Raw genomic sequence first — 114668 nt, 5'->3', positions numbered from 1 at the left:
TCGGGTTCAAAGCAGTCCGCCAGGATCACATCTTCGAGCAGGGGCAACTTGAGTCCGGCCAGGTGGTCGAGCACCCGGCTGACCTTGAGGTCAGCTCCGGCCATGATCGTAATGTCGCGCCGCACAGGCGGGTATACCGGCAAAGGTCTGAAGCGGGGTACGGCCTTGTCGTGCATTTCGCGCAGCACATCCAGATTGAGCTCGGCCAGCCAGATGTCTTTGCGGGCATGGAAGGCTTCGGCCAGCATCGGTTTGACCCGGCCCATGAGCCCCACGCGCCTTCCTTCTGCCAGCACCTCCACGCAGGGCAGCAGAAAAGGGTGATCCTCCACTTGCTCGCAGATCGGGGCGGGCAGATGCAGAACATGCAGCAAATGCTCCACGATGCCCTTGAGGTCCATGTAATCCATGTCCGCCGCGGAATGCGGCCAGGCGGCGTCATGCCGCGCGCCGTACAGCAGGATACCCAGGGCCCCGGTTTCGCGCGCCGTGGTCTCCGAGGCGGGATCGGCTTCAAATATGTGCGCCAGCTCAAAAAGCCGCAGGCCCTGCGCGCCCTGGGCCAGGTTATTGCGCAGATCCTGCAGCAGGCCCGGCGCCAGGGCCGTGCGCAGCACATCCTGCTCGGCCGAAAGGGGATTCAGGATCGAGATGCGGCCTTTTTGCGGCAAGCCCAGATGATCCAAATCCTTGTGACCCACAAAACTGTAATTGACCGCCTCGTTCAATCCCAGGCCCGCGCCCCAGCGCTTGATGCGCGACCAGAAGGCAAAGCGCGACTCCGGCTCGCCCGCGCGCGCCAGATCCGGTTGCACCGGCGGCAGCAGCGGCGGGATGGTGTCCAGGCCGTGCATCCGCCCCACTTCCTCAATCAAATCCGCCTCGCGGGTCAGGTCCGGCCGCCAGGAAGGCTGGATCACTTTCCAAACCGGCGCGTTATCGCCTCTGTCCACCTGGCAGCCCATGCCCGCAAGCGTCTTTTCGTCGAATTCCGGGCTCAGATGCACGCCCAGCAGGGCGTCGGCCCTGGCAGGACGAAAGTCAATCCCGGCCGGCGCAAACGGCCGGGGCTCCGCCTTGGAGAGCCCGCGCCGCACCACGCCGCCGCCGAAGGCCGCCATCATGGCGCAGGCCCGGTCAAGCGCCCAGACGGTGCGCAACTGATCGATGCCGCGCTCAAAACGGTACGAGGCCTCTGAGGAGAGGCCCAGCCGCCGCGAGGTCTTGCGGATGGTTCCGGGCCGGAAGACCGCGCTTTCCAGAAAGACGTTGCGGCTCGTCTGCGTGATTTCCGTATTCAGGCCGCCCATGACCCCGGCCAGGCCAACGGGCCGCGCGGCATCGCAGATGCAGAGATCCTGATCCGTCAGCGAGCGTTCCTGCCCGTCCAGGGTGATAAATTTTTCGCCCTGGCGGGCCCGCCTGACCACAATGCGCCCGCCTTCCAGCCTGTCCAGATCAAAGGAGTGCAGCGGCTGGCCGCATTCAAACAAAATATAGTTGGTGACGTCCACAATGTTGGAAATGGGCCGCACCCCCACGGCATGCAGGCGGTGGCGCACGCGCATGGGTGAGGGCGCCACCGTGATGTCTGCAATGACCCGGCCCGCATACAGCCAGCAGAGATCCGGCTCGGCAATCTCAATGGGGACCACGGCTTGTGGGCCGTCGTCCGTCTGCAAGGGCAATTCCGGCACGTTCAGGGGCAGATGAAAGGCCAGCGCGGTCTCCCGCGCGAGCCCCAGCACCGAAAGACAGTCCGCGCGGTTGGGCGTGACGGAAATATCCAGCACTTCCCTGTCCAGATCCAGCACGTCAATGAGCCGCGCGCCCACGGGCAGATTTTCGGGCAGAACCATGATCCCGCTGTGATCCTCGGTCAGCCCCAGTTCGCGCTCGGAACAGATCATGCCCAAGGAAGGCGCGCCGCGCAGCTTTGCCTTTTTGATCAGCGTGCCGTCAGGCAGGCGCGCGCCCACCAGGGCCACAGGCACTTTCTGGCCCGCAGCCACATTGGGCGCGCCGCAGACGATGTCCAGCAGCTCGCCTTGTCCGGCATCCACCTTGCACAGATGCAAGTGATCGGACTCCGGATGTCTGGCGCATTGGAGCACATGCCCCACCACAATGGACGCAATGGCTTCATAAGGATGCAGAATGTCTTCCAGCTCCAGACCGAGCATGGTCAGGCGGCCGCCCAGGGCCTCAGCCGTGCCCTCGTAGGGCGTAAACTCACGCAGCCATGAAAGAGAAAGCAGCATAGCGTATTCCTGTCTGACAAACTGTTGTGCAAGCCGAACATTCCGGACTTCACGAGCGCCGCAGCTCATGCGGCCCGGCCCGGACGCGGACGCTGCCGGGCCGGGGATTCACCTGAAGGACCAGGCCGGGGTCTCGCTCTTGCGCGGATCCGGCAGGGGCCGGGAATCCTGTTGCACGGCAGGGCCGCCGTATGCGCCGGGGCGCGGGCGCTGCCGGGGCGCTTTTTCCTCGCGCGGCAGATCGTCAATGGTATTGCCGTAGGCGTCAGTATAGCCCATGCCGCCTTCGGCGGTGCGTCCAGCCGATTTGGAGGGCAAACCTTCCAGAGGCCGGGGGCCGCCGGGCGGTTCAAGACCCGAATGGCGCGGGCTGAGCGCCGAAGCGGCCAGAGCCTGGCCGTCGAACCCGGCCGGGGCCGGCCCCAGGGGGAGGAGCAGCGCCGCCAGGCTCGCGCTCGCGGCCAAAAGGCACAAAAAGCGTCTTGTCATGCCGCGCCTCAGGCAAACTGCCCCAGGAAGCGCACATCGTTTTCAAAAAACATCCGCAAGTCCCCGATGCCGTACTTGAGCATGGCCACGCGCTCCACGCCCAGGCCAAAGGCAAAGCCGCTCACGTCCGAGGAGTAGCCCACGGCGGCATAGACCGCCGGGTCCACCATGCCGCAGCCCAGGATCTCCACCCAGCCGGTGGTTTTGCAGACGCGGCAGGGCTCGCCGTCCACCTGCCCTTTGCCCCCGCACATGCAGCAGGAAATGTCCACCTCGGCCGAGGGCTCGGTGAAAGGGAAGAAGCTTGGGCGAAAGCGCGTTTGCGTGTCGCCGCCGAAGACGGCCCGCACAAAGGCCGTCAACGTGCCGCGCAGATGCGCCATGCTGATGCCCTCGCCCACCATCAGCCCCTCAATCTGATGAAACATGGGGGTGTGGGTCAGATCCGAGTCGCGCCGGTAGACTTTGCCGGGGGCCACCACGGCCAGGGGCGGCTTGCGCGAAAGCATGGTGCGCGCCTGCACCGGCGAGGTGTGGGTGCGCAAGACCACCTTGTCGGTGATGTACAGCGTGTCCTGCATATCGCGGGCCGGGTGCTCCGGCGGCATGTTCAGGGCCTCGAAATTATAGTAGTCGCTCTCGACTTCCGGCCCTGAAACCACTTCAAAACCCAGCCCCGTGAAAATATGGCAGATTTCTTCAGTGACCAGGGTGGTGGGATGCAGCGAGCCCCGCCAGGGCGCGCGGCCGGGCAGGGAAGGATCGAAACGCGCCAGCGCCTGCGCGTCGCGCCCGGCTTCAAGAGCGCTTTTGCGCGCCTCGAACAGCGCATTGCAGCGCTCCTTGACCCTGTTGGCGGCCTGGCCCACGGCCGGGCGCCGGTCAGGGGCAAGCTGCGGCAAACGGCCCATGATCTGCGCAAGGCGGCCCTTGCGGCCCAAAAAATCCACCCGCAAACCTTCCAGCTCTTCCAATGAAGAAGCCTGGTCCAGCCCTCGTTCGAGTTCCGGCGCCAGGCCTTCCAATGCTGTAATCAGGTCCATGCTGATTCCCGATGCCGCCTGCGCGGCGCTGAAGCTTGTTTTCAGAACAGTCGCCAGTGAAAATGTTCTCAGACCGCCTGCCCTGACCTGACGGCTCCCGCTCTGCGAAGCAAAAGCCGGAAGCCCGTCTGCGGCATGGCCCGCCCTGGCCGCGCTGCGGCCAGGGCGCAAAAAAACCCCGCTGCCGCCTACTTCAGCGCGGCTTTGGCCAGCTCCACCACTTTGGCGAAATCGTCTTTCTGATAGACGGCCAGATCAGCCAGCACCTTGCGGTTCAGTTCAATACCGGCCAGCTTCAGACCGTGCATGAAGCGGCTGTAGGAAAGCCCGCTCAGGCGCGCGCCCGCATTGATGCGCAAAATCCAGAGCGCGCGAAAATCGCGTTTGCGCAGTTTGCGGCCCACAAAGGCGTACTGCAAAGAACGCTCAACCGCCTCGCGGGCAGTGCGGTACAGACGGCTGCGGCCGCCCCGGAAGCCCTTGGCCGCGCTCAGATATTTCTTGTGCCGACGATGAGTGGCAACGCCTCTCTTCACACGCATATGCGTATCCTCCTTCAACCCAACAAGGCGGAGGAAAGCCCGTTGGGGAGCGTAAAAAATACTGCGGCCCTCACAGGGAGGGGCACGGATTGAACATCAGTCACGGCTCCGCGCGCGCCGCCGATCCCGGGAGGATCGAAAAAACCGCGCTCAACGCTGGTCGGGCGTGGATTTTTGCCTGCCGGCCAAAATCCAGGCTTGTTATGCGGGGAGCGGATTCTTCCGGCCGCGACCGGATAACAAGCGCAGGCTGACGCAGTCAGCGGGCAAAAGGCCGCGATGGTCAGCCGTTGGGCAGCATGCGGCGCACGGCCTTCATATTGGTCTGATCCACCAGGGTGGACTGCCCCAGGCGCATTTTGCGGCCCGCAGCCTTCTTGGTCAGGATGTGACGCAAGTTCTGGCGACGGCGCTTGAACTTGCCGCTGCCGGTCTGCGAAAAACGCTTGGCCGCTGCGCGCCGGGTTTTAATCTTGGGCATGGCGTACTCCTTCAAAAACGGATAAAAGCCCCTTGCGCGTCCAGGCGGGCCCGCGAAGAGGAAAGGCATGATGCCTCAAAGCGCCGCTTGGCGCAAGGCCTATTTCCAGAGCATTCAGAGCTGCTGCATAAGATGCGTCAGCTCTGGCGGCGCTGCGACAGCATCGCTAGAGCATTTTGCTTTTGAAATTATTCAATTTCAAAAGCGGCGCTGCCATCATTTCGCGTCCAGAACGCGGTCTGGACGCTCATTCGGCGCGGGCGTCCGCTCCCGCGGCCGCCAGAGCAATTTCAAAGTGAAATTGCTCTAGCAACAGCAACGACGCGCCGCACCGTGCGCGGCGTCAGAGCATTGCAAAGTTGCAATGCCCACGCAAGCCCCAGCCGGCGGGGCCCGACGCAACTTGCGACGCAAACAGCGCGGGGCTCACTTTTTGGGCACCAGCAGCATTTGCAGGGTGCGGCCTTCGGCGCGCGGTTCCTGATCCACTTTGGCGATATCCGCCAGATCCTGCACCACGCGCTCCAGAATGCTCAGGCCGCGATCCTTATGCACAATCTCGCGGCCGCGGAAAAATACCGTGATCTTGCAGCGGTCGCCGTCTTCCAGAAAACGGCGGATGTGGCGCAGCTTGGTCTCATAATCATGGTCATCGGTCTTGGGCCGGACCTTGATTTCCTTGATCTGCACCACGGTCTGGCGTTTCTTGGCTTCCGCCTTCTTTTTCTGCTGCTCGTACTTGAATTTGCCGTAATCCATGATCCGGCAGACAGGCGGCTCGGAAGTGGAGGCCACTTCCACCAGATCCATGCCGCCTTCCCTGGCCAGGGCAATGGCGTCATTACGCTGCAAAATGCCGAGCTGCTCTCCGTCGGCGCCGATCACGCGCACTTCGCGCGCGCGGATCAGTTCGTTGCGGCGCACGTTGTCCTGCGGCATTTCGCGCCGCGGTCTCATATTAGGCGAAGCTATAGCGCATCCCTCCTTGTTTGAAAGGCTCTTCCGCATCCGCCCGAATCAGGGCGGCAATTTCCCCGCCGGATTTGAGCCCCAGATTATCGCCGTTGCGCAGGCGCACGTTTGCGCCCCCGGCCTGCACTTCCTTTTCTCCGACCACCAGAATATAAGGTACTTTGGCCAGCTGGGCCTCGCGCACCTTGAAGCCGAGTTTCTCGTTGCGCGTGTCGAGCGCGACCCGAATGCCCTGGGCCTTGAGTTCGTCGCGCAATTTCAGGACAGCTTCATCTCCGGCCTCGGTCACGGTCAGCAGCCGGGCCTGCTCCGGCGCAAGCCAGACGGGCAGCGCCCCGGCATACTGCTCAATAAGCACGCCGATGAAGCGCTCCAGCGAGCCCATGATCGCCCGGTGGACCATCACCGGGCGGTGACGCTCGCCGTCCTGCCCCACATAGTTGAGATCAAATCGATCGGGCAGGGTGAAATCCACCTGAATGGTGGAGCATTGCCATTCCCGGCCGATGCAGTCAAGCAGGCGCACGTCGATTTTCGGCCCGTAGAACGCGCCGTCGCCCTCATTGATCTCGTAGGGCAGCCCGGCCTTTTCCACGGCCTGAATCAGCGCGCCGGTGGCCAGCTCCCAGGCTTCGTCCGTGCCGATGCTGCTCTCCGGCCGGGTGGAAATGGCCACCTTGTACTGAAAACCGAAGAGATTCATGAGATCCCGGATCAGATGAATGACATCCAGTATCTCCCCTTCCAGTTGATCGGGCGCGCAGAGAATATGCGCGTCGTCCTGGGTGAACTGGCGCACGCGCAAAAGGCCGTGCAGCACGCCACTCTTTTCATGACGATGCACCACGCCCAGTTCAAAATAGCGCTGCGGCAGATCGCGGTAACTGCGCAGCTCGTTCTTGTAGATCAGCATATGCGCGATGCAGTTCATGGGCTTGATGCCGTAGGCGTCATCCTCGATCTGCGTGAAATACATATTCTCGCGATAGTGATCATAATGGCCGGAGCGCTGCCAGGTCTCCACGCGCAGCAACTGCGGGCCCTGGACCATGTCATAGCCGCGCTTGAGATGCTCCTTGCGCCAGAAATCCTCCAGGATGGCGCGCACCAGCATGCCCTTGGGCAGCCAGAAGACCATGCCCGGAGCCACGTCTTCCTGAAAGGTGAACAAATGCAGCTCGCGCCCCAGCTTGCGGTGATCGCGGCGTTTGGCCTCTTCCATCTGCCTGAGATAGGCGGCCAGGGCCTTGTCGTCGGCAAAAGCCGTACCGTAGATGCGCGAAAGCATGGGGTTTTTCTCATCCCCGCGCCAGTACGCGCCGGCCACGGACAGCAATTTGGCCGAGGCGGCAAAACCGGTGTGCGGCACATGCGGGCCGCGGCAGAGATCCGTGAAGTCCCCGCAGGTATAGAGCGAGACCGTGTCCGCGTCGATGCCCTCAATAATCTCGGCCTTGTATGTCTCGCCCATGCCCCTGAAGCGGGCCTCGGCCTCGGCCCTGGGCAGCACTTCGCGCGTGAAGGGCTCGCGCGCTGCGGCGATCTTCTGCATCTCGGCCTCAATGGCCGGAAAATCCTCACTGGAAAACGGCCGCTCCACGTCGAAGTCGTAATAAAAGCCGTTGTCGATGGCCGGGCCGATGGTCACCCTGGCTGCGGGAAAGAGACGCTTGACTGCCGCGGCCAGCACATGCGCCGTGGAATGGCGGATCAACTGCAAGCCTTCCGGCGAGTCGGCATAGACCGGAATAAGCTCATGACAGTCGTCAGGCAGGGATGCGGAAAGATCCAGCAGCAGACTTTCGCCGCCCGTCACGGCCCTGGCCGCCACCACGGTTTTGAACTTTTTGCCGCTCAGGGCTTTCCGGAGTACAGCGGCCAGATCGGCCTCGGCCGGGGCGTCCACCATCTGTCCTTCCACACGGACATCCATGAAAAACTCCTTCTGCAAACGGCTCCTCACGCGGCCATGCGCAAAAACAAATGGGGAGGCAAACCTCCCCAATGCGCCGGAATGCTCAAGCGCGCTTCGCCTTTTGCGCGGCGCGCTTTCTATGCTGAGGGGAAAATCCCCGGAAGTACAATTGGTAGGAACGAGCAGACTTGAACTGCTGACCCCTTCCGTGTCAAGGAAGTGCTCTAGCCACCTGAGCTACGCTCCTACAGAGCAGAGGCAAGGGGCTATATAGCCGCTGAAGCCGTTGCCGTCAACCTTTTTTTGCGGGATTGGCGCAAGTTCTGCCGCCGCGCCTTACGGGCATGACGTGAACGACATGGGGATGAGAGCGTTTAGCTACTTTCATTAGCAAAACGCTCTCCTATTTCGATGCGTCAGCCCTGAGTCTCCTGAGCGGCACACTATCCGCCATTGCGGGCCGCAGGCTCTGCCTGCGCCGCCAGGGCGGATCCTGTGCGGGCGTAACGGCAGCTCCAAAGTCCGGCAGCGCCCGCTGGCGTTACAGCGCCCCCCTGCTCCCGACCTCGGCCAGCCAGGCCGCGAACGCGGCCTGGGCGCGGGCCGCGTACAGGGCCTTGCGTTCCTTTTTGCGGGCTTTTTCGCCCAGTTCCGGCATGAGCCCGAAATGCGCGTTGGAAGGCTGAAAATGCCTGGCCGGGGTTTGCAGATGTTGCAGCAGCGCGCCCAGGGCGCTCTCCGGCGGGGGCGGCGGCAAGGCCACGCCGCGCGCGCGGGCCGCCAGCAGCATGCCCAGCCAGAGGCCGCAGGCCGCTGACTCCACATAGCCCTCCACGCCGGTGATCTGCCCGGCCAGAAAAACATGCGGCAGGGCCTTGAGGGAAAGATCCGCGTTGAGCACGTCCGGCGCGTTGACGTAGGTATTGCGGTGCATGCTGCCGTAACGGGCAAATTCCACGCGAGCCAGGCCCGGAACCAGGCGAAAAACCCTGGCCTGTTCGGCCTGCTTCAATTTTGTCTGACAGCCCACCAGATTGCAGGTCTCGCTGTTGATTTTTTCGGCGCGCAGTTGCAGCACGGCCCAGGGGCGGCGGCCGGTGCGGGGATCCACAAAACCCACGGGCTTGAGCGGGCCGAACGTCAGGGTGCGCGGGCCGCGCTCGGCCAGGGCTTCCACGGGCATGCAGCCTTCAAAGTGCTTTTGGCGTTCAAAATCCCGGGCGTCCGTTTTTTGCGCGGCCAGCAGGGCCTGATAAAAAACTTCATATTCCTCGCGGCTCATGGGGCAGTTGAGGTAGTCGCCCTCCCCTGCGGGCTCGCCGTTTTCCTGCCCGTAGCGCGACCCGCGAAAAACCACGCTCCTGTCCAGGGTATGCGTCCAGACAATGGGCGCAATGGCGTCGTAAAAATAGCAGTGTTTTGTGCCGAGCGCCGCGGCCAGCGAGGCCGAAAGCCCCTCCGAAGCCAAAGGCCCGGCCGCGATCACCAGCGTCCCGAATCCGGCCAGTGCCGGGGCGTCCAAAGCTTCGACGCGTTGCTCCACCCGCCGGATATGGGGCTCGGCAGCCACGCGGGCGGTCATGGATCGGGCGAAAGCCTCGCGATCCACGGCCAGGGCCTTGCCCGCAGGCACGCGGCAACTGTCAGCCGCGGCCATGAACGCGCTGCCCAGAGCGCGCATTTCCGCCTTGAGCAGACCCACGCCCGAGGTGCTTTCGTCCGAGCGCAGGGAATTGGAACAGACCAGCTCGGCCAGATCGTCGCTGACGTGCGCGGGCGAACGCCAAGCCGGCTTCTGCTCGAAAAGCGTCACGTCAAGGCCCGCGCGGGCCAGACGCAGGGCGCATTCGCAACCGGCCAGGCCGCCGCCCACCACGGCTATGGATGTTGGTTGCATACAGACTCCTTGTGTCTTGGCGGCGCGGAACGCGCCTTGGAGCATTTACCTGTCTGCCCGGCAGCTTGAAGAAAAACAAGGGCAAAGGCAAGCCCGTGTACAGACTGGCATCTGAACGCCGTTTGCGCCAGGTTCCTGCTCCCCGGATCTCATTCCCCGCCATGCAACGCGCAAACGCGGGCTTGCTCCCGGCAGCAACCTGCGCTAAATCTCAGGGCGTGAACACGACAGCCCCCCCCACACCTGACGGCATGCCCTCCTTGCGTGACGCCGCTCCCGGCAGCGCGGCAGTGCATATGGCCTTTGTCCGGCCCGGCGCGCGCGAGCTCTACGTCCACGGGCAGAAAGATTTTCCGGCCCCGGCCACGGCTCTTTCCGCCGGATTTGACCTGCGGGCCTGCCTGGACGGTCCCGAAGCGCGTATCGCGCCGGGCGCGCGGCTGGCAGTGCCCACGGGCCTCAGCGTGCAACCCCGGCTGCCGGGCATCGCGGGCTTTGTCTATTCCCGCAGCGGCCTGGGCGCGCGAGACGGGCTCACCGTGGCGCAAGGCGTGGGCGTCATTGACCCGGACTATACCGGCGAAATTCTGGTGGTTCTGTTGAACACCTCCGGGGAAGAACGGCGGCTTGCGTGCGGCGAGCGCATGGCTCAACTGATTTTTCAGCCCTTTGTCCGCCCCGTGTGGCAGGAAGTGCCGCAACTGGCGGCAACCGGGCGGGGCGCGGGCGGATTCGGCCACACCGGCCGCTGATGCCCTTTTTGCATGAGGCGCGTTTCAAGCCTCGCGCTTGCGCGCACGCGCCCCTTGGGAGTGGAAACGCTGCAATGCGCCCACCGCTCTGCAACGATGCGCCGGCGCATCATTGCCGCGAAATGTGCGCGGGCGGCCTTCGACCCCGTAAGCGGGCATTTCAGGCGTTATCTGTCGTAAACGGATGAAGAAAGGAGTCCGCGCATGTCACAAGCTTTCACTGCCGTCAAAACCGGAGAAGAAGATCTTCTCTGCCGCTCGTACAGCCGCTATCCTCTGGCCATTGCACGAGGCAAGGGCGCGCGCCTCTGGGATGTGGACGGCAAGGAATATGTGGATCTGCTGGCGGGCATTGCCGTGGTGGGCCTCGGGCATTGCAACGACGAAGTCTGCGAGGCGCTGGAGCGCCAATCCCGCAAGCTCTGGCATGTGAGCAACCTCTTTTACCAGCAGGAGCAGCTTGATCTTGCCAGGCTGCTGCTGGCAACCAGCCATCACGGCAAGGCTTTTTTCTGCAATTCCGGGGCCGAGGCCAACGAGGCCTGCATCAAGCTGGCCCGCCGTTATATGCGCACCATCAAGCAGCGCGACGCCTATGAGATCATCACCCTGGAAGGCTGCTTCCACGGTCGCACGCTGGGAGCCCTGGCCGCCACCGGCCGCGAATCGCTGAGCAAGGGCTTCACGCCCCTGCCCGAAGGTTTCAGGCAGGTTCCGGCCGGCGATCTCGCCGCGCTGCGCGCGGCCGTCACTCCGGCAACGGCCGCCGTGCTCGTTGAGGTGGTCCAGGGCGAAGGCGGCGTTGTGCCCTTGCCTGCCGATTATCTGCACGGCGTGGAAGCCCTCTGCCGCGAGAAAGACATCATTTTTCTTTGCGACGAAGTGCAGGCCGGGCTCTGCCGCACCGGCAGGTTCTGGGCCTTCCAAAACTATGATCTCAAGCCCGACGCCATCAGCGTGGCCAAATCCCTGGCCAACGGCCTGCCCATGGGAGCCATGCTGGCCACCGACGAGCTGGCCCGCGGCTTTGAAGCGGGCAGCCATGCCACCACGTTCGGCGGCGGCGCCCTGCTCTCGGCGGCAGCCGCCAAAACAGTGGAGATCATGCAGCGCGATCATCTGGCCGAGCGCGCCGCGGCTTTAGGCGCGCGTCTCAAGGAGCAATTGGCTGCCCTGCAGCAACGCCTGCCCGGCAAGATCCGGGAAGTGCGCGGCCTGGGCCTGATGGTGGGCATTGAGCTGACGGATCAGGGCCCCAGGGTCTGGGAAGATCTGCTCCACCAGGGTTTCATCTGCAACCTGAGCCACGGCACGACGCTGCGCCTGTTGCCGCCCCTGACCATTGAGCAGGCGGATCTGGACGATTTCGTGCGGATCCTGGAGCAGGTTCTGCGGAAGGCCTGAGCCGGGCCCGCGCAGATCGCTGTAGTGCCGTCTGCCCTGTGCCGTCTGCCATGACCGGTTTACAGAAGCGCGACCCTGTGTTATAGTCATAAATATAGGTTGGCAAAAAGTCGAACTTGTTACGGCAACCCCGCTTCGGCGGGGTTGCCGCTTGCTTTCGCATAAGGAGAAAATAATGGACGTGTTTGATCAGGCCACGGAGCTGGAACGCATGGACAGGGAATCCGCCTTGGTGCGCGCGCGCTCCTTGATGGATCACGGGGGCCCTGAGTGGATCAATGGTGTGGCCTGCTGCCGCGAATGCGGCGATCCCATTCCCCAGAAACGTCTGGATGCTCTGCCCGGCGTGGGTTTGTGCCGCGCCTGCCAGGAAGAACGCGAAAACAACCGCTGAATCCCCGCACATCTGCGCCGCCGGGGCGCTGTGGCCCGTATAAGGCCGGAACGCGGCGGATGCCGGATTCTTGTTCTGCGGCCCAAAGCAGCTTCGGAATTTTCCCGCAAGCCGTTCCGGCGACACAGACATGCCGGGGCATTTTGCGGCCGGTGCGCTCTGCGCGCAGGGGCCACCCTCGCCGAAGGGGGGCGCGGATGGGGAAAGCCATGCTTCTCCAGGCACCGGAACAATTTCACCAACGTGTTTTACGGCATCACAGTAGAGCGTATTGCTAATGAAATTAGCAATACGCTCTACTGCCAGATAAAGTGCAGAAGCCAGTAGGAAACAAAGCCCACGCTCCCGGCGGCAGGCAGGGTCAGCACCCAGGCCGTGATCAGATTGCCTGCCACGTTCCAGCGCACTGCGGAAAGGCGTTTGGTGGAGCCTACGCCGAAAATGCAGGCCGAGATAGTATGCGTGGTGCTCACGGGCGCGCCCACCAGGGAAGCGCCGGAGATCACCAGAGCCGCCGAAGTCTCGGCAGCAAATCCATGCACCGGTTCCAGCTTGAAGATGCGATGCCCCATGGTTTTGACGATTTTCCAGCCGCCCACGGCTGTGCCCAGAGCCATGGCGCTGGCGCAGGCCAGTTTGACCCAGAGCGGCACCTCCACCTTGTCGATTTCTCCAAAGATCACCAGGGCCAGAGTGATGATGCCCATGGTCTTTTGCGCATCGTTCAGGCCGTGGCTGGTGGCCATAAAACCGGCGGAAACAAGCTGCAAGCGCCGGAAGGCGCCATTGACCCTGCTGCGCGCGATGCGCGAGCAGACCCAATAGATGATCCACATGATCACAAAGCCCGCGGCATATCCGGCCAGAGGCGCGACGATCAGCGGGATCAGCACCTTATCCACAATGCCCTGGCCGTTGAGCGCGCCGAAACCGACATCCGCCACGGCCGCGCCGATCAGACCGCCGATCAGCGCGTGAGAGGAGGAAGAAGGAATACCGTAATACCAGGTAATGCCGTTCCAGGCGATGGCGCCCACCAGAGCGGCCAGCACCAGCACATGGCTGCCTTCCACCACCTGCGGGAGCACAATGCCGCTGCCCAGGGTCTTGGCCACCTCAGTGCCCAGCAGCGCGCCGCCCAGGTTGAGCAGGGCTGCCGCGCCCACGGCAAAGCGCGGCGTGACCACCTTGGTGGAGACCACCGTGGCAATGGCGTTGGCGCAGTCATGCGCGCCGTTGGTAAAGTCGAAGGCCAGCGCCACCACAACGATGAGGACCAGGAGCAGGGGGACCTCAAACATTTTTCAGCACCGCTTCCTCAATGGTTTCAGCCAAGGCGTTGACCTGCTCCAGGAGTATGCTCAGGCGCTCGTACGCCTGACTCCATTTCAGGATCTGCATGATCCGCTGGGGCGTGATCTCCTGCTGTTCATCCATGAGTTCGGCCAGGCCCACGGCAAGGAGCATGTCACATTCGCCGCGCAGGGTGCGAAAAGCCCGCGTCTTGTGGCAATCGCGCCGATGCGCGAGCCCCTCCAGCATCAGCCGGGTGAGATCGAGCATGGCGCTGATGGTCCGGACCATCTGCAGGGCGGGAAAACGAATGCGCGGAAATTCAAAAATGTGCAGGCGGGTGCTCAGGCTGTGCACGCAGTCCATGGACTCTTCCTGCTCCTGGTTGATCCGCAGGATGTCTTCGCGATCAATGGGCGTGATGAACGTCTGGGAAAGGGCGCGGATAATCCGGCTGTGCAATTGATCGGCTTCTTCCTCCAGAAAGGCAATTTGCTTGTGCACATTGTCCATGTTGGCGATATCTTCCAGCATTTCCACCAACAGACCGGCCATGCGGCGCAACAGGCCGTTCTGCTCCTGCAGCATGGCGAAAAAAGGCGCGGACTTGGGTAGCAAGGCGGCAAACATGCGCTCTCCTGGTAGACGTGAGTTCCGTAACACCTGTTCTGTGCCCGACGCCCGGCGAAACGGCACATTAAGGACGGGCGGCGCGCCCCAGTATTATGCTGCCCCCTGCGCGCCGCGGCGGGCCGTTCTCAGAGCAGCGCCGGCCCGGACCCGCGCTTCAGTATACCGCAACACGTCGAGCTTTCAAGCCATTTTCTGGCTACCCCGGCAACCGGCGCGGGCAAGGCCCAGGCAGGCATGAGCAGGCACGCCGCGTCGGGCAGCCGCAATGCGCCGTGGTGCAGAAAAAAAAACGCGCCGGCATGCGCGGCGATCTTCGGCCCGGAATCGCCCCCCTGCCCCGCGCCATACAAGGCGTCTCCCCACAACGGATAGCCCAGGGCCGCCGCATGCGCGCGGATCTGGTGGCGCGCGCCGCGCCGGATGCGGCAGGCGGCCAGGGTCAGGCCCCGCACTGTGTCCGCAGCAGGCGCTGGACCGGCAGCGCCGCTTTGCAGACCCGCGAGCAGATGTGCCGCTTCCACGCCCTGCCAGCAGTGCAGGGGCCAAAATTCAGTCCAACGCAGCTTGTCGCCCGCATCCGCGCGCACGCGGGTCTTGCGGCGGCCGTCCGTGCCCAGGGCCTGCCGCGCCGTGAGCGGGCCGGGTACAATCCCATCCAGCAGGGCCAGATACCATTTTTCGCAGTGGCCCGCCGCCTCTGCCCGCCGAAAGGCTTTGGCCGCATCCTCGCTCAGGGCCGCGCAGACGATGCCCGAAGTGCCGTAATCCAGACGTTGCAAAAGGCGGGCGGCCGCGGCCTGTCCGGGCAGAAGCCGGGGCAGATGCGCCTCCAGGCTCGGCTGGCGGCTCCCGGCCAGGGCCACGCTGTGCAGCAGGGCGGGTTTGTACAAAAAGCAATACTCGCCCTGCCGGGCCAGGAGCCGGGGCAAATCCGCGGGAAAAGCCCCGGACCCGGCACGGCGATCTTCCGCAGCATCCTGCGAGCGATCCGCTGGTGCCGCGCCGCTGTCCCCGGCCGTTTTCGCCGGCTCGTCGAGGAAAAGAATTTCATCATCGGCACGCAGGCGGCAGGACGCCGGGCGGCATCGCCCGTTGATCAGAACCCGCCCTTGCGCAATGCAGCGCCTGCGGCCGCGCAGTCCCATATCCGGCAAGAGAACGGCCAGAGCATGATCCAGGCGCTGCCCGGCCAGAGCCCCGGAAACCCGGCAACGCCGCTCCATTTATGCCGCGGGCGCGCCCGGCGCGCTCCCCTCCCGCGCGAGGCGCAGCAGGGCTCTGGCTGTAGGTTCCGGATCGTGGCGCTGGGGGTCGTCGCCGCGCACCATTTCCCGATCCACAAGGCGCAGGCCGCGCCGCTCCAGGCCGCGGACAACTTCCGCTGAAAGACCGCCTTCATACCTGCCGTGGCGACTGTCCACCAGCACATACTGCAGGAGCTCCTCGGTGCGGGCCTGGGGCGCGTCTTCCCGCAGATGGCGCAAAAGCATGTCCACCTGTCCGGTCAGGGAAAGGCCGCGCAGTTCCGCGTCACGCCCGGAATTAGGAATAAAAATCTTGGGGCAGGCAGCGGCGGCCACGGTGCGCCCCACGCCCTGCGGCAGCAGGTTGGCCAGCACGCTTGTATAAAAGCTGCCCATGGGGTAGCAGATGGCCCCGGCAGAACTCAGGTACGCGGCCGCAGCCCCGGCCAGGGGCGGGCGGCAGGGCGTCTGCGGGCAGACCGCCGGGCCCGCGCCGGCCGGGCGGCCGGGTCGTTCCGGCTCATGCACCGTGAGAAAAAGGCGGCGCACCGGCTGGCTCAGATTTTTGAAGCGATGCTGGCCCACAAGGCGCGAGCCGTCGGCCAGCTCGGCGGCCAGATGCAGGCTTTCGCCCACAATGGGCAAGACCACGCCGCGCGTCTGCAAAAGACGGCTGAAAAAGGCCAGCACCGGGCCGAAATCGCGCTTGTGGCGCAAATAGCCTCCGGCCAGAACCAGATTGCCCAGGCTGGCCTGGCAGGGATCGAAATCTTCGGGCATGCGCTCCAGAAAAAAAAGCAGGTGCAGGCGCAACGCGTCCGCAAAGACGCCAGGCATGGAAGCCCAGAGGGCATGGCCTTCGCTGCCGAGTTCCCGCAACTCCTGGCGCAGAACCCGGCGGTCTCCCGTGCATGGCAATCGACGGGCGCAGAATGCAAGCACGCTTTGCGGCACCAGAGCACTGTCGGCCAGGGCCAGCAGACGGTTGCGCATATCCCCCACCGCGGGCATGGCAAATGCCCGGCGCAGGGCAGCCGAGCTGCCGCCGGAATCAAAGGGCGTGACCAAATGTACGGAATTGTGGGTATGACGCGTCAACTCGCGGCTCAGATCGCGCAGAGCCGTGCCGCCGGTAAAAAAAACCAGCCGGGGGCCCAGGGCCGGAACATGCTCCCCGCTCACCTGCCGCTCTCCGTCAGCGGGGCGGCCCGGCCCGTGAGACCCAGCTCGCGCATGCGCAAAAATATCTGCCGCCCGATCCAGGCGTCGGTGGCCGCATAGGCGATCTGACGCTGACTGAGTTCCAGAAGGCTCCAGTTGGAACACTGCGAGCCTTTGGAAATCCGCCAGCCGAACAAATTGGCCGCCAGCGTGCGCAAGCCCTGGCTGGGCAGCTTGTGCGCCCGGGCCACGCCGCCCAGATCCACCAGGCCGGCCGGTTTAAAATCATGCAGTCTGGCCAGCTCGCGCATGTCGTCATAAATCCCCACGCCCGCTTTAATCTGATCAGGATTGGCAAGGATCTCGACAAGATACGGCCCAAAGGGAAGCCAGGTAAGCTGGATCAGATAGACTGCCTGTTCCGTGGCCAGTTGGATCAGCGCGGGCGCATTGACCTTGCCCTTGCGGAACGTGGGGCGCGTTTCCGTGTCAAAACCCAGCGCGCGCTCGGCGCGCAGGTCGGGCAAGGCCCGCTTCCAGTCGTCCAGCACGCGGATCAGATGCACAGGGCCGTGGTAATGGCACAAGGGCATGGCGTTGATTTCTTCGCTGCTCAGGCGGCGGCGCAACTGATCCAGATCCATGAAAAGCTCTGCGATGCCGGATGTAATGATGCTTACAGCGTCCTTCCCTCAGGGAAGGGCAAAACCTATTTGCCGATGCAGAATTGGGCGAAGACCCCGTCCAGGACTTCCGCCGGGCTGGAAAGCCCGGTAACCTGGCCCAGCAGCGCAGCCGCGGCTTCGAGGCGCACGGCGCAGCAGTCGTAGGGCCGCTTGTCCCGCAGGTCGGCTGCCAGGGCCTCAAGCTCGACCAGAGCCTGCTCCAGGGCCAGGGCCTGCCGCGCGTTGGGCGCAAGGCCGTCGGATGCCGGTTGCTCCAGACTGCCAGCCAAAAGCAAACGGCGCAGGGCTGTGGCCAAAGCCTCCACGTTTTCGCCGGATTTGGCGCTTACGGCGCAGCAGGGCAGATCCCCGGCCCAGCGCGGCGGAAAGACCGCCGGAAGACAGAGATCGCACTTGTTCCAGGCCAGCAGCACAGGCGCTTCCCCGGCCAGTTCCAGCGCTTCCCGCGCAGCGGGTTCAGGGCAAACGCGAGCCTTTGCTCCTTCAGGGCCCAGGCGCGCGCCGTCCAGCACCAGAACAACCGCGTCGGCCTGGCGCAGTTTTTCCCGGCTCAAGGCCACGCCCAGCTCTTCCACGCTCTCCACGGCATTGCCCGCATCGTCCGTGGCGCGCAATCCGGCTGTGTCGGTCAGGCGCAGCGGCAGGCCGTCCAGAGTGCAGGCCTCCTCCAGAAAATCCCGGGTGGTGCCGGGAATCTCCGTGACCAGGGCCCGGTTACGGCCCAGCAGGGCATTCAGCAGGCTTGACTTGCCCGCATTCACCGCCCCGGCCAATACCACCAGGGCGCCCTGTTGCATGATCCGGGCTCTCTTCTGCCCCGCCAGCAACTGCCGGACAGCCAGAGCCACGCGGTTGACGGCCCGCGCAAAGGCATCAGGCGCAAGGCATTCCACTTCTTCCTCAGGAAAGTCCACTGCCAGACAGACTTGCCCGCGGAGGGCTTCCAACTCTTCGCGCAAGGCCAGCACCCTGCGGCCGAGCAGCCCGTCCAAACGGTTCAGACCGTACCGCAGCGCCTCGCGCGAAGGCGCGGCGATCAATTCGGCCACGGCTTCGGCCTGACTTAAATCCAGGCGACCGTTGCAAAAAGCCCGCCGGGAGAACTCGCCGCGCTGCGCCTGCCGCGCCCCCAGACGCAGCGCGTTTTCGAGCACGGCCTGCACCAGGAACGGGCCGCCGTGGCAATGGATTTCAGCCATATCCTCGCCGGTGAAGGTGCGTGGGCCGGGCATGAACACGGCCAGCACATCATCCAGGGCCTCGCCCTTGCAGTCAATCACCCGGCCCCGGTGCAACAGCCAGGGACGGAAATTCTCAAAACGCGGCGACAGGGGCAGGAACATGCGCGCCAGAAGATGCTTGGCCTGTGGGCCGGAAAGGCGCACAATGCCGATGCCCCCGGCTCCCGGCGGCGTGGCTATGGCGGCGATGGTGGGCATGGCTGCATCTGCTCCAGACTGTCTGCGCTCCGCGCTTTGAAAGCCTTTGGGCTGCGTTGTTCCAGGTTCAGAGGCCAGACGCCGCCCGCACCCGAAACGGCTGCCTCCGCCTTGCCCGCGTCTTTTCCGGCCGCGTCCCGGCAAAATCGTCTCCCGCTGCTCACGCCTTGCGGCGCATGATCACCACCCGCTTCATGGCTCCGTCGCCGGTGCTGCGCGTCTGTACGTCCTCGGCATCCTGCAGGCAAACATGCACAATGCGCCGATGATAGGAGCTCAAAGGCCGGGTGGAATAGGAGCGCCCGGATTGTCGCACCTTTTCGGCCAATGCCAGAGCCATCTCGCGCAGCTTTTCATCCTGGCGCTGCCGGTACTCGCCCGCATCCAACTGCACGCGCACCGCGGCGTTCATGCCGCGCGAAACCACGCGCGAAACCAAATACTGCAAGGCCGCCAGGGTCTGGCCCTCGCGCCCGATCAGCAGGCCGGAATCTTCACCGCACTCCACACAGACCTGTACTCTGCCGCCGCCCACGCTGATCGCAAGCTGCACTTCCGCCCCCACAATGGGCCGCACCAGTTCCCGCACGGCCTCGTTGACCAGGGCTTCCAGGCGGGCGGCATCCAATTGTTCAACCGGCGTGAACGGCAGCCCTTCGCCGGCTTCCTCCAGGTCTTCATCCAGGCCGTCAACAGCGGCTTCGCTCTTTTTGCGGCTTTCCTCCCGGCGGGCACGCGCCTGCCCTTCGCCGCTGGCACGGCCGCGGCCCCCACCGGCCCCGCGCCTCTGCTCAGGCCTGGTTTCGCTCCGGACCTCCTGCCGGGAGACGGCGGCCTGAGGCTCGCAGCTCTCGCTCGTGCCCTGGGATGCTCCTTGTTCGGGAGAAACGTCGGCAGGAATCCGTTCTTTTTCCGCTCCCACGGCCTCCCGGCATTCAGGGGGAGTCACGTCCTTGCGGGGCGCGGCCGGGCCGGAACGTCTGCCCGCGCCCGACGCGCCGGGCCCGCGGGAATTATCGCCGGCAGATTGCCGCCCTCCCTGCGAAGTCGGGGCATTTTTACGCCCCTGGCTCCTGCCGCCGCTTTTTTCACGGCCGCCTTCTTCCGTCCGGGCAGCGGGCTCTTCGCTTTTTTTCCCCAGAATGTTTTCCACGGTTTCGCGCAAGTGGGCGCGCCGGGCGCGGACCTTGGCCTTGCGCGCGCCCACTATGCCGAAAATGCCGGACTTGGCGTCCTGCAGGATTTCAATTTCAAGCTTTTCCCGCGCGGCATTGAAATAACCGCAGGCTTCCTCAATAGCGCTATCCAGGTTTTTGCCCTGGAATTCCTTGAACCCTTCCATACACAACCTCACTCACTGTAACGGCATGCCGGGAAGCGGCGGGCATGGCTTCACCCTGCCAGAGCGGTTTAGCTACTTTCATGAGCGAAACGCTCTGGCCCGGCGAACAGTACGGAGAAAGACAGCAGTGGGCTTGCACCGATATTTGTTCAAAAAAGCTGTCGATTCCCGTACGGCTCCGCTGTCGTCTGCGGGAACAGCCCTCCGGGCTGCCTGCGGTCGCTTCGGCAGAATCTGCGCCGCATCGGGTGCGGCGGTAAAGCACTGTACCGTTAAAATGCGCTAGCCTGCGGCCTGCGCGCCATGCCTGTTTTTCCGCATCATCAGCCATTGCTGGGCGATGGACAGGATGTTGTTGACCAGCCAGTAAAGCACCAGACCGGCCGGGAAGCCCAGAAAGAGCACCGTGAAAATCAGGGGCAGAAACATCATGATTTTCTGCTGGGTGGGATCTGTGGCGGGCGGGCTCATTCTCTGCTGCAAAAACATGGTCAGGCCCATGATGATCGGCGTGATATAAAACGGATCCTTGGCCGAAAGGTCAGCCAGCCAGAGCTTGTCGGTAAAGGGCAGATACATGATGAACGGCGCGTGCCTGAGCTCGATGGAGGTCAGCAGGGCCTGGTACAGGCCGAAAAAGACCGGCAGCTGGATCAGAATCGGCACGCAGCCGCTGGCCGGGTTCACGCCATAGGTCTTGTAGAGCGCCATGACCTCCTTGTTCATGAGCTCCTTGTTGTCCTTGTGTTTCTCCCGGATGGCGGTCATCAGGGGCTGGAGCTTCTTCATCTTTTCCATGGAAGCATAGCTCTTGGCCGTCAGCGGCCAGAAGACCGCCTTGATCAGAATGGTCAACAGGATGATCGCCACGCCCCAGTTGTGCACATACTTGTGGAAAAATTCCAGAAGCCAGAGCAGGCCCTTGGCAATAATGCTGAACATGCCCAAATCAATGCTTTTGGCCAACTGGTCGGAAACAGCAAGAAGTTGGGTGCGCTCCTTGGGGCCCAGCCAGTAGGAGACCGTCAGCTCTTTTTCCTGGCCCGGCGCAAGCATGCTCTCGGGCTCTTCCACAGCCGCGCGGTAGACGCTGTTCTGCAAACGGCCCTTGACCGTGACATTATTGATTTCACCCGGCAGCACGGCCGAGAGAAAATAGGTGCTCATGGCGCCGGCCCAGTAGATCCTGCCGGTGGCCTGCACGCCCGTGGTCTCCAGCGTCTTGGCCGAGGATTCTTCGGAAAGGCTGCCGTCATTATCCCAGGCCACGCGCATGGCGTCGTACTGGCCCCCGGCGGCGTTGCTGGCATCCGCGGCCACGGTATAGCTCACGCGCACGCTGCGGGGCTGGTCGCTCAGATTGGTGAGCCGGATCTTTTCCCGGATCAGATAGGAGTCCGCGCTGAAGATCAGCTCACGCACCACGCGCAGATTGTCCACCTGGCCTGTGAGGCGCAGCGCGCCCTGCTGCCCTGCGGTCAGGTTCAGAGCCTGCTCTTGCGTCTCCAGGGCCCATTGCCCCGTACTCCAGGAAGGCTGGCTGTTGATCACCAGCCCCAGGGGGGCCACGCCCGCGGACTGGGGATCCACCAGATTCACCAGCGTCGAATCCGGCGCAAGTCCGGTCTGGTATTTTTTGAGTTTGAAAGAACGCAACGTGCCCCCGCCCGTATAAACCACAGCCTCATAAAGAGGCGATTGCACCGTCAGGTCCCGGCCGGGCGAAGGCGTAAACGCGGGCAGGGGAGCGTTTTTTGCGGCCGCAGGCGGCTGAGCCGCTTCCCGCGCTCTGGCCGCCTCCTGAAGCGCGGCCTGCTGTTGGGCCAGCTCCTGCGGATCAGGGGTATGCACCCATCCCATATATTCGGCCAGGCGTCCCCAACCGAAAAGCACGATCAAACAAAGCGCAATGGCCAGAATCAGATTTTTACCGTCTTGCATAGGGGCGTTTACTCCTGAGACATGGGCGGGACGTTGCGGCGTCGCCGTGGGGGTGGAACAGGATCATAGCCCGACCCGCCCCACGGATGGCAGCGCGCCAGGCGCCTGAGCGCCAGCCAGCCGCCCCGCAGTACGCCGTGACGCAGGATGGCCTCCGCGGCGTAGGCGGAACAGGTGGGATAAAAGCGGCAGGCGGGAGGCAGCATGGGCGAGATGCAACGCTGATACACGCGTATGGGCAAAACGCAAAAAGAGCGCAGCAGCCTACGCATCATAATCCGCCTGAAAATGCACGCTTCGTTTGAGTGCGCGCCAACCGCCGCAGCAAGGGCAGAAGTTCGGCTGCCACGCGGGAAAGATCCAGCGCTGCCTTTCCGGCGTGTCGCTTGGCCACAGTCACAATATCGGTCTCCACGGGCAGAGCATCGGCATGCAGGCGAAAAAATTCCCGCAACAGCCGTTTCACGCGATTGCGAACCACCGCATTGCCCACCTTGCGGGAAACGGCCATGCCCATGCGCGCACAGACGCCGGGCTGCTCTCGCCAAAGCGCAAAAACGAGGAAATGCTCGGAATGATAACGCCGCCCGCGTTCATAGCAGGCTGTGAACTCCGCACGGCGGCGAATCCGGGCCTGCCGCCGCAGAGTCAGACGCGGGCGCATGGATGTTCCCGACATATGGGTGCAAAGGGGCACGACCCCGCCCGGCTCAGGCGCTCAGGCGTTTACGGCCCTTGGCGCGGCGGCGGCGCAGGATGGCCCGGCCGCCGGGGGTAGCCATGCGGGCGCGGAAACCGTGGGTGCGGGCTCTTCTGATCTTGCTGGGTTGATATGTTCTTTTCATGATTTTGCTCCTCTGAGAGTTAAAATCGCTCCGCACGACGCGTCTGCCCCGTCATGCAAGGCATGGCCTTGCAGGCAACGCCGCACGGCGCGACGCACGGCCGCTGTCGCATCTGCACGCCCTTGCGGGATACATCCGCCGCGTTCATAAGCCCTTCGGGCAAAGGGGCACGGCCCTGGCGGGCCGCCATTCGGTCGCGACAAGGCGTGGATGCAGCCGAGCAACGCATATAGCGGCTGAGCGAGCTAAAAAACACAACCTTTCAAAGGCAATCCGCTCTGCAACAGCGAGCATCGTCAGTCTGCGCGCTGTTGCGGGCGACGGCGCAACGCCGTAAAAAAAGCGGGCACATGGCGGCCTCACCGCCCGGCTATCACATCTGCGTCCCAAAACGCGCCGCATCCCGGAACATCGGCCGCTTGCCGGGGGCAAGCCCTCTCCTCACGCCACGCCATATGTGATAATGGAAAAAGCTACATACACGCCCTGTGTTCCTCCGTCAAGCGGCAGAGCAAGGCTCTTCGGGGCAGACGCATCTTCTGCGGCAGCCCTGTCAGTCGGCGTCGGCCGCGCGTTTCTTCCTCTCTGCTTCAGCGGCCGACGGCAAAGAACAGGCCGTCAGCGCGACGCGCCAGGCGCGCGCGGAGGAACAGGAGCAACCGGCATGATCGGCAACGGCACGGGTGGCGCCGTTGCAGGCGCCGCGCCTGTATACGGCGCGGCTGTCCCGGCTGATGCCGACGATGCCGCGGATGTGCTCCGGGGAGCAGCAGGCGTGCCGCGCGGGGCGGTCGCCTCCGTGGCTTTTTTTGCGGTTGCGGGAAGTTCTGCGCGGGGCGGCGTGAGCGACGTGCGCCCGGCATTGGCCGGAGCGGCAACCGTTTGGGTACTCCGGCTCACCTTGGGCCGTGACACGGGGCGGCGGCGACGGACGGGCACGGGCTGCACGGCTTTGACCGAGCCGGGCGGCAGCAGTTGCGGCACAGAAGCCGGATCCACGAAGCTCGCGCCGCCCATCCGGAGCTGGCGGGGGATCACCAATGTATTCCAATACAGTCGCGCGCCGCCGTCCTGAATCCAGGCCTGATCCAGATTGGCGCCGCCTGAGGGCAAAAACGCGGGCAGACGCGGCGGCAAGGGCGCATACGTTGCCGGCGTTTGCGGAACCACAGGACGGCTTGCCAGTGGCGCGGCGGGCAGGCCCGCATAGGGCCCGGACGGCAGAGAACGGGAATCCGCGGCTTTGACCGGCGCGCTCTGACAGAGGCTCAGAAGAAACGCCACGAAAAAAAAGATACGCATGGGAAACCACCTTTACAGTGATTATCGGCAGCGACCCGGAGAGCTTTAGAGCGTTTTGCTCATGAAAGCAGCAAAACGCTCTAAAAATGAATCCCTCGGAGGCCGGGCATTCTTGACAGCGCCGTCCGGCTTGGGCAGAGTCGCGATAATTGCCCCGCACGGCCAAGGAGAAAACATGCCTATGCCCGCACCTCTTGCCACACCGACTCTCCCGGCGCCCTGCATCGTGCTGATCGGCATGCCGGGCGCAGGCAAAACCACTGTGGGCGGCGCGTTGGCGCGCGAGCTGGGCTGGGCCTTTCTGGACAGCGATCATCTGATCGAGGCTGTGTACGGCGCGCGTCTTCAGGACATTACCGACGCGCTGAACAAGGAAGCATTTCTGGACGCGGAATGCGAAGTCATTTGCGCCATCAAGGCCAACAGGGTGGTGCTGGCCACCGGGGGCAGTGTGGTGTACCGGGAAGCGGCCATGCGCCATCTGGCCGGGCTCGGACCCATTGTACATCTGGATGTGCCGCTCGCCACTGTGGAAGAACGCGTGGCCCGCAACCCCCAGCGCGGTTTGGCCATTGCGCCGGGCCAGACCCTGGCCGACATTTTCCGGGAGCGGGAAGAACTCTACCGGGCCTGGGCGAACGTGCGCTGCGAGGCCCAGGCCAAAAATCCCTTTCAATGCGCCCGCTGGATCATTGACCATCTGCCGCCGGGCATCCCGGCTCAGGATGCCTGAGCCAGGCTCAGTAAATTCCTTTCCGTCTTAGAGCGGCTTGCTGATGAAAGTAGCTGAACGCTCTACTGCCGCGCCCCTGCACCGCGTCCCGGCCCTCGCGCCATGTGCGATGCAGGGGCGCGGCATTTGCGTTTTCCGGCAATTGCAGGCATAGTTCAGTCAGGTGCTCAGAACACCTTTATCCCATGGCGGAACCGCCGCCGACACACGCGGGGTTGCTCTTGCTCGACAAGGCAACCGTCTCTCAGCGCGTGCTGTCGGGAGTGCGGTGAATAGAATACCTCTTCGTAGGGAATAAACCCGCCGTCCATGGGCGGTTCTGAGCTCCCGGCAATTGCTTTCGGCAGTTGCCACCAGCAAGGCCGGAGAGTCATATGACCGAAGACGCGCTTCCTTACGGCGACATGCCGGATACTTCTTTTGCATCCCAATACAAGCGCATTTTTGAGGCAGCCGATTGCTGCACGCAGGCGCAGCTTGCCGCTGTGCTGGAAGTCCAGCGGTCTTCCGTTTCCGATGCTCTGCGCCGCAAAATCGTGCCGCGCACATGGCCGGAAAAACTTTTGCAGAAAAAAGGCGTCAATCCCGAATGGATACGCAGCGGAACAGGTCCGAAATATCTTGCGCCCGCAAGTCCCGCGGATGCCGTGCCCCCTGTGATCGGGATTGCGGATCTCAGACCTCTGGCTGCATGCCCGGCCCAGGAACTTTTCAACGAACTTGTGCGGCGGGCTTTGCAGTCCCTGGGTTTTGAGGCTCGACAAGACGAAAGCGCCCCAAGGGCACGCGTGAAAAAAAGCAAGCGCGACGCGTAAGCGTTTTCGTGTTGAAAAGGCGCTGACGCCGCAGAGCGCGCGCCGCCTTGCCGGGCCACTGCCTATGCTATGAACAACAACCGGCCCGACCGTTGCGCGCATCGGGGTAATCAGCGCACGGGAAAAGAAAATCCGCGTGCCACGTCTTGCGCAAAAGAAGCCTGCCGGAAAGCATTCCCGCAGGCTTCATGCAAACTCGCAACGCTACGCGTGCGTCTTTGAGAGCATATTGCTTTTGAAACGCTCGCTCCGGCGCGTAACGGCGCAAGTAAATTTCCTCTGCTGTCGTCATCCGTAAAGGCGGCAAAGCCGCCAACGGCTGACGGGCGGGCATGGTTTCGCCCTGCCAGAGCGTTTAGAGCAGCTTACCTTTGACTTTTTATGAAAGTCAAAGGTTGCATTCAGGCGAAAAACGCGCTTTTCGCCTGAATGTACGCCGCGTTGCGGCGGCTGCCGCTTTCGCGTCAGCAGAGCATTTTCAAAGCGAAAATGCTCTAGCTAATTTCATTAGCAAACAGCTCTAAAATTGCCAGGCCTTGCCGTCATAACGGATCAGCTCGTTAAGGCGACGCGCGCGGACTTGCTTGCAGGGCGCGGAGAGCGCAGCCTTCTTGCTGGGCCCGCGGCATTCATAAACTTTTTCCTGATAGCGGATAAAACCCACATACTGCCCCTTGGCGCCGGGGCGCAGTTCCGTGGTCACGTTGCTGGTGTCCACTTCCACATAGCTGGCCACATAGCCGCTGCCGTCCTTGCGCACTTCCTTGGCGGCCACGGAAGGCAGGACGGTTCTGGAAGCCTGGGCCGCCAATTTGTGCCCCACCTTATCCAGCTCGGCCCTGATTTCCGTTTCGGATTTTGCGCCTCTGGCCGCGCGGGGGGCTTTTTTCGCTTTGGCCTTGCTTTTGGCAGCGGGTTTGACCGGAACCGGAGCGGGTTCGGTCACGACTTCAGCGACAACCACCTCTTCCTGCGGCTGCGCGCTGGGGGTTTGGGCTTCAGCGGCGTCGCCGCCGTTAAACCAGGCGCAGCCGCTGGTCGCAAGCCCCAGGCTAAGAATACAAGCCAGAAAAATTCGCATGGGCATACCTCATAATGAACCAAAGCCGGGCAGCAGGAGCCGCCCGGCTTTTTCGCTTTTTCTCTACACTCGCCGCTTACTCGAAGGAAATTTCGGTGCGGCGGTTCATGTAGCGACCTTCCTCGGTCTTGTTGTCGTACTTGTAGGACTTGCCGCGGCCGATGGCGGTCATCCGGCTGGCCGGGATGCCCTGCTTCTCAAGATAGAGCTTCACGGCGTTGGCGCGATTCTGCGAAAGCACCTTGTTATACGCGTCGCTGCCGATCCAGTCGGTCCAGCCGTTAAGGAGCACCTGCTTGTTGGGGTTGGCCTTGATCAACTGGGCGGCTTCGTTCAGGATGCCCATGGCCTTGCTGTCAAGAGCATAGGAATCAAAAGCAAAGTGCACGCCGCGCAGCACGATCACCTCTTCGTCCTGGCAGAACACGGCCAGCACAAAGCGTTCCACGGCCGTGTCGCTGGAGGCCAGCTCTTCGCCGGGCACCACCACGGTGTTGGGATTCATGGCGGCGATCTGCCGGATCACGTTGGCGCCGTGTTCGGTGTCGGCAAAAGAGATGATGTGGATCACCAGGTTGCGCTGGCTGGCATAGAGCTGACGGGCCACGTCCACAAGGTTGACGCCGCGGTTGTTGTCGCCGTCGGTGACCAGGATCAGGGCCGCGTCGCGCTGCATGCTGGAAAGGAAGGGTTCATACGCCTGCAGGCCGTCGCCCATGGCGGTCATGCGGCCGAAGATCTGGAAACCGGAGCGCAGCTTGTCGATGCCCAGGCTCATGGCGGCGCGATCCCAGGGACCCTGAGGAATAATCACGCCGTTGGGCGAAATGGTGTGCAGGCCGCCCTTGAAATCAAGAGCGGGAATGGCGTCGTTGACGCGTTGCAGCACCTTTTTGGCCACAATGATCTTATCCTGCTTGAGTTGCTTGTTTTGCATCATCATGGAACCGGAATAGTCCACGACAAAGTCAAAGCTTTCTATTTTTTTGTTGCATGCCGGAGCGGCCACTGCCGCCACGGCGTAGCTCAATACAAGAGCAGCTGCAAGGATGAGAAGTCTAAAGGATTTCATAATGCCTCCCAAAACGTTGTTTGTGTCGAATTACCGTCAACATACAGTAAATCGCGGTGTTGCCCGCCAAAGTACCGGCTCTCTGTCGCGCCCTTCAGGGCATGGAGGCGGCAACTGGTTTTTCCATACCCGGCTTTACGAAAAACCGCAAGTGATAATTGGGAAATGAGCTCGCAGCGCGCATTGGCGCGGTCTGGGCAAGCCCGGCATGAACATTGGCAAACCTTTGCGGCTCGCCGCTTCTCTGCGCTGCGCTGGACAGCGCGGCCCGGCTCAGGCATACTTTTTTTGCAGATGGCAGAAACTGCGGCGCACGCCATCGTGGCCCTGCACCTGGGCGCTGCCGCCTGCGGGCCGTCACGCAGCGCCCGCAAGGCAGATCCGCCGACGGCGCATTTGCCGCGGGATGGCGCATCGTTTATGCAAAGCAAGGAAGTCGGCATGCCCGCACTGAACTTTTCCAAATGGAGCCCCGGCGGCAACACGACCCTGCTTTTCCCGGCAGAAGGCAGAAGCAGCCGCGAGCAGGCCCGGCTGGCCCGTGCGGCGCTGCATCCGCAGTATCTGGGGGGCGAGCAGGCGGGTTTTACGGATCAGCGCGAGCTGCGTCTGCGCATGGCCGGAGGCGAATTTTGCGTCAATGCCTCCCGGGCGTTCGGCGCGCTGCTGGCCTTCTCGGAGGAGGCCCGCGCCTTGCGCCAGGGCTCCTTGGCCGGCGCGGCAAAGCGCGCGGCCGCTGCTGTGGATATGGTGGAACGCCGGTATGAGGTGCGGGTTTCCGGCTGGCAGAGCCCGCTGCGTCTTTTTACGCGCGGCTGCGCTCCGCTCTGGCAGGTTGAGGCGAGGCTGCGCATGCCGGCCTGCCCGATCACGCCCCTGGGTGAGGGGCTGCATCTGGTGCGTCTGCCGGGCATTTCCCATCTTCTGCTCAATGCCGCGGTGCATTGCCTTCCCGAAGATTGCGCGGCTGCCGCCGCCCTGCTGCGCGAGCGGCACGGCCTGGCTGCCGAGGCCGCGGCAGGGGTGATCTGGTGGCGCGAGCGCCAGGGGCAACTGGACATGCTGCCCCTGGTTCATGTGCGCGACGCGCAGACCACCTGCCTGGAAAGCGCCTGCGGATCGGGCGCGCTGGCCCTGGCGCTCTGCCTGGCCCGATCGGGATCGCGCAGGAGCTTTTCGATTATGCAGCCCGGCGGATCGGCCCTGGATGTGCGGCTGTTCACGGAAGGGCAGGAAAATCTGGCGGCCGTGGACGGTCCTGTTTCCCTGGTGGCTCAGGGACGCGTCTGGCTGCCGGAGGATGAGGCCTGAACAGGCCGTGACGCGCCATTCGCACGCTCAGCCGCTGCGCGAGGGCTTTACCACGGGCACAGCTGCCACAGGCGCGGCTCTGGCCGCGTTGATCCTGCTCTGCGAGGGTCGCGCCCCGCATACGGTGCGCGTGCCCCTGCCGCCGTTCACGCCGCCGCCTCACGGGCAAAAAGCCGTATTCGCGGGGAGTTGCCCGAACAAATGGCGTCTGTTGCCCGTGGCCTGTTGCGCGCCCGGCCTTGCGCCGGAGCTTGGGGATCGGCGCGTGACCCCGCACGCCGCGCATGCCGCGCAAGAGTCGCCCGGCGCGAGCCAATGCCGCATTGCGCACGCCTGCGTCCGCAAAGACGGCGGCGATGATCCCGACGCCACCTCCGGCGCGCTGATCACGGCCACTGTTGTGTTCCGCGGGGCGGATTTTGCAACAGACGCCGGCAGTCAGGTTCCGATTGTCCGGCAGGATCCCGGCGCGGAGCCGCGCCATAGGCCCGAAGAGCCCGGCTTCGTGCAGATTGAGGGCGGCCCCGGCGTGGGCAGGGTCACCTTGCCGGGCCTGCCCGTGCCCGTGGGCAGAGCGGCCATCAATCCCGTGCCGCAGGAGCAGATCCGTTTTGCCCTGAGCCTGTATGCCGCGGAGCGCGCGCCGTTGCGCTGCCCGCCGCTGCTGGTCATTGTCAGCGTGCCCCAGGGCCGGGAAATCGCCCGGCGCACGTTTAATCCGCGCCTGGGCATTGTGGGCGGCATTTCCATTCTGGGCACTCAGGGCACAGTGCGGCCCTTCAGCCATGCGGCCTGGCGGGCCACCATCGAGCAGGGCCTGAGCGTGGCCTTGGCCACAGGCTGCCGAACCGTGTGCCTGACTACCGGGCGGCGTTCGGAAAAGCTGCTCATGGCCCGCTATCCGCAGCTTGCGCCCCAGAGTTTCGTGCAGGTCGCTGATTTTGCGCGCTTTTCGCTGCGCGCGGCCGGGTCTTTGCCCTTTTCGCGGATACTTTGGGGCTGTTTTTTCGGCAAGCTGGTCAAATTGGCCCAGGGGCACGCCTCCACCCATGCCCGCGACGCCGCGCTGGACATGGCGGATCTGGCCGAAATCTGCGCCCGCCAGGGTCTGGCCTGCGCCGGCGATGTGGCCCGCTGTGTGACGGCGGCCCACGCTTTGGAGCATATTCTGGCGGATCCGGCCGGTCCGGCGGCGCTCACGGCCGTGGGCCGCCGCGCGGCCCGCACGGCGCGGAACTTCGCGGGGCGTCCCGTGGGTCTGCATCTTTTCCACACTGACGGCAGGGAATTGCTGGCGTTATGAAAAAACAGGCTGCGCTCCCCGGCATTGATGTTGCCGAAGTTCAGGAATCTCTTTCCGGCTCCTGCGCGGAGCGGCCGGAGGCGGACACCGGGCAGGCCGCGGCCTGCCCGGTCCCGGAGCCGGACGGCTGGCCGCCCCTGACCACAATGCTGCACTCGCTTTTTGTCTTTGAGCCGACCACGCCCGCGCCGGAACCAATCACCGTGCTGGGCCTGGCCTGCGGCTGCGGCCGGGATCTTGCGGCCCTGCCCCCGGAACAGCGCGCCCTGGTGGAAAAGGCTGACGTGATCTGCGGCGGCAAGGCCCTGCTGGCCGGTTTCGCCGCAGCCAAAGCCCGCGTTCTGCCTCTGACCGCGCCGCTGGAGCCTGTGCTCAGCCGTTTGAGCCAGTTGCGCGCCGCCGGTGAGCGTGTGCTGGTGCTAGCCGACGGCGATCCCCTTTTTTTCGGCATCGGCGCGACGCTTGCCCGCCAGTTGGGCCCGGAAACCGTGCGCCTGCTCCCGGCCGTGAGCTCCTTGCAACAGGCATGCGCGCGACTGGCCCTGCCCTGGCACAAGGTAATCTGCCTCTCGCTGCACGGGCGCGACGATCTCGGTCCCCTGAACAGGGCCGCAGGCAAGGATGCGCCGCTCTGCATCCTGACCGATGCGCGCATGACCCCGGACGTGCTGGCCCGGCATCTGCTGGATCGCGGGGTGGACTGGTTCACGGCCCATATTTTCGAGCGCATGGGCGCGCCGGATGAGGCGCATCACCAGCTCAGTCTTTCGGAAACGGCCTGCCGCGCTTTCGGCCCGGCCTGCACCCTGCTGCTGGTTCCCAACGACAGGCCGCGCGCGCCGTATCTGGGCCTGGACACGACGCAGCTTGCCGTTGAAGGCAACCTGATAACCAAACGGCCGGTGCGCGCCGCCGCGCTTTCCCTGCTGCGGATTAAACCGCGTCATGTGGTCTGGGATATCGGCTCAGGCTCCGGCGCAATGGCTCTGGAGGCCGTTGTGCTGGCCCATGAAGGCCGTGTCGTGGCTGTGGAGCGATCCGCCGGGCGGGCCATCAGCATCCAGGAAAACCGCCGCCGCTTCGGGGCCGCCACGCTGGATGTCTGCCTGGGGCAGGCCCCGGAATGTCTGCCCGCCCTCCCGGACCCGCAACGGGTCTTTATCGGCGGCGGATTGTCAGGCGAAGACGCCGAAGATATTCTGGGGCATGTCTGCCACCGCCTGCCGCCGGGCGGGCGGCTTGTGGCCGCGTGCGTGCTGCTGGATACGCTCTGCGGCAGCCGCCGCTTTCTGGAACGTCTGGGCTGGCCGCTGGAGATCGTCCAGATCCAGGCTTCCGAGGCTCGCGAGCTGGGCGGGGATCTGCATCTGGCGGCGCTGAATCCGGTTTTTCTGCTGGCCGCGCAAAAACCCGCGCACAACGCGAGCTGATCAATCCCCTCTGCCTGCCCGCAGCCCGCGCGCCGCACGGCAAACGCCGCGCCGGGGTGCAGGCGGTCACGCCGGGCAGCCTCGCAACGCCGACGCAAAAAAGGAGTACCGATGCCCACAGCGGAAAACAAGCAAGACACGGTGCGGCCGGGTCTGGTTTCTTTTGTCGGAGCCGGACCCGGGGATCCCGAACTGCTGACCGTCAAGGGGCGCAAAGCCATTGAGCAGGCCGGGCTGGTGCTCTATGCCGGTTCCCTGGTCCCCCCGGCAGTGGTGGCCTGCGCCGGAGCCGGGGCCAGAGTGGCGGATTCCGCGCCCCTGACGCTGGCGGAATGTCATGCTCTGGTCCGCGATGCGGCTCTGGCCGGAGAGAACGTGGCCCGCGTGCACACGGGCGATCCCTCCCTCTATGGCGCGCTGCGCGAGCAGGCTGCCCTGCTGGACCGGGACCGCATCCCCTGGCGGGTGATTCCCGGAGTTACAGCGGCCTGCGCGGCCGCGGCCGCCGCGGGCGTGACCTTTACCGTGCCGGAAGCGACCCAGAGCCTGATCATCAGCCGCATGGAGGGCCGCACGCCCGTGCCTGAACGTGAGCGCCTGGCCGCCCTGGCCGCGCACAAAACTTCTTTGGCCATCTATCTTTCCGCGCACGAGGCCCAGGCCTTGCAGGAAGAGCTCTCCCGCAGCCTGCCCCCGGAAACGCCGGTGCTCTGCGCCTATCGGGTGGGCTGGCCCGAGGAGAAACTGATCCGCACCCGCCTTGGCGAGCTGGCCGACAGCGTGGCGGCGCACGGCATTACCCGGCAGGTTGTTTTTCTCGTTCTGCCCGCTGCCTTGAAAAAAGGCGCGGCCTCGCGCCTGTATGCCGAAGATTTCAAGCACGGATTCCGGAAGTAGAACAAAGTACCTGTAAATTTTTCCAACTTGCAACGTTTCCGTTTCGGGAAAAAACAGAGTTTTTCCCGGAAGCAACGTCCATGAGCGAGCCAGAGCGGTTTGCTGTTGAAAACGGCAACCGCTCTGGCGGCCGCGGGAGCGGACGCCCGCGCCGAATGAGCGTCCAGACCGCGTTCTGGACGCGAAATGATGGCAGCGCCGCTTTTGAAATTGAATAATTTCAAAAGCAAAATGCTCTAGAGGCGGCCCGTTTCGCAGGGTCCCATCTCGCAGCGCCGCAAGGAGGACAAGGCGTAGAGCACAGCCCGGCACCAAAAAAGGGAGAGGCCCCCACGGCCCCTCCCTGGTTTTGAGCGGAGAATCAACTGGATGGCGAATCGGTTGCGAATCCCCCTCATGTCACGGAAACATGACGGTATGTTGAGGTTGCTGCCGCGCTTGCGGCGCGGATTTTTCCACATGCGGCCTTGCCGCCGCGCTTGCGGCGGCCGTTTTTCAGAGCATTTCACAGTGCGGCTGCGAATGCCCTTTGTGCCAGCGGGCCGTATTGCGTCACGGCCTGGCGGCATGGTCGGCGGGCATGATGATCGGCTTTACTGCTCGCACGCCTCCGGGCTCTTGTGCACCAGGGCCAGAGCCAGGCGCGCCAGGGGGCTTGCCGGAGCGGCATGCCCCTTGTGCAGCCGGTTTTTCACAAAACCGGCCATATCCAGGGCCAGTGCCGCATCGTCCAGAACAAAACGGCTGGCCCCTCTGTTTTCTTCCAATACCGCAAGATAGCGCGAAACCTGCGCCAATTCCTCTTGCGCGCCGGGATCGAAGCTGTCCGGCTGCTTTTTGTCCGTTCGGGATTCGTCGGTACGTATAAGCGACATGACCATTCCTCCCTGAATGGATCATTGCTTCCCTGCAATGGGGGTCGCCTGACTCGCCTCCTTTACGGTTATACGCTCTCCCCTTTCCCCACTCAACATTTTTCTTATCGGCAAGCCCAAAATTTACCTTAGGAATTTTTTTAAAAAAAATTTTCACTGAGCGTTCAATCAAGAAATGGCAAGGCTATCTGCCTGCCAGCGCTGTGAAAAAAAAGATTTGCGCGGCCGCGGGCGCTTGCCAGGGAGCTTTTTCATGGATACTATGCCTGCAACAATCATAAATCAGCGTGCCGGGCAAAGCCTCGCCTTGCCCGACGCCGGTTCTGCACAGCAAGGCCGCGCCCGCGGCCAGACGTTACCTGCGCGCGGATTCTCCCCCAATGGGATGCGCGCGGGCGTGCGGATCCGGCAAAGCAAAACGGCGCTCCACGCCGCGCGGGCCGGGCCGCGAGTCTTTTTCCGGCCCCTTCGCGGGGCGGCGCTCTTGGGGGCCGTCGGAGCGTTTCGCCGCCATTCCAACCCGTGATGCTTCCATGCTGACCGTTTTGAGCCTCCCCGCGGTTCATAACCCTTTCGGCGGAAAAGCGCGGTTTTTTTTGCCGAATTCACATTGCCTCGCAGCCGGCGCACGTGCGTCGGCGGAGTGTTTTGCTGAAACGCTCCGGGGCCTGTCCGCACCACGGGCAACGCCGCTCTCTGCCGGAAAAGAAAGGCTTTTTATGGGGAGAGCGCACTCCGGCGTAACGCGAACGCAATAAAAACAGGTATTGCGTGGGCGCAAACAAACGGAGCGTCGCGGGGGCAGGCTCACAAGCAGCACAGGAGAGTCTATGCCGACACCCATTCTGCACAAGGAAAGCCTGATCCCGGGCAAAACCAGCAAACTGGTGCTCCATGCGCCGCAGATCGCCCAAAAAGCGCGGCCCGGGCATTTCGTCATGCTGCGCATGAACCCGCAGGGCGAACGCATCCCTCTGACCATCGCGGATACGGATGCCGCCAACGGCACCATCACCATCGTCTATCTGGTTATGGGCAAGAGCACTGCCGTGCTGGAAACGTTCAAGGAAGGTGACGCCATCCTGGACGTCTGCGGCCCTCTGGGCCATCCCACGCACATTGAAAAACACGGCACCGTGATCTGTGTGGGCGGCGGCACGGGCATTGCCGCCATGCACCACATTGCCAAGGGCCACTCCCGCGCCGGCAACCGGGTGGTCGGCATTATCGGCGCGCGCAGCAAGGATTTGCTGCTCTTTGAAAAAGAGCTTTCCTCCTTTGCCGACGAATTGCTGATCTCCACGGACGACGGCAGCCGCGGCCACAAGGGCCTGGTCACGGATCTGCTGCGCGATCGGCTGGAAGCGGACAAGACCGTGTCCGAGGTGGTGGCCGTGGGTCCGGTGCCCATGATGGCCGCGGTGGCCGACACCACCCGCCCCTTCGGCGTGAAGACCACGGTCAGCCTCAACCCGATCATGGTGGACGGCATCGGCATGTGCGGCGCCTGCCGCGTGAGCGTGGGCGGCAAAACCAAATTCGCCTGCGTGGACGGCCCGGAATTTGACGGGCATGAAGTGGACTTTCCCGAATTGCGCCGCCGTCTTTCCGCTTACCGCGAACAGGAAAAAATCTCCATTGACTCATACAGCAGGTGCGGACATGGAAACTAAGAAGCCCAAAAAAAACCTTGCCCCCAGGGTGGACATGCCCTGCCAGCCCGCCGACGTGCGGCGCTCCAACTTTGCGGAAGTGGCCCTGGGCTATACCAGGGAAATGGCTGTTGCCGAGGCCTCCCGCTGCCTGCAGTGCAAAAAGCCGCTCTGCGTCACCGGCTGCCCGGTGGAAGTGCCCATCCGCGACTTCATCGCCGAAGTGGCGCGCGGCAACATGGACGCGGCGTACAGGATCATCAAGACCACCAACAGCCTGCCCGCGGTCTGCGGCCGGGTCTGCCCGCAGGAAAGCCAGTGCGAGGGCAAATGCATTCTCAAGGCCAAGGGCCAGCCCATTGCCATCGGCCGCCTGGAGCGCTTTGTGGCCGACACATACATTGCGACCACGGCCTGCGAGCAGGTTACCGGCGCCAATGCCTGCGCCGTGCCCCAATGCGGCAAAAAAGTGGCCTGCGTCGGATCGGGCCCGGCTTCCCTGACCTGCGCGGGCGTGTGCGCGGCCGCGGGAATCAAGGTGGACGTTTTTGAGGCTCTGCACGAGCCCGGCGGGGTGCTGATCTACGGCATCCCGGCCTTCCGTCTGCCCAAGAACGTGGTGGCCACGGAAATCAACGGCCTGCACAGCGCGGGCGTGGATTTTCATCTGAATTATGTGGGCGGCCGCACCGTGAGCGTGGAAGAGCTGCGCCAGGAATACGACGCGGTCTTCATTGGCGTGGGCGCGGGCCTGCCGGTCTTTCTGGGCGTGCCCGGCGAGAATCTGGTAGGCGTGTTTTCGGCCAACGAATACCTCACCCGCGTGAACCTGGGCCGGGCGTATGATTTCCCGAAGCAGGACACGCCGGCCTTTCCCGGCAAAAACGTGACGGTCTTCGGCGCGGGCAACGTGGCCATGGACGCGGCGCGCACCGCGCTGCGCATGGGCGCGAAAAACGTGCATATCGTCTACCGCCGCACCAAGACGGAAATGCCGGCCCGGCATGAGGAGATCGAGCACGCCGAGGAAGAGGGCGTGCAGTTCGCCATGCTTTCCGCGCCGCTGCGTTTCAACGGCGACGCGGAAATGCGCCTGACCTCGGTCACTCTGCAGAAGATGGAATTGGGCGAACCCGACGCATCGGGTCGTCGCCGCCCGGTGCCGATCAAGGATGAGGTTTACGATCTGCCCACGGATCTGGCCATTGTGGCCCTGGGCACGCGCTCCAATCCCATCTTGCTGGACGCCACGCCCGGCCTGGAACAAAACCAGTGGGGCTACATCAAAGTGAATGAGGAAAGCGGCGAGACGTCCCTGCCCAACGTCTTTGCCGGGGGCGACATCGTCACCGGCGCGGCCACGGTGATCCTGGCCATGGGCGCGGGGCGGCGGGCCGGGCAGGAAATCGTCAAAAGGCTGCTTGCCTGACGCCATGTTCTTTTGCCCGCTGGCTGTGTCAGGCCGCCTGCCTGCCTTGCCAGCGGACAAAATTCCTCTGGCGTTATGGGAGAGGAGGCAAGCTCCTCTCCCATAAATTTTTTTATTTTTTCCTGCAACTTGCGTATTTGGGGCAGCCGAAGATGCTCACAGTCGATCTGCATACCCACACCGCCTATTCCCACGGGGCGAACACGCCCGCGGAGATGTACGCCGCGGCCCTGGACAAGGGGCTGACGCTGCTGGGCTTTTCCGAGCACTCGCCGCGCCCGGAAGGCTTTGACTATCTGCATGAATACCGCGAGCAACTGACCCGGCGCCTGCCGGAGTACGTCCGCGAGGTGCTCGCGCTCAAAGCCGCGCCGCGTGAAGGGCAAGCCGGTCTCTGCCGCGTGCTCTTCGGCATGGAAATAGACTGGCTGGACGGCCGCGAGGACTTTACCCGCGCTTCCTGCGCAGCCCATGATTTCGATTACCTGCTGGGCAGCGTGCACTTTATCGGGCGCTGGGGCTTTGACGACGGCGCCGGGCCCTGGCAGACCTTTTCCCAGGAGGAATGCGAAGCGCAGTATCAGGCCTATTTCACGGCCTGGGAACAGATGCTGCGCTCCGGGCTCTTCAATATTGCGGCTCACCCGGATTTGATTAAAATTTTCTCTGTGGAGCAATTTCATATCTGGCTTGCCAGGCCGGAGAGCCTCCAACTGCTGCGCCGCTGCCTCACGGCCCTGCGCGACGCGGGCATGGCCATGGAAATTTCCTCCGCGGGTCTGCGCAAGGCCTGCCGCGAAATATACCCGGCCCCGCCGATCATGGCCCTGGCCGCCGAGCTGCATGTGCCCGTGAGCTTTGCCTCGGACGCTCACGGCGTTGACGACATTGCCTATGGCTTTGCGCGCCTGGCCTCCTACGCCAGGGCCTTTGGCTTTACGGAACATGTGATCTTTGAAAAGGGCCGCATGACGGCGCAGCCCTTCTAGAGCAGATTACCTTTGACTTTTTATGAAAGTCAAAGGTGGCATTCAGGCGAAAAACGCGGTTTTCGCCTGAATGTACGCCGCGTTGCGGCGGCTGCCGCTTTCGCGTCAGCAGAGCATTTTCAAAGTGAAAATGCTCTGGACGAGATTCCCGGCTCCCCCCCGTGAGCGACCGGATGGCGGCCCGCAGATCCCGGCCGCTTTTGACAAGAGTGCGCGTATGCCGAAAACCAGTCCGTTCCTTTCAGTACAGTCGTTGTCCGGCCCCGACGCGGCAGCGCCGCTGGTCACAGTGGATCACGTCAGTCTTTTTCTGCCCGGCGATCCTGCGCAGGAAACCGTACTGCACGGCATTGACTGGCAGATTGCGCGCGGCGGACACTGCGCCCTGCTGGGCCCCAACGGCTCAGGCAAGTCCACGCTTCTGCGCCTTTTGCACGGCGAGCTCTGGCCCGCGCAAGGCCATATCTACTGGCATACGGCGGAAGGAGCCGAAGAATCGCCTTTGGCCGGAAGAGCCATGAGCGCCCTGGTTTCTCCGTCCCAGCAGGAAACTTACCAGCGCCGGGCCTGGGAGATCACCGGCAGGGAGCTGCTGCTCACCGCTTTTGACGATACGCCTCTGCTTTATGCGCAAACGGCCGCCTGCCAGGAGGCTATCGTGGAAAAGACGGCCGCCCGTCTGCAGGCCGTGAGCCTCCTGGACCGGCTGGCGCCCACACTTTCCCAGGGCCAGCTGCGCCTGCTTCTGCTGGGACGGGCCCTTGTGCGCAAGCCTGCCCTGCTCTTGCTGGACGAGTGGGCCGACGGCCTGGACGCCGCGCACAGGCGCAGTATTGCCGACGCTCTGGAAGACTGCGCAAAAAACTGCACCGTGATTCTCACCGCGCACCGTCCCGGCGAGATACCGGCCTGGTGCCGCGGCCGCCTGTATGTTGACGCGGGCCGCCTCCATGCCGTTGCTCCGGCACAAAGCCGCGCGCCCGGCCCTGCCCCCTCCCCTGCCCCAAAGACCGGGCCGCGCGCGCCGCAGCCGGTCTCCAATGCCGACAGCCGCATTTTGCTGGATCTGGAAAACGTCTCGGTATTCATTGACCGGCGCAAGGTGTTACACAATCTCACCTGGAGCCTGCATGAAGGCGAGCACTGGCGCGTCACCGGGGCCAACGGTTCCGGCAAATCCACTCTTCTGCGCCTGCTGGCCGGTGATGCATTTGCGGCTGCCGGAGGCCGGATCCGCCGCTGGCTGCCGCGCCAGGGCGGCAGTGTGCAAACCCTGGCCGAGGTGCGCAAGGGCGTGCGGCTGGTCTCGGATCTTTCCCAGGCTCTCTATGGGTTCACGCTCAGCGGCCTGGAGCTGGTCTGCTCCGGCTTTGACAACAGTATCGGCCTGTACCGCCAATTTACAGAACACGAGAAAGACCAGGCCCTGCGCCTGATCCGTGCGCTTTTTCCGGAAGGCCGCGCGGACCGGGTGGCGGCCCAATCCATCCGCCTGCTCTCCACAGGCCAGGTGCGTCGCCTGTTCCTGGCCAGAGCCCTGACGGGCGATCCCGACATTCTGCTGCTGGACGAGCCCTGTTCCGGCCTGGACGCCGAAAGCCGCGCCCGCTACCTGGATGTGCTGGATACCGTGGCGGACCATCCTGAAAAGCGCATCCATCTCGTGTATGTTTCGCACCACGATGAGGACGCGCCGCTCTGCATCAATCGCGAAGCGCGCATGGAAGACGGACGCCTGACCGTGCTGCGCTGACCTCGTCCCGTCCCCCGAACGCCTGGCGCATGAGATGCGTCAAAAACTCCGCCATGCATTGCCTGCGCATTGCGGACGCCGCGCCGGCAAGCGCACAGGAATTTCAGCAGGCGGCGCTCCGCCGGCGCTGCGGCATGTTTCACTTTGGCGGCAGGGCAGACGCGCTCAGCCCGCGTCCGGGCCGCCGGCGGGATCAGTGCCGCCGCTTTTGCTCTTTGCGCGCCCCCATCTGGCGCGGATCACTTCAATCATTACCGGCAACACGGAAAGGACGATAATCGCATAGACGATCACACTGAAATTCTCGCGCACCCAGGCCAGATTGCCGAGAAAAAAGCCCGCGGAAACCAGCGCTCCCACCCAGAGCACGCAGCCGGAGACATTGAAGAAAAAAAAGGTGGTGGGATGCATCAGCGCAATGCCCGCCACAAAGGGCGCAAACGTGCGCACTATGGGAATGAAGCGGGCCAGTACAATAGCCTTGCCGCCGTGGCGCTCATAAAACTGATGGGCTTTGAGCAGATATTCCTTTTTGATGAAGCGGCTTTCCCGGGCGAAGATGGCCGGTCCCACATGCCGGCCGATGCAGTAATTCACCGCGTCGCCCAGAATACCGGCGGCCAGGAGAACAAGCATGACCTGGCCATAGCCCATGAGCCCGGCCCCGGCTACCACTCCGGAGGCGAAAAGCAAGGAATCGCCGGGCAGAAAGGGCGTGACCACAAGGCCTGTCTCGCAAAAAATAATAATGAACAAAATTGCGTAGATCCACAGCCCGTACTGCTCCACAAGCTCAAACAAATGTACGTCGATGTGCAGCACAAAGTCCAAAAAATGGCTGATCATCTCCATGAGATGAGGTCTCCTTGCCCTTGAGCTTCCACAGCAGAGGGACTTTAGAGCATATTGCTTTTAAAACGCTCTACGTTACAGGATACCGGTCTTGCGGGAAAAGCCCGCCCGGTCGCCACTCTTGTACAGCAAGGCGGCTTGTGGCACAACAACAGCCATGCGCCGTCCCTTTGGCTTCTTTTCGTTTTTGATCGTTTTGCTGCTGCCGCTCGCGGCCGCATGGCCCGCGGCCGCCGCGGACTCCTATCATGTGGGCTTTCGGACAGTGGGAGAATGGTCGGCCGAGAACAAGCTGCGGCTGGACATCAACGTATGGTATCCTTCCATCCGCCCGGCGCGCCTGTTGAATTACGCGCCCTGGGAAATTTCGGCGGCGCCGGGCGGCAAAGCCGTTGCGGGGCGCTTTCCTCTGCTGCTGCTTTCCCACGCTTCGCCCGGCACCCGCTTTTCCTATCATGAAACAGCGGCCTGGCTGGCCTCCTGCGGTTTTGTCGTTGCCGCGCCCACTCATTGGGGCGACTGCATGGACAATATGGATCTGCTGTTCACCTGGCCGCAACTGGAAAGCAGAGCCCGTGAGCTCTCCGCCGTCATTGATCTGCTGTCGGCCAATGCGGAACTTGCGCCCAGCATCGACAAAAACCGCATCGGCGTCCTGGGCTTCGGCGCGGGTGGCGCTGCCGCGCTCCTGCTGGGCGGCGCTCTTCCCGACTGCGAAGGCTGGTCAGACTACTGTACCCGCGCCGGACGCCAGGACGTCTATTGCAATCCCTGGGCAAAGATCCGCATCGACAAGCTCTGCCGCAGCCTGCCGCTGACAAAAAGCCTGGCCGATCCGCGGATCAAGGCCGTGGCCGCCGCGGCTCCGGCCTTCGGCATGCTTTTCGGTTCTGCCTCGTTTCGTTTTTTTCATCCTCCGCTGCTCTTGATCGCTGCGGAAGCCGACACCATAAACCGGCCTGCCCGGCATGTGCGGGCCTTATATGAGCTGATGGACGTCAAGCCGCGCTATCTCAGCCTGCGGGATGCTGATGCCGGGGCCTTGATGTCCTCCTGCCCTGAATCTTTGGCAGCCGAGCTGCCGGAGCTCTGCCTGTCGGTCACGCCAAAACAGCGGCAAGACATCCATCGGCGTCTGGACGATGCGCTGAGCGATTTTTTTCTGCACTATCTGGGCAGCACGCAGAACCTGCCTGTCATTCCGCCTCCCCCTGACCTGACGCCTGCCCCGCAGCCTTCGGCCGTGCTGCCCGCCCCGCCTGCGAAACGCGCCGGGCAGCGCCCTTCCCGGCGTTGAACTGCAAGCCCGCCCACGCACACCTGCCGCGTTGCCTGGCGCGGGCGGCAAGCACGCCGCAACTTGCTTGACAAGGGGGAGCCGAATCACTAGCCTTTGAACTGGTCAGATCCCTCGGCGTCGGTTTGCCGCGCTCGCAAAGCGCCCGTACTTGCGAACAAAAAAGAAACGGCCCGGCCCCAGGCAGAGTAACACTCATGCCGGCAGTGGGCGATGAAAAAGACGCCCCGATGCGGCTGCATGGGAAGTTTCAGATAACGGCATGAAAAGAATCAGCGTTTGTGTGCTCTGTATTCTGCTGGCAGTGCTGTGTCAGGTTGTTCGCGCGGCAACGCCCTCCGGCAAGGCCGGATTCGGCGGCGAGGGATGGGTAATCATGCCCGCCGGCGCGCGCCCCGCGTACATGGGTATTCATGGCGGCACCATGCCTGTGAGCCTTTTGGTTTACGGCGACGGTTCCTCATTGGTTACCTTTGTGGGCCGGACAGGCAATGACTTTCTGGAAGTCCTGCGGCGAACGGATCTGCGCATGCCCAGCCTGCTCAACGCCACGACGGCGCGGCCGTTCAACGGCGGTCCGCCGTTTGCAGGCAATGGCACAGTGCTTATGGCAGGCAGCGCCGCGAGCAGCATGCCCGTGATTTATCTCACCGGCGAGGGGCTTGCGCGTATGGCTCTGGCCCCGGATCAACTACAGCCCTTCGGCCTCTCCGAGAAGCCCCTGTCCATTGAAGGGCAGGTGGCCAAGCCAGCTCATCTTTCTCCGGCCAAACGTTACCGTCTGCTTTTTCAGCCGCAGTATCTGCAACCACGCCGCAGCTTGAATTAGCAACTTTTGTCAGGCAAGCCCTCACGGCAGCTTCGGAGTTCAGTTCCTTCCCAGGGCGCTGGCTGAAGTGTCGGCTTTTTTTTGATAACAACTTGAAATTACTTCAATATCGTTTTATAAGTAAAAAAACATGGATTTTTGTAGAAGATGAACTATAATCAAACAAAATTCACCTGTACAGGAGCGAAACTATGCCCCTTTCCGCATATCAGGACGCCATGAAAAAGCTGTATTCCGCACGGCTGGCCCATGTTTCTTCAGACCCGACCCAGCTTTTGTTCTGCCGTGGCCTGAAATACCTTCTGGACCACACAGCCGTTTTTGACGCCTGCGTGGATGAGAACAATCCTTTTTACCAGGAATTCGTCAATCTGCTGAATACAGGTTTGAGCAATGATGAGGACTGCTTCAGCCTTTTCGAGTGCCTTGCCATCTTCTTTCGCCTCAAGCAACACGAGAATCCCGATCAGGCGCAGAGCGATATTGAGAAGCAAGTCCTCAACCATTTTGAAAACAGTGGCGAATGGCAGCCTCAGGACAACACCTTGGTCAGCCTCTGGTACTGGTGGCGCATTCCCTCGCTGCCCGCGAGCTAGAGCATTTTCTCTTTGAAAATGCTCTGCTGACGCGAAAGCGGCAGCCGCCGCAACGCGGCGTACATTCAGGCGAAAACCGCGTTTTTCGCCTGAATGCCACCTTTGACTTTCATAAAAAGTCAAAGGTAATCTGCTCTAGAACTTTTTGCCAGAGCGTTTAGCTAATTTCATTAGCTAAACGCTTTATTCAAAAAAAGCCGCAGCAGGGCGCATGTGCCTATGCCCAGAAAGGTCAGCAGCAGCGAACCGCACACATGCAGAACAACCGCGCTTGCGGCCCAGAACAATCTGCCTTGCTGGATCAGGCTGACTACTTCCGCTGAAAACGTGGAAAATGTGGTCAGCGCGCCCAAAAAGCCGGTGATTATCAGCAGACGCCATTCCGCGCCGATGGAAGGAAGAAGGGCGAATATGCCGACCGCAAGCCCGATGCAATAGCCTCCGAGCAGATTGGCCGCCAGAGTGCCTACAGGCAATGCGGGAAAAAGGGGATTCAGCGCAAGACTCAGCAGCCAGCGCAGCAGCGCCCCCGCCGAAGCGCCCGCGCAAATGGCGATCACGGATGGAAACATGAGCGGCACGGCTTTGTTACGCCGCCGCGCCCGGGCTCTCCCGCGCACTCTCCGGAGAGACCGGACGCGACCGCGTAGGTTACAGCTTAAGCTTAATAGACGTTGGGATTAGCCGCGACGAGCACCCAGCAGATGATGCCCACCACAACGCCATAGAGCAGGAAAGGCCAGAAGGTGCGCTTGAGCACTTCGCCTTCACGGCCGGAAAGGCCCACCACCGCGCAGGCCGCCACGATGTTGTGCACGCAGATCATATTGCCCATAGCTCCGCCGACCGCCTGCGCGGCCACGATGATTTGCGTGGGCAGATGCAGCGCGTGGGACATGTTCCACTGGAACTCGCCGAACATCAGGTCGGATACGGTATTGGAGCCGGTAATAAAGGCGCCGAGACCACCCACAAAGGCGGCCAGCACGGGCCAGATGCCGCCGGCGGCCTCGGCCACGGCCTGGGCCAGCGCCAGGGGCATGGACGGAGCGCCCAGGGGGTTGGTGGCGGATCCCCGGAAGATGGCGACCAGGGCCACGGCGAAAATCAGGGCGATGGTCGGCGCCTTCATCTTGCGGAAGCTTTCGGACCAGGCCGCGGAAACCGCGGAGCCGGGCATTTTGTGCAGCAGCACGGTCAACAGGGCCACCACGATAAAGAAGGTGCCGGGCACATAGAGGTAATCAATGCTGGCGCTCACGCCCTTGAAGCCCAGAATGTCGGTGAAGCTCAGCTTTTGCGCCGAGAGCCAGGCCTTGACGCCCAACTGGGGCACGCGGGAAATGACCAGCAGGGCGCAGATGAGCACATAGGGCAGCCAGGCCATGAACTGGCTCATGCGGGGCTGGAACTCGGTCTTGGTGTTCAGGGGCACGGTGCCGGACCAGGTGGGATCCCAGTCGCTGTGCGGCGCGAAGCCCCAGACGTCTTTGGGCACGCAAAAGCCCTTCTTGGTGCCCCAGATCACCACGGCCAGGCCGATCAGGCCGCCGAGCATGCCGGGGAATTCCGGCCCGAGCAGCCACGCGCAAAGCAGATAGGGAACCAGAAAACAGACCGCGGCGAACACGCAGTATTTCCAGGCGCGAAAACCAATGGCCCAGGACTTTTCAGCGCCGAAATAGCGGGTCAGAAAGCCGAGCATGAAAATGGTGATAATGATCGCCATGGGCGCATGCATAAAAGTGGCCCACTCGCCGATGGATTTGATGAAGGTTTCATAGTTGCTGAAGCCAAGACCGGGATTGGCGGCCACGGCCTCGGCCACCGGGCCCCTCAAAAAGCCGAAGCCCACGATGACAGGCGTGCCCACCGCGCCGAAAGTCACGGGCACGGAATTGAAAACCAGGCAAATCACGGCCGCGGCCATGGCCGGGAAGCCCAGAGCCAGCAGCAGGGGCGCGGCCAGGGCCGCAGGCGTGCCGAAGCCCGCCGCGCCTTCAATGAACGCGCCGAACATAAAGCCGATGATGATGGCCTGAAGACGACGGTCGCGGCTCACATTCTGCATGCCGTACTGGATGGTCTCCATGCCGCCGCTTTTTTCCAGGGTGTATAGAATAAGAATGGCGCCGAAGACAATGATCAACACGCCCACGGCTATGACCACGCCTTGCAGGGAAAGCGCCAAAAGATACATGACATCCAGTTTCCAGCCGATCAGGCCGCAGATCACGCAGGCCAGCCAGGCCACGGGCATGGCCCTCGTGGCGGGCCAGCGCAGGCCCACCATCAGTACCAAGGCCACAATGATGGGTATGACCGCCAATAACGCCAGCATTCCAATAGACATGGGCCCTCCTCTGTTTACAGACAAGCCGAGGCGGTTGGCGGCACACGATGCCGGACGGGCTTTTTCTCGCTCTGGCCAGCCTCTTTCTTGCCCCTACAAAACGCACAAAATGACTCCACTACTACTTTTCTGGTGTTACCCAAGATACCGCAAAAAAGCAAGGGCGCGCCGCTTTTTTTTGCAAACACGGCGCGCCCCCCGCACTAGAGAATTTTTTGATTGAAAATATCCATTTTCAATCACTTCGCTGTGAGCGTCAGCGGAGCATTTTCACGTTGCCACTGCCCTGAAATGCGCCGCCCTGCCTGAAGCAGGACGGCGCGCGGCATTCAGGGATCAGCGTTTCAGATTTTGGGCCAGCAGCTCCGCAATGTGATCGACCTTGACGTTGAGCCCCTGCTTTTCGGCGCCGCCCCGTAGCTGCATGACGCAGCCCGGGCAATCCACCACCATGCGGGTCGCCCTGGTCTCGCGGATGTTTTTCAGTTTCTTGTCCAGCAACTGCCCGGAAATTTCCGGGAACTTCATGGAATAGGTGCCGCCGAAGCCGCAGCAGACCTCTTCCTCCTCGCAGGGCACATACCGGGCCGCGTCCGCTATCAGCTCGCGCGGGGCCTCCTTGACGCCCAGCCCGCGGCACAAATGGCAGGAGGCATGGTAGGTCACTTTTTCGCCGGAGTTGACGAAATCCTCGGCTTTGAGCCCCAGCTTGTCGTGCACAAAGGAGCTGAAATCAATGATCTTGTCCGCAAAGGCCTTCGCGTCCGCCTGCATGGGGTCATCGGCCAGAAGTTCGGGGTAGCTGTGCTTGAGATGCGAAGCGCAGCTCGCGCAGAGCGTAATAATGTAGTCATAGTTGCCCGCGCTGAAGGCTCTTATGTTCTGCCTGGCCACTTCCAGCGAGGTTTTGCGCTGGCCCATCATCTCCAGGGGCAGGCCGCAGCAGCTCTGTTCCAGCGGAAAGTCCACGGCCACGTCCCTGGCGGCCAGAATTTGCACGCAGGCCTCAAGCTGCTCGGGATAGACGAAATCCTGGGCGCAGCCGCCGAAAAGCGCCACGCGGAACCGCGGGTTCACTGCCTTGGGCGCAATTTCCGGCCAGCGATCCCGGAACGACTTGCCGGCAATGGCCGGCAAAGCCTTGAAGCCGTGCTTGCCGAGGAAGATGGCGGGCAGATGGCGCTGGAACTGCGTGCCGCCGGTAAGGGGCTTCTGCGCGTATTTGGCGAATTTGAGCAGGCTGTGGAAGAGCTTGCGGTTCTTCATCACCGAAGCCAGCAACGCGGCCTGGGCCCCGCCGCCCTGCTCGTCCGTGAGGCGGCTGCGTATTTCGCGGATCAGACGCGGCAGGTCAATGCCGCCGGCGCAGACGTTCTTGCAGGCCTCGCAGCCCACGCAGTTCTGGCAGAGCACCTTGGCCTTGTCCTTGCCGTGGAAGAAATAGGTCAGGATCAGGCCGATGGCGCCGATGTAGATGTAACCCATCTTATGCCCGCCCACCAGGCGGAACACCGGGCAGACATTGGCGCAGGCCCCGCAGCGCACGCAGCGGAAGATCTGGGAGAAGAGCGGATCCTTGGCGATCTCCGTGCGGCCGTTGTCCAGAAAGACCACATGCATGATCTTCTTGTTGTCCGCATTGGCCGCGCAGGGGCCCGCCCCGCACATCCAGGTCACATAGGAGGTCAGGCGCTGGGCCGTGGCGTTGCGCGGCAGCACCAGCAGGGCGGTGAGCGCCTGATCCAGCGTGGGGATCAGCTTGTCCAGCCCGGCAATGGCCACATGCACGCGCGGCAGGGTGGTGACCATGCGGGCATTGCCCTCGTTGGTCACTGTGGATACTGCGCCGTTTTCGGCCACCGCGAAGTTGCAGCCGCTCACGCCCATATCCGCGGCGATGAACTTGCGGCGCAACTGCACGCGGGCCACTTTGACCAGCTTCTGCACGTCCGTTTCCTGTTTCTCGCCCGTGGCCTTGGTGAAATCGTCGGCCACCTGGTAGCGCGAAAGGTGAATGGCGGGCATGACCATGTGCGAGGGGCCTTCATGGCGCAGTTGGATGATCCACTCCCCAAGGTCGGTCTCGTCCACGATCAGGCCCTCGGCCTCCAGGGCGGGATTGAGCTGAATCTCCTCCGCGGTCATGGATTTGGATTTGACCACCCGCTTGACGTTATTTTCTTTGGCGATGCGGGCGATAATCCGGTTGGCCTCCTCGGCCGTGGCCGCGCGGTGCACATGCACGCCGCGCTTTTCCGCCTGCTCCTTGAATTGCGCGTACAGCTCTTCCATATGCTGGCAGGCGTAATCCTTGGCCTCGGCGATCTGGGCGATCAGCCTGCGTTCGTCCACATCCTGAAAAACGGCCTCGCGGTTGGCGCGGTAGGCCACGGCAAAAGTATCCAGCGTGCGCCGCAGAAAGTCGTCCTGCAGCGCTTCGTCGATTTGCTTGCGATAGTTGGCAAGGGTTTTGGGGGCTTCATGCATGAGCTCAGTCCTCCAGAAGAATGATGTGCAGTTCCAGCGGGCCGTGCACGCCCACGGCAGCCACCCGCTCAATGTCCGCGGTGCGGCTCGGACCGGTGATCAGCGTGGTGTAGGTGGCGGGCGCCTGATTCATACGCTCGCGCAAACGCTGGGCGATGGAAGGCAAATCCGGGTAAATGTCGGACTTGCGCAGCAAAATCACATGGATTTCGGAGATCATCCCGGCCAGGCGCGCGTCCTCGTTGTCGGTGTTCATCAGGCAGGTGCCGCTGCCGGCCACGCCCAGCTCCGCGCGGGAAAGGCCCACGTCGATGCCGGCCAGATGCTTGCGCAGACCGTTACGGATGCAGAGCACGCCTTTTTGGGCGCAGGCCTCGGCAAGCTCCGCGAAATCCGCATCGTCCAGATCCGGGGCGGCCACAATGCGTTTGACGCGCGTGGGCACCTTGTTGGGGCCGAGCGGGCCTTGTTCCGCGTCGGGCTCGTCAGCCAGAAGCTCGGCGGGGGTCTTGCTTTCGCAGACATCCAGCACATACTGCAGGGCCGCCGACATGGACGGCGCTTCCTGCACCACGGCATTGACTGCGGCGGCTTTGGCGGAAAAGGCTTCGACCAGTTCCTGATTGACAGGTGACATAGAAAACTCCTTTTTCGTCAACACATGGGGCGGACGAACCGCAGAAACCGCGCGGAAAGATCCTCCTGCCCGCGCGTGGCATGATACTTCAACTGCGCAAAGGATCCTGCAAGCCGTTCGGCCAGGCTCCCGGAAGAGCGCGGCTCCGACCCGGCGCGCACGCCCTCCTCCTTTGCCTTACTTAGAGCATTTTTTGATTGAAAATATCCATTTTCAATCACTTCGCTGCCATCATTTCGCGTCCAGAACGCGGTCTGGACGCTCATTCGGCGCGGACGCCAGCTAACGCTGTCGCCAGATCGTTTAGCTAATTTCATTAGCTAAACGATCTAATACTTTCCGCATAGATTTCAACAGGATGCTTGACAACTACGGGATCATTGTTGTGTGAAAGCACGTCCTCAAGCTGCATCATGCAGGCCGGGCAACCCGCCGCCGCCACCTGCGCGCCTGTTGCCACCACATTGTCACGCTTGCGTTGCCCGATCTTGCGGGAGTAGTCGTAGTGAAAAAGGTTGAAAGAGCCGCCGCAGCCGCAGCAGCGATCCGCCTCCTCCATTTCGATGAGCTTGTAAGCGGGATTGGCGGCAATCAGCGCGCGCGGCTGCGCGGATACGCCCAGGGATTTTTTGAGATGGCAGGAATCATGGTAGGTGACGGTCATTGCATCAGGCGCGCTGTGCGCAGGCGTCACATGGAGCACGTCCACCAGAAAGGCGTTGATGTCCAGGGTCCTGGCCGCCAGATCCTCGGCCTGCTTTTTCTCCAGGCTGCCCAGGCGCCCGGCGTAGCGCGGCCAGAGTTCCTTGATGGTGGCCGTGCAGGAAGCGCAGGGGCTCAGCAAATAATCAAAATCGCCCTCTTTGAGCACAGCCAGGTTGACGCGCATCTGCCGCAGCATGCCCTCGGCGTCGCCCGAGGAAAGCGCGGGGATGCCGCAACAGGCCAATCCCCTGGGCATGAACACGGCCACCTTGTGATGCCTGAGCACCTTGAGGCAGGCTTCGGACATGCCCGTATACATTTTGTCGCCCAGACAGCCCGGATAAAAAGCGACTTTCAGGCCGCCCCGGCTGCCGTCCTTTCCGGCCGGAAGCCGCGGCTCGTCAAGCGCGCCGTGGATCGCGTGCAGCGGCTTTTTGGCCAGAGGCCGCATATGCCTGTCGCCCAGCATGAAGTTGAGCATGGGCGCGCAGACCGTGCCCTGAGCGTCGCCGGTCTTGCGGAAGATCAGCCCCTGCATGGGCGCGCCCACGCGCATGGCGAAATTGAAAAATCCCGGCTTGGGCAGAACCGTGCGGAAAATCATTTTTTTCATGGGATGCAGGCCAATGAAGGCATTGACCACTTCACGGGCCTCCATGAAGACTTCCATAATCTTCACGCCGGGCGGGCAGGCGGCCTGGCAGGAGCCGCAGAGCAGGCAACGCCCGAGCTTGTCGGCCACGCCCTGTGGATTTTTAATCATTTCATGGGCCAGATTGTTGACCAGCGCCAATTTGCCCCGGGCCACATCGGCCTCCATGCCGCTGGCCCCGAACATGGGGCAGACGGCCTGGCACATGCCGCACCTCATGCAGGCGGTGATCCTGTCGTCCAGCGCCATGAGACGCCGGGCCAGTTCCTGTAATGTATTCATATCTCGCTCCTGTGGCCGACCGGCCCCAGCCCGGCCGGAATTCCCGGAATAAGGATGCGGGCCCTGTCACGCGCCCAAAAAAGCGCACATGCAAAGCACGCGCGAGCGCGCGCTGTGCGCGCCCCGGCGGCGCCGTTCACGAGAAGCCCGGCAGGGAACCAGTTCCGGCGAACGGCTGAAGCTGCCGCCCAGGCTGCAATCTAAAAAAACATGCGCGGGCGGGATTGACTCCCGCGGCAAAAATGCGGTTTTCGCGCTTTTTTGCCTGGCGCGTGCGCGCCGTCCACGGCGCAACGCCGCTTTGCGGCGTATATCGCCAACCTGTCCGTCCTCCCTGACGCGCGTTAAATGCCCACAAGCTTTGTGGCGTTCAGGAGGCCCTTGGGGTCCAGGGCCCGGCGCAGGCGCTGCGAAAACAAAATGGTGCCGCGCGAGGTTTCCTTTTCCATCCACCTGGCCTTGGCCGTGCCGATGCCGTGTTCGCCGGAAAGCGTGCCCTGAAGCTTGATGGCCACGTCAAACATCTCGTCGATGGCCGCCTCCACCCGCTTGAACTCTTCGGCGTCGCGCTTGTCGCAAAGGAAGGTGGGGTGCAGATTGCCGTCCCCGGCATGGCCGAAGGTGCCCACCTCCACCTTGTATTTGGCGGCAATGGCATTGACGGCCTTCATCATGGCCGGGATCTGCGAGCGGGGCACAGTGGCGTCTTCCAGCACGGTGGTGGGACGGCAGCGGGCCAGCACGGGCAAAGCCATGCGCCGGGCCTCCCAGAGCTTGAATTTTTCATCGGCGTCTTTCGGCACATGCACGGCGGTAGCGCCGTTTTCCTTGAGCACCTTTTCCACGGCCGCCGCGTCGTCCGCCACCTGGGCGGGATGCCCGTCCACTTCGATGAGCAGGATGGCCGCGGCCTCGCGCGGCAGACCGGCCCTGGTGAAGTCGTCCACGCGCACAATGGTGTTGTTGTCCAGAAATTCCAGGGTACAGGGCAGCACATGGGCCGCAATGATCCCGGCCACGGCCTCGGCCGCCTTCTGCATGTCGTCAAAGACCGCCATCAGCGCCTTGGAGGCTCTGGGCGAGGGAACCAGCTTCAGCACGGCCTGGGAAATAACGCCCAGCGTGCCTTCGGACTGGATCATCATGCCCGCCAGATTATAGCCGGTGACGCACTTCACGGTGCGCGAGCCGGATTTGACTATTGCGCCGGTGGCGTCGAAAAACTCAATGCCCATGACGTAATCCTTGGTCACGCCGTATTTGAGCCCGCGCAGGCCCCCGGCGTTTTCCGCAATATTGCCGCCAATGGTGGACACGGCCTGAGAACCGGGATCCGGCGGGTAAAAAAGATTCTTTTTGGCCACGGCAGCGGCAAAGTCCGCAGTGACCACGCCCGGCTCCACCACGGCATAGAGGTCATTGGGATTAATTTCCAGGATGCGGTTCAGGCCGTTGGTCAGCACCACCACCGTGTCGCTCTGATCCGGGATGGTCCCTCCCGACAGATTGGTGCCCGCGCCGCGCACGGTCATGGGAATGCCGTTGTCGTAGAGCTTCTTGACGCACTGCCCCAGCTGCTCGGTACTGGTCGGGCGCACAACCAGAGCCGGGACAACAGACGTGAGCACTGCCGAATCATAGGAGTAGCTTTGCAGATCCGCTTCCGAGCTGAAGACGTTTTCCTTGCCGATCAGAGCTTCAAAATCCTTAATCAGGGCCTGGCTTGCCATAGGGGTCTCCTTGCACGCGCGTAGAGATTATGAAAGCGGATGGCGCATTCTCGCGCCGATCCGGAGCATCCCCCATTTGCCCGCATCTGCGGGGTGCTGGGGCCGGGGGCTTTGCGGCAAACCGAGCGGCGCGCCGCGCAATCCGGCTGGCGGCCACCAGAAAAAGCTGTTGCCGCATGACCGAGCAACGATCGTAGTGGGAAGAAATTCTATAGCCTGTTTTGCCTGTTTTGCAAAGCGGAAGTCGCTTAAAAGAGTGGTATCACCATCAGCATAGCTGATTTGTCCCGGACCGGAGTTCTTTTGAAAGGTGACATGCTTTCTCCTGCGCCGCGGCTACAGTTGAGCCCTGGAGCACAGTGCTTTTGAAACGCTCTGGGCTTCTGCCTCGCCGGCCGATGTTGCCGCGTCCGGCAGGCCCGCCAGGGCGCAAATAAACGTAAAGGCCGCGGCCGTAACAGGCTGCACGGAAAGGCGGCTGCCCTTTTTCATCAGCTCCATGCCCGCCAGTTGCGGACATGCCGCCAGTTCCCTGCGGCTCAAGGGCTTTGGCAGAGCGCACAGGGCGCGCACGTCCACCATCTCCCAGATCGGCTTTTCAGGCGAAGCCTTGGGATCGAAATGCCGGTTTTCCGGGTCTTGGGCGGTGTGATCGGCATAGGCAGGCCGCGCCACTTCCACAATGCCCACAATGGCCGGGTGTTTGCCGCTGTGGTAAAAGAAGGCGCGCTCTCCGACACGCATGGCCCGCATGAAATTGCGCGCCTGATAATTGCGCACGCCATCCCAGGAAGTGGTCCGGTCCGGGGAGTTTTCCAGATCCTGCCAGGAAAAGCAGCCGGGTTCGGTTTTAAAAAGCCAATATTGCATGTGCCCTCCCTCCTGAGTTGCTGCGACATACACTCGCAGTTACCTGGTAAGTGGGTCTGAAGTTGGCTTTCGTCAAGACGTTACGAGGAGAAAATGCAGAAGATTCCTGCCGTAGAGCGGTTTGCTGCTGAAAACGGCAACCGCTCTGGCGGCCGCGGGAGCGTTTAGCTAATTTTATTAGAGCAGATTACCTTTGACTTTTTATGAAAGTCAAAGGTGGCATTCAGGCGAAAAACGCGGTTTTCGCCTGAATGTACGCCGCGTTGCGGCGGCTGCCGCTTTCGCGTCAGCAGAGCATTTTCAAAGTAAAAATGCTCTAGCAAAACGCCCTGGGGCGTGTTAGCACTATCCTGCGCATTCTCAACTATTTTAAAGAGTTCAACGAAAATCCCTTCCCCGGCAAAATTACGAGGCAGTGCCCCGAAAAAACAAGGTTTTTTCTGATAAGCGTGAACAGGCCCTAGAGCAGATCACCTTTGACTTTTTCTGAAAGTCAAAGGTGGCATTCAGGCGAAAAACGCGGTTTTCGCCTGAATGTACGCCGCGTTGCGGCGGCTGCCGCTTTCGCGTCAGCAGAGCAATTTCAAAGTGAAATTGCTCTAATGCCGTCAAGCAAGCATGATGGCTGAAGAAGTATAAGCTGCCTTGTTAAGGAGGGATGGATGCTGGTTTAGGTAGGGAAAGGAGAAAAAGAATGTCAATATTTGATAACAAGGAACAACTCAAGGAAATGGAAGAAACTTTGCAATTTCTGATTAACTGGGGTGTGCCGCAAGAAAAGGCAAAGAAAATGATCTTGCGGCACAATTGGTCGCTTTCTTCAAAAGAAGCAAACGAAATTTTTACTGATTCTCCTTTGACGGATGAACGTCTCCATCTAAGTGCGTTTTTGTAGCTGATGAATATATCCCATACAGCATTAACTGCGTCCTTAGGTTGCATAATTTTTTGAGATACTAATTGCGTTGCGGCTGTTGCTAACTGGACAGCTATAACATTATTTCATTGTAATTTGCGTCAGCAATTGTTATCTTCGTTGGTTATATGTTATAAATTGAACAGGCCAGTTAAGTAATAGGCTAATCTTCACGGGACTGCCATACGAAAGCCTTCCATTTATTCTTGTTGCAAACATAGGCTAAATCCTCCAATTTAGCAACCCCTGGAATATGGAGGATAGCTTTTCCTTCACTGGTTACTTTGGTTGAAGCGAGTGCATATCTTGAAGCGACTTCGGATGAAGAAGCTGTCTTTCCAAGAGGGGATATGAAGCGCAAAAGATATTGGATAGCACTTGCCAAGGTTTGTCTCTGTGCTATTGCTGCTATGTACACCTCTCCTTGAGGAAGGTTCTCCAAGTAAACCATGTTGCTAATGACAAGGGCTTTAACTGATGAGCTTCCCTCTACATTCAAAGGTGTAGCTTTGTCCCAAGGTATCATCTGATACCTCCTTAATTCAGGATATGCGTTGATTTCGATAATATCGTATGTTGGAAAGAAGTATTTATCTGTCCTTGGATAATTGAATGATTCCGCTGTTAGTGTGCCATTTTCCATTGCCTCATTTCGTTGGGCTATTGATGGCTGCGCTTTAATGAATGTGTTGGCTTCTATTATTATGCTAAACATGAAAATGCCGCAAAAAGCAGCATAAATTAGTTTTGAGAAAGTACTCTTTGCGTTTGTTGCTACGATAAATGCGAAACAACTACATGCCTGGTAGAAGAATGTCGCTGTCATTGCCCTGTATGGTGTTGATGGGCTGAAAACAAAAGCGGCAAGGCTCGCTTGCGACATGAGGAAAAATGTTAGACCTGGCAGAATACTTGCTATTGTCAGTCTGTGTTGTCTGTGAAGTATCCAGATACAAGCGATGCTGACAAGGACATAAGGTACTATTTCTATCTGCTGCGAACCCCAGAATGTTAGGAATCTTTGGAACGATTCGGCAGAAAAGACTGGAATCTTTTCAATGCCTCCAAGTCGTGTCAGCCGTATTGCGTTGGCTGGGGCTGTCATCATAAGCAGCCAACCGGATAGAGCGCCTGCTATACCTGCCACAGCCCAAAGAGAAATCCTTTTCTGTGTGCGAAAGCGATAAATAGTTACACCTGAAGCGAGGAGGATAGACAGCATCCCTACATTCTCATTGCTCCAGCCAGCTAATATGCCAGCGAAGAAATATAAAAGACCGCCAGAAAATCTGTAGTCTTTCTTGTCAATCCAGAAACGATATGGAATGAGAAATGTGGTTGCAAAGAACAAACTGTACCCATAGTCAGGAGTTGCTGTTCGCCAGAAGAACACTGTTCCGAAAGCTGGTAAAGCGAACCAAGTAAGTCCTGACAAAAGGATTATCTGCCATGACTGTATTTTATCGCGCCAGTTTATGCCAAGAGTTAAAATCACGCCAGAAAAGATACAACCGATGAATATGAGCGGGGAAAGAATGGGATGAAGCCATGAGGGGCCATGCAATAAAACTCTGGCCATGAAATGACCTATGAATTTACCGCTCCATGTAAGATGTTCATGTACTTGTGCTATGAACATTTCTTTTAGGCTTGAACCATCTGCTCCGTAGCCAAAGTCATCAAAAACTAATGGAGTTAAATAGCAAAAGAATGACATTATACAAAATATAAGTAATATAGAAACAAGTATTTTGAACCTATTCATTTTCAATGCTTCTCGCTAATAATAAAGATTTGTGCCCTATGGCTCCCATTTGGCTATTATAGCTCCCATTTTTAGTCAAGTTTTTATGTAGCCTTCAAGGATGAAAGAATATCCTTACTTGGCGCAGGCAATCGGAAATGTCATTGAAATATTTAGAAAAAGTAGAGACATGACGAAATCCGCCTTAGAGCATTTTGCTTTTGAAATTGAATAATTTCAAAAGCAAAATGCTCTAAGGAACAGGCCGCCATGCCCTGTCCAATACCCTGTCAGCAAAAGAACCACTGGCAGAAGCACAAAAAGCACGAACAGGGCGTGCAGGACGCGTAAAAAGGGGCTGGCATCGTGTGCCGTTACACGATGCCAGCGCATGACCAAAAAATCCTTTTTGACTTCCCAACGCCCGCCTGTGCCGTGATTGCTCCACAATCAGCGGCAGCATACGCCGGTGAGCAGATGCGCCATTTTTTCTTTCTTGGTGCGCAGGTATGTCTCGTTTTCCGGGCAGGCTTCGACCTCAATGGGCACGCGCTCCACGATTTCAATGCCGTAGCCCGAAAGGCCCACGATTTTTTTGGGATTGTTGGTCAGCAGGCGGATTTTGTGGATGCCCAAATCCACCAGGATTTGCGCGCCCGTGCCGTAATCGCGCAGATCGTCGGGGAAGCCCAGTTTGCGATTGGCCTCCACCGTGTCATAGCCCTGATCCTGCAGGGCATAGGCGCGGATTTTATTGGCCAGGCCAATGCCGCGCCCCTCCTGGCGCATATAGAGCAGCACGCCGCGCCCCTCCTGCTCGATCTGGCGCAGGGCCGCGCCGAGCTGGCCCCGGCAGTCGCAGCGCAGGGAGCCCAGCGCGTCGCCGGTCAGACACTGGCTGTGCACGCGGGTGAGCACGGGCTCCGGCCCGCCAATGTCCCCCTTGACCAGAGCCAGATGCGTGCCGGGCTCGGTGTCGCTTTCATAGGCATAGACCGTAAAGTCCCCGAACATGCTCGGCAGATGGGCGTGCGCGTCGCAGCGCACCGAAACCTGCCCCCTGCTCAGGCGATAGCGGATCAGATCCTTGACCGCCGCGATCTTAAGGCCGTGCTCGGCGGCGAAGGCTTCCAGATCCGGCATGCGGGCCATGCTGCCGTCGTCGCGCATGATCTCGCAGATCACGGCCGCGGGCTTGAGCCCGGCCAGGCGGGCCAGATCCACGCCGCCTTCGGTCTGCCCGGCGCGGGAAAGCACGCCGCCTGCCCTGGCCTTGAGCGGAAAGACATGCCCGGGCGTGACGATATCCTCTGGCCGCGCCTGATCGGCCACCGCGGCCTGGATCGTGGTGGCGCGGTCAGCCGCGGAAATGCCGGTGGTAATGCCCTCGCGGGCCTCAATGGAAACCGTGAAATTGGTGCCAAAGCGGGAGCCGTTGCGCTGGGTCATCAACGGCAGTCGCAGGCGGTCGACAAGCTCCGGGGCCATGGGCAGGCAGATCAGCCCGCGCCCGTATCTGGCCATGAAATTGACGGCCTCGGGCGTGACGTGCTCGGCGGCCATGGTCAGATCGCCTTCGTTCTCGCGATCCTCATCGTCCACAAGAATAACCATTTTCCCTTGCCGGATGTCGGCAACGGCTTCTTCAACGCTGCACAAAGGCATGACTACGTCCTTTAGTTAGCCTGTCGGCGGTCCAGGGCCTGTCAGGGCATATCGCTAAAGGTAGGGCCGGGGCGGTTTTCTGTCAACACCGGCCAGGCTCCGCATCCGGGCGGCCCTCAGGCGCGGCGCCGCCTGCCTGGAAACGGGAGCCATAGTTGCGATTCAGGCGGCGGGAAAGCTTTTCCATATAAAAATAATAGACCGGCGTGATATACAGGGTCACGATCTGCGAAAAGCACAAGCCGCCCACCACGGCCAGGCCCAGGGGCCGCCGCGCCTCGGCTCCGGCTCCGATGCCGATGGCAATGGGCAGCGCGCCCATCAGCGCGGCCATGGTCGTCATCATAATCGGCCGAAAACGCACCCGGCAGCCCTCGGTGATGGCGGCCAGGGGCGTGACCGAGGGATCGCGGCGCTGGGCCTCCAGGGCGAAATCCAGCATCATGATCGCGTTTTTCTTGACAATGCCCAGCAGCATGATCACGCCCACAAAACCGTAGAGATCCAGCTCCAGGCCGAACAGCCAGAGCGTGACCAGAGCGCCAAAGCCTGCCGAGGGCAGGCCCGAAAGGATGGTCAGGGGATGGATGAAGCTCTCGTACAAAATGCCCAGCACCAGATAAATGACCACAATAGCCAGGATCAAAAGCCAGCCCATGCCCTGCAGGGAGTTTTGAAAAGCCTGGGCAGTGCCCTGGGACTGGGCGCTTACGGAATCGGGCAGCAGCGGCCGGGCCGTGGCTTCCACGGCCGCGACGCCCTGGCTCAGGGCCACGCCGGGCCGCAGATTGTAGGAAATGGTCACGGCCGGGAACTGGCCATTGTGGTTCACGGCAATGGGCCCCACGCCCGGCGAAAGCGTGGCCAGGGCATCCAGGGGCACCAGAGCGCCGTCGCGGGAACGCACATACAGGCGGGAAAGAGCCGAACTGTCCTGCTGGAAGCGTTTCTGCAGTTCCACGAACACCGTATAATCATTGGTGGGCGCGTAAATGGTGGAAATCTCGCGCGAGCCGTACGCCGATTGCAGGGCCAGCTCGATCTGCTGCGGGCTCACGCCCAGGGCCGCGGCGCGGTTGCGGTCGATGCTCACGCGCAGTTCGGGATTCTTGAGTTGCAGATCGCTGTTCACGTCCTGGATCTGCGGCAGCGCGCGCAGGGCGTCCTCCACCTTCTGGGCGCTGTCGTACAGGGCCTCCATGTCCGGCCCGGACAGCGTGTACTGGTACAGCGCCTTGGAAGAGCGCCCGCCGATGTTGATGGCCGGGGGCACGCGCACAAAGACCCGCAGGGCCGGGGAGGCGTTCAGCTCCCGGCGCAGGCGCTGGGCCACGCTTTCAATGCCCGGCCGCTCGTCGTGGGGCTTGAGGTGCATGAGGAGTATGCCGTTGTTCATGCTCTGGCTGGCGCCCACAATGCCCACCACGGAATTGTACATGGCTACATGCGGCTCTTTTTCCAGCAAGGCGTCCAGACTGTGCTGGGCCTGCACCATGCCCTGAAAGGAAACGCCCTGATCGGCTTCGGTGCTGGCCACCAGAAAGCCCATGTCCTCGGAGGGCAGAAAACCCTTGGGCATGGCCATGCCCAGCCAGACGGTCAGCGCCAGAAGGCCCAGCGAGGCCCACAAGGCCGCCGCGCGGCGTCGCAGCACACAGTCCAGGGATTTGGCATAGAGTTGGGCCAGACGGTCGAACATTCGCTCCAGTTTGCCGTACATTCCTTCGTAGCCGGCCTTGTGCTTTTGCCCGGCTTTGAGAAAATAGGCGCAGAGCATGGGCGTGAGCGTGAGCGAAACCACGCCGGAGCAAAGGATGGCCGTGATGATCACCACCGCGAACTCGCGGAAGAGCCGCCCCACGATGCCGCCCATGAACAGCACCGGAATGAACACCGCGGCCAGAGAAATCGTCATGGACACGATGGTGAAGCCGATTTCCGCGGAGCCGTCATGGGCGGCCGTGAGGGGATCCTTGCCCATTTCCTGATGGCGGACGATGTTTTCAAGCATGACGATGGCGTCGTCCACCACAAAGCCCACGGCCAGGGTCAGGGCCATGAGCGAAAGATTGTCCAGGCTGTAGCCCAGCACGGCCATGATCGCGAAGGTGGAGATCACCGACATGGGCAGGGCCAGGCTCGGAATGATCGTGGCGGGCAGGTTGCGCAGAAAGAGAAAGATCACCAGCACCACCAGAAAGACCGTGAGCAGCAGCGTGAACTTCACGTCGGCCACGGACTCGCGGATGGATTCCGAGCTGTCGTAAAAAATATCCACCTTGACCGAGGGCGGCAACTGGCGCTCCAGGGCGGGCAGCAATCGACGGATGGCGTCCACCACCCGCACGGTGTTGGTGCCGGGCTGGCGCTCCACGGCCAGGGTGATGCTGGGCGCGCCGCCGTTGCTCCAGGAGATCTGCTTGTCCTGCTCCACGCTGTCCACAACCGTGCCCAGATCGCGCAGGCGCACGGGCGCGCCGTTGCGGTAGGCCACCACCACGTCGCGGAAGGCCCGCGCGTTTTCAAGCTGGCCCGATGCCTTGATCGAACTGGCCCGGCTCGCGCCTTCCAGGGTTCCTGTGGGCAGTTTGCTGTTGGCGGCCATCACAGCGTCGGCCACCTCATCAATGCCCAGGCCGCGCGAGGCCAGCTCGTCAGGGTCCAGTTGCACGCGCACGGCATATTTTTTCTGACCGTAGATCACCACCTGGGCCACGCCCTCGACCATGGACAATCGCTGGCCGATGAGCGTATCCGCGTATTCGTTGAGGGAATAGAGGGGCAAGGTGGGCGAGGAAACGCGCAGATAGAGAATGGGCATGTCCGCGGGATTGACCTTGCGGAAGCTCGGCGGCGTGGTCATGCTCGCGGGCAGGCGGCGCTGGGCCAGGCCGATGGCCGATTGCACATCCAGGGCCGCGGCGTCGATATCGCGATCCAGGGCGAACTGGATGGTGATCCGCGTGCGCCCGACGGCATTGACCGAAGAAATGGAATCAATGCCCGCAATGGTGAAAAATTCCTTTTCCAGAGGCGTGGCCACGGAGGCGGCCATGGTTTCCGGATCCGCGCCGGGCAGATCGGCCCTGACCTGGATGGTGGGAAAATCCACATTGGGCAATTGGTTGACCGGCAGGTTCACATAACCCGTAACGCCGAAGAAAAGCATGCCCAGCATGATCAGGGCCGTGGCGACCGGACGGCGGATGAAAACAGCGGCGATATTCATAGGGCGCGGGACTGGTTTGAGGCTAGAGCATTTTTTGATTGAAAATATCCATTTTCAATCACTTCGCTGCCATCATTTCGCGTCCAGTATGCTAGCTCGCAAGCTGGCGCACAAGCAAAAAAACGCCCAGCCCGCAGCAGACCAGGCCGATGATCCGGCGCAGGAGCAGCGGCGGAATGCGCCGGGCCGCGGCCACGCCCCACCAGAAGCCGAAAAGCACAACCAGCGTCAGGCCGGGCAAAAGCTCATAATCCAGATATCCGCCCGCCACATTGGCCAGAGAGCCGGAAAAGGTGGCCAGAACCTGAAAGGGCATGGACAGGGCCACGGCCACGAGCGGCGCATAGCCCACAATGATCATCCAGGGCACGGAAAGCACGCCGCCGCCCACGCCGGTCAGCCCGGCAATAAAGCCGATGGCCGCGCCCACGCAAAACAGCCCCGTGCGGCCGTGCCAGAAAGGATACGCGTTCTCGGCCGCGGCAGCGGAAGGGGGCCGGAGCGCGCAGACCCCGGCCAGCACAATCACCACGCCCAAAATGGAGATCAGCGGCCCGGAATCCAGGCGGGCGTTGCACCAGGCGCCGGGCCAGCCCGCCAGGCCGCCGCCCAGCACCAGGGGAATGGCCTCCCGCCAGTTGATCAGACCCAGACGCTGAAACATCCAGGTGCCCACAACGGTGAGAAAAAACATGTTGGCCAGAGACGTGCCCATGGCCGTATGAGTCTCAAGACCGCTGAGCAGGACCAGCAGGGGCGGGATCAGCACGCCGCCCACGCCCGTGGCTCCGCACAGAAAACCCACCACCAGACACGCGGCGTACAATGCGGCCAGAAGCATGTGAACGTCCTTCCAGAGTATATTGCTTTTGAAACGCTACGCTTTTTCAAAGGCTCCTTCGGTCGCTCCGGCTGCATCTGCGCCGTCTTTGGCGGCGCGCCGGATTTCCGGGCGGCGGCTAATGTCAGTCCTCAGTATAACGCCGCCGCACGGAAAAAGACAGCTTTTTGGCGGACGGCGTTGCGCAGACGGCGTTGCGCAGACGGCATTGCAATGAGGGCTGACGCCGGCAGCCTGTAACGGTATGCGTGACAGGCTACGAAAGAGAAAAAAAACAAAGCGCGAGGCATCCCAGCCAGAGAAGCAGGGCCCCACACAGGGCGCTATAGCGCAAGAGCGCGCAGAGCGCCAGCAGCCGCGCCGCATCCCAGGGGGCCGCCTCGCTTTCGGGCGGCCCCAGCCAGGGCTTGGGCGTGAGCGCGCCGAAGTAGACGGAAGGCCCGGCCATGCGCGCCCGGCAAAGCCAGGCGCAGGCTGTCATGGGCCAGCCGGAATTGGGGCTGGGCATGCCCGCGGCCTGCCGCGCAATGACCCCGAAACCCGGCCACAGGCCATCCCAGGGCAAGGCCGCGCCATTGCCTGTCAGAACCTTCTGCACCTGCGAGCGGCATTGCCGCAAAGGGTGAAAGCCCCCAGCCCGCCCCGCCGGAGATTGTACTTCGTCGCGCGGCGGCTGCCCGAACGCGCTTTGAGCACTATTCATCGCCTGATACCGCTTTTTGTCCGCGCCCGGCCTGAACCTTGCCGCCGCGCGCACGAAAAAAAGCCCGCTCCGAAAACAGCGATCCGTGAACCAGAGCGCAACGACAGAGAACCGCGCCGGGACAAAAGCCAGCAGATCGTCCCCGCGCGCCCCGGCCCAGCCCAGCCAGCGCCACTTCTCCGTCATATACCCCCACATGGAATCCGTGGTGCTTACGGCCTTGTAGCACCACAAACCCACGGGCCCGGCCAGCAAAAGCCAGAAAAACGGGGCCAGCAGCGCGTCGGTGAGATTTTCCGAAAGCGTGTCAGCCAGCGTCTTGCGCAACAGCGGGCGATCCATGCGGCTGGTGTCGCGGCTGACCAGCCAGGACACGGCCTCGCGCGCATCGGGCACGGGACGGCTTTCCACCCGGCGCAGCACTTCCCGGCCCGTACCCAGCAGGCTGCCCAGAGCCAGACCGGCCCAGGCCAGGTAGACGGCCAGCAACGGCCCGATCAGCGGCAGGCCGATCAACAGCCAGACCGCAAGGCCGGTGCAACAGACCAGAACAAGCAGCGCGCACAGCCCGGCCAGCCGCCCGCGCCAGGGGCGTCTTTCTGCCCCGCCCCGCTCCATCCAATGCCGCGCCGGGCCTTCCAGGCGGGCCAGAAGGCGACCCGCAAGGCAGACTGGATGCGGCCAGGGCAGTTTGGGATCGCCCAGGCACAGATCCAGCAGCAGCGCCAGCGGCGCGAGCCACCAGCATTCCCAGACGCTGTACAAACCGTAAGTCACGCCCAGGCCTCCAGCAGGCCGCAACGGGCCAGGGCCATGTAGAGCACGATACCCGCGGCTGTGGAAAGATTCAGGCTGCGCACGCCCCCTTCCAGCATGGGAATACGCACCCGATGCGGCGAACGGGCCAGAATGTCCGGCGGCAGGCCGCGCGTCTCAGGGCCGAAAACCAGGCAGTCGGCGCGCTCAAAGGCGAAATGCTGCAGCGGCGCGCACGTTGCGGCCTCTTTGGCTGACGTCAGCACCAGGCGGCCGCCCTGCTGCCCTTGCGCCGCAAAGGCGTCCCAGTCCGGCCAGACGCGCAGCTCCACATTGGGCCAGTAGTCCAGGCCCGCGCGCCTGAGGTAACGGTTTTCCAGCTTGAAGCCCAAAGGCTCAATGAGGTTCAGGCATGTGCCCGTGGCCGCGCAGAGCCGGGCGATATTGCCGGTATTGGGAGGTATTTCCGGCTCAAAAAGAACAATCTGCATGACATTCGTTTCCGTCGGGCAGCCCCGCCTTCAGAGCCTGCCGGCAATGCCCGGCACCACCTGGCAGGCGACCCGGATATCCTTGCTGCCATAACCGCCGTCGTCCAGGGTGGCGAACAGGTCGGCCTCCGTGATTTCCACGGCCGCCTCAGGCACGCCCTCGCCCGCCAGGCGGGCCGTAAGCAGATCCGCGGCGCGCCGCTCGGCCGCATTCAGGGTATAGCCCTTGCCGATGCGCTCTTCCAGATCCAGCGCAGGCGCGCGCAAGACGCCCCTGCCGGTGTCCGCGTAGATCTCAAGGGCCGCGGTGGGCAGGGTCAGGGCCGCGCCCACGGCATTGGCAACCGCCGCATTGGCCGGACTTTCCACCGGCAGACCAAAGGCCGCGGCCAGCCTCCCGCGGATGCAGTCCGCCGGGCCGCCCACCAGCACGAGGCGATCGGGCCGGACTTCCCGCGCGGCCTTGAGCGCGGCCAGGGTATACACCGGCCCCGCATTGACCGTTTCGATCAAATCCCGCGCGGCCAGCCGGATCTGATCCAGCGCGTCGTCCACGGCGCGTCGGGCCAGAACTTCGGGCGCAAGACCGCAGGTGGCGGCCAGTGCCGCCACGCCCGCGCGGGACGCCGCGGCATTGCCCGCCATTGTGCCGCGCAGACCTTCATCCTCCCCGGCAGTGGAGCCGCTTTGCGCATCGTTCACGACATTGAGCGCGTCCAGCAAGGTGGGCCGGTTGCCGCCGAAGGCCAGCGCGGGCCCCTCGCGCAGCGGGCCTGTGCGCACGCGCGCGTCCTGTCCCGCGCCCGCAACGCTGAGCAGCGAATCCCCGCCGACGCCGATGGAGACGGAAGCCAGCGCCCGCACCAGAGTGCGACGGCCTTCAAGCCGCATCCCGTCACGATCGACGACCGGCGAGCCGTGGGCAAAAACAGCCATGTCCGTGGTGGTGCCGCCCATATCCAGCAAAAGAGCGCAGCCTTGCGCAAGGCCCGGACAGAGGGCCATGACGCCCATCACGCTGGCCGCCGGGCCGGAGAGAATCGACTGCACGGGCTCGCGCCGCGAAAGGGAGACGGGCACGGCCCCGCCGTCGGCTTTGAGCAGGCTGACCGACGCGCGCACGCCCGCCCCGGCCAGCGCCGCTTCCACGGCATCCAGAAAATTGTTGTGCAGGCGCTCCACAGCGGCATTGTAATAGGCCGTGGCGATGCGGCGCGGAAAGTTCAGGCGGCCCGAAAGCCTGTGCCCCAGCGTGATCCGCAGTTTCGCGCCCTTCAGGAGCGCGGCGCTCATGGCCTGCTCATGGGCCGGATTGCGGGGGGAAAACTTACCCACGCAGGCCGCGGCGGTCACGCCCTGCTCTTGCCAGCGCGCCGCCTGGCCGGCCAGCCCGGCCGCTTGCAGGGGGCTCACTTCCACGCCCCGATGATCCAGACCGCCGGGCGCCACGCAGACATGCCCGCCCAGGCCGAAGCGGCCCGGATCCAGGCCCGGCCCGGCGGAAAGCGCCAGACCCACGCTGTCGGCGCGGCCCTGCACCAGGGCATTGACGGCCAGCGTCGTGCCCAGGGTCACGCGCCGCACGCCGCCCAACAAGGCCCTGCCGTCGCTGCCGAGGGTCCGGGCCAGCTCCGCCAGCACGTCCCGCACCGAAGCGGGCAAATCCTCATGCCGGGTGGGGACCTTGGCCGCGGCCGCAAGCCGCAGTTGTGTCCCCCGCGTCGTAATCAGCACCGCGTCGGTATGCGTGCCGCCCGCGTCAATGCCCAGGACCGTGCTTTCATTCATGATTTCCGCCTCTCAGCGCTGCTTGTCGTTGCGCAGTTTTGGGTCGTGCCGGGGTCTGGACGCAGACCGCCCGGCCCTTCCCGGCCAGGGCCGTTCTACCCTCTCGGCGGTCGGCTGACAAGGCTTGCCATCTCCGCCGCTTTTCAGTAGTTTTCGGGAATTGCGCCCCCGCGCCCGGCAGCGGCCCGGCGAGGCACGGCGTCCCACACAGCGGTTTTTGCGAGGTTAAGCCATGCAGACAACGAAGTTCATCTGGTTCGACGGGAAAATGGTTCCCTGGGAAGAAGCCCAGGTTCATGTTCTCACGCATGCCTTGCACTACGGCAGCGCCATTTTTGAAGGCATCCGGGCCTATGCCTGCGCCGACGGGACCTCCGCGGTCTTCCGCCTGGAGGATCATTGCAAGCGCATGCTCAATTCCGCCAAAATTCTGCGCATGGACCTCCCTTACAACGCCGAAGAACTCGCCAGGGCCTGCATTGAAACCCTGGAAGCCAACAAGCTGCCCGAAGGCTATATCCGCCCGCTCTCCTTTGTGGGGCGGGGCGAAATGGGCGTCTACCCCGGCAGCAACGCCGTGCAGACGATCATCGCGGTCTGGCCGTGGGGAGCCTATCTGGGCGCCGAGGCCCTGGAAAAAGGCATCCGGGTCAAAACAAGCTCCTTTGCGCGCAGCCATGTGAACACCAGCATGTCCAAAGCCAAGGCTTCCGGCAATTACATCAACTCCATTCTGGCCAAGATCGAAGCCAGGGAAGATGGCTACGACGAGGCCGTGATGCTGGATACCAACGGCTTTGTTTCCGAAGCCACGGGCGAAAATATTTTCATCGTGCGCGACGGGCTGATCAAGACAACCCCCTGGACTTCCATTCTCGGCGGCATTACGCGCCAGTCGGTGATGACCGTGGCCCGCGACCTGGGCTATGCGGTGGAAGAGCAGCAGTTTACCCGCGACGAGTTCTACATTGCGGATGAGGCCTTCTTTACCGGCACGGCGGCCGAGCTTACGCCCATCCGCGAGCTGGATCACCGCCAGATAGGTCAAGGGCACGCGGGCCCGGTGACCAAACATTTACAGGCGGAATTTTTTAAAGCCGTGAAAGGCGAGAATCCCAAGTATGCCGGCTGGCTGCATCATTACACTGTATAGCGCGCAACAAACCTTTCCCGGCCTTCAGGCGCGACGGGGCGCTGCAACGTTTCAACGTCCACGGGAAGAACGAACCCTTGCGGATCAGGCCAGCGCATGGCCCACGGCCGCACCGCAAGGCACGTTTCCCCTGACGGATCGCGAAAGCACAGCGCCCGGCCGCGCCTGAGCGGCGGCAGCTCCTCATGAAGCATCTGTCTCTCGCAACGCGTTACCGCCCCCAGACCTTCGCCCAGGTGGCCGGGCAGGACATGGTCAAGGCCGTGCTCTCCCGCGCCGCGGCCGAAGATCGCCCGGCGGCCGCCTATCTTTTAAGCGGCACGCGCGGCGTGGGCAAGACCACCATTGCCCGCATTTTCGCCAAGGCTCTCAACTGCGAGCACGCGCCCGGCCCCGAACCCTGCAACGAGTGCGCCCAATGCCGCAAGATCACCCAGGGCGGCCATGTGGACGTGACCGAAATCGACGGCGCGTCCAACAACAGCGTTGAAGACGCCCGTTCCCTGCGCGAGACCATCGGTTACGCGCCCATGGAAGGCCGTTACAAAATCTTCATTATCGACGAAGCCCACATGCTCACCCGCAACGCCTTCAACGCCCTGCTCAAGACGTTGGAAGAGCCGCCGGAGCGCGTGGTTTTCATCTTCGCCACCACCGAGGCCCACAAATTCCCGGTGACCATCGTCAGCCGCTGCCAGCACTTTGTTTTCCGGCATCTGAGCGAAGAGGCGCTCCTGGCCCATTTGACCGCGGTGCTGCAGAAAGAAGGCATACCTTTTGAGGAGAGCGCGCTGCGCCTCATCGCCCGCCGCGCGGCGGGCAGCGTGCGCGACGGCATGTCCCTGCTGGATCAGGCGCTGGCTCTGGGCGGCGAAAGCCTGACCGCGGCCATGACCCGCGAAGTTCTCGGCCTGGCAGGCCGGGAAGTGTTCAGCCGCCTGTTTGACGCCCTGCTTGAGCGGGATTGCGGGGCTGTGGCCGGGCTGTGCCGCGAGATTCTCCGGCAGGGCATTGACATCGGTTTTTTCACGCGCGAGCTGGCCGGGAATCTGCGCAACCTTTTTCTGCTGCGCCAGGGCGGCAAAGCCATGCTGCAAAGTCTGCAACTGCCCGCGGATGAGGCCGCGCTCTGGCAGGAGCTGGCCCCGCGCTTTTCCGCCGGGCATCTGCACGCGGCCTGGCAGATGACGCTGGATGCCCAGCGCGGCATTGTGCAAAGCCCGGAACCGGCGGCCGCGCTTGAGCTGCTGCTGCTCAATCTGGCCCTCCTGCCGCAACTGCTGCCCCTGGATTGCCTGCCGGACCGCCAGGCGGACCGCGGCCCGGCAAGGGCTGAGGCGTCCGGCTCCAGTGCCGTTCCCGGAGCTTCGCCCCCACCGGGGTCGGAAAACGCCCCCGCGGCCGCGCCTCCGCCGCAAAGCCGTGGGCCTGCCGCTTCCGCTGTGCCGCCCATGCCGCCGGAAGAAGCTCCCGCAGGGCCAAAGCCCGGAGCTGAGGCCGCTCCGCGATCCCGGCCGGAGCCTCCTTCTGAATCCGGCCCGGATTCCGGACTGAAACAAGCTGCGCCCTCTCCCCTCCGGCCGGAAAAAGCCGGGGAAGAAACGCAGGCCATGCCGCGCGCAACTGCGGCTGATGCGCCGCCGGAGCAGCGCCCGGCTCCGGCAGCCGGACATGCGGAAGAACATTTCCCCACGCCGCCTGGCGTCGCGGCTCCCGGTTTTCAGCCGGACTGGCAGGCCTTTTGCGAATTTTGCGCGGCCGAGCAGGCGGCCGGGCGGCCCGCGCCTGCACAGCATCTGCTGCGCGCCGCGCGCGCGGACTGGCAGGGGGAGCGTCTGCGCCTGACGCCCAGGGCGGAAACCCTGCTGCACCAACTGGAGAAACAACGCGGCGCGCTGGAAGCGGCGCTCCGGGCCTACGGCCTGCGGGAGCCGCAACTGGAGCTGCTCGCCCCGCGTCCGACGCGCAGCGAGCCAGAGCTCATTGCGGAGTTCAGCAAAAAACCCGAGCTGCAACCCTGCCTGGAAGTGCTCAAGGCTTCCATTGAGCATTGCACTGAAATCAAATCTTAAGCTTTCAAGGAGCAAACCATGCGTAATATGAACGACATCCTGCGCCAGGCACAGGTCATGCAAGGCAAACTGTCCAAACTGCAACAGGAGATGGCCGAGCGCTCTTACGAGGCGGCCAGCGGCGGCGGCATGGTCAAGGCCGAGGTTTCCGGCAGGCAGGAGCTGCGCAAGCTGATTATCGATCCCAAAGCGCTGGAAGGCGGCGACGTGGAAATGCTTCAGGATCTTATCCTGGCCGCTGTCAACGAGGCCGGGCGCATTGCCCGCGAGACCCTGGAGCGCGAGATGAACGCTATTTCCGGGGGCATCAAACTGCCCGGCGTATTCTAAGAGACCCGATCATGCACAGCCGGATTCCCGAACCTCTCAAGGCCCTGGTGGAGCAGCTCGCCCGGCTGCCGGGCCTGGGGCCCAAGTCGGCCATGCGCGTGGCCATGACCCTGCTGAAGTGGCCGGAGGCCGAAACCCGACGCCTGGGCCGGGGCATTCATGATTTGCGCGACAATCTGCATCTCTGCTCGCGCTGTGGCGGCCTTTCGTCCACTGACCCTTGCGCGATCTGCGCCGACGCCGGGCGGAGCCGCGACGTGCTTTGCCTGGTCACGGAGTGGGACAGTATGCTGACCCTGGATGAAGGCGGCTTTTACCGCGGCCAATATATGATTCTGGGCGGCCTGCTGGCGCCCCTGGAGCGGACGGATTCCCAAAGCCTGGATCTGGACAGGCTCGTGAACCGTCTGGCCGAAGGCGAGGTGCGGGAACTGATCCTGGCGCTCGGCGCCACCCTGGAAGCGGAAAACACCGCCTCCTTCATCCGGCGGCTGGTGCGCAAGCGCTTCCCGCAGATCCGGCTGTCCCGCCTGGCCCAGGGCATTCCTTTGGGCGCGGAGATCAAATACATGGACAGGGAGACCCTGCGCCAGTCCCTGCAATATCGACAGGACTTGTAAAAACGTGCCTGGAAACCTGATCTGTTTCGCTCTGTATGCGGCAGCCCTGTGACTGACGATCAATGAGCTGACAGACCGCTGCAAAAAGACTATAGTATCACTGCAACCGGAGTTTGCAAGGCACGCCGAAAGCAGGGCATGCACTGCGGGCTTCCGTGCATGTCTTGTCCACAAGCACGCGTCGGGCCGACTTGCGCGCACCGGCGCGGCAGAAGCACAGAACCTGCGGCGCGGCCAAAACCTGCGCGACAGCAAGAGCATCCGTCGTGTATGGAACTTTTTTCACAGCCCGTATTCCAGGCCCTGGTGGCCGGCCTGCTTTCCTGGCTTTCCGTAAGCCTGGGCGCGGCGATTATTTTTACCCGGCGTCAGTTTTCTCGCCGGGCCATGGACTGTCTGCTGGGCGCGGCCGGGGGCATGATGCTGGCTGCGGCTTTTTTCGGCCTGCTGCAACCCGCGCTTGAACTTTCCGCGCATCTGGGGCGCTGGTCCTTTGCGCCCATTATTCCGGGCCTGCTGCTGGGCGCGGCTTTTCTCTGGGGCCTGGACCGCGTGCTGCCGCACATCCACATGCTCCAGGACACCACGGAGGGCCTTTCGACCAGCTGGCGGCGCAGCATCCTTCTGGTCACGGCCATGGCTCTGCATCATATTCCCGAAGGCCTGGCCATCGGCGTGGGATACGGCGCGGCCGCGGCCGAAAGCCTGAACGTGGGCTCCGAAAGCCTCGGCCTGACAACGGCTCTGGTGCTGACCTTTTCCATCATGCTGCAAAATGTGCCGGAAGGGCTGGTCGTTTCCACGGCCATGCGCGCCGAAGGCTACTCAGCCCGCAAATCCTGTTTTTACGGCGTGCTTTCCGGCGTCACGGCCCCTTTGGGCGCGGTGCCCGGCGCGCTGGCAGCCGGAATCGCGGCCGGACTTCTGCCGGTGGCCCTGTCTTTTGCCGCCGGAGCCATGATCTATGTGGTTGTGGAAGAAGTCATCCCTGAAGCCAATGTCTCAGGCAACGGGAATCTGGCGACTGTCTCCTGTATTTTCGGCATCTGTCTGGTGCTCGCGCTTTCCTCTCTGGTTAAGTAGAGCATATTGCTTTTGAAACGCTCGCTCCGGCGCGTAACGGCGAAAGTACATTTCGCCTGCGCCTCTCTCTGCTGTCGTCATCCGTAAGGCGGCACAGCCGCCAACGGCTGACGCCCGCGGCGTCGCGCACACTGCGGCGTCAGCGCAGGGCAGCCTTGCCGTGGTCCGAAGCCGCCAACACGCCTGCTCCTCAGCAGGCTGATATTGTTGTCGACTTTTCAACAATTCCCTAGTATACTACTCAGGAAGAGGCGCATATATGCCGCCGGGAACCGCTGCGCGGGCACTGTCTCCTGTCATGCGCAACGCTTTTCTCAGATATATAGAAACATATTACTCATATAGATTTTTACGTTTTTTCTTCAAAAATCCTATTGAGAGCTGCCCGGAGCCTGCGGCTTTCGGTATCGCAAGGCAACAATTTGCATCGTGCATATTCTGGAGCAGAGTAACTTTGAGATTATACAATCGCAAAGTTTTGAAACCGCCTGCTCCCGCAACCGTCAGAGCAATTTCAGGAGGGATTCACCTTTGCGATGGTTTTCTTAAAAAAGTCATGTTAATTTTACATGGTTGAGAAAGAAGTTTCACCGTAAAAGTGAATCCTTCAATTTCAAAATGAAATGGCCCTAACCGCAGGATTGGTTATGCAGAATAGTCCCTTCTCGTCGTCCCGGCAGAGAGAGAGAGAGAGAGAGAGAGAGAGAGAGAGAGAGAGAGAGAGAGAGAGAGAGAGAGCCTGTCTTTTCCCCGCTGCGCGCCACAAGCGCATACCTTGCGAAAGCAGGCGCAGTGGTCGCACGCGTCTTCCCTGGCAAGCAACGCGAGTCGCGCTGTAAAAACGCCATCCGAATCTTTCCGCTTACCTGCCCGCATGCGCTTTACCTGTTCCGGGAGCGCCCCGGGCCCCCCCGTATTTCGCCAGCTTCATGCCGCAGGAGGAGAAAATCGGCCCGCCCTGGTCAAAACACACTGCATTGTCTGCCCGCTAGTGGAGGAAACACATAATGCGCTCAACTCTCGACACAAAACTTGTGCTTGTTCTTATCGGTGCAGTGCTTTTGACCTGCGCTGCCATGATGGCCCCCGGTTATATCTATCTGGATCGTTCATTCCAGCAGGCGACACAGCTTGAGCCCGGCCTGGCGGCCAATGTTCCCGCGTCAGACGGCCTTTTTGCCGCTCTGTTCTGCAGTCTCGCGGCCGCCGCGCTGATTATGCTGCTCGGCAGCGTGTACATTCGCCGCACACTCAGGCCGATCAAGAAATGCGTGAGCTTTGCCGAAGCCGTGGCCCAAGGGGACAACATCGATCTGGACGTATACCGCGGCGATTGTCTGGGCCATCTGGCCGAAGCCCTGCGGGGCATGGTCGGCAAACTGCGCGCACAGACGCACTGGTACGAGAGCATCCTCAATGCGCTGCCTTACGGCATCTCCGTCACGGACATGGATATGCGCTGGACCTTCTGCAACACGGTTGCCCTCAACAGCATGGGCAAAACCGATATGGCCGAGGTGCGCGGCCTCCATTGTTCGGAAAAAAAGGGAAATATCTGCAATACCCCCCAGTGCGGCATCGAACAATTGCGCCAGGGCAACCACAACGTCCTCAATCACATGCCCAACGGCAGGAGCATGGAAATCTCGCTGGACTATCTGCATGATCAGGAGGGCCAGAGGATCGGGCACCTCGAAGTGGCCAGGGACGTCACCGAACGCCTGCGCCTGCAAAAAGAAGCCGAGGAGGCCAGCGTCAAGGCCCGTATGGACACGGTGAACTCTCTGGAAGGCGTGGTGGCCGGGCTCAACGCCACGGCGGATCAGCTTACGGGCAAGATCGACGACGTGCGCGAGCATACCCGGCGGGTGGCCGCGCGCATGGCCGAAACAGCCACGGCCATGGAAGAAATGAATTCCACCGTGCTGGAAGTGGCGGGCAATGCCGAAAATGCGGCGCACGCCTCCTCCTCGGTGCAGGGGCAGGCCCGGGACGGCACGGAGCTGATGCTGCGCACCATTCGGAGCATCCAATCCGTGCAGGAGCAGTCCACCGGCCTGAAAAGCGAGATGGAAAGTCTGGACAGGCAGGCGCGGGATATCGGCGCGGTGCTCACGCTGATCCGCGACATTGCGGATCAGACCAATCTGCTGGCGCTCAACGCGGCCATTGAGGCCGCCCGCGCCGGTGACGCGGGGCGCGGCTTTGCGGTGGTGGCCGACGAAGTGCGCAAGCTGGCTGAAAAAACCATGAGCGCCACGCGCGACGTGGAATCCGCCATTGAGACCATCCAGCAGGGGACCGGCAGAAGCGCGCTTACCGTGGAAAGCGCGGTGCGGGCCATTGACGAGGTGACCGGCATGGCTCAGGATTCCGGCGGTTCCCTGGAGCAAATCTTCAGCCTGGCCAATGATTCCAGCAGCCGGGTGGCGGCCATCGCCACGGCCGCCACCGAGCAGTCCGCGGCTTCCGAGGAGATCAACCGGAACATCGCGGAGGTGAACGACCTGAGCAGCAATATGGCCGAGGCCATGAACAACGCCGCCGCTGAGGTGGATGCCATGAACCGGCAGGCGCAGGTGATTGCGGCCATTCTGGACAATATCCGCAATCAGGGCGCGGACGCGACAGGCGCGGCCACCGCTCACACAGGCTAGAGCGTTTTGCTGCAGTCTTGATGAAGCAGAAACCCGCCTGTGGCGCGGCTCGTGAGAGCCGCTACAGCCAGAAATCCCCCGACGTGAGAGCGTGTTGCCAATGAAATGAGCAACACGCTCTCACTGCGCGGGGCGTCGGCACTTGTTGAAAATTTCCCTCCTCTTCTTGCTCAGAAAACATGCATCGGCTCCCTGCAAAAAAAGAGGTTTTTTTGTAAAAATCTTTCTCCGGCACTGGACGCGCCCACAGGAAGCCTTATTTTATTGCTCGCGCGGCGCACGTTGCCAGCATTAGAGCGGTTTGCTGTTGAAAACGGCAACCGCTCTGGCGGCCGCGGAGCGGACGCCCGCGCCGAATGAGCCTGAAAACCACGCTTTTCAGGCGAAATGATGGCAGCGCCGCTTTTGAAATTGAATAATTTCAAAAGCAAAATGCTCTAGAGGCGCAGTGCGGCGTCCGCTTTGGCCCGCGGACGTCCAAACGGCCCGCAACGGGCAGATCCGCGCGGATTCATCCGCAGCAGAATGAGCGCTTTTGCTGCGCGCAGCGGGGTAACGCTCCGCCAGGCCTGACCATATTCCCTGAGGAGGACACACATATGTCAAAAATTATCGGCATTGACCTTGGCACCACCAACTCCTGCGTGTACGTCATGGAGGGCAAAGACCCCAAATGCGTCACCAATCCCGAGGGCGGCCGCACCACGCCTTCCGTGGTGGCTTTCACTGATAAGGAGCGGCTGGTGGGCGAAATCGCCAAGCGCCAGGCCGTGACCAATCCCAAGCGTACCATTTTCGCCATCAAGCGCCTTATGGGCCGCAAATATGACAGCCCCGAAGTGGATCGCTGGAAAGAACATTCGCCCTATGCCATTACCAAGGCCCCCAATGACGACGCCGGCGTGGAAGTCGATGGCCGCGTCTACAGCGCGCCTGAGATTTCCGCCATGATCCTGGCCAAGCTCAAGGCCGACGCCGAGGCCTACCTGGGCGAGCCGGTGACTGAAGCCGTGATCACCGTGCCCGCCTACTTTAACGACGCCCAGCGTCAGGCCACCAAGGATGCGGGGCGCATCGCCGGTCTTGAGGTCAAGCGGATCATCAACGAGCCCACAGCCGCTTCCCTGGCCTACGGTTCGGACAAAAAGGCCAATGAAAAAATCGCGGTCTTCGACCTGGGCGGCGGCACGTTTGATATTTCCATTCTGGAAGTGGGCGACAACGTCGTGGAAGTGCGCGCCACCAACGGCGACACCTTCCTGGGCGGTGAAGATTTCGACCAGCGGATCATCAACTGGCTGGTTGAAGAATTCAAAAAAGAAAACGGCATCGATCTTTCCAAGGACAGCATGGCCCTGCAGCGCTTGAAAGAAGCCGCGGAAAAGGCCAAGAAAGATTTGTCCACAGCTATGGAGACAGAAATCAATCTGCCCTTCATCACTGCGGATCAGAACGGCCCCAAGCATCTGCTGATCAAACTCAGCAGGGCCAGGCTGGAATCTCTGGTGCGCGATCTCGCGGATCGCACCATTGAGCCCTGCAACAAGGCGCTGACCGACGCCGGGCTTGAGCCCGGGCAGATTGACGAAGTCATCCTGGTGGGCGGCATGACCCGCATGCCCCTGATTCAGAAAGTGGTCAGCGACTTTTTCGGCAAGGAGCCCAACCGCTCCGTGAATCCCGACGAAGTGGTGGCCATGGGCGCGGCCATTCAGGGCGGCATCCTCAGCGGCGACGTGAAGGACGTGCTGCTGCTCGACGTGACCCCGCTTTCCCTGGGCATTGAAACCATGGGCGGCGTGTTCACCAGGCTTATTGAGCGCAACACCACCATCCCCACGCGCAAAAGTCAGATTTTCACCACTGCCGCGGACAATCAGCCCTCGGTTTCCATCCATGTGCTGCAGGGCGAACGCCCCATGGCCAACGACAATATGACCCTGGCCCGCTTTGACCTGACCGGCATCCCCCCGGCGCCGCGCGGCGTGCCGCAGATCGAGGTCTCGTTCGATATCGACGCCAACGGCATCGTCAATGTCTCGGCCAAGGACATGGGCACGGGCAAGGAACAGTCCATCAAGATCACGGCTTCCTCCGGCCTCTCCGAGCAGGACATTCAGCGCCTGGTGCGCGAGGCCGAGGCCCACGCCAGCGACGACAAAAAGAAACAGGAGCTGATCGAAGCCCGCAACCATGCCGACAGCCTGATTTACGGCACGGAAAAATCCCTGACCGATCTCGGCGACAAGGCGGACGCGTCCGTGAAGAGCGACATTGAAGGTAAAATCGCCTCACTGCGCAAGCTGATGGAAGGCGAGGACGCCGCGGCCATTAAAAACGCCACCGAGGAACTGGCCAAGGCTTCGCACAAGTTGGCTGAACAGCTCTACCAGCAGCAGGCCCAGCAGAACGCCGGAGCCGCGGGCGGCCAGCAAGGCGCCGACTTCGGCGCAGGCGCGGGGGCCGCGGGCGGTTCCGCCAATGCCGGCAATTCCGGCAACGACGACGTGGTGGACGCCGATTACACGGAAGTGAAGAAATAAGACGACGTGACCGGCTTGCCAGCACGCGTATGCTGTACTAAAAAAGGTCTGACCGATACGGTCGGGCCTTTTTTTATGATCAAAGCGCCTGCCGCGTCCCTGACCATGCCGTTTCGGCGGCCGCGGGCGCGCCCTGAGCCTTGCCGGCGGCACAGAGGATCCGTCCGGCTGTCTGTTGCCCGGCGCTTTGTTCCCGCGGCATTCCGATTGAAATGAGAGACTCTCAAGCAGAAAATACGCTACGAGGAGCCGCCATGCCTACCCTGCCTCGTCCTGTGCCTTTCAGCCCCCCTGCCCTTTTCGCGGCCTTCGTCAGTCTGGCCGCGCTGTTCATGCTTGCCGCCTGCCAGATGCCCTTCGGCAAGCGCGCAGCCGGGCCGCTCACGCCCGCGACGCCCATGCCGAAGGCCGGGCCTTGCATTGTGCTGGCTCTGCCCGCTTCCGGCCCGTACGCGCCCATTGCCAACAAAATCAGGCGCGGCGCGCAGTTGGCCATGCGCGAGCTGACTGGCGGGGCCAGCAAGCCGCGTCTTGAGATGGTCAATACCGAAGCTCCGGACTGGCTGGCCCGGCTGACCGCCCTGCCTTCGGAATGCGCCGTGGTGGGCGGCCCGCTGCAGGCCCGCGGCTATGCCCAGGCCCGCGCGGCCAGGGCCACGGAACAACGCGCTTTTTTCACTTTTTTGCCTTCCCTGGAACAGGGCGACGAGGGGGCCAGGGCCTGGCGGTTTTTCCCCAGCCCGCAGGATCAGATCGACACCCTGATCGCTTTTGCCACCAACGGCCTGAACATCCGCGCCTATGGAGCCTTTTATCCGAGCGACGCCTACGGCGCGCGCATGACCGGCCTGCTGGAGCAAAGCCTGGCCGCCCGGAACATGGTTTTGCAAAAAGCCTCGTATGATCCGGCAAACCCCAGCTCCTGGAGCGACGCTGTGGCGCCGCTGATCAACGCCGCCCAGGCCGAGGGCAGCGGCGCGCCCATTCCCCAGACGGCCTTTGAGGCCCTCTTTTTGCCCGACTCCTGGAAAAACATGGATATGCTGACCACCAGCCTGCTGTACAACGGCGAGGATCGTCTGGTGCTGCTGGGCACGACCCTCTGGGAGCAGAGCCTCTCCGGCAAGCTGGCGCCCAATGCGGAAAAATATGCCCTGGCCGTGTTCCCCGGCGCATGGAATGCCGCACAGGCTCCGCGCGCCCTGCAAGCTCCGGGCACTGACCTCTGGGTGGCCCTGGGCTATGATTTCACGCGCTTTGCCGCCTCGCTGGGGATTACTTCCCGCCTGACTTCGCCGGAAATAACCGCGCGCGCCGGGCGCGCGGCCCGGATGATCTGGGGCATGGCTCCCATCACCTGGGACAGCACGGGCGTGGCGCATCAGAAGCTCTTTCTGTTTCAGGCTTCGGCCGCGGGCATGACCCCGCTCAACCTGGAGCAATTCAGCCAGGCCCGATCCGACGTGTTGCAACGGGCCGCGCTGCGTATGCAGGGCCTTCCGGCCGTGGACGCCGAAGGCAACCCCCAGGCTCCGGGCATAACGCCCGCCGCGCCTCAGACCCAGACCCCGGCAAGCGGCGTCCTGCCCCTGAGCGCCACGCCGCAGCCTTCCTACAAGCTGCGCCTGCCCGCAAGGCCGCCGGCCCCGGCCCGCTAGCACCGTGTAACGCTTAGAGTTATATGGCGTCAGCCGCCGGCGCGCCGTACAGACAAAGGATGAAAGCAATGGCAGAAAACAAAACCATCAGCCCCGAAGAAGTGGCCCACATGGCTGCGCTTTCCCGCCTGAGCGTCAGTGCGGAAGAACAGGCCCTGTTTGCCCGCCAGTTCGGGGATATCCTGGGCTATATGGACGTGCTCGCTCAGGTGGACACCGAAAATGTGGAGCCCTTGTACAGCCCGGCGCAGCACGCGGCCCCGGGGCGGGAGGATCAGGCCGTCAACCGCCGCACACGACAGGAAGTGCTGGCCAACGCGCCGGAGCAGGACGGGGAATACTTCATTGTTCCGAGAATCGTGTAGGCTCGAATCGTTGCGGCAAGAGCCCTGATGGCCCGACATATTTTCAGCTCCAGGCAGGATACGCATGACCGACATCTGTTCACTCTCGCTCACGGCAGTGGCCACGGCCCTGCAAAAAAAGGAACTCAGCGCCGCGGAAACAACCGCTGCCTGCCTGGAACGCATGGCTGCCACAGAGCCCGAAATCGCAGCCATGCTCACGGTGGACGCTGACGGCGCGCGCAGCCGCGCGGCAGAGCTTGACCGGCAGGGGCCAGATCCGGCGCTGCCGCTCTGGGGCGTGCCCGTGACGCTCAAGGATGCGCTCTCCACCAAAGGCCTCGCCACCACCGCGGGTTCGCGCATTCTGGAAGGATTCACGCCCATCTATGACGCCTTTGTGGTGGAGAAGCTGCGCGCGGCCGGGGCCGTGATTCTGGGCAAAGCCAATCTGGATGAATTCGCCATGGGATCGGGCACGGAAAATTCCGCCTACAAAAAAACCCGCAATCCCTGGAATACGGCCAAAACGCCGGGCGGCTCATCGGGCGGCTCCGCCGCTTCAGTGGCCGCCGGGCAATGCTTTGCCTCTCTGGGAAGCGATACGGGCGGCTCCATCCGCCAGCCCGCCTCGCTCTGCGGCTGCGTGGGCATCAAGCCCACCTATGGCCGGGTGTCGCGCTACGGGCTGATTGCCTACGGTTCCTCACTGGATCAAATCGGGCCTCTGGCCCGCAGCGTGGAAGATTGCGCCCGGGTGCTGACGGTGATCGCCGGGCACGATCCGCGTGACGCCACCAGCGACCCGCGGCCTGTGCAGGACTATGCCGCGGCCCTGACCCGTTGTGATCTCAAGGGCGTGCGCCTGGGCCTGCCCAGGGAATTTTTCAAGGACGGTCTGACGCCGGAGGTGCGCGCGGCCTGCGACGCCGCCCTGCAAAAGGCGCGCGACCAGGGCGCGGAACTGGTGGAAGTGAGCCTGCCGCATACGGATGCGGCCATTGCGACCTATTACATTATCGCCATGGCCGAAGCCAGCTCCAACCTGGCCCGCTTTGACGGCGTGCGCTACGGCCGCCGCGCCGCCAACGTCAAAAACCTGGAGGAGCTCTACGTCAAGTCCCGCTCCGAAGGCTTCGGCCAGGAGGTCAAGCGCCGTATCATGCTCGGGGCGTATGTGCTTTCCTCAGGCTACTATGACGCTTACTACCGCAAGGCCGCGCAGGTGCGCCGCCTGATCCGCGACGAGTATCTGGCCGCTCTGGAGCTCTGCGACGCGCTCTGCGCCCCTGTCTCGCCGGTGACGGCCTGGGATCTGGGCAGTCACACGGCCGATCCCCTGCAAATGTATCTCATGGACGCCTATACCCTTTCGCTCAACCTCTCGGGCCTGCCGGGTCTGGCCCTGCCCGCGGGCCTGGGCAGGGAAAGCGGGATGCCCGTTGGCCTGCAATTGATCGGCAAAGCCTTCGAAGAAGCGGATCTGCTCAGCATCGGGCACGCCCTGGAGCGCGCCCTGCCCCACATAGGCCGGCCGCAGATCTAGAGCATTTTGCCCATGAAATCAGCCAGAGCGGTTTGCTCATGAAATCAGCAAACCGCTCTAGGTTTTATGCAGCATGATATCCAAAATCACCTTATCCGTCTCGCGCATGCCCGTGGAGCCCAAACGCCCCAGATTGGCGATGCAGGTTTCAATGTCCTCATCCACAATACCTTCATTGCCGGGCACGGCCGAGCCGCTCATGGCCAGCATGGCGGCCTGAATGCCCGCGCCCACGGCTGAAGCCACCTTGAGCGCGCAGGAACTTTTGGCCCCGTCGCAGATCATGCCCGCCATATTGCCCACCATATTGCGCACGGTCATTTCCATTTCCCTGAGCCCGCCGCCCAGGAGCAGGGCAATGCCGCAGGCCGCGGCCGTGGCCGCCACCATTGCGCCGCAGTGAGCCGAGAGCCGCCCCAGGTGGTGCTTGATGTGAATGGAGACCAAATGGCTCACGATCAGGGCCCTGGCCAGCTCCTCGTCGCTCTTTTCCAGACGGATGGCGCAGGCCACCACCGGCATGGTGCAGGTGATGCCCTGATTGCCGCTGCCGGAATTGCTCATCACCGGCATCATCACCCCGGCCATGCGCGCGTCCGCGGCCGCGGCCGTGAGCTTGATCGCAAAGCTGGGCATGTCGTCGGAGAGCATTTGCTGCCGGATCCGGGCGTCCATGCTCTTGCCCACGGCCAGACCGTACTGGGTTTTGAGACCTTCCTCGGCCACCTGGCGGTTCATGCGCGCGGCTTCCAGAATAAAGGATATTTCCTCCAGGGGCGCCGTGGTGGCAAAGGCATGGATGCCCGCCAGCGTCAGGGGCCAGGCTGCCCCGTCCGCGGCCTGGCCGTCGGCCCCGGCGCTCCGTTTTTTTTCAAAGATCAGCTCCTGCCCGCGCCAGACCCGGGTGATGTTGGCATGACTGTCCCGCAGCTCGGCCGTGGCCGTGTCCGCGCCACTGACGGCCGTCACGGTGCAGAAAAGCAGCAGATCATTGTCCGGCAGTTTGAGTTCCACCTTGCCGGTCCTGACCATGTCTTTGGCCCGCGCCACCTGCTCCGGGGTCAGATCCCGCAGACATTCCAGGCCGAGCCCGCTTTTGCCGCCCAATGCTCCCACAGCGGCCGCGATAGCCAGGCCCGTCTCGCCGGCGCCGGGCACCATGACGCCCATGCCGTTCTTGAGCAGATTGGCGCTGACCTCCACAGTCAGGCGATCGGGCGGCCGCCCCAGGGTTTCAGCCGCCCTGGCCGCCGCGAGGGCCACGGCAATGGGCTCGGTGCAGCCCAGGGCGGGCACCACTTCCTGATGCAGCAAATCAAGAAAGGCTTGTCGTGAACAACTCATGCATTCTCCATGTCCTGCGGGCTCTGCAGGGGCCCGAGCTCGCCGTGGCGGTTGAAAAGCCCCTCCAGCATCAGGGTCAGGGCCCCGTCGCCGGTGACGTTGCAGGCCGTGCCGAAGCTGTCCTGAAGGGCGAAAATAGCGATTAAAAGAGCCACGCCGGTCTGATCGAAACCCAGCACGCCGGTCACAATGCCCAGCGAGGCCACCACTGTGCCGCCGGGCACGCCGGGCGCGCCCACCGCAAAAATGCCGAGCAAGACGCAGAACAGCAGCATGGTGCCCAGCGAAGGCAGCGTGCCGTAAAGCATCAGGCTGATGGTCATGCAGAAAAAGGTCTCCGTGAGCACGGAACCGCACAAATGCACAGTGGCTCCCAACGGCACCATGAATTCCACCATCGTCTTGCTGAGCACGGGCGAGCGGCGCGCGCACTCCAGGGCCACGGGCAGGGTGGCCGCGCTGGACATGGTGCCCACTGCCGTCAGATAGGCCGGCGCATAGTAGCGGAAAATCCTGGAAGGATTGCGCCCGGAAACCGCGCCGCCGATGCCGTAGAGCAGCGCGAGCCAGATGAAGTGACCCACGATCACCAGAAGCACCATGCTCACGAAAACGGGCAGATGCCTGGTCAGCGAGCCCTCATAGGCCAGACCCATGAAGGAAAGGCCCACGAAAAAGGGCAGAATGGGGATCAGCACCCTGGTCACCAGCCAGGTCACCACGCGCTCCAATTCCATGAAAATCCTGCTCAGGGTTTCGGACTTGGTCCAGGCGATGCCCAGGCCGAAGAAAAGCGCGGTGATCAACGCGCTCATGACGCTGAACAGCGGCGGAATATCCAGACGAAAGACCATTTCCGGCAGGCTGCGCAAATTTTCCGTCTGGGTGGCGATGGAAAGATGCGGTATGATCAGATAGCCAGAGAACATGGAAAAAAGCGCGGCGCCCACAGAGGAAACGTAGGCCAGGCACACGGCCGTCACCAGAATTTTGCTGGCGTTGCGGCCCAGGCGCACGATGGCCGGAGTAATGAAGCCCACAATCACGAGAGGCACCAGAAAGAAGATGATCTGACCGAAAATATGCCGGGCGGAAACCACCACGTCCATGACCGACTCGTTGGCCACAAAACCCAGCAGCGCGCCGATGATCAGCCCGGCCAGCAATTTGAGAATAAGGGATGCGTTACCTGTCTTGGCCATTTGGGCACTCCCCGTTGTTGAATGATGAACGCGCCGCCCCAGCTCCGCAGGCGCATGGATCCAGCCCAGAGACACTGCAGAGGCAGTATAGACCAGGCTATCCCCGTAGTGCAACAGCTAATGCCGGATGCGGAAATGTCGGGAGGAAGAAAAAGAAAATGCGGCGCGCAACGCTTTTCAGCACGGCCGCGGGAGAGCCGCCGGAGGAAAAGGCCTGCTTTGTCATTCCAGAATATAACGCATGGGATTGACCGGCACGCCGTTCAGGCGCACCTCATAGTGCAGATGCGGCCCGGTGGTGCGGCCGCTCATGCCGATATAGCCGATGACTTCGCCGCGTTTGACCCATTGGCCGTTCTGCACGGAAAAACGCTGCATGTGCCCGTACTTGGTAATGATGCCGCCGCCGTGGTTGATTTCCACACTGTTGCCGTAGGCCCCGTCACGCCCGGCCAGAATCACCGTGCCCTGGGCAGGAGCCATGATCGGCGTGCCCATGCGGTTGCTGATGTCCAGGCCCTTGTGGAACTGGCCGCCGCGGCCAAACGGCGAGGAACGCCCCCCGAAGCTGGAAGACACAAAACCCACCACCGGCCAGATGGACGGCATGGAGGCCAGCGCGTCGCGGTTTTCGCGCAGGGCGCGCAAAAGATCCTGCTGGCGGACTTCCTCCAGACGCACGGACTCGGAAAGCAAAGCCAGAAAATTCTGCATCTTGCGGGCAGCCAGCTCCTGCCGGTGCAATGGCAGGTAGGAGCGCGAAAAATCGCTCAAACGCTCCATGCCGCCGCCCACATCGGCAGGGTCCTTTTCCATGTTCATCATGACCCGCAGCTTGGAATCAAAACGCTGCACGCGCTGCAAGTCCTGGCTCACAGCCGAGATCCTGCCTGTGAGATTGGCCAGCTGGCGGCGCTGTTCCTCAAGCACGCGCTGCGCGTTGGCGAGCTCGTCGCCCAGAGGGCGCGATTGCAGCCAGGCGCGCGCCAGCCACACATTGCAGGCGATCAGCGCCAGGATCAGCACGCAGGCCGCAAAGCCGAACCAGCCGCGCATCCGCAGATTGCGGCTGCCGCTGCGTCCTTCCTTGAAGATGACGATATGGTATTTGCCGAGCAGCATGAATTTTCTATTGTAGGGTCAGGCGCTCCCCCTGTCAATGCGCCGTTGCGCCGCATACAGGGCTGACGCGTCTTATGCGGCAGCCCGGCAAGGCCCTCGCCTGCTGCTGACAAGAAGCGCGCGGGCGTGTATAGTGTCTGCGCGGTTCGCGGCCCAGGGTCAGCCCTGGCAACGAACCGCCCACAAGGAGGAAAAGCCCATGCCGAAAAACGCGCCCGGCCCTGTGCAGACAGCCCACGCCGCTCCCGCTGCCGACGGGCGGCAGGCTTTGCAGGCTCTGCTGCCTGCATTTTACGCCGCCGCAGGTGATTTTGAAGATCTGAACGCCGCGCCGGGCCTTGGGCCGGAAGAAATCGCGGGCCTGGAAAAAAAGCTGGAATTCACTTTTTCCAAGGAGCTCAGGGAATTGATCGGCCATTGCGCCGCCCTTTCCATGGCCGGTCTGTCCGTCAAGGCCGCCGAGTTCGGTCCCATCGTCATGCCCGGCTCCGAAGCCCTGGTCATCGGCGAATTTTATCTTTACAGCCCCGGCGACCGCCTGCTCATGCTGGCCGGCGATCCGGCCGTGTATTATCTGGAGCAGCACAACGGCGCGATTACCAGAATGGCCGACGGCATCATCGACTTTTTTGAAAAGACCCTGGTGAAATACCTTCAATCCTAGAGCAGCTTGCTTTTGCAACGCGCGCTCCGGCCCAGGCGCGTTTGCCGAAACAGCGCAACGCTGCCCGGCGTCAATCCGCATTTTCCGCGCCAGGGCTGTTTTTGCGCAGTTGCCAGCGGGTCAGACCGTTCAGGATGCTGCGCCGGGCGTCTTTGCTCACGCCGTAGAGCTGTTCCAGACTGCGGGCCATGCTGCTGCGCGCGGTGCGCCCGGCCGAAGGGCAGGCATTGGCCCATGTTGGCAGTTCCCACTGCCGGGCGGCCTTGATGATATACTTCTTTTCCACCAGCAGCAGCGGCCGGATCACTTGCAGGCCCCCGTTGAAAAAGGGCTCGCTCATGCTCATGCCATCCACCCGGCCGTTGCGGCAGAGATTCAGAAAAAACGTCTCCACCAGATCCTCGGCATTGTGGCCCAAGGCCAGATGGCTCAGGCCGTAACGCGCGCAAAGCTCGAAAAGCCGCTTGCGACGCAGCCAGGCGCAACGAAAGCAGGCCGAACGGCGCAGGTTTTGCTCCGAATGGGCCTGTGGCCCGTAATCCGTCACTTCCAGATGCGCGGCAATGCCCTCCTGCGCCAGCCAGGGCAGGAGCGCGGCATGACTTTGCGGCGCGAAGCCGGGGTTCAGATGCAGGGCCATGAGCTCAAAACGGAACGGCACAATGCCCTGGCGTATTTTGAGCGTCTTGAGCAGGACGAAACTGTCCACACCGCCGGAGACCGCCACGCCCACCCGGCAGCCGGGCCAGAGCATGCCGGTTTTCTGCATGGCTTTGCCCGCGCTTTTGACGCAGACTTCCTGGGCAAAAGAACGCTTTTCCCTGCTCACGGTTGTTGCTCCGCAGGGCAAGCGCGCTGCCTGGCCCGCGTGCGCTGGCAGGCATACCCCACCCGCGCCGCGCGCGGCATACACAATGCGGCGCAGGGCGCATGCACGCCGTCCGGTTCATGGACGGGATTCACAAAGCTGAATGCGGGCATGGTTCCTCCGGCCCTTGACGGACAACGCAAGCGCACCGTGCTGTTGACAGACTCGGCGCATACCCATATCATATCTTGTTTCGGCAGGTAAAGCCTTACTCCATGACATATTCGCGCCCGGCCCCTTTACATCCGGCCGGGCGGTATTATTTCTCAATCGTTCCCGTGCTGGCCTTACGGCCGCGCAAAGAGGAGGCAGCATGGCCCGCATTACTGTGGAAGATTGTCAGGAACGCGTGGACAACCGTTTTTTGCTGGTCCAAATGGCCATCAAGCGCGTCCACCAATACCGCGAGGGCTATGAACCCCTGGTGGAGACCCGCAACAAGGAAGTGGTCACCGCTCTGCGCGAAATCGCAGCCGGCAAAATCTTGCCGGATGACATGAGCCTGTACAATCCCCTGCCCGATGGGCAGGAAGCGCCCGATACCGAAGGGTAGAGCGGTTTGCTGTTGAAAACGGCAACCGCTCTGGCGGCCGCGGGAGCGGACGCCCGCGCCGAATGAGCCTGAAAACCACGCTTTTCAGGCGCTTGTCCCGCTTGCGGGGAAATGATGGCAGCGCCGCTTTTGAAATTGAATAATTTCAAAAGCAAAATGCTCTAGAACAGCTTCAGTCCCCTAAAGCGCCACTGCCCGGACGGTTGCGGAAGCTGACCGCCTGCGCCCGGCAAAACATGCCAAGGGCCTTGTGTTCGTGAACATGCGCTCTGCGTTCGCGCGGGCAGCGCGCTGCATCGTTGCTGTCACTAGCCCTGTGTCGCTATCTGTACGCCCTTGCGGGCTACAGCTGCCGCGCCCGTACTTTGCTGCGCCCGAACGGGCGCAACCCTGCTCGCCTCGCGCCGGCCTTACAGCGGAGCCGTGAGAGCGTTTTGCTCATGAAATTAGCAATATGCTCCAGGGATCGCTGCGGCCTTCAGCGCGGCGCGGGTTTTCTGCACAACGCGGACAGCATATACGGATGGGGGCTTGCGGCGCACGCGCCGAGGCTGACCGATTGTCACACGCAACAGACCCGGAAAAATTATGATGCAGCGCGATTATTACGAGGTATTGAACGTCAGCCGCAACGCCGATGAGGCCGAGATCAAACGGGCTTACCGGCAGATGGCCATGAAATACCATCCTGACCACAATCCCGGCGACGCCGAATCGGAACAGAAATTCAAGGAAGCCGCCGAGGCTTACGACGTGTTGCGCGATCCTGAAAAGCGCGCCCGCTACGATCGGTACGGGCACGCCGGCGTGCAGGGGGCTGGCGCCGGGGGCTTTAACAGCGCGGACGACATCTTTGCCCATTTTAGTGATATTTTCGGGGATCTCTTCGGCTTTTCCTCGGCTTCGCGCGGGCCCAGGCCCATGGCGGGCGCGGATTTGCGCTACAATCTGACCATCAGCTTTGCCCAGGCGGCCAAGGGAGATGAAATCACGCTCTCCCTGCCCAAGCATGTGGTCTGCTCGGAGTGCAAGGGCAGCGGCGCAGCTCCGGGCAGCAAGGCCGAAAGTTGCCGCCATTGCAACGGCACGGGCCAGGTGCGCCGCTCCCAGGGCTTTTTTCAGATTGCCATGCCCTGCCCTGTCTGTCAGGGCAGCGGCCAGATGATCACCAAACCCTGCCCCAAATGCAAGGGCGAGGGCATTGTGGCAGAAACCCGCGAGCTGGTGGTGCGCGTTCCCGCCGGAGTGGACACCGGCACTCGCCTCAGAGTGCGCGGCGAAGGCGAGCCCGGCGCGCACGGCGGCCCTGCCGGGGATCTCTATGTGGTGTTGACCGTGGAGCAGGACAAACGCTGGCAGCGCCAGGGGCAGAATCTGCTCTACAGCCATGAGATCAGTTTCGTGCAGGCCGCCCTGGGCCACAGAATTGAGGTGCCGGGCCTTGAAGGCCCGCTGCCCCTGGAAATCCCCAAGGGCATCCAGAGCGGCACGCTGCTGCGTCTTTCCGGCGAGGGCCTGCCCTACCCCGGCCGCAAGCAGCGGGGCGATTTGCTCGTGGAAATCAAAGTGCTTACGCCTACCCGCCTTTCGGACCGGCAAGTGGAACTCTTGCGCGAATTTGAGCAGGCTGAAAATCAGACGCCCCTGGGAAAAGTCAAAAAAGCGGCCAAGAAAATCAGCAAAGCCATGGGGCTGGAGTAAAGCGTTTTGCTCATGCAATGAGCCAAACGCTCTGGCGACAGCTTGCAGCGCGCCCGGCCGTCAGTCGATGTCGGCATCCCGGAGCCGCCGGCTTTCCGCGTTCTCTTCCGCGGGCGCGTCTTCCGCTACGGGGGCTGCGGCTTGCTCTGGCGCGGGCGTCACGGGCGTGAGCGAGTGCATGTTGATCTGCACGGGCCCTTCCACGCTCTGGGGCACTTGCAGGCCGATGCGCGCCTTGTGGTTGATCACGATGGGCCCGGTCAGATTGAGCGCGGCTTTTTCCGGCTCGCCCGCCGGGATGGAGACAGTCACCAGAATCGCCGCGTCTTCCATGTTCTCAATGCGCAGCAACTTTTGCTCGGCATCGCCGATCATGACCGGATAGCTCTGCAAAAAGCTATAGGGATCGGCCACCAGCAGACCAACCTGCGGCCTGTTCACGCTCTGCAGAATCAGCAACGGAGCCTCAGGCCGGATCTGGAGCAGGATGAAGTCCTGCTCCTCCTCAAAACCGGCCAGGCCGCGCGGGAAACGGACGACTTTTTCAGTGTCGATGCGGCGTCGGCCGAGGCGGGTGTCGATCTCTATTTCTTTGTTTCGTGCCATAGTTCAGCAGCCACCATAAGATCTTCGTTACTGGTTTCCAGAGCGCGGCGGTTTTCCTCAATGACGCGCTTGTAGACCTCTTCGCGGTACACAGTGGTATCCTCGGGCACTTCCAGGCCGATCTTGACCTGTTTGCCCTGCATACCGAGAATGGTTATGCGTATGTTTTCGCCCAGATACAGGCTTTCCCCGGGGCGTCTGGTCAATATCAGCATAGGCTGCCACCGTTAGATGTAATTGGCAAGGCTTAACTGCATAATCATGGATGAAGACTTGAGCACTGTGCTGTAGGTCAGCTGCTGTCGGGTAAGCTTTGTCAGAAGCTCAGTCAGGTCAATGTCTTCTGTATAACTCAATCGCTCCTGCTGGTCCAGCTTCTGAAAGCTGAGCACGTCCCTGGCCATTTCCACGCGGTTTTCCAGGCCGCCGATGCGATCCGCCTCGGTCAGAATGACCTCATGGGCTTTTTTCAGATCCGCCAGCACCTGACCGCAGCCCGTGGCATTGTTGTTTTCGCAATAGGCCACGAGGTTGCCCACCACTTCAAAGAGGTTGGAACTTAAATCGCCGTCCTTGTTCAGGGCTGGTCTGCCCTGGTAATAGCCGCCGAAAATATCCTTGCCCACGCTGTTGGCGGGAATGTAGGTATCTTTCATGATCTCGAAATCCAACTCCGCGCGGGAGGGATGGATCAGGATCTGCGCGCCCGCGGGCACGGTGGAGACGCCGCCCGCAGCGCCGTTGGCGTCCAGATCCATGTAGCCGCCGGGCAGGGGCAGGCGCAGCGTGCCGCCGCCCGTGGTCTGCCCCTGGGCCGTGACCCAGGTGGACCCGCCGTCCGAGCTGTAGGAATAGGTAAAGTCCCTGCCCACGCTGTTCAGATCCGTGGCCGTGTCCATGCGCACCAGCACATTTTTTTTAAAGACCCCGCTGGCCTGCGCCGCAAGGCCCGGCTGGCCGCCCATGATCGTCATTTCCGGCGGCGGATCCTTGTCGTCGCCCTGATAGACGGCCGTGGGCCGGATATACAGCAGCGTGCCGTTTTCCGCGCCCGGCCCCAGTTCCGTAGCCGCGGCCTTGACCGTCAAGCCGGTGACGGTGGGCGGAGCCGTGCCATTGTTCACGGATTTGGGCGGCAGGGTCACGCGCACGCCATCCGCCACCAGGGTGCTGTCCCCGGCAGCCAGCGCGGCGTCGTTCCAGGTTTTGCCGCCGTCCTTGGACCAGCGGTAGGTGAGGGCGTCCGCGCCCACTTCGCCGTCGCTGGTAAACTGGATCATCATGGAACTTTCCGACGCGCCTTCAATGACGTATTGCGGCGGTTTCCATTCCACGCCGCTGGCGTCCGTGACCGACTGCCAGTCCTTATCCCAGGTGGTCAGGGCCAGACCTTCCTCAAAGGCGTTGACGTCATATTTATGCCCGGCAAAAATGCTCTTGCCTTCAAATTCGGTATTGGCCAGGTTGATCAACGAGCCGAAGATCTCCTTGACCCGAAAGCCGATCTGCTTGCGGTTCTCGGCGGTCATCTCGGTGTTGCTGGCCTGCTGGGCCAGTTGCTCCAGCTCCTGAAACAATTCGCTGACCCGGCTGCCGAGGATGCTGTCGGCCAGTTGCAGCCAGCCTGTGGCCGTGTCCGCGTTGCTCTGGTACTGCGTGGTGGCGTTGATTTCGTCGCGGCTCATGAGCACGCGGTAGGTTCCGGCCGGATCGTCCGAGGGCCGGTTTATTTTTTTCTGCGTGGAACCCTGCTCATTGCTTTCCATGTAGGCCGCAAGGTTCTTCTGCATCTGACCGACCATGCTGCCGTACATGGTACGTTGGGTAATGCGTACAGACATGGCGCGCCTCGCTTATTGCTTGAGCCCCAGCAGGGTTTGCAGCATCTGATCGGCGGTGGTGATCAGCTTGGCCGCCGCCGTGTAGGAATGCTGGAATTTAATCAGATTGGACATCTCCTCGTCCATGTTCACGCCGGACACCGAGGCGGTGCGCTCCTCCAGGTCATCAGTAAGCGCGGTGTGGTACTCGGCGTTGGTTTTGGACAGACGGCGATCCGAGCCCACGATGGTGACCAGCCTGGCGTAATACTCCGAGATGGTCTGATTTCCGCTTGTCTTCCAGCATGTGGAAATTGTTACGTTTTTGTCCGCCAGCTTGCCAATTTCCTGGGCGGTTACCGGGTCGCCCACGTTGACCTGGTGCTGGCCGTTGACCTGGCCGGAGGCGATCAGATTGGTGTCCGTGTGCAATTGGCTGTTGACGGCCATATTGCCGGAATTGTCGCCGCTGAAAAAGGTATTGACGCCCAGGGCCGCCATCAGGCCCGTACTGTCCGTGCCCATGACGAAGGTCATGCCATCCGGGGGATTGGCCGCCGGATTGACTTCGATGATCAACTGCCCGGTCTGAATGCTCGCGTTGAGCGGCGGCGGCGCGAGAGGGTTGCCGTCTCCGTCCACCATGGAGTTGATGGCGTCGCGCACGTCCTCCAGGCTGTGCCGGGAAGGATCGAAATTCTGAATGCCGGGCGTGCCCGGAGCAAAGTCGAGCATGCCTGAGGAGACATACTCGCCGGTCGTCTTGTTATAAAAATGAAAGTTGACGTTGCCTGCCTGGAGCCTGTCCGAAAACGGCAGAATGGCCTGCGCCGAGCCCAGGGGCTGGCTAATCTCCTGGATCGGCTGCTGGCCCTGAAGATATGTGAGCTTGCTGAGCCCCGCGCCCTGGCTGTGGATGCGGTTGACCTCCCAGATCAGGGAGGAGGCCGTGGCGTCCAGCTCATCCAGGTAGCGCCCGCAGTTGTCGTCACGCAGGTTGAAACAGGCCGCCAGCTTGCCGCCGGTGACGCGGTCCGTGTTGTCGGTGCCGTCAAAGCGGATCTGCGGGGTGATGTTTTCCGGGCCGCGCGAGGGCTCGATCCAGTACAGGCCCTGTTTGGGCACGATGTCGAACTTGTCGCCGGTGCTGAAATCAGCGCCCGAACTGAAGGAAATCTTCAGATTCTTGACCAGCACCGGATCCACATTGCCGTCGCCGTCATTGTCGGTGATGTCGTAGCGCAGCTCCTGGCCGTTCTCGTCGCGCAGCCAGGTCCGGCCGCCGTCAAGGGAGACCCGGTACTGCGGCGGGGGCGTGTCGCCCACACTGCCGCCGTTGACGATCTCCAGGGTGTACTCGTGACTGTCCGAGCCCTGAAATTCCACAGCGCCCGTATAGCCCGATCCGATGGAAAGCCGGTTTTCGGCCTGCGGCCCCATGACCCTCAGCTCATAGGCGCTCAGGCCGTCCACCAGAGGCTGGCCGGTGGCAAGCTGCACGCGAAAGTCGCCCTTGCCTCTGTCCACGGTTTCCACATCCACCAGCGAGGAAAGCTCGCGCACCATCTGATCCCGCTTGTCCAGCAGGCTGTTGGGGTTGCTCACCCCGTCCACGGTGCTGGTGGTGATCTGCCGGTTGATGTCCGCAATGCTCCTGGCCAGATCATTGACGCGGTTCGTCGCGCTCTGGATGGAAACATCCATCTCCTGCTGAATGCTCTGGACGCCCTTTCTGGTGTTGTTGATCATGTCCACCAGATTGTCGGCATAGGCAAGCAGGCTCTCGCGGGAGGCGACATCTTCCGGACGCTGGGCCAGATCCTGCCAGGCCGTGAAGAATTTATTCAGCGAGGAGCTGACGCCCGCGCGGTTGGCCTCGTTGAAAATGTTTTCCAGCGAGGCCATGACCGTGTCGTGCTCGTTCCAGCGGGAGGAATTGGTGGCCTGCCGGATGTAGGCGCGTTCCAGAAAGGCGTCAAAAAAACGCAAAACCTGCTGGGCATTGACGCCCAGGCCCTCTTCGCCCGGCCTGCCGATGATCCCGCCGGCGTCGCGCTGATCAACGTAGCGGCGGGAATAGCCTTCGGTGTCCGCATTGGCAAGGTTGTTGCCGGTCACCGAGATCCAGGCCTGGTTGGCCGTCAGCGCGGATTGGCCGATATTGAACAAGCCGTTGAGCATGGCCTAGAGCCTCCCGGAAATGAGCGCGGCCTGGGGGTGAACCTGATAGCTCATGCCGCCTTTGCGGCCGTAGGTCTCGGCCTTGGGAGGCATGGCGCGGCTGGTAAGCGCCTGCAGGTTGCGGCTGCTTTGATCCAGCAGGGCCAGGGAAAGCTGGGCATTGCGCGAGGCCTGGCGCGAAACGCGCTGCTCGCTCTCGTCAATGGCCGCAAAACAGGAGCGCAGGGCCGAAGCCTGCTCTTCGGGCAAAAGAGCGGCATATTCCAGCACCCTGCTGCCGTTGAGCTGCCTGATCACCAGGCATTTTTCCACGGCCAGCTGGCGGATCAGCTCCTGCACGGAAAATTCCAGAGCCACCACGCCGTCCGTATTCCGCGCGAGCAGCGTCGTATATTCTTCTTCCAGCAGATCATGCAGCAACGCGAGCGCCTTGCTTTGGCGTGATAAACTTTCATGAATGATCTGGTACATATGACCTCGCTGCGTCCTTGGCGGTCATGGCATGGGCCGTGTTTTCGGCCGGGCCTCAGGTAGAAACTGCCACTTTGCCAGAATAAAGCAAAATCCATGCCGCTTTTCCGAAAGGGAGCGCGCTCACGTTTCATACAATACAGCGCGGCGGGTCTCGGCTCCCGCAGGCACAGGAAGATTTTCAAAAGAAAAAATGCCTGGGGCGTTAGAGCGGTTGCCGTTTGCAACAGCAAACCGCTCTAGCCGCGCAAATCCCCGGCTGTCAGCGGCGGGATGACATAACTGCCCGCGGCCTGGTTTCTTCCGTTGCCCGCGGCGGGCGCGGCAAGCGGCTGCATGGCCCGGACATCCTGTACGGGAGCGCCCGGAATCGGGGCCTGCCCTGAAGCCTGTGAAGTCCCGCCCGGACTTTGGGCCGCAGCCGGGCTTGCGATCGGCGCGGCCTGCGCCTGGGCCGCATGATAGGCGGCCAGCCCCGCGCCGGCGCGCTTGCCTGTGCCGGCCGCGTCCGTGTTCAAGGTGCGGATCAAGGGCTGACTGCGTCTGTTCCGCCCCTTGGGAGGAATATTGGTTGTGTAGCGTACCTTGCGGATCTGCGGGGCCGGGGCCTCTTGAGCGGCTTGCGCAACCGACGCGGGCTGCGCCTGTTGCGCGCTTTCTGCCTGCACGGCGGCCTGCCCCGGCACCTGGGCTGAGCTCGGCCCGGACGCGCTCACTGTGCCCACGGGCTGGGTGGAAAGCGCGGCAGCCGGTTGCGGCGCGGACCTGACGCCCGGCTGCATGGCTGCCTGCACGGCTGCCGCGGTGCCGATGCCCGTCTGCGCTCCCGGCCCGACCGTTGCCGCGTGCTCCCCTGTGCCGGGTGCGAGGTTTGCCGTTTCCTGCGTGGCCTGGAATGCAGGGCCCGCCTGCCGCGGCGCGCTTTGCAGCGGCGGCCGCACGCCAGAGGGGCCGAGCTTTGTGCCCGCCTCAAGCCGGGCCATGCGGGCGAGCTCCAGACCTGACGGCTCGTGCCGACGCCGCGCGCCCTGACCGGCGGGAACAACCTCAATATGCGCCTGGGCCGGAGCCGCCAGTGCCTGTTGCGCGCGCAAAGCCGCCAAAGCCTGCTCCACCTCCGGCGGATTGAGCGAAAGAGGAGACGACGTGTCGCCCGTATCCATGTTTGCCGCCGTTGCGGCGGCATGCGGCGCGCCTGCGGCCCGATCCGCTTCCAGCCCTCCGATCTGCGGCGCGACGCCTTCGTATACCGCGGCCGCCGAATCCGGATCAGCCGAAGCCGTGGAAACATCCGGGGCTTTTTGCGCTCTCCCGGCCGGATCCTCGGCCGCCGCGGGCAGAAGCGGCGCCGCGCCGGGCGTGAAAGCCGGCGCATGGCCGGTCCCGGCCGCGCTCCGGCTGGCCGAGACCAGATTGCGCGAAAGCTGGGCGTACATCATATCCGCCAGGCCAATGCCTCCGGCGCTTGTCATTTTTTTGGACAATTCCTGATCATACATGTCCTGCCAGAATTTCTCCTCGCGCCCCTGGAGCAATCCCCCCTTGGGCAGGGTATTGCGCATTTCCTGCCACATTTTCTGGATAAAAACCGACTCGAAGCCCTCGCAAGCCTCGCGCAGCTTCCTGGCCTTTTGTTCGGGGCTGAGCTTCCTGCCGTTGAGATCGCCGAGCCCGGCCAGGCGGCCTTGAAGCTCCCGGCGGGCATTTTCGTTCTGCGCGGCTTCCGGCGAAATCCGGGCGGATGTGAGGGGCGTGCTCATCTTAAATCACCTCCAGGGCCGCATGCAGCGAGCCCGACGCCTGCAGGCTGCGCAATATGGAAATCAGGTCACGCGGCGTGGCTCCAACGGCGTTCAGGCCGTCTACCAATTCCTGCAGGGTTGCGCCCTCCACCATGACAAGACGGCGATCTTCCTGGCGCACGTTGATGTCGGTCTGGGGCGTGACCACGGTCTGCCCCTGGGAAAAGGGACCGGGCTGGGAAACCTGTTCGCTTTCCTGCACGGTGATTTGCAGATTGCCGTGCGCCACGGCCGCGCGCGTGATGCGCACATCCCGCCCCAGCACCACGGTGCCGGTTTTTTCATCCACCACCACCTTGGCCGGGGTATCCGGGTTCACTTCCAGATTTTCCACCGAAGCCATCAGGGGCACAAGATTATTCTTATACTGCGGCGGAATGTCCATGCTCACGGTGCCGCTGTCCACAGCCCGGGCATAGGGGCCGCCCATGACCGAGTTGAGGCGCTCGGCAATCTGTTGGGCAGTGGAAAAATCCCCGTTGCGCATGTTCAGGGTCAGCTTGTCCTGTTGATTGAATTCAAAGGGTATGGCCCGCTCCACAATGGCGCCGCCGGGGATCAGGCCCACGGTGTTGATGTTTTTCGTAACTCTGGCCGCCGCGCCGGTGGCCGAAAAGCCGCCCACGGTCAACGGCCCCTGGGCCAGGCTGTAGGTTTTGCCGTCAACGCCCTTGAGCGCGGTCTGCAAAAGCACGCCGCCCAGCAGCGAAGTGGCGTCGCCCACCGAGGAGACGGTCACGTCGAGCCTGCTGCCGGGCTTGGCTGAAACCGGCATGCGCGCCGTGACCATGACCGAGGCCACGTTTTTGATCTTCAGCGCTCTGGAATCCACGCCCACGCCCATGCGATCCATCATGTTCTTCATGGAACTCAGGGTGAAAACCGAGTCTTTTTTATCGCCGGTTCCGGCCAGACCCACCACCAATCCGTAGCCGATGAGCTGGTTGTCGCGCACTCCGGAAAAGGTGGCGATATCCTTGATGCGCACGGCCTGGGCGGGCAGCGCCCAACAGAGCAGCACAACCGTCGCGGCAAGCCCGAAAAGATGATGGCGGGTGATTGTCAATTTCATGGCGCAAGCTCCTTGCCGGAATCCCGGCACAACGGCTTATGCAGAAAGCGTGCCCGCCATGGCCTGAGGCAGCGTCCTCCTAGCATCGCCGTGCGCGAAAGCGTTTTTCCTGAGAGCCTTTTGCTCATGCAATCAGCAAAACGTTCTACGATTATTGCGGTAATGATTTTTTACGCTTCATCTTTTGACAGTAGGTGCAATTTTCAAAACTATTCAGGCTTTTCAATATTCCGCATTCGCTCTTTTTACCGCCATCGCATTTATCATAAAGAGATTTGAGATGCTCTTTGAGATGCAAGAGATCGTTTATCTGCCTGTCAACATCCATAATGTGCTTTTTGATAAGTGTATTTATCCAATCACAACTGACTGTGGGATTATCGCTGAAGGTAAGCAAGTCACGAATTTCAGAAAGATTCATCCCATGTTGCCTGCAATGGAGAATAAATTGCAGGCGTGCAATAGCATCGTCTCCATAGAGGCGATAATTCCCCTCCGTCCGCTCCGGGGCTTTCAACAGTCCCTCTTTTTCATAATAGCGAATGGTGACGACCTGACATCCGGTCATCCTGGCAAGCTCTCCAATCTTGACTTTCATACGCTCTCCTCGGCGCGGCCTGGCATCAAAAAACATGACCTCCACTTTCCTGGCAAGAAGAGGGCAGCCGGAAAATTTTTGAAATTTTCATTCCTCCCCCTTGACTCTATAGGGACTATAGATCCTATCGTCTGCTTGTAGCAAGAACAAACAAAGGGCATCTCGTCAAAACGCCCTTGCGGAGGAACAGTATGAGCGGTGATACGCTGGTGTTATGTCCTTGTGGGGAGTACCACCCGCTCGGATTTATCTGTGAAAAGGCGCAACAACGCAAAGAAAAGCATGCAGAAGAATGCCCCCATGAAAAACACGCCGCGGACATGCAGGCCCCCAGCCATCCGGGGCATGAGCACGCGGCCTGCTGCGCTCATGATCAGCATGAGCATGAACACGCTCATGGAGAGTGCTGCGGACATGAGCACGCGGCCCCGCAGGATATTGATGTCACGGCGCTGGGCGAGGCGTCAGCGACACGCGCCATGTACCGCATCGCCAACATGGATTGTCCGATGGAGGAGGCGCTGATCAGAAAAAAACTCGCTGCTGTTCCCGGCATCACCGGACTTCAGTTCAAGCTTATGCAAAGAGTGCTTATCGTTGAGCACGAGCTTCCTTCAACCGCGACTATCGAAGCCGCGTTGAAGGCCATCGACATGGAGCCGGAATCCCTTGCCGGAGAAAAGGGAGCGGTGGCTGTTTTTTCGGTCAACGGGATGGACTGCCCTGTGGAGGAAAGGCTGATACGAAGCAAACTTGCCGGAATGCCGGGCGTGTTTGCCCTTGATTTCAACCTGATGCAGCGCACGTTGCAAGTGCGGCATGACCCTTCGGCTCTTCCGGCCATATCCGCGGCTTTGGCTTCGCTAAATATGGATGCCAGACTGCTTGATACGCAGTCCGGGGCAAGCAACGTCATTGCAGCCCCCAAAATTCCCTGGAAAAAGCTCGCCATCGCCGGGATATTCGCCGCCCTGTCGGAAGGAGCTGAGCTCGTCCATGAATGGGGAGCAAAGCCTTTCGGGCTCGACATGTCCGCATGGACGTTGGGAAGCTACCCCGTACTGGAATATCTGCCTCTGCTTTTTGCCGTCATCGCCATCGCGCTGGGCGGGCTGACAACCTACAAAAAGGGCTGGCTGGCCGTCTCCAACTTCAATCTGAACATCAATGCGCTCATGTCCGTCGCTGTCACGGGAGCCGTTCTTATCGGCCAGTTCCCTGAAGCGGCAATGGTCATGGTGCTGTTCAATCTGTCGGAAGCCATTGAGGCCAAGGCGCTGGACAGGGCGCGGAACGCCATCAAAGACCTTCTCGCGCTTGCGCCTGATACCGCCACGATAGCGCAGGAGGATGGAACCTGGCGGGAGATGGATATCCGCGAAGTGGCGGTGGGCAGTCGCGTGCGCGTGAAGCCGGGCGAGAAGATCGCGCTTGACGGCCTTGTGGTGAGCGGGATGTCGATGGTCAATCAGGCGCCCATTACCGGCGAGAGTATGCCGGTGGAAAAGACGGTCGGGAATCCCGTTTATGCCGGAACCATCAATGAATCCGGTTCGTTTGAATTTGAAGTGACCGCCGCGGCCACGGACTCCACTCTTGCGCGCATCATCCATGCCGTGGAAGAAGCGCAGGGGAGCCGCGCTCCCATGCAACGCTTTGTGGATGCCTTTGCCAAATACTATACTCCCGTTGTTTTCCTCATCTCGATCCTTGCCGCCGTCATTCCCCCGCTGTTCCTCGGCGGCGCATGGCTGGATTCCATCTACACCGCGCTGGTCGTGCTTGTCATCGGCTGCCCGTGCGCTCTGGTCATTTCCACCCCGGTCAGCATCGTCAGCGGCATGGCCGCGGCCACCCGCTACGGTATTCTGATCAAGGGCGGCATGTTTCTTGAGCAGGGCAGACTCCTCACATGTCTGGCACTGGACAAGACCGGCACCATTACCCACGGCAAACCTCGTCAGACAGACTTTGTCCGCATTGGCAAGGAAGATGAAAGCCGCATCATTTCCCTGGCGGCCAGCCTTGCCGCCCGTTCCGATCATCCCGTCTCCAGGGCTGTCGCTCAGGCTGCGGCGGAATCCGGCATCCGCTTGCAGGCGGTGGAGGATTTCGCGGCGATTCCCGGCCAGGGCGTCAGCGGTGTTATCGACGGGCAAAAATGGTTCATGGGCAATCACAGAATGGTTGAAGAGCTGAAACAGTGCTCCAACGAGCTTGAACAACAGATTTTCAAGCTTGAAAAGCAAGGGAAAACGGTTGTGGCCCTTATGAGCGAAGCCGGAGTCCAATGCCTGCTCGCTGTGGCCGATACTGTCAAAAACAGCAGCATTGAAGCCCTGCGGGAACTGAAAAAGCTCGGCGTGAAAACCGTTATGCTGACAGGGGACAATGAACACACGGCGGAAGTCATCGCCCGGCAGGTGGGCGTGGACGATTTCAAGGCCAGCCTGCTTCCGCAGGACAAGCTCGCCGTCGTTGCGCAGCTTGAGCAGAATGGCGAAAAGGTCGGCATGGTGGGCGACGGCATCAACGATGCCCCCGCGCTGGCCAAAGCCCATATCGGCTTCGCCATGGCGGGCGGCGGCGCTGATACCGCCATTGAAACCGCCGATGTGGCGCTCATGGATGACGACCTGCGCAAAATTCCCCGCTTCATCCGCCTGTCCAGATCAACGTACGCCATTCTGGTGCAGAACATCACCCTGGCGCTTGGCGTCAAGGCCCTGTTCTTCGCCCTGACCTTTACCGGCAACGCGACCATGTGGATGGCCGTCTTTGCCGACGTGGGCACGGCGCTTCTGGTGGTGGCCAACGGGCTGCGGGCCATGCGCAGGTAGCGTTGCCCCGCATCGTGAACAATCAACCTGCAAGGAGAAAAACATGTCCAAACGAAAAACAGGCCTCATGTATGCCGCAGCGTTCGCGAACTACAAGGCCGGAGATGGCTATCTCTGCCTCCCCGCGGAGTATTCTCCCTGGATCAGTACCACTGACTACTATGATACGCCGGAACGGGTGACGGAAGCCTACGCGCTGCTTGAAAAATCCGGGCTTCTCGGCAAACTCGCGAAGATCGCCCCCCGCCCTGCGACCCTTGAGGAACTTACGGGCTTCCATTCTGCCGCGTATATTGAAAAACTGAAGCGCCTGAGTGAAGGGGACGGCGGTATTGTCGGCGAAATGTGCCAGATAGGGCATGGCGGGCTGGATGTCATTGCCCAGGCTGTGGGCGGCGATCTCGCGGCGCTGGATGAAGTCATGGCGCGCCATGTGGATAACGCTTTCTGCCTTCAGCGCCCTCCGGGAGCCCATGCGGAACGCGAACAGGGCTTCGGTTTCTGCGTGGTCAACAACTTCAATATCCTCATCAACCGCGCGCGGGAAAAGTACGGCCTGAAGCGGATCATGCTCATTGACTTTGACAATCATTATAAAAACGGCATTGAGCAGGCCTGGTACGGCACGGATGAAGTTTTGTACGCCGAGGCGCATCAAAGCGGGGCCCTGGCCGAAAACAGCGCTGCGGACAAAAACGCCGACCATATCGGCGAAGGCGCGGGGCGGGGCTACAATGTGGTCATTCCCATGCCTTCCGGCGCCGGAGACGCGGCCTATGCCAAGGCCTTTGAAGAGATTATCATGCCCATTGCGGATCAATACCGGCCTGAGCTCGTCGTTCTTATCGCCGGATTCGCGTCCAATATCTTCGATCCCCTGTGCCGCCAGCAGTTGACCGCGACCGGCTACGGCAAACTTGCCGGAATCGTCCGAAACATCGCCGATCGCCATGCGGATGGCCGCCTTGTGGCCGTGCTGGAAGGCGGCAAGGGCAATTACATGTCCTTCTGCATCCTGAAGGTGCTTGAGGCCATGAGCGGCGAAAAAACGGAGGTTCCTGACCTGGTCGAAGGGCTTATCGTGCGGAACTTCCTCACGCCGGATCAGAATGCGGCCATTGCAGAGGTCAAGCGCATTCTTGCTCCATATTGGCAGCTTTGAAATGCACAGTGGAAATAATTCTGTTTTCTGATATATGACTCTTGGAAACATCTTAAAAAAAGATGTTTCCAAGAGTCATAACATTCTTGCGAAAAAAGGAGAGCAGGATGCTGTTTCAACAGATTCGTGGCGCTACGAGCTGTATCACGTTCAGCAACAAAAAATTTTTGCTTGATCCCTTTCTGGCGCCCAAGGGAAGCTGCCCTCCCGTGCCTTCCCCGTATAATAACTTTCCCAATCCTTTAGTGGAGCTGCCTCTTCCTGTCAGCGAGATCATTGCGGTGGACGCGGTTATTGTCACCCACATGCACCATTTCGACCATTTTGATGACCATGCCGCCAACGCTTTGCCCAAAACCATGCCGATGTTTGTTCAATCCGAAAAGGAAGCCGGGGATATGCGCAGCCTGGGATTTGCCAACGTGACGGCACTGACGGACGCGGGCGTCAAATTCGGCGACGTGACTCTTTACCGGACAGACGCCCTGCATGGGGACGGTGTCACAGCGGCCTATTATTACCAGAAATTCGGCCTTCCCGCTGAAGCCTGCGGCGTCGTCTTCCGCGCGCCGGGAGAAAAAGTTTTTTATGCGGCGGGCGATACGCTTTGGTATGACGGCGTGCGGCGGGCTATCGAAAAATTCCGCCCGGGAATCATTGCTCTCAACGCGGCCAACGCCCAAATGTACGACGGCACACCAATTCTTATGGGAGTTGACGGAGTAAGGGAAGTGGCGCAGGCCGCTCCTGATGCCGTACTCATTGCAACCCATATGGATGCGGTGAATCATGCCCGTGTCAACCGCGATGATTTGAAAAAATTTGCTGCTGCCAATGGGTTGGAGAAGAGACTCTCTATCCCGGATGACGGCGAAATTGTAGCCCTTTAGAGCGTTTTGCCAATGAAATCAGCCAGAGCATTTTTTGATTAAAAATATCCATTTTCAATCAAAAAATGCTCTGGCTAAACGCTCTAAACGCTCCGGGGCCTGATCTTAAAAAAGCGCAGGCGCAGGGCATTGGTGACCACAGAAACCGAGGACAGGGCCATGGCCGTGCCCGCCAGCATGGGCGAAAGCATGGGCCCGCCGAAGAGGTGCAAAAGCCCGGCGGCCACGGGCAGACCCAGCATATTGTAGCCAAAGGCCCAAGCCAGATTCTCGCGGATATTGCGCATGGTGGCCCGCGAAAGCGCCAGGGCCGTGAGTACGGCTTCCATGCCGCCGCGCATCAGCACAATGTCCCCGGCCTCGGCGCTGACGTCCACGCCCGTGCCCACGGCCATGCCCACATTGGCCAGAGCCAGAGCGGGCGCGTCGTTGATGCCGTCGCCCACCATGCCCACCACCAGGCCCTGGGCCTGCAGGCGGCGGATATAGTCGGCCTTTTCCGCGGGCAGCAGCCCGGCGGCCACCTCATCCACGCCGGCGCGGGCGGCCACGGCGCGGGCCGTGCGCTCATTGTCGCCGGTGAGCATGACCACGCGCACGCCCATTTCATGCAGCCTGGCCACCACAGCGGCCGACTCTGGCCGCAACGCGTCGGCCAGCGCCAAAATGCCCGCCAGACGGACGTTTACGCCCGTGCCCACGGCCAGCAAAAGCGGGGTTTGCCCGGCTTCGGCCAGAGCCGCCAACTGCGCCCCCGCCGTTTCGGGCACGCTCAGGCCGCGCTCGCGCAGAAAAGCCCGGTTGCCCACGGCCACCACATACTCTTGCCCCTCAAAGCGCACCTTCCCGGCAATGCCCAGTCCCGGCGAGACGTGCACGTCGTCCACCGGGCAGGGCGGGCAGCCGCGCTCGCGTGCGGCATTGATCAGGGCCAGAGCCAGCGGATGCTCGGAACGCGCTTCCAGCGCCGCGGCCAGCGTCAGCAGATCGTTCCCGTCCAGGCCGTCCACGGCTTGGGTTGTGGCCGAACCGTCGGCAGCCAGCAGCGTAATGCCGGTCAGCACGGGCTTGCCCGTGGTCAGGGTGCCGGTCTTGTCCACGGCCAGAGCCGTGATCTGCCCGGCCTGCTCCAGAGCCGCGCCGTTTTTGATCAACACGCCCAATTGCGCCCCCCGGCCCGTGCCCACCATGATCGACATGGGCGTTGCCAGGCCCATGGCGCAGGGGCAGGCCATGACCAGCACGGCCACAAAGACGGACAGGGGAGTGGTGATCGGCTCGGCGCTGAAAACCAGCCAGGCCGCGGCCGCCAGCAACGCGAAGAGCATCACTGCGGGCACGAAATAATAACTCACCCGGTCGGCCAGCCGGGCTATGGGGGCCTTGCTGCCCTGGGCCTCGCGCACCAGCCGGATGATGCGGGCCAGACGCGTGTCCTGGCCGACCTGCTCGGCGCGCATGGTCAGCGAGCCTTCCCCGTTGACGCTGCCCGCCACCAGCGTATCGCCCGGGCCCACGGCCACGGGGATGGATTCGCCGGTGAGCAGGGAAAGATCCACGGCGCTCCTGCCGCTGAGCACCACGCCGTCCACCGGCACCCGGCTGCCGGGCCTGAGCAGAAGACGATCTCCGGCGCGCACGGCGTCCACCGGCACTTCCGCCGGCGGCAGGGCGTCATCCGCCGCGTCCAGGCGCAGGGCCGTATCCGGCGTGAGACTCAGCAGCGCGCCCATGGCATCGCCCGCTTTGCGGCGGGCCGTGGCTTCCAGAAACTGCCCGAACTCGATCATGGTCAGCAGCACGGCGCAGGATTCATAATAAAGATTCATGGCCCGCATGACCGGCTCCTGCCCCAGAACGCCCAAGACCGTATTGCCGAGACTGTAGAGAAAGGCCGCGCCCGTGCCCACAGCCACCAGGCTGTCCATGTTCGGGGCCTTGTGCAGCAGGGCCGACACGCCCTCAAGATAAAAATGGCGGCCCAGCCAGACCACCGGCAGGGTCAGGACCAGTTGCGCGAGCATGAAGGCCCGGGGCGAGGCATGCGGCTCCAGCCAGACCGGCAGGGACAAGCCCAGCATATGCCCCATGGAAATGACCAGCAGCGGCACGGAAAAGCCGAGCATGGGCCAGAGACGGCCCAGGCGCTGCCGCCGATCCTCCAGGCCCTTGGCCCTGGCGGCCGCAAATTGGGCGGAAGCGTCGTCATCGGCCGCGGGAACCGCGGAAAAACCCAGTTTCGCCACACGCTCCATGACTTCCCGGCGCACAAGCTCCTCGTCGCCGGGCCTGGCCCAGACCTGCGCCTTGGCTGTGGCCAGATTGACAGCGACTTTTTCCACGCCCTGCATCTGCCCCACCACGCGCTCTATGCGCGAGGAGCAGGCCGCGCAGTGCATACCGCCAATGTCGAAACGCAAGGGGCGGATTTTGCCCCCTTTATCGCTCTGTTCGCTCATGACAAGCCTCCGGCTTGTTTTTTCAGAGAAATACGCGTAAAATGAATGCCATGAAAATGAAAACCAAATTACTTGGAGACTACTATGAAAATTTTAAAAGTCAACGGCATGCAGTGCGGCCACTGCAAGGCTGCGGTGGAGGAAGCCGCGGGCAAGGTTTCAGGCGTGAGCAGGCCTGAGGTGGATCTGGCAGCCAAGGAGCTGCGCTATGAGGAATCCGGCCCCGTTGATCAGGATGCGCTCAAGCGGGCCATCCGCGACATCGGCTTTGATCCCGAATAAAACGCGTTGCGTTGCGGCCTGCTTTCCCTCCCTGATTGCGGCCTTGCGCGGCGTATGAAATTGCGCCCGCCTTTGCGGCGCAGGGCAAGCCGTTCTTGCGCCTGCGCCGCAAAGAGCGTATTATCTTCCGCAAGAAAATCAGGAAACAGGCAGTGAAGGCACACGCAGGCAACTCCTCCGGCCCTGCCCAGGCAGTGCCGGTTTTTTCCCGGCAGTTTGCGCGCGTCACCCGCGCGGGCGGCGTGCTGACTCTGTTTGTCTGCCTCTGGCTTACCGGCAGCGCGAGCGCGCGGGCGTTTGATTCCGCTGTTTTTCCTCTGGACTTCACCACCATCCGGCTGGGAAATGCTTCGCGTGCCGTGCTGGTGGTGGGCGGCATCCAGGGCGACGAGCCCGGAGGCTTTTCCGCGGCTACCCTCCTGGCCACCCGCTATGAAATCGAAAGCGGCGCTGTCTGGGTGGTGCCCAATCTCAATTTTCCGAGCATCATCAGGCGCTCGCGCGGCCTGCACGGCGACATGAACCGCAAATTCGCCCGCCTGGACGAGACTGACCCGGAATTTCCCACCGTGCGCCGCATCCAGGAGCTGATCCGCTGCCAGGAAGTGGCCCTGGTGCTCAATCTGCACGACGGCAGCGGCTACTACCGCAGCAAGTACGAGAATTACCTCTGCAATCCGGCCCGCTGGGGGCAGTCGGTGATCATCGATCAGGAGACGCTGGAACCCGGCGTCTTCATGGGGGCGCTGGCCCGCGAGGCCGCGCAGGTGACAAAAGAGGTCAACCGCGCGCTGCTCAAACCCCGGCATGTTCTGCATGTGCACAATACCAACACCGCCGCCGGGGACAAGGAAATGGAAAAAAGCCTTTCCTACTACGCAGTGCGCCACGGAAAGGCGGCCTTCGGCCTGGAGGCCAGCAAGGAATTTCCCGTAGAGCTGCGCGCCTATTACCACCTGAACATGATCGAAGCATTTCTGCGTCAGGCCGGGGTGCGCTTCAAACGCGACTTCGCGCTGACGCCTGAAGGCGTGCGCGCGGCGCTGCGGGACAATCTGGGCGTGTCTTTTGCGGAGAATCGGATTTTTCTGCCCCTGGAGGATGTGCGCCCGGCCATCAATTACCTGCCCCTGCCCAAGGGCAGCCCGGCCAAGGCCGTGACAAGCAAGCCGATCATGGCTGTGCTGCCCTGCCCGCAAGGCCGGGACGGGGAACTCTGCATCCATTACGGCAACCGCACCATCACCCTGATCAAGCCGGACTGGCGCGAGGTGGATCAAAGCCTGGACGCTGTGCGCGTCACTGTGGACGGACGCGAGGAAGATGTGCCTTTCGGCCGCGTGCTCGGTGTGGAGGAGAGCGTACGCATCCACCCGCGGGAGGATTTCAGGGTCAATGCCATCGGCTATGACGGCGGCCGCCGCGACGAAAGCGGCACGACCCTGCGTCTGAAAGACTTCATGCCGCGTTTTTCCGTGGATCGCGGCGGCACCCTGTATCGCGTCGAAGTCTATAAAAAACAGCGTTTCAGCGGCATGTTTCTGGTGCGTTTCAATAAAAAAAACGCCCGGATGGCCACGAGCGGCGCAGTGCTGCCCGACCGGCCCGGCCCGGAATCAAGCCTGGGATTCTGAGTTGCGCCATGCCTGACCCACTACCCATGACAACGCCCATAAGCGTGGCCGGAGGCGGCAGTTGGGGCACCGCGCTGGCGCATCTGCTGGCCGCGCGGGGCCATCAGGTCACTCTCTGGCTGCGCGACCCGGCTGTGGCCCATGCCGTGAACACCCGGCATGAGAACCCCCGCTATCTCCCCGGCTTTGCCCTGGCCCCGGGCCTCAGGGCCTCTACGGATCCGGCCGTGCTGGAGCGCGATCTGCTGGTGCTGGCAGTGCCGAGCCAGCAGTTGCGCTCCTGGCTTCTGGCGCACAAGGCGCATTTCCGGCCGGGCCTGGTGCTGGTCAACGCGGCCAAGGGCCTGGAAACCGGCAGCCTGGCCCCTTGCAGCACTGTTGCGGCAGAGGCTCTGGCCGGGCTCCACCCCAGATATGCCGTGCTTTCAGGGCCCTCTTTCGCGGCCGAGGTTTTGCAGGGCCTGCCCACGGCCGTGGTGCTGGCCGCGCGCGACGAAAACCTGGGGCGCAGCCTGCGGGAAATTTTCTCCGGCGCGACCTTTCGCTGCTATTCCAGCACGGATGTGATCGGCGTGGAAATGGGCGGAGCGCTTAAAAACGTCATGGCCATTGCCGCGGGGGTCAGCGACGGCCTGAACCTCGGCCACAACAGCCGGGCCGCGCTGATCACCCGCGGCCTTGCGGAAATGAGCCGCCTGGGCGTGGCCTGCGGCGCTCGGGAGCGCACCTTCATGGGCCTTTCCGGGCTGGGAGATCTCACCCTGACCTGCACCGGGGATCTTTCGCGCAACCGGCAGGTGGGCTTGCGCCTGGGGCGCGGCGAGCGGCTGGAAGAGATAACCGGCAGCCTGGGCATGGTGGCCGAAGGGGTCAAGACCACGGCCGCCGTGCACGAGCTGGCGGCCCGCCTGAACGTGGACGCGCCGCTCACTGCCGCGGTGCATCAGATTCTTTACCAGGGCCGGCCCGCGCGCGAGGTGGTCAAAAGCCTGATGGCCCGAACCTTGCGCGAAGAATAAGCCTTCGGGCGGCGGGAAAGCCCGGCTCGCCGCCACAGGAGGCCAGGGCTGACGCATCTTCTGCGTCAGCCCTGCACAGGAGGCAAAGACGCCGTGCGCGTGTGAAAAAAAATTCATAAGCCCGTCAGGCGGCTGTACAAGCCGGTTCCAGCATTTTTCGCCTTTTGCAATCCATGCTCCCCGCTTGCGCCGCTCCCTGAAGTGGGCTAAAACAGCAGCCATCCAAGGTCAGCCTTTATGCCATGCCGTCTGTGAAAAGCTGCATTTTTTCGGACGACAAGGCGCAAAACGGAAACTGCGCGAAGCTGTCGTGAACTGCCGCGAGATCCATTTTCGCTGTGCAACGTCGCTGCGCGGGATATGACAGCTTTGCAGCAAGCGCGTTTCAGGAGATCTGACCCCAGGCATTTTATTTCACGAGCAGCTTTTCACGCAGGCGTTGCGCCTGCCCTGCCGGATCGGTCTGTCCGGCAGCCGGACCCCGGCCTTGCGGCGCATGGGTCCGGCCCGAGACGAGAGCCGGAGGAGTTCATCACTACACGGGGCGTCTATGACAACACCATTGTTCACGGCTGACGGCTTGCTTCTGCCGCTTCTGGCGGGTGCGCTCATTCTGCTGTTCGCCACGGTCAAGGCCGTGTTGCAGCGCGGCAATCCCCGCCGCCTGATCCTCTGGGGCGCATTGTATGACGCGGGCCTTGCCTGCATGGCCCTGGCCGCGCAAAATCCAGCGGCACAGACGGGCTTCTGGCTGTTCGTCCTTTTCCAGATTGCGGCCCGGCTGCTGGCACTGGCCGCTCTGGCCCGACTCGCGCCAACCGGGCGCGCCCTGCGCCCGGACGAATTGCGCGGCGCGGGGCGCAGGCTCCCCTGGTCCGGAGCCCTTTTTGCGCTGGGTCTGCTGGCCGCCGTGGGCGGTACGCCCTTTCTGCTGCCTGAGGCGCGCGCCCTGATGGTCCAGGGCCTGCTGCAAGCGGTCCCCGCAGGCGGCATGCTCTGTCTTCTGCTGGCGGCCGCGTGCGGAACCGTGTTCATCTGGCTGTATGTGGACGCCGTGCGGCGCGTCTGCCTGGAAGAATCCCAGCCTTCCGCTGATGCCGCTTCTGCGGCCACATCCGGGGCGCTGGGCGGCCTGATCATGTTTGCCCTGGCTCTGGCCGTGGCCGCCCTGGGTCTGCTGCGCGATCCGCTGACCGCGTGGCTGGGCGCGCATTTCGGCCTTGAGGTCCTGCACGCGCCCGTGCATCCGGCCTACTGGTGTTTTTACGGCGGCGCGTTCATCGCGGGTCTGGCCTTCCTCCTGCGCCTGCGCGCGGCTCCGCTGATCGCCGCCCTGTTTCCGGCCCTGGCCTTTGCCGCCGTATGGATCATCCCCAGCCCGCCCGCGGCCCGGCTCTTCCTCTCGCTGATCGTCCTGGTGGCATTGGTGGTCGGGGTCTATTCCCTGGGCTATATCCACGACGAGCGCCGGGGCTGGTACTGGTTTTTCCTGCTTCTGACCTTCGCCTCCCTGGCAGGCATTGTTTCCACTCCTGACACGGCCGCCCTGTATGGCTATTGGGAGCTGATGACCTTCGCCTCCTATTTCCTGGTCGTGCATGAAGGCAGGCGCACGGCGTTTGAGGCGGGCCTCAAATACTATGTGATGTGCGCGGGCGGCGCCCTGTTCATGCTGCCCGGCCTGTTTCTGCTCAGCCTCTTTGCCGCGGCGCCCCAGGCCGCCGCGCAGTTTCCGCTCTGGCTGCAAGCCGCTCTGATTCTCAGCCTGGCCGGTTTCGCCGTCAAAGCGGGCCTTGTGCCTCTGCATTCCTGGCTGCCCGACGCCCACCCGGCCGCGCCCTCCTCGGTGTCCGCGCCCTTGTCCGGCATCATCACCAAAATGGGCATTTTCGGCATTGTCAGCCTTGTTTTGATCAATGCCGGGCAAGCCACGGCCGGGCTGCGCGGCCTGTTCGGCCTGTCATGGTTCGGCACGGCGCTGACCGCTTCAGGCGTGGCCACCCTGGTCTACGGCGAACTCATGGCCCTGCGCCAGAACGACATCAAGCGTATGCTGGCCTACTCCACGCTGGGCCAGATCGGCGAGATTGCGCTGGTTCTGGGCCTGGGCGCCTGGCTGGCCACGGCCGGCGCGCTCTGGCATGTGATCAACCATGCGGTCATGAAGGATCTGCTCTTTCTGGGCGCCGGCGCGCTGATCATGCGCGCGGGCAGCCGCCAGCTTGAAGATCTGCGCGGCCTGGGCCGCTGCATGCCCTGGACTGTGGCCTGCATGGCGGTCGGTCTGGTGTCGCTCATGGGCCTGCCGCCCTTCGGGGCTTTCTACAGCAAATTCCTGATGATCCAGGCCGCGGTGCAGACCGGGCACATCTGGCTCGCGGCCCTGATTCTGATCGGCTCCCTGGTGGGCGCGATATACTACACCCGGATTCTGAAAACCCTGGTTTTTGTGGAGCGCCCGGCCCACCTCCCGGATGTGCAGGAGGCTCCCTTCAGCATGCGTCTGAGCCTGCTTGTTCTGGCGGCTCTGAGCCTGCTCCTGGGGCTGGCGCCGCAACTGCCCATGCAGTTGGTGCTGCCTGTGGCCTCGCTCTGCTATGCGCCCACGGCCGGCGATCCGGGCATCATCACGAGCATGAGCGTCTTCTGGCCCGTGTATGTGCTGCTGCCGGTGTTCGGCGCGCTCTTGCCCGCTCTGTTCGCGGGGCAACGCAAGCTGGCGGGCTGGAGCAGCGTGGCCGTGCTCCTGGTCACGGCTCTGCTGGTGGCGATCTACGGGCGGGATCTCGACACGCTTTCTTTCTGCTTTGCCCTGATCGTGCCCCTGATCGGCGCGCTGAATATGGCCTACGCCGTGGGCTATATGGAGCACAGCCACAGCCAGTGGCGCTTTTACTGCGCCTTCACCTGCATGTGCGGCGGCCTTGTGGGCATGGCGGCCAGCCAGTATCTGCTCAGTTTCTTCCTGTTCTGGGAAATCATGAGCTCCTGGACCCTGTACATGGCCATTGCCCAGGAAGGGGACAAGGCCTCCTTGCGCGAAGCTTTCAAGTACTTTTCCTTCAACCTTCTGGGCGCGGGCTTTCTTTTTGTGGGCATCTGCGTGCTGGGCCCCTTCGCGCCCTTTACGCCTGAAGCGCTGACCCGTTTCTCGTCCGCGCTGTCGCCGGGCGCGGCCTGGCTGGGCATGGCTCTGCTGGCCGTGGGTTTTGTGATGAAAGCCGCGCAACTGCCCTTCCGCATTGACTGGCAGATGCACCCGGCGCTCGCGCCCACGCCGGTTTCCGGCTACATCTCGTCCGTGCTCCTGAAAAGCGCGATCATCGGCCTGATCAAGCTCTTTCTGCTCCTGGGCGGCGGTTATGCCGTGGCGGGCATTCTGGGCGGCTTCGAGCAGGGCCTGATCCGCCTCGCGGTCATGTGGATCGGCGGCATCACCATTATCATGGCCGCTGTGCAGGCCCTGCGGACCAGCGGCATCAAGCTGATCTTCATTTACTCCACGGTCAGCCAGCTCGGCTATATGGTCATGACCGTGGCCGCAGGGGGCATATTGGGCTACGCGGGCGGCATGCTGCATGTGATCAACCATGTCTTCTTCAAGGATCTGCTCTTCTTGATCTGCGGAGCCGTGATGTTCGCCACGCACCGTGACAGCCTGGACGATCTCGGCGGCATCGGCCGCAAGATGCCCTTCACCCTGGCCATGTTCGCCATTGCCGGCCTCTCGCTGGTCGGCGTGCCTCCCACCAGCGGCTTCTCTTCCAAGTGGCTGATCTATCATGCCCTGATGCAGGCCGGGCAACCGTTCCTGGCCCTTCTTTCCCTGGTGGGCAGCGTGCTGACCCTGGCCTATGTGGCCAAGTTCCTGCACGCGGCATTTTTGGGCCAGCCCGCCACGGATCTGGACGAGGTGCGCGAAGCTCCGCGGGTGATGCGCGTTCCCATGGCTCTTCTTGGCCTGGGCTGCGTGCTCACCGGTGTTTTTCCGGGTCTGGCGCTTCTGCCCATCAACAGCATCTTGTCCGAATACGGGCTCATGCCCCTGGATGCAGGCCTTTCCGGCGTGCTTTCCGGGCCCGGCGCCTGGAACGCCACCGGCCTCTTCGTGATGGCGGCGCTGGCCTTCCTGGCGGGTTGGTGGTTTGTACGCCGCTTCACGCGCCTGCGCGAAATCGACGTGCATGCCTGCGGCCTGCCCCCTGAAACCGCCACCAGCCGCATGGCCCCGTCCAGCATTTACGGCGGCCTTTCAGGCCTGCCCGGCGGGGCGCGCCCCGCGCCCAAGGAGAACCGTGCATGAGCGACACCCTGCTTGCGATCCTGCATATGTGCATTTTTCCCGGCGGGCTTTTCGCCCTGGCCGTGAGCTTCTTCTTCAAAGGTCTTGACCGCCGCGTGGAGGCCCGGCTCCAGCGTCGCGTGGGGCCGCCGCTGGTGCAGCCCTGGCTGGATCTGGCCAAACTGCTGACCAAGGAAACCCTGATCCCCAGGACAGCCTGCCGTCCGGCCTTTCTGCTGGCTCCGGTCTTCGGCTTCACGGGCATGGCGGTCTGCGCGGCCTTTATTCCCATCCCCGGCGTGTTCCAGGGCCTCTTCAACATGGGCGACCTGCTGGTGATCTTCTATCTGCTGCCCATCCCGGCCATGGCCCTGATGCTGGGCGGATCGGCCTCCAGCTCGCCCTTCGGGGCTGTGGGCTTTTCCCGCGAGATGCTGCTCATGCTGGCCTATGAGACCCCGCTGCTGATGATCCTGCTGTCCGTGGCCATGCTCGTGGGCAAGGGCCTTGCGGGCGGCGCGTGGGGAGCCGAATTCTCCCTGCTCAAGATCGTCGCCTGGCAGCAGCAGACCGGCTCCTTGGGCTTTAATCCGGCCATGATCCCGGCCCTGCTGGCCTATCTGATCTTTCTGCCCGGCACCATGGGCGTGGCGCCCTTTGATATCCCGGAAGCGGAAACCGAAATCATCGAAGGCCCGCTGCTGGAGTACGGCGGCCCGCTGCTGGCGCTTTTTCAAATCACGTCCGCGCTGAAGACCTTTGTAGTTTTGGGTCTGGGGGTGGCGCTTTTCTTTCCCGGCACTATATCTGATCTGTGGCCGGTGAATCTGATCTGGTTCGTGCTCAAGTGTCTGGCGCTGATGCTGCTTTCCCTGACACTGGTCAAGTCGGCCACCGGCCGCTTCCGCATAGATCAGGCCTTTCGTTTTTATGTGACGGTGCCCACGGCTCTGGCTCTGTGCAGTTTGATTCTGGTCTGGGTCATGTAACGATACCGGCCCGGCCTTTCTCGCGCCCGGCTCCCGCGAGGGCAAAAAAGCCGGGGCACGGAGCCGGCGCAGGCCATAAAAATAAAAATAAGAATTTTTTTCTGGCGACGACAAAATTTTTTCCAAACCGGCGGGCAAGGCTTGCGACTTACGCCGGACAGACATACAGCGTCGTAGTAACATTGCCTCTGCCCTGAAGGAGACCGCTGTGGCTCTGGATATGATGCTCAAAAAACTTTCGGTGCGCTCGCCCTGGCTGTTCCGGATCAATGCCGGCTCCTGCAACGGCTGCGATGTGGAGCTGGCTACCACGGCCTGCATCCCGCGGTACGACGTGGAACGTCTGGGCTGCAAATACTGCGGCAGCCCCCGGCACGCGGATATCGTGCTGATCACCGGCCCCCTGACCACCAGAGTGCGCGACCGCGTGTTGCGGGTCTGGCATGAAATTCCCGACCCCAAGGTCACGGTGGCTGTGGGCATCTGCCCCATTTCCGGCGGGGTCTTTCGCGAGGGCTATTCCATTGAAGGCCCCATTGCCCGCTACCTGCCGGTGGACGTGAATGTGCCCGGCTGTCCGCCGCGGCCCCAGGCCATTCTGGAAGGCGTGGTGCTGGCGCGCTCCATCTGGCTGAAAAAGCTGGGGCTGGAGGAATGAGGGCCACATTGCGCCACTGGCTGAAGAGCCTGCGGCGGCCGCGCATCCGGCGTGAGAGCGCGCTTGCGGCGTTGCAGCGCCGTTCCCCGGCGGATCGGGATGTCTGCACGCGTTGCGGCATCTGTCGTCATCTCTGCGGCCTGCTGGCCGCAAAAAAGCCCCAAAGCGCCACAACTGGCCTGGAGGATTGATATGGCGGGCTTTCTGAAAGTTTTGTTCCGCAACCTGCTGGAAGGCCCCAGCACCGACCCTTTCCCCCTGGGCGAGACCTTCACCCCGGATCGCCTGCGCGGCCGGGCCAGGGTCGATCCCGATCTGTGCATGGGCTGCGGCATGTGCCGCGACGTGTGCGCGGCCGGGGCCATCAACATTACCCCTCTTGACGACGGCAGCGGCTACACTATTACTATCTGGCAGAATTCCTGCTGCCTTTGCGCCTCCTGCCGCCATTACTGCCCGACCGGCGCCATGAGCATCAGCACGGACTGGCATTCGGCCCATCCGGAAGCAGATAAATTCAAGCGTGTGGAACAGCATACCATCAAGTATGAACCCTGCGCCCACTGCGGCACGCTGATGCGGCCCATCCCCCTGCATCTGGCCGAGCGGCTGTATGCCCACAATCCGGAGCTGGATCCGGAGCTGATCCGCAGGATCTGCCCCAAATGCCGCCAGATCGAGGATGCCAAGCGCAATGCCTGCCGCCTGCCCGCCGCGGCCTCCGGCGCTGCCGCGGAGCGCGCCGTCACTTCGGCCGTGCCCACCAAAGACTGAGCCGGAGCGGAACTATGGAAAAAGAAGGACACCCTATGCAAGACCTCATCCACGGCGACGCCCGGATCATCGAGGGCATTTCCCGGCTCTGCAGCGAACCCGACGCCGTGCACCACAGTACGGACAGCTACGGCAACGCTTTTCACTGGTTCAGGCTGGACACCCCGCGCCTTTTGCCGCAGGGGGCCGCGCTGCTGCACGAGGCGGGGGCGCGCCTGACCATGATCACGGCCTACAACCGCCGCCAGTTGAGCGAGCCCATGCAGGAAGTCTGCTATCATTTCGAGCTCAAAGGCATCATTTACAACCTTACGGTGACGCTCAACGGCGAATGGCCCACCGTGCCGTCGATCACGCCGCTCTTCGCCAATGCGGACTGGCACGAGCGGGAAATGATGGAGCTCTACGGCATCAATGTCAGCGGCCACCCCAATCCGCGCCGCCTGTTCCTGGACGAAGAGCTTGACGAGGGCATTCTCAATGAGGCCGTGCCCCTCTCGATCATGATGAACGGCGCCTGTACCACTGACCTTTGGGAACGCATCCTCAAGGATAAGGAGAAGCGCTCATGAGCAGCGGCACCTTTACCATGCCTCTGGGGCCCGTGCATGTGGCCCTGGAGGAACCGGTCTACTTCCACCTCACGGTGGAAGGCGAAACCGTGCGCCGCGTGGAGCTGACCTCTGGCCATGTGCATCGGGGCATGGAGGCCATGGCCACCCAGCGCAGCCTGATCAAGAACACCACCCTTACCGAACGGGTCTGCTCGCTCTGCTCCAACAGCCATTCCTTTACCTACTGCATGGCCGTGGAGAACGTGCTGGGCATCGACATCCCGGAGCGGGCGCGCTATCTGCGGGTGCTGGCCGAGGAAATCAAGCGGGTTGCCTCGCATTTGTTCAACACTGCCATTCAGGCGCATATCATCGGCTTCAAGTCCTTGTTCATGCATGTCATGGAAGTGCGCGAAATGATGCAGGACATCAAGGAAACCGTGTACGGCAACCGCATGAACCTGGCTTCCAACTGCATCGGCGGGGTCAAGTGCGATGTGGACAACGAGCTGTTGCAGTATATTGTGAAGATGATCGCCAAGGTTGAGCCCGCTGTGGAGGAGATCCGCGAAATTTACGAGACCAACAGCATGGTGCTCGGCCGCACCAAAGGCCTGGGGCTGCTGCCCCGCGAGGACGCCGTGCGCCTCGGCGTGGTAGGCCCGGTGGCCCGCGGATCGGGCGTGCCGGTGGACGTGCGCAAGGATTCGCCCTACGCAGCCTACCCTGAACTGGAATTCAAGTCCTTCCTTGAGGAAGGCTGCTGCATACATTCCCGCACCAAGGTACGCCTGAACGAGATATTTGAATCCTTCAAGCTGATCCGCCAATGCTGCGAGCGCGTGCCTCAGGGCGCGGTGGTCGCGCCCATGCGCCAGATCCGCACGGCCGAGGCCTGCGCCCGCACCGAGGCCCCGCGCGGCGAAGTCTTTTACTATATCCGCACCAACGGCACGGATATGCCGGCCCGCCTCAAATGGCGCGTGCCCTCGTATATGAACTGGGAGGCTTTGGGCGTGATGATGCGCGACTGCAAGGTGGCGGACGTGGCCCTGATCACCAACAGCATTGATCCCTGCGTCTCCTGCACCGAGCGCTGAGGAAAGCCGCGCGGCCTGACCAGGCAGCGGTAAAGAATTACGGCTTTCCCCAAGAAAGGAGCCGCATGCACGAAGCAAGTCTGGTTCAGGGCCTGCTGGATCTGGCCCTGAAAGCCGTGGAGGAGCATAACGCGGCCCATCCTGAAAACCGCGTGGCGCGGATTCAGGAAATTGAGTGCGAGCTCGGACTGATTGCCTGTGTGGAACCCCGGACCCTGACCGGCTGCTTTGAGCTTTTTGCGGAAGGCACCCTGGCTGAAGGCGCCACGCTCAGCCTGCGCACAGCGCCTCTGGCCTGCCGCTGCACGGACTGCGGGCATGCCTTTGATTTGACCCGACGGCATTTTGTCTGCCCGGCCTGCGGCGGCGAAAACATCCATTTCAGCAAAGGGCACGGACTCACGCTCCTGGCCCTGCGCGTGGAATCCGAGGAATCATTATGAGCATGACTGAACATATCCAGGTCGTCCCGGACAAATGCCGCGCCTGCCGCCGTTGCGAGGTGGCCTGCATTGCCGCCCACCACGGCATGACGTTCAAGGAGGCCATGAAGCACCGCGACGTTCTGGTCTCGCGCGTGCAGGTGGTCAAGGCCGAGGGTTTCAAGACGACAGTGCGCTGCCATCAGTGCGATCCCGCGCCCTGTTGCAATATCTGCCCCACCGGCGCGCTGCAACAGGAGGAGGACGGCCGCATCACCATGCGCGTGCAGTTCTGCGTTGCCTGCAAAATGTGCATTGCCGTCTGCCCCTACGGCACCATTTCCCTGGACAGCATCGGCATGCCGGATCTGAGCGCGGACGACGCCGAGACCATGGCCCAGCGCACCCGCCGCGAAGTGGCGGTGCGTTGCGACATGTGCCGCGCCTGGCGTGAAGAGAACGGCAAAAAAATCACTGCCTGCATGGAGGCCTGCCCGGTGCGCGCCCTGTCCATGGTGGAGCCCGACGGCACTGTGGTGGAAGCTCCGCTGCCGGAAAAGAAAGCCGCGGCAGAAGCCAAAGAGCGCACGGAAAACACGCCCGCAGCAAAAGCCGGAGCCGCCGGGGAAATTCCGCCCGCGGCTGAAACCGGGGAAAGAACGACGCCCTAGGGCCTGTTCACGCTATTTGACGAATTATATTCATGGGGTATACTTGCCCCATGAACATAACCAAAGAACAATATGAACGCATTGCTGATTGCTTCCCCCGACAGCGGGGAAATGTTTCCCTGG

At 62.3% G+C, this 114668-nt stretch carries 97 protein-coding genes and 1 tRNA gene (1 of these 98 running past the window's edge); 46 read left to right on the top strand and 52 right to left on the bottom strand.

The features are described 5' to 3' along the window. The 9 genes from pheT to trmFO form a co-directional block, all read right to left on the bottom strand. Window positions 1-2261, bottom strand: partial view of a phenylalanine--tRNA ligase subunit beta gene (pheT, locus tag G7Y51_RS01155; RefSeq protein ID WP_165174581.1) — the 5' portion only. The gene continues 148 nt to the left of window position 1, outside the view; only the first 2261 of its 2409 coding nucleotides appear in the window; it begins with the start codon at window positions 2259-2261; its stop codon lies beyond the left edge, outside the window. Between the two features lie 108 nt (window positions 2262-2369). Next, complete coding sequence (locus G7Y51_RS01150) at window positions 2370-2750, bottom strand: translation initiation factor IF-2 (RefSeq protein WP_165174580.1); 381 nt, start codon at window positions 2748-2750, stop codon at window positions 2370-2372. Between the two features lie 8 nt (window positions 2751-2758). Beyond that, a complete protein-coding gene (gene pheS, locus G7Y51_RS01145; protein ID WP_165064788.1) occupies window positions 2759-3793 on the bottom strand; it encodes a phenylalanine--tRNA ligase subunit alpha in 1035 nt (344 codons plus the stop codon). Between the two features lie 188 nt (window positions 3794-3981). Beyond that, entirely contained in the window at window positions 3982-4335 is a 354-nt protein-coding gene (gene rplT, locus G7Y51_RS01140; protein WP_165174579.1) for a 50S ribosomal protein L20, read from the bottom strand. A 283-nt stretch (window positions 4336-4618) separates the two neighbouring features. After that, window positions 4619-4816, bottom strand: a complete 198-nt coding sequence (rpmI, locus tag G7Y51_RS01135) for a 50S ribosomal protein L35 (RefSeq protein WP_165174578.1) — start codon at window positions 4814-4816, stop codon at window positions 4619-4621. Between the two features lie 426 nt (window positions 4817-5242). Continuing rightward, window positions 5243-5773, bottom strand: a complete 531-nt coding sequence (infC, locus tag G7Y51_RS01130; RefSeq protein ID WP_165064800.1) for a translation initiation factor IF-3 — start codon at window positions 5771-5773, stop codon at window positions 5243-5245. Between the two features lies 1 nt (window position 5774). Continuing rightward, entirely contained in the window at window positions 5775-7721 is a 1947-nt protein-coding gene (thrS, locus tag G7Y51_RS01125) for a threonine--tRNA ligase (protein ID WP_165174577.1), read from the bottom strand. 152 nt (window positions 7722-7873) lie between these two features. Next, window positions 7874-7950: transfer RNA gene (locus tag G7Y51_RS01120), tRNA-Val, on the bottom strand. A 294-nt stretch (window positions 7951-8244) separates the two neighbouring features. Next, a complete protein-coding gene (gene trmFO / locus G7Y51_RS01115; RefSeq protein ID WP_165174576.1) occupies window positions 8245-9600 on the bottom strand; it encodes a methylenetetrahydrofolate--tRNA-(uracil(54)-C(5))-methyltransferase (FADH(2)-oxidizing) TrmFO in 1356 nt (451 codons plus the stop codon). A gap of 296 nt (window positions 9601-9896) precedes the next feature. Between trmFO and dut the strand changes: the two genes are divergently transcribed. The 3 genes from dut (at window position 9897) to G7Y51_RS01100 (ending at window position 12150) form a co-directional block, all read left to right on the top strand. After that, on the top strand, window positions 9897-10352 hold the full coding sequence (gene dut, locus G7Y51_RS01110; RefSeq protein ID WP_165174605.1) for a dUTP diphosphatase: 456 nt from the start codon (window positions 9897-9899) through the stop codon (window positions 10350-10352). A 204-nt stretch (window positions 10353-10556) separates the two neighbouring features. Further along, complete coding sequence (locus G7Y51_RS01105; protein ID WP_165174575.1) at window positions 10557-11756, top strand: aspartate aminotransferase family protein; 1200 nt, start codon at window positions 10557-10559, stop codon at window positions 11754-11756. Window positions 11757-11931: 175 nt separating this feature from the next. Beyond that, complete coding sequence (locus G7Y51_RS01100) at window positions 11932-12150, top strand: TraR/DksA family transcriptional regulator (RefSeq protein WP_165064812.1); 219 nt, start codon at window positions 11932-11934, stop codon at window positions 12148-12150. Between the two features lie 296 nt (window positions 12151-12446). On the opposite strand, the gene G7Y51_RS01095 is transcribed toward G7Y51_RS01100, so the two are convergent. From G7Y51_RS01095 to G7Y51_RS01040, 12 genes are all read right to left on the bottom strand, one after another. Beyond that, window positions 12447-13451 carry an inorganic phosphate transporter gene (locus G7Y51_RS01095; protein WP_165174574.1) on the bottom strand — a complete coding sequence of 335 codons (1005 nt, stop codon included), beginning with the start codon at window positions 13449-13451 and terminating at the stop codon, window positions 12447-12449. Next, window positions 13444-14073 (bottom strand): DUF47 family protein, encoded by a 630-nt coding sequence (locus tag G7Y51_RS01090; protein ID WP_165174573.1) that lies wholly within the window; start codon window positions 14071-14073, stop codon window positions 13444-13446. Before G7Y51_RS01090 ends, G7Y51_RS01095 begins: the two co-directional genes overlap by 8 nt. A 128-nt stretch (window positions 14074-14201) precedes the next feature. Continuing rightward, window positions 14202-15299, bottom strand: coding sequence for an RNA pseudouridine synthase (locus G7Y51_RS01085; protein ID WP_165174572.1), 1098 nt, complete (start codon window positions 15297-15299; stop codon window positions 14202-14204). Further along, entirely contained in the window at window positions 15300-16502 is a 1203-nt protein-coding gene (locus G7Y51_RS01080) for a GAK system CofD-like protein (protein ID WP_165174571.1), read from the bottom strand. It abuts the gene before it with no gap. Then, the gene (locus tag G7Y51_RS01075; protein WP_165174570.1) at window positions 16499-17125 is read right to left on the bottom strand and encodes a 3'-5' exonuclease; all 627 of its coding nucleotides are present in this window, start codon (window positions 17123-17125) and stop codon (window positions 16499-16501) included. The genes G7Y51_RS01080 and G7Y51_RS01075 overlap by 4 nt, the downstream gene beginning before the upstream one ends. A gap of 65 nt (window positions 17126-17190) precedes the next feature. Further along, a complete protein-coding gene (mnmE, locus tag G7Y51_RS01070) occupies window positions 17191-18606 on the bottom strand; it encodes a tRNA uridine-5-carboxymethylaminomethyl(34) synthesis GTPase MnmE (protein WP_165174569.1) in 1416 nt (471 codons plus the stop codon). A 160-nt stretch (window positions 18607-18766) separates the two neighbouring features. Then, the gene (gene jag / locus G7Y51_RS01065) at window positions 18767-19948 is read right to left on the bottom strand and encodes an RNA-binding cell elongation regulator Jag/EloR (RefSeq protein ID WP_165174568.1); all 1182 of its coding nucleotides are present in this window, start codon (window positions 19946-19948) and stop codon (window positions 18767-18769) included. Between the two features lie 282 nt (window positions 19949-20230). Further along, window positions 20231-21889, bottom strand: coding sequence for a membrane protein insertase YidC (gene yidC / locus G7Y51_RS01060; protein WP_165174567.1), 1659 nt, complete (start codon window positions 21887-21889; stop codon window positions 20231-20233). Window positions 21890-21897: 8 nt separating this feature from the next. Then, entirely contained in the window at window positions 21898-22161 is a 264-nt protein-coding gene (gene yidD / locus G7Y51_RS01055; protein ID WP_165174604.1) for a membrane protein insertion efficiency factor YidD, read from the bottom strand. Then, on the bottom strand, window positions 22161-22553 hold the full coding sequence (gene rnpA, locus G7Y51_RS01050) for a ribonuclease P protein component (RefSeq protein WP_165174603.1): 393 nt from the start codon (window positions 22551-22553) through the stop codon (window positions 22161-22163). The genes yidD and rnpA overlap by 1 nt, the downstream gene beginning before the upstream one ends. Before the next feature lie 46 nt (window positions 22554-22599). Continuing rightward, entirely contained in the window at window positions 22600-22734 is a 135-nt protein-coding gene (gene rpmH, locus G7Y51_RS01045; protein WP_165064844.1) for a 50S ribosomal protein L34, read from the bottom strand. Between the two features lie 618 nt (window positions 22735-23352). Further along, window positions 23353-24036 carry a hypothetical protein gene (locus G7Y51_RS01040; protein WP_165174566.1) on the bottom strand — a complete coding sequence of 228 codons (684 nt, stop codon included), beginning with the start codon at window positions 24034-24036 and terminating at the stop codon, window positions 23353-23355. Window positions 24037-24211: 175 nt separating this feature from the next. Between G7Y51_RS01040 and thrB the strand changes: the two genes are divergently transcribed. Both thrB and G7Y51_RS01030 read left to right on the top strand, forming a co-directional pair. Then, the gene (thrB, locus tag G7Y51_RS01035) at window positions 24212-24769 is read left to right on the top strand and encodes a homoserine kinase (RefSeq protein ID WP_165174565.1); all 558 of its coding nucleotides are present in this window, start codon (window positions 24212-24214) and stop codon (window positions 24767-24769) included. Window positions 24770-25143: 374 nt separating this feature from the next. Continuing rightward, on the top strand, window positions 25144-25584 hold the full coding sequence (locus G7Y51_RS01030; RefSeq protein WP_165174564.1) for a helix-turn-helix domain-containing protein: 441 nt from the start codon (window positions 25144-25146) through the stop codon (window positions 25582-25584). A gap of 520 nt (window positions 25585-26104) precedes the next feature. On the opposite strand, the gene G7Y51_RS01025 is transcribed toward G7Y51_RS01030, so the two are convergent. Beyond that, complete coding sequence (locus G7Y51_RS01025) at window positions 26105-26665, bottom strand: translation initiation factor 2 (protein ID WP_165174563.1); 561 nt, start codon at window positions 26663-26665, stop codon at window positions 26105-26107. A 76-nt stretch (window positions 26666-26741) separates the two neighbouring features. Then, window positions 26742-27737, bottom strand: a complete 996-nt coding sequence (locus tag G7Y51_RS01020; RefSeq protein ID WP_165174562.1) for an OmpA family protein — start codon at window positions 27735-27737, stop codon at window positions 26742-26744. A gap of 441 nt (window positions 27738-28178) precedes the next feature. Here G7Y51_RS01020 and G7Y51_RS01015 point away from each other — a divergent pair, with 441 nt between their 5' ends. From G7Y51_RS01015 to cobM, 4 genes are all read left to right on the top strand, one after another. Further along, on the top strand, window positions 28179-29048 hold the full coding sequence (locus G7Y51_RS01015) for a hypothetical protein (RefSeq protein ID WP_165174602.1): 870 nt from the start codon (window positions 28179-28181) through the stop codon (window positions 29046-29048). Further along, entirely contained in the window at window positions 29038-30351 is a 1314-nt protein-coding gene (gene cbiD, locus G7Y51_RS01010) for a cobalt-precorrin-5B (C(1))-methyltransferase CbiD (RefSeq protein ID WP_165174561.1), read from the top strand. The genes G7Y51_RS01015 and cbiD overlap by 11 nt, the downstream gene beginning before the upstream one ends. Next, window positions 30348-31781, top strand: a complete 1434-nt coding sequence (gene cbiE, locus G7Y51_RS01005) for a precorrin-6y C5,15-methyltransferase (decarboxylating) subunit CbiE (RefSeq protein ID WP_165174560.1) — start codon at window positions 30348-30350, stop codon at window positions 31779-31781. The genes cbiD and cbiE overlap by 4 nt, the downstream gene beginning before the upstream one ends. 111 nt (window positions 31782-31892) lie before the next feature. Then, window positions 31893-32678 (top strand): precorrin-4 C(11)-methyltransferase, encoded by a 786-nt coding sequence (gene cobM, locus G7Y51_RS01000; protein WP_165174559.1) that lies wholly within the window; start codon window positions 31893-31895, stop codon window positions 32676-32678. Window positions 32679-33271: 593 nt separating this feature from the next. Here the strand turns inward: cobM and G7Y51_RS00995 are convergent. Further along, window positions 33272-33553: a hypothetical protein gene (locus G7Y51_RS00995; protein ID WP_165174558.1), complete on the bottom strand. Its 282-nt coding sequence runs from the start codon at window positions 33551-33553 to the stop codon at window positions 33272-33274. An 830-nt stretch (window positions 33554-34383) separates the two neighbouring features. Between G7Y51_RS00995 and G7Y51_RS00990 the strand changes: the two genes are divergently transcribed. From G7Y51_RS00990 to G7Y51_RS00975, 4 genes are all read left to right on the top strand, one after another. Beyond that, window positions 34384-35226: a sulfide/dihydroorotate dehydrogenase-like FAD/NAD-binding protein gene (locus G7Y51_RS00990; protein WP_165068741.1), complete on the top strand. Its 843-nt coding sequence runs from the start codon at window positions 34384-34386 to the stop codon at window positions 35224-35226. After that, a complete protein-coding gene (gene gltA, locus G7Y51_RS00985; RefSeq protein ID WP_165174557.1) occupies window positions 35216-36634 on the top strand; it encodes an NADPH-dependent glutamate synthase in 1419 nt (472 codons plus the stop codon). Before G7Y51_RS00990 ends, gltA begins: the two co-directional genes overlap by 11 nt. Window positions 36635-36786: 152 nt before the next feature. After that, entirely contained in the window at window positions 36787-37623 is an 837-nt protein-coding gene (locus G7Y51_RS00980; RefSeq protein WP_165174556.1) for a histidinol-phosphatase, read from the top strand. A gap of 217 nt (window positions 37624-37840) precedes the next feature. After that, window positions 37841-39376, top strand: coding sequence for an ATP-binding cassette domain-containing protein (locus G7Y51_RS00975; RefSeq protein WP_165174555.1), 1536 nt, complete (start codon window positions 37841-37843; stop codon window positions 39374-39376). A gap of 165 nt (window positions 39377-39541) precedes the next feature. Here G7Y51_RS00975 and G7Y51_RS00970 read toward each other — a convergent pair whose 3' ends face one another. Beyond that, the gene (locus G7Y51_RS00970) at window positions 39542-40228 is read right to left on the bottom strand and encodes a DedA family protein (protein WP_165174554.1); all 687 of its coding nucleotides are present in this window, start codon (window positions 40226-40228) and stop codon (window positions 39542-39544) included. A 157-nt stretch (window positions 40229-40385) separates the two neighbouring features. Between G7Y51_RS00970 and G7Y51_RS00965 the strand changes: the two genes are divergently transcribed. The 3 genes from G7Y51_RS00965 (at window position 40386) to G7Y51_RS00955 (ending at window position 42950) form a co-directional block, all read left to right on the top strand. Next, window positions 40386-41525, top strand: a complete 1140-nt coding sequence (locus tag G7Y51_RS00965; protein ID WP_206214222.1) for a hypothetical protein — start codon at window positions 40386-40388, stop codon at window positions 41523-41525. A gap of 262 nt (window positions 41526-41787) precedes the next feature. Further along, window positions 41788-42354: a hypothetical protein gene (locus tag G7Y51_RS00960; protein WP_165174553.1), complete on the top strand. Its 567-nt coding sequence runs from the start codon at window positions 41788-41790 to the stop codon at window positions 42352-42354. Between the two features lie 191 nt (window positions 42355-42545). Next, entirely contained in the window at window positions 42546-42950 is a 405-nt protein-coding gene (locus tag G7Y51_RS00955; RefSeq protein WP_165174552.1) for a hypothetical protein, read from the top strand. Window positions 42951-43120: 170 nt separating this feature from the next. Here the strand turns inward: G7Y51_RS00955 and crcB are convergent, their stop codons facing one another. From crcB to G7Y51_RS00915, 7 genes are all read right to left on the bottom strand, one after another. After that, window positions 43121-43522 carry a fluoride efflux transporter CrcB gene (gene crcB, locus G7Y51_RS00950; RefSeq protein WP_165174551.1) on the bottom strand — a complete coding sequence of 134 codons (402 nt, stop codon included), beginning with the start codon at window positions 43520-43522 and terminating at the stop codon, window positions 43121-43123. A 92-nt stretch (window positions 43523-43614) separates the two neighbouring features. Further along, the gene (locus tag G7Y51_RS00945) at window positions 43615-45303 is read right to left on the bottom strand and encodes an L-lactate permease (RefSeq protein ID WP_165174550.1); all 1689 of its coding nucleotides are present in this window, start codon (window positions 45301-45303) and stop codon (window positions 43615-43617) included. Window positions 45304-45639: 336 nt separating this feature from the next. After that, entirely contained in the window at window positions 45640-47790 is a 2151-nt protein-coding gene (gene ldhH / locus G7Y51_RS00940) for an L-lactate dehydrogenase (quinone) large subunit LdhH (protein ID WP_165174549.1), read from the bottom strand. A 4-nt stretch (window positions 47791-47794) separates the two neighbouring features. Continuing rightward, on the bottom strand, window positions 47795-48427 hold the full coding sequence (locus tag G7Y51_RS00935) for a lactate utilization protein (protein WP_165174548.1): 633 nt from the start codon (window positions 48425-48427) through the stop codon (window positions 47795-47797). Between the two features lie 316 nt (window positions 48428-48743). Then, entirely contained in the window at window positions 48744-50066 is a 1323-nt protein-coding gene (locus tag G7Y51_RS00925) for a (Fe-S)-binding protein (protein ID WP_165174546.1), read from the bottom strand. A gap of 344 nt (window positions 50067-50410) precedes the next feature. Then, the gene (locus G7Y51_RS00920; RefSeq protein ID WP_165174545.1) at window positions 50411-51796 is read right to left on the bottom strand and encodes an FAD-linked oxidase C-terminal domain-containing protein; all 1386 of its coding nucleotides are present in this window, start codon (window positions 51794-51796) and stop codon (window positions 50411-50413) included. 336 nt (window positions 51797-52132) lie between these two features. Further along, the gene (locus G7Y51_RS00915; RefSeq protein WP_165174544.1) at window positions 52133-52666 is read right to left on the bottom strand and encodes an EVE domain-containing protein; all 534 of its coding nucleotides are present in this window, start codon (window positions 52664-52666) and stop codon (window positions 52133-52135) included. A 694-nt stretch (window positions 52667-53360) separates the two neighbouring features. On the opposite strand from G7Y51_RS00915, the gene G7Y51_RS00910 reads away from it, so the two are divergent. After that, window positions 53361-53561: a hypothetical protein gene (locus G7Y51_RS00910; RefSeq protein WP_165064904.1), complete on the top strand. Its 201-nt coding sequence runs from the start codon at window positions 53361-53363 to the stop codon at window positions 53559-53561. 184 nt (window positions 53562-53745) lie between these two features. Here G7Y51_RS00910 and G7Y51_RS00905 read toward each other — a convergent pair whose 3' ends face one another. The 7 genes from G7Y51_RS00905 to G7Y51_RS00875 all read right to left on the bottom strand — a co-directional run bounded on the left by G7Y51_RS00905 (window position 53746) and on the right by G7Y51_RS00875 (window position 64799). Continuing rightward, window positions 53746-55347 (bottom strand): DUF6056 family protein, encoded by a 1602-nt coding sequence (locus G7Y51_RS00905; protein ID WP_165064901.1) that lies wholly within the window; start codon window positions 55345-55347, stop codon window positions 53746-53748. A 429-nt stretch (window positions 55348-55776) separates the two neighbouring features. Continuing rightward, on the bottom strand, window positions 55777-56991 hold the full coding sequence (locus G7Y51_RS00900) for a bifunctional 3,4-dihydroxy-2-butanone-4-phosphate synthase/GTP cyclohydrolase II (RefSeq protein ID WP_165174543.1): 1215 nt from the start codon (window positions 56989-56991) through the stop codon (window positions 55777-55779). An 82-nt stretch (window positions 56992-57073) separates the two neighbouring features. Then, window positions 57074-60220, bottom strand: coding sequence for an efflux RND transporter permease subunit (locus G7Y51_RS00895; protein WP_165174542.1), 3147 nt, complete (start codon window positions 60218-60220; stop codon window positions 57074-57076). Window positions 60221-60311: 91 nt separating this feature from the next. After that, window positions 60312-61061 carry a sulfite exporter TauE/SafE family protein gene (locus G7Y51_RS00890; protein ID WP_165174541.1) on the bottom strand — a complete coding sequence of 250 codons (750 nt, stop codon included), beginning with the start codon at window positions 61059-61061 and terminating at the stop codon, window positions 60312-60314. 256 nt (window positions 61062-61317) lie between these two features. Then, entirely contained in the window at window positions 61318-62541 is a 1224-nt protein-coding gene (locus G7Y51_RS00885; protein WP_165174540.1) for a CobD/CbiB family cobalamin biosynthesis protein, read from the bottom strand. Beyond that, window positions 62538-63011, bottom strand: a complete 474-nt coding sequence (locus tag G7Y51_RS00880; RefSeq protein ID WP_165174539.1) for a tRNA (cytidine(34)-2'-O)-methyltransferase — start codon at window positions 63009-63011, stop codon at window positions 62538-62540. Before G7Y51_RS00880 ends, G7Y51_RS00885 begins: the two co-directional genes overlap by 4 nt. Window positions 63012-63041: 30 nt before the next feature. Beyond that, a complete protein-coding gene (locus G7Y51_RS00875) occupies window positions 63042-64799 on the bottom strand; it encodes a hydantoinase/oxoprolinase family protein (RefSeq protein WP_165174538.1) in 1758 nt (585 codons plus the stop codon). A 232-nt stretch (window positions 64800-65031) separates the two neighbouring features. Here G7Y51_RS00875 and G7Y51_RS00870 point away from each other — a divergent pair, with 232 nt between their 5' ends. From G7Y51_RS00870 to gatA, 11 genes are all read left to right on the top strand, one after another. Beyond that, entirely contained in the window at window positions 65032-65952 is a 921-nt protein-coding gene (locus tag G7Y51_RS00870; RefSeq protein ID WP_165174537.1) for a branched-chain amino acid transaminase, read from the top strand. Between the two features lie 185 nt (window positions 65953-66137). After that, window positions 66138-68024 carry a DNA polymerase III subunit gamma/tau gene (dnaX, locus tag G7Y51_RS00865; protein WP_165174536.1) on the top strand — a complete coding sequence of 629 codons (1887 nt, stop codon included), beginning with the start codon at window positions 66138-66140 and terminating at the stop codon, window positions 68022-68024. 18 nt (window positions 68025-68042) lie between these two features. Next, window positions 68043-68354 carry a YbaB/EbfC family nucleoid-associated protein gene (locus G7Y51_RS00860; RefSeq protein WP_165064876.1) on the top strand — a complete coding sequence of 104 codons (312 nt, stop codon included), beginning with the start codon at window positions 68043-68045 and terminating at the stop codon, window positions 68352-68354. Window positions 68355-68365: 11 nt separating this feature from the next. Then, window positions 68366-68974: a recombination mediator RecR gene (gene recR / locus G7Y51_RS00855; RefSeq protein ID WP_165064873.1), complete on the top strand. Its 609-nt coding sequence runs from the start codon at window positions 68366-68368 to the stop codon at window positions 68972-68974. A gap of 270 nt (window positions 68975-69244) precedes the next feature. After that, window positions 69245-70057: a ZIP family metal transporter gene (locus G7Y51_RS00850; RefSeq protein WP_165174535.1), complete on the top strand. Its 813-nt coding sequence runs from the start codon at window positions 69245-69247 to the stop codon at window positions 70055-70057. A gap of 1007 nt (window positions 70058-71064) precedes the next feature. Then, a complete protein-coding gene (locus G7Y51_RS00845) occupies window positions 71065-72714 on the top strand; it encodes a methyl-accepting chemotaxis protein (protein ID WP_165174534.1) in 1650 nt (549 codons plus the stop codon). Window positions 72715-72819: 105 nt separating this feature from the next. After that, window positions 72820-73074: a hypothetical protein gene (locus G7Y51_RS00840; protein ID WP_165174533.1), complete on the top strand. Its 255-nt coding sequence runs from the start codon at window positions 72820-72822 to the stop codon at window positions 73072-73074. A gap of 239 nt (window positions 73075-73313) precedes the next feature. Further along, a complete protein-coding gene (gene dnaK, locus G7Y51_RS00835) occupies window positions 73314-75257 on the top strand; it encodes a molecular chaperone DnaK (RefSeq protein WP_165174532.1) in 1944 nt (647 codons plus the stop codon). 254 nt (window positions 75258-75511) lie between these two features. Beyond that, window positions 75512-76915, top strand: a complete 1404-nt coding sequence (locus G7Y51_RS00830) for a hypothetical protein (RefSeq protein ID WP_165174531.1) — start codon at window positions 75512-75514, stop codon at window positions 76913-76915. A gap of 68 nt (window positions 76916-76983) precedes the next feature. Further along, complete coding sequence (gene gatC, locus G7Y51_RS00825) at window positions 76984-77280, top strand: Asp-tRNA(Asn)/Glu-tRNA(Gln) amidotransferase subunit GatC (protein WP_165174530.1); 297 nt, start codon at window positions 76984-76986, stop codon at window positions 77278-77280. 64 nt (window positions 77281-77344) lie between these two features. Continuing rightward, window positions 77345-78805: an Asp-tRNA(Asn)/Glu-tRNA(Gln) amidotransferase subunit GatA gene (gatA, locus tag G7Y51_RS00820; RefSeq protein ID WP_165174529.1), complete on the top strand. Its 1461-nt coding sequence runs from the start codon at window positions 77345-77347 to the stop codon at window positions 78803-78805. Window positions 78806-78862: 57 nt separating this feature from the next. On the opposite strand, the gene G7Y51_RS00815 is transcribed toward gatA, so the two are convergent. The 3 genes from G7Y51_RS00815 to G7Y51_RS00805 all read right to left on the bottom strand — a co-directional run bounded on the left by G7Y51_RS00815 (window position 78863) and on the right by G7Y51_RS00805 (window position 82473). Next, complete coding sequence (locus G7Y51_RS00815) at window positions 78863-80149, bottom strand: L-serine ammonia-lyase, iron-sulfur-dependent, subunit alpha (protein ID WP_165174528.1); 1287 nt, start codon at window positions 80147-80149, stop codon at window positions 78863-78865. Beyond that, on the bottom strand, window positions 80146-81351 hold the full coding sequence (locus G7Y51_RS00810) for a dicarboxylate/amino acid:cation symporter (RefSeq protein ID WP_165174527.1): 1206 nt from the start codon (window positions 81349-81351) through the stop codon (window positions 80146-80148). The genes G7Y51_RS00815 and G7Y51_RS00810 overlap by 4 nt, the downstream gene beginning before the upstream one ends. 222 nt (window positions 81352-81573) lie before the next feature. Then, entirely contained in the window at window positions 81574-82473 is a 900-nt protein-coding gene (locus G7Y51_RS00805) for a M23 family metallopeptidase (protein ID WP_165174526.1), read from the bottom strand. 133 nt (window positions 82474-82606) lie between these two features. On the opposite strand from G7Y51_RS00805, the gene G7Y51_RS00800 reads away from it, so the two are divergent. Next, the gene (locus G7Y51_RS00800; RefSeq protein ID WP_241160086.1) at window positions 82607-83137 is read left to right on the top strand and encodes an SMI1/KNR4 family protein; all 531 of its coding nucleotides are present in this window, start codon (window positions 82607-82609) and stop codon (window positions 83135-83137) included. A gap of 70 nt (window positions 83138-83207) precedes the next feature. Here G7Y51_RS00800 and G7Y51_RS00795 read toward each other — a convergent pair whose 3' ends face one another. After that, window positions 83208-83966: a tRNA 2-thiocytidine biosynthesis TtcA family protein gene (locus G7Y51_RS00795; RefSeq protein ID WP_165174525.1), complete on the bottom strand. Its 759-nt coding sequence runs from the start codon at window positions 83964-83966 to the stop codon at window positions 83208-83210. 352 nt (window positions 83967-84318) lie between these two features. On the opposite strand from G7Y51_RS00795, the gene rpoZ reads away from it, so the two are divergent. Next, window positions 84319-84558 carry a DNA-directed RNA polymerase subunit omega gene (gene rpoZ, locus G7Y51_RS00785; protein ID WP_165174523.1) on the top strand — a complete coding sequence of 80 codons (240 nt, stop codon included), beginning with the start codon at window positions 84319-84321 and terminating at the stop codon, window positions 84556-84558. Between the two features lie 588 nt (window positions 84559-85146). Beyond that, window positions 85147-86259 (top strand): molecular chaperone DnaJ, encoded by a 1113-nt coding sequence (gene dnaJ, locus G7Y51_RS00780; RefSeq protein ID WP_165174522.1) that lies wholly within the window; start codon window positions 85147-85149, stop codon window positions 86257-86259. 60 nt (window positions 86260-86319) lie between these two features. On the opposite strand, the gene fliW is transcribed toward dnaJ, so the two are convergent. From fliW to G7Y51_RS00740, 8 genes are all read right to left on the bottom strand, one after another. Continuing rightward, window positions 86320-86865 (bottom strand): flagellar assembly protein FliW, encoded by a 546-nt coding sequence (gene fliW, locus G7Y51_RS00775; RefSeq protein WP_165174521.1) that lies wholly within the window; start codon window positions 86863-86865, stop codon window positions 86320-86322. Then, window positions 86844-87080 (bottom strand): carbon storage regulator CsrA, encoded by a 237-nt coding sequence (csrA, locus tag G7Y51_RS00770; RefSeq protein ID WP_165174520.1) that lies wholly within the window; start codon window positions 87078-87080, stop codon window positions 86844-86846. Before csrA ends, fliW begins: the two co-directional genes overlap by 22 nt. 12 nt (window positions 87081-87092) lie before the next feature. Continuing rightward, window positions 87093-88706 (bottom strand): flagellar hook-associated protein FlgL, encoded by a 1614-nt coding sequence (flgL, locus tag G7Y51_RS00765; protein WP_165174519.1) that lies wholly within the window; start codon window positions 88704-88706, stop codon window positions 87093-87095. Window positions 88707-88718: 12 nt separating this feature from the next. Further along, window positions 88719-90866 (bottom strand): flagellar hook-associated protein FlgK, encoded by a 2148-nt coding sequence (gene flgK / locus G7Y51_RS00760; RefSeq protein WP_165174518.1) that lies wholly within the window; start codon window positions 90864-90866, stop codon window positions 88719-88721. A gap of 3 nt (window positions 90867-90869) precedes the next feature. Beyond that, window positions 90870-91337, bottom strand: a complete 468-nt coding sequence (locus tag G7Y51_RS00755; protein ID WP_165174517.1) for a flagellar protein FlgN — start codon at window positions 91335-91337, stop codon at window positions 90870-90872. 239 nt (window positions 91338-91576) lie between these two features. After that, window positions 91577-93097: a rod-binding protein gene (locus G7Y51_RS00750; RefSeq protein WP_165174516.1), complete on the bottom strand. Its 1521-nt coding sequence runs from the start codon at window positions 93095-93097 to the stop codon at window positions 91577-91579. A gap of 1 nt (window position 93098) precedes the next feature. Then, window positions 93099-94211, bottom strand: coding sequence for a flagellar basal body P-ring protein FlgI (locus tag G7Y51_RS00745; protein ID WP_165174515.1), 1113 nt, complete (start codon window positions 94209-94211; stop codon window positions 93099-93101). A gap of 151 nt (window positions 94212-94362) precedes the next feature. Next, a complete protein-coding gene (locus G7Y51_RS00740) occupies window positions 94363-94809 on the bottom strand; it encodes a Cd(II)/Pb(II)-responsive transcriptional regulator (protein WP_165174514.1) in 447 nt (148 codons plus the stop codon). Between the two features lie 479 nt (window positions 94810-95288). Here G7Y51_RS00740 and G7Y51_RS00735 point away from each other — a divergent pair, with 479 nt between their 5' ends. The 3 genes from G7Y51_RS00735 (at window position 95289) to G7Y51_RS00725 (ending at window position 99701) form a co-directional block, all read left to right on the top strand. Next, window positions 95289-97649 carry a heavy metal translocating P-type ATPase gene (locus G7Y51_RS00735; protein ID WP_165174600.1) on the top strand — a complete coding sequence of 787 codons (2361 nt, stop codon included), beginning with the start codon at window positions 95289-95291 and terminating at the stop codon, window positions 97647-97649. Between the two features lie 43 nt (window positions 97650-97692). Next, window positions 97693-98811 (top strand): class II histone deacetylase, encoded by a 1119-nt coding sequence (locus tag G7Y51_RS00730; protein WP_165174513.1) that lies wholly within the window; start codon window positions 97693-97695, stop codon window positions 98809-98811. A gap of 107 nt (window positions 98812-98918) precedes the next feature. Beyond that, window positions 98919-99701: an MBL fold metallo-hydrolase gene (locus tag G7Y51_RS00725; protein ID WP_165174512.1), complete on the top strand. Its 783-nt coding sequence runs from the start codon at window positions 98919-98921 to the stop codon at window positions 99699-99701. An 83-nt stretch (window positions 99702-99784) separates the two neighbouring features. Here the strand turns inward: G7Y51_RS00725 and G7Y51_RS00720 are convergent, their stop codons facing one another. Continuing rightward, on the bottom strand, window positions 99785-102160 hold the full coding sequence (locus G7Y51_RS00720) for a heavy metal translocating P-type ATPase (RefSeq protein ID WP_165174511.1): 2376 nt from the start codon (window positions 102158-102160) through the stop codon (window positions 99785-99787). Window positions 102161-102244: 84 nt separating this feature from the next. Between G7Y51_RS00720 and G7Y51_RS00715 the strand changes: the two genes are divergently transcribed. From G7Y51_RS00715 to G7Y51_RS00660, 12 genes are all read left to right on the top strand, one after another. Then, window positions 102245-102442: a heavy-metal-associated domain-containing protein gene (locus tag G7Y51_RS00715; RefSeq protein ID WP_165065317.1), complete on the top strand. Its 198-nt coding sequence runs from the start codon at window positions 102245-102247 to the stop codon at window positions 102440-102442. A 152-nt stretch (window positions 102443-102594) separates the two neighbouring features. Further along, window positions 102595-104076 carry a M14 family metallopeptidase gene (locus tag G7Y51_RS00710; protein ID WP_165174510.1) on the top strand — a complete coding sequence of 494 codons (1482 nt, stop codon included), beginning with the start codon at window positions 102595-102597 and terminating at the stop codon, window positions 104074-104076. Window positions 104077-104084: 8 nt separating this feature from the next. Continuing rightward, complete coding sequence (locus G7Y51_RS00705; protein ID WP_165174509.1) at window positions 104085-105095, top strand: NAD(P)H-dependent glycerol-3-phosphate dehydrogenase; 1011 nt, start codon at window positions 104085-104087, stop codon at window positions 105093-105095. 550 nt (window positions 105096-105645) lie between these two features. Then, window positions 105646-109398, top strand: a complete 3753-nt coding sequence (locus tag G7Y51_RS00700; RefSeq protein WP_165174508.1) for a proton-conducting transporter membrane subunit — start codon at window positions 105646-105648, stop codon at window positions 109396-109398. Further along, entirely contained in the window at window positions 109395-110366 is a 972-nt protein-coding gene (locus G7Y51_RS00695; RefSeq protein ID WP_165174507.1) for a complex I subunit 1 family protein, read from the top strand. Before G7Y51_RS00700 ends, G7Y51_RS00695 begins: the two co-directional genes overlap by 4 nt. A 220-nt stretch (window positions 110367-110586) precedes the next feature. After that, window positions 110587-111024: an NADH-quinone oxidoreductase subunit B gene (locus tag G7Y51_RS00690; protein ID WP_165065512.1), complete on the top strand. Its 438-nt coding sequence runs from the start codon at window positions 110587-110589 to the stop codon at window positions 111022-111024. Continuing rightward, entirely contained in the window at window positions 111021-111215 is a 195-nt protein-coding gene (locus tag G7Y51_RS00685) for a hypothetical protein (RefSeq protein ID WP_165174506.1), read from the top strand. The genes G7Y51_RS00690 and G7Y51_RS00685 overlap by 4 nt, the downstream gene beginning before the upstream one ends. A gap of 1 nt (window position 111216) precedes the next feature. Continuing rightward, window positions 111217-111798: a 4Fe-4S binding protein gene (locus G7Y51_RS00680; protein ID WP_165174505.1), complete on the top strand. Its 582-nt coding sequence runs from the start codon at window positions 111217-111219 to the stop codon at window positions 111796-111798. 35 nt (window positions 111799-111833) lie between these two features. Beyond that, window positions 111834-112370: an NADH-quinone oxidoreductase subunit C gene (locus G7Y51_RS00675; RefSeq protein ID WP_165065338.1), complete on the top strand. Its 537-nt coding sequence runs from the start codon at window positions 111834-111836 to the stop codon at window positions 112368-112370. Then, window positions 112367-113452 (top strand): nickel-dependent hydrogenase large subunit, encoded by a 1086-nt coding sequence (locus G7Y51_RS00670; protein WP_165174504.1) that lies wholly within the window; start codon window positions 112367-112369, stop codon window positions 113450-113452. The genes G7Y51_RS00675 and G7Y51_RS00670 overlap by 4 nt, the downstream gene beginning before the upstream one ends. A 65-nt stretch (window positions 113453-113517) precedes the next feature. Beyond that, the gene (locus tag G7Y51_RS00665; RefSeq protein WP_165174503.1) at window positions 113518-113895 is read left to right on the top strand and encodes a hydrogenase maturation nickel metallochaperone HypA; all 378 of its coding nucleotides are present in this window, start codon (window positions 113518-113520) and stop codon (window positions 113893-113895) included. Beyond that, window positions 113892-114545 carry a 4Fe-4S dicluster domain-containing protein gene (locus G7Y51_RS00660; protein ID WP_241160085.1) on the top strand — a complete coding sequence of 218 codons (654 nt, stop codon included), beginning with the start codon at window positions 113892-113894 and terminating at the stop codon, window positions 114543-114545. The genes G7Y51_RS00665 and G7Y51_RS00660 overlap by 4 nt, the downstream gene beginning before the upstream one ends. The last annotated feature ends 123 nt before the right edge of the window (window positions 114546-114668 follow it).

Source organism: Desulfovibrio sp. ZJ369, assembly GCF_011039085.1.
Taxonomy (GTDB): domain Bacteria; phylum Desulfobacterota; class Desulfovibrionia; order Desulfovibrionales; family Desulfovibrionaceae; genus Desulfovibrio.
The sequence above is the reverse complement of the archived record's forward strand: the minus strand, read 5'-3'. Positions and strand labels throughout refer to the sequence as shown.

Excerpts from the sequence above, each read along its gene's own strand:
- G7Y51_RS01150 (WP_165174580.1), bottom strand. The coding sequence starts at position 2,750 with ATGACAAGACGCTTTTTGTGCCTTTTGGCCGCGAGCGCGAGCCTGGCG.
- pheS (WP_165064788.1), bottom strand. The coding sequence starts at position 3,793 with ATGGACCTGATTACAGCATTGGAAGGCCTGGCGCCGGAACTCGAACGA.
- rplT (WP_165174579.1), bottom strand. The coding sequence starts at position 4,335 with ATGCGTGTGAAGAGAGGCGTTGCCACTCATCGTCGGCACAAGAAATAT.
- rpmI (WP_165174578.1), bottom strand. The coding sequence starts at position 4,816 with ATGCCCAAGATTAAAACCCGGCGCGCAGCGGCCAAGCGTTTTTCGCAG.
- infC (WP_165064800.1), bottom strand. The coding sequence starts at position 5,773 with ATGAGACCGCGGCGCGAAATGCCGCAGGACAACGTGCGCCGCAACGAA.
- thrS (WP_165174577.1), bottom strand. The coding sequence starts at position 7,721 with ATGGATGTCCGTGTGGAAGGACAGATGGTGGACGCCCCGGCCGAGGCC.
- trmFO (WP_165174576.1), bottom strand. The coding sequence starts at position 9,600 with ATGCAACCAACATCCATAGCCGTGGTGGGCGGCGGCCTGGCCGGTTGC.
- dut (WP_165174605.1), top strand. The coding sequence starts at position 9,897 with ATGGCCTTTGTCCGGCCCGGCGCGCGCGAGCTCTACGTCCACGGGCAG.
- G7Y51_RS01105 (WP_165174575.1), top strand. The coding sequence starts at position 10,557 with ATGTCACAAGCTTTCACTGCCGTCAAAACCGGAGAAGAAGATCTTCTC.
- G7Y51_RS01100 (WP_165064812.1), top strand. The coding sequence starts at position 11,932 with ATGGACGTGTTTGATCAGGCCACGGAGCTGGAACGCATGGACAGGGAA.
- G7Y51_RS01095 (WP_165174574.1), bottom strand. The coding sequence starts at position 13,451 with ATGTTTGAGGTCCCCCTGCTCCTGGTCCTCATCGTTGTGGTGGCGCTG.
- G7Y51_RS01090 (WP_165174573.1), bottom strand. The coding sequence starts at position 14,073 with ATGTTTGCCGCCTTGCTACCCAAGTCCGCGCCTTTTTTCGCCATGCTG.
- G7Y51_RS01085 (WP_165174572.1), bottom strand. The coding sequence starts at position 15,299 with ATGGAGCGGCGTTGCCGGGTTTCCGGGGCTCTGGCCGGGCAGCGCCTG.
- G7Y51_RS01075 (WP_165174570.1), bottom strand. The coding sequence starts at position 17,125 with ATGGATCTGGATCAGTTGCGCCGCCGCCTGAGCAGCGAAGAAATCAAC.
- mnmE (WP_165174569.1), bottom strand. The coding sequence starts at position 18,606 with ATGCCCACCATCGCCGCCATAGCCACGCCGCCGGGAGCCGGGGGCATC.
- jag (WP_165174568.1), bottom strand. The coding sequence starts at position 19,948 with ATGGAAGGGTTCAAGGAATTCCAGGGCAAAAACCTGGATAGCGCTATT.
- yidC (WP_165174567.1), bottom strand. The coding sequence starts at position 21,889 with ATGCAAGACGGTAAAAATCTGATTCTGGCCATTGCGCTTTGTTTGATC.
- yidD (WP_165174604.1), bottom strand. The coding sequence starts at position 22,161 with ATGCGTAGGCTGCTGCGCTCTTTTTGCGTTTTGCCCATACGCGTGTAT.
- rnpA (WP_165174603.1), bottom strand. The coding sequence starts at position 22,553 with ATGCGCCCGCGTCTGACTCTGCGGCGGCAGGCCCGGATTCGCCGCCGT.
- rpmH (WP_165064844.1), bottom strand. The coding sequence starts at position 22,734 with ATGAAAAGAACATATCAACCCAGCAAGATCAGAAGAGCCCGCACCCAC.
- G7Y51_RS01040 (WP_165174566.1), bottom strand. The coding sequence starts at position 24,036 with ATGCGTATCTTTTTTTTCGTGGCGTTTCTTCTGAGCCTCTGTCAGAGC.
- thrB (WP_165174565.1), top strand. The coding sequence starts at position 24,212 with ATGCCTATGCCCGCACCTCTTGCCACACCGACTCTCCCGGCGCCCTGC.
- G7Y51_RS01030 (WP_165174564.1), top strand. The coding sequence starts at position 25,144 with ATGACCGAAGACGCGCTTCCTTACGGCGACATGCCGGATACTTCTTTT.
- G7Y51_RS01025 (WP_165174563.1), bottom strand. The coding sequence starts at position 26,665 with ATGCGAATTTTTCTGGCTTGTATTCTTAGCCTGGGGCTTGCGACCAGC.
- G7Y51_RS01020 (WP_165174562.1), bottom strand. The coding sequence starts at position 27,737 with ATGAAATCCTTTAGACTTCTCATCCTTGCAGCTGCTCTTGTATTGAGC.
- G7Y51_RS01015 (WP_165174602.1), top strand. The coding sequence starts at position 28,179 with ATGCCCGCACTGAACTTTTCCAAATGGAGCCCCGGCGGCAACACGACC.
- cbiD (WP_165174561.1), top strand. The coding sequence starts at position 29,038 with ATGAGGCCTGAACAGGCCGTGACGCGCCATTCGCACGCTCAGCCGCTG.
- cbiE (WP_165174560.1), top strand. The coding sequence starts at position 30,348 with ATGAAAAAACAGGCTGCGCTCCCCGGCATTGATGTTGCCGAAGTTCAG.
- cobM (WP_165174559.1), top strand. The coding sequence starts at position 31,893 with ATGCCCACAGCGGAAAACAAGCAAGACACGGTGCGGCCGGGTCTGGTT.
- G7Y51_RS00995 (WP_165174558.1), bottom strand. The coding sequence starts at position 33,553 with ATGTCGCTTATACGTACCGACGAATCCCGAACGGACAAAAAGCAGCCG.
- G7Y51_RS00990 (WP_165068741.1), top strand. The coding sequence starts at position 34,384 with ATGCCGACACCCATTCTGCACAAGGAAAGCCTGATCCCGGGCAAAACC.
- gltA (WP_165174557.1), top strand. The coding sequence starts at position 35,216 with ATGGAAACTAAGAAGCCCAAAAAAAACCTTGCCCCCAGGGTGGACATG.
- G7Y51_RS00980 (WP_165174556.1), top strand. The coding sequence starts at position 36,787 with ATGCTCACAGTCGATCTGCATACCCACACCGCCTATTCCCACGGGGCG.
- G7Y51_RS00975 (WP_165174555.1), top strand. The coding sequence starts at position 37,841 with ATGCCGAAAACCAGTCCGTTCCTTTCAGTACAGTCGTTGTCCGGCCCC.
- G7Y51_RS00970 (WP_165174554.1), bottom strand. The coding sequence starts at position 40,228 with ATGGAGATGATCAGCCATTTTTTGGACTTTGTGCTGCACATCGACGTA.
- G7Y51_RS00965 (WP_206214222.1), top strand. The coding sequence starts at position 40,386 with ATGCGCCGTCCCTTTGGCTTCTTTTCGTTTTTGATCGTTTTGCTGCTG.
- G7Y51_RS00960 (WP_165174553.1), top strand. The coding sequence starts at position 41,788 with ATGAAAAGAATCAGCGTTTGTGTGCTCTGTATTCTGCTGGCAGTGCTG.
- G7Y51_RS00955 (WP_165174552.1), top strand. The coding sequence starts at position 42,546 with ATGCCCCTTTCCGCATATCAGGACGCCATGAAAAAGCTGTATTCCGCA.
- crcB (WP_165174551.1), bottom strand. The coding sequence starts at position 43,522 with ATGTTTCCATCCGTGATCGCCATTTGCGCGGGCGCTTCGGCGGGGGCG.
- G7Y51_RS00945 (WP_165174550.1), bottom strand. The coding sequence starts at position 45,303 with ATGTCTATTGGAATGCTGGCGTTATTGGCGGTCATACCCATCATTGTG.
- ldhH (WP_165174549.1), bottom strand. The coding sequence starts at position 47,790 with ATGCATGAAGCCCCCAAAACCCTTGCCAACTATCGCAAGCAAATCGAC.
- G7Y51_RS00935 (WP_165174548.1), bottom strand. The coding sequence starts at position 48,427 with ATGTCACCTGTCAATCAGGAACTGGTCGAAGCCTTTTCCGCCAAAGCC.
- G7Y51_RS00925 (WP_165174546.1), bottom strand. The coding sequence starts at position 50,066 with ATGAATACATTACAGGAACTGGCCCGGCGTCTCATGGCGCTGGACGAC.
- G7Y51_RS00920 (WP_165174545.1), bottom strand. The coding sequence starts at position 51,796 with ATGGCAAGCCAGGCCCTGATTAAGGATTTTGAAGCTCTGATCGGCAAG.
- G7Y51_RS00915 (WP_165174544.1), bottom strand. The coding sequence starts at position 52,666 with ATGCAATATTGGCTTTTTAAAACCGAACCCGGCTGCTTTTCCTGGCAG.
- G7Y51_RS00910 (WP_165064904.1), top strand. The coding sequence starts at position 53,361 with ATGTCAATATTTGATAACAAGGAACAACTCAAGGAAATGGAAGAAACT.
- G7Y51_RS00905 (WP_165064901.1), bottom strand. The coding sequence starts at position 55,347 with ATGAATAGGTTCAAAATACTTGTTTCTATATTACTTATATTTTGTATA.
- G7Y51_RS00900 (WP_165174543.1), bottom strand. The coding sequence starts at position 56,991 with ATGCCTTTGTGCAGCGTTGAAGAAGCCGTTGCCGACATCCGGCAAGGG.
- G7Y51_RS00895 (WP_165174542.1), bottom strand. The coding sequence starts at position 60,220 with ATGAATATCGCCGCTGTTTTCATCCGCCGTCCGGTCGCCACGGCCCTG.
- G7Y51_RS00890 (WP_165174541.1), bottom strand. The coding sequence starts at position 61,061 with ATGCTTCTGGCCGCATTGTACGCCGCGTGTCTGGTGGTGGGTTTTCTG.
- G7Y51_RS00880 (WP_165174539.1), bottom strand. The coding sequence starts at position 63,011 with ATGCAGATTGTTCTTTTTGAGCCGGAAATACCTCCCAATACCGGCAAT.
- G7Y51_RS00875 (WP_165174538.1), bottom strand. The coding sequence starts at position 64,799 with ATGAATGAAAGCACGGTCCTGGGCATTGACGCGGGCGGCACGCATACC.
- G7Y51_RS00870 (WP_165174537.1), top strand. The coding sequence starts at position 65,032 with ATGCAGACAACGAAGTTCATCTGGTTCGACGGGAAAATGGTTCCCTGG.
- dnaX (WP_165174536.1), top strand. The coding sequence starts at position 66,138 with ATGAAGCATCTGTCTCTCGCAACGCGTTACCGCCCCCAGACCTTCGCC.
- G7Y51_RS00860 (WP_165064876.1), top strand. The coding sequence starts at position 68,043 with ATGCGTAATATGAACGACATCCTGCGCCAGGCACAGGTCATGCAAGGC.
- recR (WP_165064873.1), top strand. The coding sequence starts at position 68,366 with ATGCACAGCCGGATTCCCGAACCTCTCAAGGCCCTGGTGGAGCAGCTC.
- G7Y51_RS00850 (WP_165174535.1), top strand. The coding sequence starts at position 69,245 with ATGGAACTTTTTTCACAGCCCGTATTCCAGGCCCTGGTGGCCGGCCTG.
- G7Y51_RS00845 (WP_165174534.1), top strand. The coding sequence starts at position 71,065 with ATGCGCTCAACTCTCGACACAAAACTTGTGCTTGTTCTTATCGGTGCA.
- G7Y51_RS00840 (WP_165174533.1), top strand. The coding sequence starts at position 72,820 with ATGAGCAACACGCTCTCACTGCGCGGGGCGTCGGCACTTGTTGAAAAT.
- dnaK (WP_165174532.1), top strand. The coding sequence starts at position 73,314 with ATGTCAAAAATTATCGGCATTGACCTTGGCACCACCAACTCCTGCGTG.
- G7Y51_RS00830 (WP_165174531.1), top strand. The coding sequence starts at position 75,512 with ATGCCTACCCTGCCTCGTCCTGTGCCTTTCAGCCCCCCTGCCCTTTTC.
- gatC (WP_165174530.1), top strand. The coding sequence starts at position 76,984 with ATGGCAGAAAACAAAACCATCAGCCCCGAAGAAGTGGCCCACATGGCT.
- gatA (WP_165174529.1), top strand. The coding sequence starts at position 77,345 with ATGACCGACATCTGTTCACTCTCGCTCACGGCAGTGGCCACGGCCCTG.
- G7Y51_RS00815 (WP_165174528.1), bottom strand. The coding sequence starts at position 80,149 with ATGAGTTGTTCACGACAAGCCTTTCTTGATTTGCTGCATCAGGAAGTG.
- G7Y51_RS00810 (WP_165174527.1), bottom strand. The coding sequence starts at position 81,351 with ATGGCCAAGACAGGTAACGCATCCCTTATTCTCAAATTGCTGGCCGGG.
- G7Y51_RS00805 (WP_165174526.1), bottom strand. The coding sequence starts at position 82,473 with ATGCTGCTCGGCAAATACCATATCGTCATCTTCAAGGAAGGACGCAGC.
- rpoZ (WP_165174523.1), top strand. The coding sequence starts at position 84,319 with ATGGCCCGCATTACTGTGGAAGATTGTCAGGAACGCGTGGACAACCGT.
- dnaJ (WP_165174522.1), top strand. The coding sequence starts at position 85,147 with ATGATGCAGCGCGATTATTACGAGGTATTGAACGTCAGCCGCAACGCC.
- fliW (WP_165174521.1), bottom strand. The coding sequence starts at position 86,865 with ATGGCACGAAACAAAGAAATAGAGATCGACACCCGCCTCGGCCGACGC.
- csrA (WP_165174520.1), bottom strand. The coding sequence starts at position 87,080 with ATGCTGATATTGACCAGACGCCCCGGGGAAAGCCTGTATCTGGGCGAA.
- flgL (WP_165174519.1), bottom strand. The coding sequence starts at position 88,706 with ATGTCTGTACGCATTACCCAACGTACCATGTACGGCAGCATGGTCGGT.
- flgK (WP_165174518.1), bottom strand. The coding sequence starts at position 90,866 with ATGCTCAACGGCTTGTTCAATATCGGCCAATCCGCGCTGACGGCCAAC.
- G7Y51_RS00755 (WP_165174517.1), bottom strand. The coding sequence starts at position 91,337 with ATGTACCAGATCATTCATGAAAGTTTATCACGCCAAAGCAAGGCGCTC.
- G7Y51_RS00750 (WP_165174516.1), bottom strand. The coding sequence starts at position 93,097 with ATGAGCACGCCCCTCACATCCGCCCGGATTTCGCCGGAAGCCGCGCAG.
- G7Y51_RS00745 (WP_165174515.1), bottom strand. The coding sequence starts at position 94,211 with ATGAAATTGACAATCACCCGCCATCATCTTTTCGGGCTTGCCGCGACG.
- G7Y51_RS00740 (WP_165174514.1), bottom strand. The coding sequence starts at position 94,809 with ATGAAAGTCAAGATTGGAGAGCTTGCCAGGATGACCGGATGTCAGGTC.
- G7Y51_RS00735 (WP_165174600.1), top strand. The coding sequence starts at position 95,289 with ATGTACCGCATCGCCAACATGGATTGTCCGATGGAGGAGGCGCTGATC.
- G7Y51_RS00730 (WP_165174513.1), top strand. The coding sequence starts at position 97,693 with ATGTCCAAACGAAAAACAGGCCTCATGTATGCCGCAGCGTTCGCGAAC.
- G7Y51_RS00725 (WP_165174512.1), top strand. The coding sequence starts at position 98,919 with ATGCTGTTTCAACAGATTCGTGGCGCTACGAGCTGTATCACGTTCAGC.
- G7Y51_RS00720 (WP_165174511.1), bottom strand. The coding sequence starts at position 102,160 with ATGAGCGAACAGAGCGATAAAGGGGGCAAAATCCGCCCCTTGCGTTTC.
- G7Y51_RS00715 (WP_165065317.1), top strand. The coding sequence starts at position 102,245 with ATGAAAATTTTAAAAGTCAACGGCATGCAGTGCGGCCACTGCAAGGCT.
- G7Y51_RS00705 (WP_165174509.1), top strand. The coding sequence starts at position 104,085 with ATGCCTGACCCACTACCCATGACAACGCCCATAAGCGTGGCCGGAGGC.
- G7Y51_RS00700 (WP_165174508.1), top strand. The coding sequence starts at position 105,646 with ATGACAACACCATTGTTCACGGCTGACGGCTTGCTTCTGCCGCTTCTG.
- G7Y51_RS00695 (WP_165174507.1), top strand. The coding sequence starts at position 109,395 with ATGAGCGACACCCTGCTTGCGATCCTGCATATGTGCATTTTTCCCGGC.
- G7Y51_RS00690 (WP_165065512.1), top strand. The coding sequence starts at position 110,587 with ATGATGCTCAAAAAACTTTCGGTGCGCTCGCCCTGGCTGTTCCGGATC.
- G7Y51_RS00685 (WP_165174506.1), top strand. The coding sequence starts at position 111,021 with ATGAGGGCCACATTGCGCCACTGGCTGAAGAGCCTGCGGCGGCCGCGC.
- G7Y51_RS00680 (WP_165174505.1), top strand. The coding sequence starts at position 111,217 with ATGGCGGGCTTTCTGAAAGTTTTGTTCCGCAACCTGCTGGAAGGCCCC.
- G7Y51_RS00675 (WP_165065338.1), top strand. The coding sequence starts at position 111,834 with ATGCAAGACCTCATCCACGGCGACGCCCGGATCATCGAGGGCATTTCC.
- G7Y51_RS00670 (WP_165174504.1), top strand. The coding sequence starts at position 112,367 with ATGAGCAGCGGCACCTTTACCATGCCTCTGGGGCCCGTGCATGTGGCC.
- G7Y51_RS00665 (WP_165174503.1), top strand. The coding sequence starts at position 113,518 with ATGCACGAAGCAAGTCTGGTTCAGGGCCTGCTGGATCTGGCCCTGAAA.
- G7Y51_RS00660 (WP_241160085.1), top strand. The coding sequence starts at position 113,892 with ATGAGCATGACTGAACATATCCAGGTCGTCCCGGACAAATGCCGCGCC.